Annotated in this window: 91 protein-coding genes (1 of these 91 running past the window's edge); 46 read left to right on the top strand and 45 right to left on the bottom strand. The window is 57.8% G+C overall.

Annotation, left to right across the window (positions count from 1 at the left end; all coding sequences use genetic code 11):
• A protein-coding gene (locus tag EPN93_21335) for a PAS domain S-box protein (protein TAL29635.1) crosses the window boundary here: on the bottom strand, positions 1–3,978 show its 5' portion. The gene continues 567 nt to the left of window position 1, outside the view; the window shows 3,978 of its 4,545 coding nt (coding positions 1–3,978); the start codon lies at positions 3,976–3,978; its stop codon lies beyond the left edge, outside the window.
• Between the two features lie 298 nt (positions 3,979–4,276).
• Here EPN93_21335 and EPN93_21330 point away from each other — a divergent pair, with 298 nt between their 5' ends.
• Positions 4,277–5,443, top strand: a complete 1,167-nt coding sequence (locus EPN93_21330) for an aminopeptidase P family protein (protein TAL29634.1) — start codon at positions 4,277–4,279, stop codon at positions 5,441–5,443.
• A gap of 30 nt (positions 5,444–5,473) precedes the next feature.
• A complete protein-coding gene (locus EPN93_21325; GenBank protein TAL29633.1) occupies positions 5,474–6,772 on the top strand; it encodes an MFS transporter in 1,299 nt (432 codons plus the stop codon).
• A 33-nt stretch (positions 6,773–6,805) separates the two neighbouring features.
• Here EPN93_21325 and EPN93_21320 read toward each other — a convergent pair whose 3' ends face one another.
• The 3 genes from EPN93_21320 to EPN93_21310 are packed head-to-tail and all read right to left on the bottom strand — an operon-like array spanning position 6,806 to position 8,861.
• A complete protein-coding gene (locus tag EPN93_21320) occupies positions 6,806–7,591 on the bottom strand; it encodes a 4Fe-4S ferredoxin (protein ID TAL29632.1) in 786 nt (261 codons plus the stop codon).
• A 37-nt stretch (positions 7,592–7,628) separates the two neighbouring features.
• On the bottom strand, positions 7,629–8,495 hold the full coding sequence (locus EPN93_21315) for a nitroreductase (GenBank protein ID TAL29631.1): 867 nt from the start codon (positions 8,493–8,495) through the stop codon (positions 7,629–7,631).
• Positions 8,496–8,555: 60 nt separating this feature from the next.
• Complete coding sequence (locus EPN93_21310; GenBank protein ID TAL29630.1) at positions 8,556–8,861, bottom strand: ArsR family transcriptional regulator; 306 nt, start codon at positions 8,859–8,861, stop codon at positions 8,556–8,558.
• 259 nt (positions 8,862–9,120) lie between these two features.
• On the opposite strand from EPN93_21310, the gene EPN93_21305 reads away from it, so the two are divergent.
• Positions 9,121–10,815, top strand: a complete 1,695-nt coding sequence (locus tag EPN93_21305) for a carbon starvation protein A (protein ID TAL29629.1) — start codon at positions 9,121–9,123, stop codon at positions 10,813–10,815.
• Positions 10,816–11,053: 238 nt separating this feature from the next.
• Here the strand turns inward: EPN93_21305 and EPN93_21300 are convergent, their stop codons facing one another.
• A complete protein-coding gene (locus EPN93_21300) occupies positions 11,054–11,551 on the bottom strand; it encodes a DUF4410 domain-containing protein (GenBank protein TAL29628.1) in 498 nt (165 codons plus the stop codon).
• 274 nt (positions 11,552–11,825) lie between these two features.
• Between EPN93_21300 and EPN93_21295 the strand changes: the two genes are divergently transcribed.
• The 9 genes from EPN93_21295 (at position 11,826) to EPN93_21255 (ending at position 19,761) form a co-directional block, all read left to right on the top strand.
• Positions 11,826–12,284, top strand: coding sequence for a hypothetical protein (locus tag EPN93_21295; protein ID TAL29627.1), 459 nt, complete (start codon positions 11,826–11,828; stop codon positions 12,282–12,284).
• Between the two features lie 180 nt (positions 12,285–12,464).
• A complete protein-coding gene (locus tag EPN93_21290) occupies positions 12,465–13,238 on the top strand; it encodes an HlyD family efflux transporter periplasmic adaptor subunit (GenBank protein TAL29626.1) in 774 nt (257 codons plus the stop codon).
• A 3-nt stretch (positions 13,239–13,241) separates the two neighbouring features.
• Positions 13,242–14,471 carry an ABC transporter permease gene (locus EPN93_21285; GenBank protein ID TAL29625.1) on the top strand — a complete coding sequence of 410 codons (1,230 nt, stop codon included), beginning with the start codon at positions 13,242–13,244 and terminating at the stop codon, positions 14,469–14,471.
• Positions 14,472–14,806: 335 nt separating this feature from the next.
• Entirely contained in the window at positions 14,807–15,505 is a 699-nt protein-coding gene (locus EPN93_21280; GenBank protein TAL29624.1) for an ABC transporter ATP-binding protein, read from the top strand.
• A complete protein-coding gene (locus EPN93_21275; GenBank protein ID TAL29623.1) occupies positions 15,502–16,974 on the top strand; it encodes a TolC family protein in 1,473 nt (490 codons plus the stop codon). The genes EPN93_21280 and EPN93_21275 overlap by 4 nt, the downstream gene beginning before the upstream one ends.
• Positions 16,952–17,665, top strand: coding sequence for a TetR/AcrR family transcriptional regulator (locus EPN93_21270; protein TAL29622.1), 714 nt, complete (start codon positions 16,952–16,954; stop codon positions 17,663–17,665). The genes EPN93_21275 and EPN93_21270 overlap by 23 nt, the downstream gene beginning before the upstream one ends.
• The gene (locus EPN93_21265) at positions 17,511–18,536 is read left to right on the top strand and encodes a DUF3592 domain-containing protein (protein ID TAL29621.1); all 1,026 of its coding nucleotides are present in this window, start codon (positions 17,511–17,513) and stop codon (positions 18,534–18,536) included. Before EPN93_21270 ends, EPN93_21265 begins: the two co-directional genes overlap by 155 nt.
• 21 nt (positions 18,537–18,557) lie before the next feature.
• Positions 18,558–18,800, top strand: coding sequence for a hypothetical protein (locus tag EPN93_21260; protein ID TAL29620.1), 243 nt, complete (start codon positions 18,558–18,560; stop codon positions 18,798–18,800).
• Positions 18,801–19,218: 418 nt separating this feature from the next.
• On the top strand, positions 19,219–19,761 hold the full coding sequence (locus EPN93_21255) for a DUF3592 domain-containing protein (GenBank protein ID TAL29619.1): 543 nt from the start codon (positions 19,219–19,221) through the stop codon (positions 19,759–19,761).
• A gap of 57 nt (positions 19,762–19,818) precedes the next feature.
• On the opposite strand, the gene EPN93_21250 is transcribed toward EPN93_21255, so the two are convergent.
• Positions 19,819–20,475: a hypothetical protein gene (locus tag EPN93_21250; protein ID TAL29618.1), complete on the bottom strand. Its 657-nt coding sequence runs from the start codon at positions 20,473–20,475 to the stop codon at positions 19,819–19,821.
• Between the two features lie 122 nt (positions 20,476–20,597).
• Here EPN93_21250 and EPN93_21245 point away from each other — a divergent pair, with 122 nt between their 5' ends.
• The 4 genes from EPN93_21245 (at position 20,598) to EPN93_21230 (ending at position 25,441) form a co-directional block, all read left to right on the top strand.
• A complete protein-coding gene (locus EPN93_21245; GenBank protein ID TAL29617.1) occupies positions 20,598–21,116 on the top strand; it encodes a hypothetical protein in 519 nt (172 codons plus the stop codon).
• A 78-nt stretch (positions 21,117–21,194) separates the two neighbouring features.
• Positions 21,195–22,058, top strand: a complete 864-nt coding sequence (locus EPN93_21240; protein ID TAL29616.1) for an ankyrin repeat domain-containing protein — start codon at positions 21,195–21,197, stop codon at positions 22,056–22,058.
• A gap of 179 nt (positions 22,059–22,237) precedes the next feature.
• Positions 22,238–23,815, top strand: coding sequence for a hypothetical protein (locus tag EPN93_21235; GenBank protein TAL29615.1), 1,578 nt, complete (start codon positions 22,238–22,240; stop codon positions 23,813–23,815).
• Positions 23,816–23,893: 78 nt separating this feature from the next.
• The gene (locus EPN93_21230; protein TAL29614.1) at positions 23,894–25,441 is read left to right on the top strand and encodes a hypothetical protein; all 1,548 of its coding nucleotides are present in this window, start codon (positions 23,894–23,896) and stop codon (positions 25,439–25,441) included.
• 26 nt (positions 25,442–25,467) lie between these two features.
• On the opposite strand, the gene EPN93_21225 is transcribed toward EPN93_21230, so the two are convergent.
• From EPN93_21225 to EPN93_21215, 3 genes are all read right to left on the bottom strand, one after another.
• Positions 25,468–26,049, bottom strand: a complete 582-nt coding sequence (locus tag EPN93_21225) for a hypothetical protein (protein ID TAL29613.1) — start codon at positions 26,047–26,049, stop codon at positions 25,468–25,470.
• Positions 26,050–26,196: 147 nt separating this feature from the next.
• Positions 26,197–27,537: a hypothetical protein gene (locus EPN93_21220; protein TAL29612.1), complete on the bottom strand. Its 1,341-nt coding sequence runs from the start codon at positions 27,535–27,537 to the stop codon at positions 26,197–26,199.
• Positions 27,538–27,952: 415 nt separating this feature from the next.
• Positions 27,953–28,708: a YlbF family regulator gene (locus EPN93_21215; GenBank protein TAL29611.1), complete on the bottom strand. Its 756-nt coding sequence runs from the start codon at positions 28,706–28,708 to the stop codon at positions 27,953–27,955.
• On the opposite strand from EPN93_21215, the gene EPN93_21210 reads away from it, so the two are divergent.
• Both EPN93_21210 and EPN93_21205 read left to right on the top strand, forming a co-directional pair.
• The gene (locus EPN93_21210) at positions 28,536–28,907 is read left to right on the top strand and encodes a cell division protein (protein ID TAL29610.1); all 372 of its coding nucleotides are present in this window, start codon (positions 28,536–28,538) and stop codon (positions 28,905–28,907) included. The genes EPN93_21215 and EPN93_21210 overlap by 173 nt on opposite strands.
• A 7-nt stretch (positions 28,908–28,914) precedes the next feature.
• Positions 28,915–29,592, top strand: coding sequence for a hypothetical protein (locus tag EPN93_21205; protein ID TAL29609.1), 678 nt, complete (start codon positions 28,915–28,917; stop codon positions 29,590–29,592).
• 29 nt (positions 29,593–29,621) lie between these two features.
• On the opposite strand, the gene EPN93_21200 is transcribed toward EPN93_21205, so the two are convergent.
• From EPN93_21200 to EPN93_21190, 3 genes are all read right to left on the bottom strand, one after another.
• A complete protein-coding gene (locus tag EPN93_21200; GenBank protein TAL29608.1) occupies positions 29,622–32,870 on the bottom strand; it encodes a PAS domain S-box protein in 3,249 nt (1,082 codons plus the stop codon).
• A gap of 127 nt (positions 32,871–32,997) precedes the next feature.
• Positions 32,998–33,852 carry a branched-chain-amino-acid transaminase gene (gene ilvE, locus EPN93_21195; GenBank protein TAL29607.1) on the bottom strand — a complete coding sequence of 285 codons (855 nt, stop codon included), beginning with the start codon at positions 33,850–33,852 and terminating at the stop codon, positions 32,998–33,000.
• Positions 33,849–34,661 (bottom strand): TrmB family transcriptional regulator, encoded by an 813-nt coding sequence (locus EPN93_21190; protein TAL29606.1) that lies wholly within the window; start codon positions 34,659–34,661, stop codon positions 33,849–33,851. Before EPN93_21190 ends, ilvE begins: the two co-directional genes overlap by 4 nt.
• A gap of 48 nt (positions 34,662–34,709) precedes the next feature.
• Here EPN93_21190 and EPN93_21185 point away from each other — a divergent pair, with 48 nt between their 5' ends.
• Positions 34,710–35,819, top strand: coding sequence for an ATP-binding protein (locus EPN93_21185; GenBank protein ID TAL29605.1), 1,110 nt, complete (start codon positions 34,710–34,712; stop codon positions 35,817–35,819).
• A gap of 667 nt (positions 35,820–36,486) precedes the next feature.
• Here the strand turns inward: EPN93_21185 and EPN93_21180 are convergent.
• Positions 36,487–37,065, bottom strand: coding sequence for a hypothetical protein (locus tag EPN93_21180; protein TAL29604.1), 579 nt, complete (start codon positions 37,063–37,065; stop codon positions 36,487–36,489).
• 879 nt (positions 37,066–37,944) lie between these two features.
• Between EPN93_21180 and EPN93_21175 the strand changes: the two genes are divergently transcribed.
• Positions 37,945–39,213 carry a hypothetical protein gene (locus tag EPN93_21175; protein ID TAL29603.1) on the top strand — a complete coding sequence of 423 codons (1,269 nt, stop codon included), beginning with the start codon at positions 37,945–37,947 and terminating at the stop codon, positions 39,211–39,213.
• 87 nt (positions 39,214–39,300) lie between these two features.
• On the opposite strand, the gene EPN93_21170 is transcribed toward EPN93_21175, so the two are convergent.
• From EPN93_21170 to EPN93_21150, 5 genes are all read right to left on the bottom strand, one after another.
• The gene (locus EPN93_21170) at positions 39,301–40,254 is read right to left on the bottom strand and encodes an electron transfer flavoprotein subunit alpha/FixB family protein (GenBank protein ID TAL29602.1); all 954 of its coding nucleotides are present in this window, start codon (positions 40,252–40,254) and stop codon (positions 39,301–39,303) included.
• Positions 40,255–40,266: 12 nt separating this feature from the next.
• Positions 40,267–41,055 (bottom strand): electron transfer flavoprotein subunit beta/FixA family protein, encoded by a 789-nt coding sequence (locus tag EPN93_21165; protein ID TAL29601.1) that lies wholly within the window; start codon positions 41,053–41,055, stop codon positions 40,267–40,269.
• A gap of 380 nt (positions 41,056–41,435) precedes the next feature.
• Positions 41,436–43,016: a TolC family protein gene (locus EPN93_21160; protein ID TAL29600.1), complete on the bottom strand. Its 1,581-nt coding sequence runs from the start codon at positions 43,014–43,016 to the stop codon at positions 41,436–41,438.
• Complete coding sequence (locus EPN93_21155; GenBank protein TAL29599.1) at positions 43,013–46,162, bottom strand: efflux RND transporter permease subunit; 3,150 nt, start codon at positions 46,160–46,162, stop codon at positions 43,013–43,015. Before EPN93_21155 ends, EPN93_21160 begins: the two co-directional genes overlap by 4 nt.
• Positions 46,163–46,177: 15 nt before the next feature.
• Positions 46,178–47,338 carry a hypothetical protein gene (locus tag EPN93_21150; GenBank protein ID TAL29598.1) on the bottom strand — a complete coding sequence of 387 codons (1,161 nt, stop codon included), beginning with the start codon at positions 47,336–47,338 and terminating at the stop codon, positions 46,178–46,180.
• A gap of 327 nt (positions 47,339–47,665) precedes the next feature.
• On the opposite strand from EPN93_21150, the gene EPN93_21145 reads away from it, so the two are divergent.
• The gene (locus EPN93_21145; GenBank protein ID TAL29597.1) at positions 47,666–48,166 is read left to right on the top strand and encodes a TlpA family protein disulfide reductase; all 501 of its coding nucleotides are present in this window, start codon (positions 47,666–47,668) and stop codon (positions 48,164–48,166) included.
• Between the two features lie 38 nt (positions 48,167–48,204).
• On the opposite strand, the gene EPN93_21140 is transcribed toward EPN93_21145, so the two are convergent.
• The 3 genes from EPN93_21140 to EPN93_21130 all read right to left on the bottom strand — a co-directional run bounded on the left by EPN93_21140 (position 48,205) and on the right by EPN93_21130 (position 51,944).
• A complete protein-coding gene (locus EPN93_21140; protein ID TAL29596.1) occupies positions 48,205–50,697 on the bottom strand; it encodes a DUF3160 domain-containing protein in 2,493 nt (830 codons plus the stop codon).
• A gap of 105 nt (positions 50,698–50,802) precedes the next feature.
• Positions 50,803–51,228: a DUF296 domain-containing protein gene (locus EPN93_21135; GenBank protein ID TAL29595.1), complete on the bottom strand. Its 426-nt coding sequence runs from the start codon at positions 51,226–51,228 to the stop codon at positions 50,803–50,805.
• 161 nt (positions 51,229–51,389) lie between these two features.
• Positions 51,390–51,944: a hypothetical protein gene (locus tag EPN93_21130; GenBank protein TAL29594.1), complete on the bottom strand. Its 555-nt coding sequence runs from the start codon at positions 51,942–51,944 to the stop codon at positions 51,390–51,392.
• A gap of 332 nt (positions 51,945–52,276) precedes the next feature.
• Between EPN93_21130 and EPN93_21125 the strand changes: the two genes are divergently transcribed.
• The 3 genes from EPN93_21125 to EPN93_21115 all read left to right on the top strand — a co-directional run bounded on the left by EPN93_21125 (position 52,277) and on the right by EPN93_21115 (position 55,340).
• Positions 52,277–52,738 (top strand): nuclear transport factor 2 family protein, encoded by a 462-nt coding sequence (locus tag EPN93_21125; protein ID TAL29593.1) that lies wholly within the window; start codon positions 52,277–52,279, stop codon positions 52,736–52,738.
• A gap of 360 nt (positions 52,739–53,098) precedes the next feature.
• Positions 53,099–53,680, top strand: coding sequence for a bacteriocin-protection protein, YdeI/OmpD-associated family (locus tag EPN93_21120; GenBank protein TAL29592.1), 582 nt, complete (start codon positions 53,099–53,101; stop codon positions 53,678–53,680).
• Positions 53,681–53,840: 160 nt separating this feature from the next.
• The gene (locus EPN93_21115) at positions 53,841–55,340 is read left to right on the top strand and encodes a transposase (GenBank protein ID TAL29591.1); all 1,500 of its coding nucleotides are present in this window, start codon (positions 53,841–53,843) and stop codon (positions 55,338–55,340) included.
• A gap of 199 nt (positions 55,341–55,539) precedes the next feature.
• Here EPN93_21115 and EPN93_21110 read toward each other — a convergent pair whose 3' ends face one another.
• From EPN93_21110 to modA, 3 genes are read right to left on the bottom strand one after another with little or no spacing between them, the layout of a single operon-like run.
• The gene (locus EPN93_21110) at positions 55,540–56,253 is read right to left on the bottom strand and encodes an ATP-binding cassette domain-containing protein (GenBank protein ID TAL29590.1); all 714 of its coding nucleotides are present in this window, start codon (positions 56,251–56,253) and stop codon (positions 55,540–55,542) included.
• Positions 56,253–56,909, bottom strand: coding sequence for a molybdate ABC transporter permease subunit (gene modB / locus EPN93_21105; protein ID TAL29589.1), 657 nt, complete (start codon positions 56,907–56,909; stop codon positions 56,253–56,255). The genes EPN93_21110 and modB overlap by 1 nt, the downstream gene beginning before the upstream one ends.
• Positions 56,910–57,716: a molybdate ABC transporter substrate-binding protein gene (gene modA / locus EPN93_21100; GenBank protein TAL29588.1), complete on the bottom strand. Its 807-nt coding sequence runs from the start codon at positions 57,714–57,716 to the stop codon at positions 56,910–56,912.
• A gap of 402 nt (positions 57,717–58,118) precedes the next feature.
• Here modA and EPN93_21095 point away from each other — a divergent pair, with 402 nt between their 5' ends.
• The 11 genes from EPN93_21095 (at position 58,119) to EPN93_21045 (ending at position 78,305) form a co-directional block, all read left to right on the top strand.
• Positions 58,119–61,961 (top strand): hypothetical protein, encoded by a 3,843-nt coding sequence (locus EPN93_21095; protein TAL29587.1) that lies wholly within the window; start codon positions 58,119–58,121, stop codon positions 61,959–61,961.
• Positions 61,962–62,086: 125 nt separating this feature from the next.
• On the top strand, positions 62,087–64,939 hold the full coding sequence (locus tag EPN93_21090; GenBank protein ID TAL29586.1) for a hypothetical protein: 2,853 nt from the start codon (positions 62,087–62,089) through the stop codon (positions 64,937–64,939).
• 201 nt (positions 64,940–65,140) lie between these two features.
• The gene (locus tag EPN93_21085; GenBank protein TAL29585.1) at positions 65,141–67,789 is read left to right on the top strand and encodes a hypothetical protein; all 2,649 of its coding nucleotides are present in this window, start codon (positions 65,141–65,143) and stop codon (positions 67,787–67,789) included.
• A gap of 8 nt (positions 67,790–67,797) precedes the next feature.
• Complete coding sequence (locus EPN93_21080; protein ID TAL29584.1) at positions 67,798–68,871, top strand: hypothetical protein; 1,074 nt, start codon at positions 67,798–67,800, stop codon at positions 68,869–68,871.
• Between the two features lie 137 nt (positions 68,872–69,008).
• Positions 69,009–69,944 (top strand): hypothetical protein, encoded by a 936-nt coding sequence (locus EPN93_21075; protein TAL29583.1) that lies wholly within the window; start codon positions 69,009–69,011, stop codon positions 69,942–69,944.
• Positions 69,944–72,031 carry a hypothetical protein gene (locus EPN93_21070; GenBank protein ID TAL29582.1) on the top strand — a complete coding sequence of 696 codons (2,088 nt, stop codon included), beginning with the start codon at positions 69,944–69,946 and terminating at the stop codon, positions 72,029–72,031. Before EPN93_21075 ends, EPN93_21070 begins: the two co-directional genes overlap by 1 nt.
• Before the next feature lie 450 nt (positions 72,032–72,481).
• Positions 72,482–74,365: an HD domain-containing protein gene (locus EPN93_21065; GenBank protein ID TAL29581.1), complete on the top strand. Its 1,884-nt coding sequence runs from the start codon at positions 72,482–72,484 to the stop codon at positions 74,363–74,365.
• Positions 74,362–74,784, top strand: a complete 423-nt coding sequence (locus EPN93_21060; GenBank protein TAL29580.1) for a type II toxin-antitoxin system HicB family antitoxin — start codon at positions 74,362–74,364, stop codon at positions 74,782–74,784. The genes EPN93_21065 and EPN93_21060 overlap by 4 nt, the downstream gene beginning before the upstream one ends.
• 201 nt (positions 74,785–74,985) lie before the next feature.
• Complete coding sequence (locus tag EPN93_21055; protein ID TAL29579.1) at positions 74,986–76,314, top strand: hypothetical protein; 1,329 nt, start codon at positions 74,986–74,988, stop codon at positions 76,312–76,314.
• Between the two features lie 7 nt (positions 76,315–76,321).
• Positions 76,322–77,317 carry an AraC family transcriptional regulator gene (locus tag EPN93_21050; GenBank protein TAL29578.1) on the top strand — a complete coding sequence of 332 codons (996 nt, stop codon included), beginning with the start codon at positions 76,322–76,324 and terminating at the stop codon, positions 77,315–77,317.
• Between the two features lie 130 nt (positions 77,318–77,447).
• On the top strand, positions 77,448–78,305 hold the full coding sequence (locus EPN93_21045) for a class I SAM-dependent methyltransferase (protein TAL29577.1): 858 nt from the start codon (positions 77,448–77,450) through the stop codon (positions 78,303–78,305).
• 64 nt (positions 78,306–78,369) lie between these two features.
• Here the strand turns inward: EPN93_21045 and EPN93_21040 are convergent, their stop codons facing one another.
• From EPN93_21040 to EPN93_21030, 3 genes are all read right to left on the bottom strand, one after another.
• On the bottom strand, positions 78,370–78,744 hold the full coding sequence (locus tag EPN93_21040) for a hypothetical protein (protein ID TAL29576.1): 375 nt from the start codon (positions 78,742–78,744) through the stop codon (positions 78,370–78,372).
• A gap of 150 nt (positions 78,745–78,894) precedes the next feature.
• Positions 78,895–80,301, bottom strand: coding sequence for a sigma-54-dependent Fis family transcriptional regulator (locus tag EPN93_21035; protein ID TAL29575.1), 1,407 nt, complete (start codon positions 80,299–80,301; stop codon positions 78,895–78,897).
• Positions 80,298–83,480 (bottom strand): response regulator, encoded by a 3,183-nt coding sequence (locus tag EPN93_21030; GenBank protein ID TAL29574.1) that lies wholly within the window; start codon positions 83,478–83,480, stop codon positions 80,298–80,300. Before EPN93_21030 ends, EPN93_21035 begins: the two co-directional genes overlap by 4 nt.
• 462 nt (positions 83,481–83,942) lie before the next feature.
• Between EPN93_21030 and EPN93_21025 the strand changes: the two genes are divergently transcribed.
• The 4 genes from EPN93_21025 (at position 83,943) to EPN93_21010 (ending at position 88,623) form a co-directional block, all read left to right on the top strand.
• Positions 83,943–84,989, top strand: a complete 1,047-nt coding sequence (locus EPN93_21025) for a hypothetical protein (protein ID TAL29573.1) — start codon at positions 83,943–83,945, stop codon at positions 84,987–84,989.
• A 105-nt stretch (positions 84,990–85,094) separates the two neighbouring features.
• The gene (locus EPN93_21020; protein ID TAL29572.1) at positions 85,095–85,688 is read left to right on the top strand and encodes a DUF1566 domain-containing protein; all 594 of its coding nucleotides are present in this window, start codon (positions 85,095–85,097) and stop codon (positions 85,686–85,688) included.
• A gap of 400 nt (positions 85,689–86,088) precedes the next feature.
• Complete coding sequence (locus tag EPN93_21015; GenBank protein ID TAL29571.1) at positions 86,089–87,075, top strand: hypothetical protein; 987 nt, start codon at positions 86,089–86,091, stop codon at positions 87,073–87,075.
• 156 nt (positions 87,076–87,231) lie between these two features.
• A complete protein-coding gene (locus EPN93_21010) occupies positions 87,232–88,623 on the top strand; it encodes a galactose oxidase (GenBank protein TAL29570.1) in 1,392 nt (463 codons plus the stop codon).
• Positions 88,624–88,738: 115 nt separating this feature from the next.
• Here the strand turns inward: EPN93_21010 and EPN93_21005 are convergent, their stop codons facing one another.
• The 3 genes from EPN93_21005 to EPN93_20995 all read right to left on the bottom strand — a co-directional run bounded on the left by EPN93_21005 (position 88,739) and on the right by EPN93_20995 (position 90,400).
• On the bottom strand, positions 88,739–89,266 hold the full coding sequence (locus EPN93_21005) for a polyketide cyclase (GenBank protein ID TAL29569.1): 528 nt from the start codon (positions 89,264–89,266) through the stop codon (positions 88,739–88,741).
• A gap of 61 nt (positions 89,267–89,327) precedes the next feature.
• Entirely contained in the window at positions 89,328–89,888 is a 561-nt protein-coding gene (locus tag EPN93_21000; protein ID TAL29568.1) for a dihydrofolate reductase, read from the bottom strand.
• 20 nt (positions 89,889–89,908) lie between these two features.
• Complete coding sequence (locus tag EPN93_20995) at positions 89,909–90,400, bottom strand: SRPBCC domain-containing protein (GenBank protein TAL29651.1); 492 nt, start codon at positions 90,398–90,400, stop codon at positions 89,909–89,911.
• Between the two features lie 384 nt (positions 90,401–90,784).
• Here EPN93_20995 and EPN93_20990 point away from each other — a divergent pair, with 384 nt between their 5' ends.
• The gene (locus EPN93_20990; GenBank protein TAL29567.1) at positions 90,785–91,867 is read left to right on the top strand and encodes a winged helix DNA-binding domain-containing protein; all 1,083 of its coding nucleotides are present in this window, start codon (positions 90,785–90,787) and stop codon (positions 91,865–91,867) included.
• A 58-nt stretch (positions 91,868–91,925) separates the two neighbouring features.
• Here EPN93_20990 and EPN93_20985 read toward each other — a convergent pair whose 3' ends face one another.
• Both EPN93_20985 and EPN93_20980 read right to left on the bottom strand, forming a co-directional pair.
• A complete protein-coding gene (locus tag EPN93_20985; GenBank protein ID TAL29566.1) occupies positions 91,926–92,321 on the bottom strand; it encodes a HEPN domain-containing protein in 396 nt (131 codons plus the stop codon).
• Positions 92,318–92,641, bottom strand: a complete 324-nt coding sequence (locus EPN93_20980) for a nucleotidyltransferase domain-containing protein (GenBank protein TAL29565.1) — start codon at positions 92,639–92,641, stop codon at positions 92,318–92,320. Before EPN93_20980 ends, EPN93_20985 begins: the two co-directional genes overlap by 4 nt.
• 215 nt (positions 92,642–92,856) lie before the next feature.
• On the opposite strand from EPN93_20980, the gene EPN93_20975 reads away from it, so the two are divergent.
• Positions 92,857–93,567: a hypothetical protein gene (locus tag EPN93_20975; protein TAL29564.1), complete on the top strand. Its 711-nt coding sequence runs from the start codon at positions 92,857–92,859 to the stop codon at positions 93,565–93,567.
• Positions 93,568–93,610: 43 nt separating this feature from the next.
• Complete coding sequence (locus EPN93_20970) at positions 93,611–94,096, top strand: hypothetical protein (protein TAL29563.1); 486 nt, start codon at positions 93,611–93,613, stop codon at positions 94,094–94,096.
• 39 nt (positions 94,097–94,135) lie between these two features.
• On the opposite strand, the gene EPN93_20965 is transcribed toward EPN93_20970, so the two are convergent.
• From EPN93_20965 to EPN93_20940, 6 genes are all read right to left on the bottom strand, one after another.
• Positions 94,136–95,305 carry an amidohydrolase gene (locus EPN93_20965; protein TAL29562.1) on the bottom strand — a complete coding sequence of 390 codons (1,170 nt, stop codon included), beginning with the start codon at positions 95,303–95,305 and terminating at the stop codon, positions 94,136–94,138.
• 46 nt (positions 95,306–95,351) lie between these two features.
• The gene (locus EPN93_20960; GenBank protein ID TAL29561.1) at positions 95,352–96,665 is read right to left on the bottom strand and encodes a serine dehydratase subunit alpha family protein; all 1,314 of its coding nucleotides are present in this window, start codon (positions 96,663–96,665) and stop codon (positions 95,352–95,354) included.
• Positions 96,665–97,441 carry a hypothetical protein gene (locus tag EPN93_20955; protein TAL29560.1) on the bottom strand — a complete coding sequence of 259 codons (777 nt, stop codon included), beginning with the start codon at positions 97,439–97,441 and terminating at the stop codon, positions 96,665–96,667. The genes EPN93_20960 and EPN93_20955 overlap by 1 nt, the downstream gene beginning before the upstream one ends.
• Before the next feature lie 13 nt (positions 97,442–97,454).
• The gene (locus tag EPN93_20950; GenBank protein TAL29559.1) at positions 97,455–97,778 is read right to left on the bottom strand and encodes a succinate dehydrogenase; all 324 of its coding nucleotides are present in this window, start codon (positions 97,776–97,778) and stop codon (positions 97,455–97,457) included.
• 37 nt (positions 97,779–97,815) lie between these two features.
• Entirely contained in the window at positions 97,816–99,591 is a 1,776-nt protein-coding gene (locus EPN93_20945; GenBank protein TAL29558.1) for an FAD-binding protein, read from the bottom strand.
• A 165-nt stretch (positions 99,592–99,756) separates the two neighbouring features.
• Entirely contained in the window at positions 99,757–101,034 is a 1,278-nt protein-coding gene (locus EPN93_20940) for an MFS transporter (protein ID TAL29557.1), read from the bottom strand.
• 244 nt (positions 101,035–101,278) lie between these two features.
• Here EPN93_20940 and EPN93_20935 point away from each other — a divergent pair, with 244 nt between their 5' ends.
• The 3 genes from EPN93_20935 to EPN93_20925 all read left to right on the top strand — a co-directional run bounded on the left by EPN93_20935 (position 101,279) and on the right by EPN93_20925 (position 103,878).
• Complete coding sequence (locus tag EPN93_20935) at positions 101,279–101,956, top strand: hypothetical protein (GenBank protein ID TAL29556.1); 678 nt, start codon at positions 101,279–101,281, stop codon at positions 101,954–101,956.
• Positions 101,957–102,132: 176 nt separating this feature from the next.
• Positions 102,133–102,630: a MarR family transcriptional regulator gene (locus EPN93_20930; GenBank protein TAL29555.1), complete on the top strand. Its 498-nt coding sequence runs from the start codon at positions 102,133–102,135 to the stop codon at positions 102,628–102,630.
• Between the two features lie 135 nt (positions 102,631–102,765).
• The gene (locus EPN93_20925; GenBank protein ID TAL29554.1) at positions 102,766–103,878 is read left to right on the top strand and encodes an HD-GYP domain-containing protein; all 1,113 of its coding nucleotides are present in this window, start codon (positions 102,766–102,768) and stop codon (positions 103,876–103,878) included.
• A 135-nt stretch (positions 103,879–104,013) separates the two neighbouring features.
• On the opposite strand, the gene EPN93_20920 is transcribed toward EPN93_20925, so the two are convergent.
• Complete coding sequence (locus EPN93_20920) at positions 104,014–104,376, bottom strand: hypothetical protein (GenBank protein TAL29553.1); 363 nt, start codon at positions 104,374–104,376, stop codon at positions 104,014–104,016.
• A gap of 214 nt (positions 104,377–104,590) precedes the next feature.
• On the opposite strand from EPN93_20920, the gene EPN93_20915 reads away from it, so the two are divergent.
• Complete coding sequence (locus EPN93_20915) at positions 104,591–105,823, top strand: MFS transporter (protein TAL29552.1); 1,233 nt, start codon at positions 104,591–104,593, stop codon at positions 105,821–105,823.
• 127 nt (positions 105,824–105,950) lie between these two features.
• On the opposite strand, the gene EPN93_20910 is transcribed toward EPN93_20915, so the two are convergent.
• From EPN93_20910 to EPN93_20885, 6 genes are all read right to left on the bottom strand, one after another.
• Positions 105,951–107,801, bottom strand: coding sequence for a long-chain fatty acid--CoA ligase (locus EPN93_20910; GenBank protein ID TAL29551.1), 1,851 nt, complete (start codon positions 107,799–107,801; stop codon positions 105,951–105,953).
• Between the two features lie 39 nt (positions 107,802–107,840).
• Positions 107,841–108,755: a 3-hydroxyacyl-CoA dehydrogenase gene (locus EPN93_20905; GenBank protein TAL29550.1), complete on the bottom strand. Its 915-nt coding sequence runs from the start codon at positions 108,753–108,755 to the stop codon at positions 107,841–107,843.
• A gap of 214 nt (positions 108,756–108,969) precedes the next feature.
• A complete protein-coding gene (locus EPN93_20900; GenBank protein TAL29549.1) occupies positions 108,970–109,734 on the bottom strand; it encodes an SDR family oxidoreductase in 765 nt (254 codons plus the stop codon).
• A 227-nt stretch (positions 109,735–109,961) separates the two neighbouring features.
• Complete coding sequence (locus tag EPN93_20895) at positions 109,962–111,452, bottom strand: aromatic ring hydroxylase (protein ID TAL29548.1); 1,491 nt, start codon at positions 111,450–111,452, stop codon at positions 109,962–109,964.
• 701 nt (positions 111,453–112,153) lie between these two features.
• Entirely contained in the window at positions 112,154–113,998 is a 1,845-nt protein-coding gene (locus EPN93_20890; protein ID TAL29547.1) for a response regulator, read from the bottom strand.
• A 315-nt stretch (positions 113,999–114,313) separates the two neighbouring features.
• Entirely contained in the window at positions 114,314–115,045 is a 732-nt protein-coding gene (locus EPN93_20885) for a TetR/AcrR family transcriptional regulator (GenBank protein TAL29546.1), read from the bottom strand.
• Positions 115,046–115,343 lie beyond the last annotated feature (298 nt).

Genomic DNA, 115,343 nt, shown 5'->3' with positions numbered 1-115,343 from the left:
CGGCTCGAAAATTCTCTGCTGGACATCTTCATCCATACCCACGCCCGTATCGCGCACCCTGATACGCGCGTACGATGCGTTCGGGTCGGCCTCGGGATGGAAGAGCTGCAGGTCCCGGGCGGGCAGTACCGTTTCGATATCGACGACGAGCGCACCGCCCTGCTTTTCATCCGGGGAACGCATTATCGTCATCGCGTGCGACGCGTTCACGCAGAGGTTGAGGAAAACCTGTTCGATATGGGTGGGGTCCCCCCGTACGGTCAGGGGTCCCGGCGGCACGTCGAATCGAATCGCCACCGATTTGGGAAAGCCGTTCTCGCACAGCGAACGGACGTTGGCGAGGGAATGGGTAATGTCGACCGGCACGAGCTGGATTTCCTTTTTCCGCGAGAGGGTGAGCATCTGCCGGGTAAGGTCGGCGGCGCGCCGCGACGATTCCAGCGCGGTCTCGAGGTAGTTGGTTATGGTCTCCCGCTGGGCGAGCGTTTCTTTTCCGAGCAGGAGGCCCGCGACGTCCAGGCTGCCCATGATGCCGCCGAGCATGTTGTTGAAGTCATGCGCGATTCCCCCCGCCAGCGTCCCGATTGCCTCCATCTTCTGAGCCTGGATGAGCTGTGCCCGCATGCGCTCGCGATCCTCCTCCGCCTTCTTACGGTCGGTGATATCGATCGCGACCCCCATGCAGCCGGTGATGCGGCCCGATGAATCGCGTACCGGGTTGAACCAGGCCTCAAAGAGAAGCTCGCCCACGCGGACCTCCCTGTGGTGCCGCGTTCCGCCCAGTGCCATGCGCGCCGATTCGAGTAACTCCGGCACGGTGCGGTACACGTCATAGATCGACTGCCGGACCAGCCCTCCCGGCTCGAGGCCCAGCCTCCCCAGCCCCGCTCCCTCGGAGAGGGTGAACACGCCCTGTTCGTTAAGGGCGAACAGCACGAGCGGCGCGCTCGCCACCACGGTCTGGAGGCGCTCGGTGCTCTGGCGCAGGGCGAGCTCCGTGTTTTTTCTCGTGATCGAGAGTCCGGCCAGGTACGAGAATGTTCTCATCGCGTCCGTGTGCACAATGGCGCTGCCCCGCGGGAGAAACGCCGCCGCGGTTCCCAGGAGCTCCGATTCATAGCGGAGAACGAGGGTGACGATCCGGCCGCAATCCATCATATCCATGGCCTGCCGGGAAATCTCCGCCGGGATTGCGCCAAACGAGAATTCCTCCAGCCCGTTGAAATACCTGATATCCTGGGCAAGCATTTCCGGGATGGTCTCCGCGGGCACCGGAATCCCGACGGCGAACACCGGCCGGCCGAGAAGCGCATCGATACGCCTTGCCAGTTCCCCTTCCGAGGACACCGACACGACCCGCAGCGTCGCGGTTTCAGGGTCGTACCGGGACGAGAGCGCGGCAGTCGCTCCCGTGAGGCTCCGGAACGACGCGGATATTTTTTCGAAGATACCCTCGATGGATTCAGCCTCGGTCAGTTCCACGAATATTTCGTTGAGCCGCTCGTTATACGCCGAGAGCATCCTGTAGCTGTTCTCGCTTTCCCTGAGCGCTTCCGCCGCCCGCGCGCGTTCGCGGTAGAGGAGCACCTGCACCACCTGGTCGGCGATCGTGCAGGCGAACAGGATTTCGTCGTCGAACCAGCTGCGCTGGGGGCCCACCTGTTCCAGGCAGAGCACCCCGGCGCTTTTTCCGGAGAGTTTAATTGAGGCGTCCAGCATCGATGTTATGCCGTTCGGGACCAGGAAGGTTTCACGGTAGCCGCGGGTGCGGGGGTCGTGCATTGCGTCATAGGCGTCGATGTACGGATTTTCCACCAGGTAGTCCATCTGCTCCCGGAAGCTGTCCCTGTCGAGCACCAGCCCGGATGAGTGATGGTGGGAAGTACGTTCGAACAGGTCTTCGCACCTGAGCACGGTACCCTCGTCGTTCAGCAGCCAGATACCGGTTCGCTCGACCTCGAAGCAATCGGATACGATCTCGGTGATCGTTCGCATCGAGGCGGGGAAATCGCCTCCCCAGATTTCATCCGAGGATGCAATGCGCCCTATCGCCTTCATCTGCTTTTCGACGCGGCGCGAGCGGCTCAGGAGCATCTCCTGGGTTTTCCTGCGTTCGCTGATATTCCGCGTGACGCCAAGGATTCCTACCGGGACACCGCGCTCGTCTTTCAAAAAAGTGAATTCATTTTCCGTCCAGATGGTGGTCCCGTTCTTGCAGTACTCCTCCATCTCAAGATTTACCGCGCGGTTCGTATCCTGCTGATCGAGCTGCAGCCGCGCCTCCGCCATGGCTTTGGCGGCGACCTCCAGGGAGGCCGGGGTGAGGGCCTGGTCGATCGATTGGGCCATGGCCTCTTCCACCGTGTAACCGCGTACCCTCTCCACCGAGGGGCTGATGTACGTGAACCTGAAATCCATGTCCATCGTGAAAATGATATCGACCGCATTTTCGGCGATCATGCGATACGACCGCTCGCTTTCCTTCAGGGCCTTTTCCGCCCACTTGCGCGCGGAGATATCGCGCACGCTGGCGAGAAGCACATGCCCTCCGGGCCGCGCGAGGCGCTTGATCCAGACCTCGGCGTCGAACAGTGAACCGTCATGGGGACGGCGCGCTTTCCATTCCAGCACCATACCCTGGCCCGCGAGCGCCTGGAGCATCGAGCGCTTCCCTCCCTCCATGTCGGAATCGGGGGAGGACAGGGACTGAATCGTACAGGCGAGGGCCTGTTCACGGGTCAGGCCGAACATGATCAGCATGCGATCGTTCACGTCCAGGACGCGTCCATCCGGTCCATAGATTATAAAGGCATCATGGCTTCCATTAAAAATAGCCAGCAGTTCCGCCCGGGAGGCGCGCAAATCGGCGTCGGCGCGCCGCCGCTCGGTGATATCGAGCACGGTAACGACGATCCCGGCATCGAGCCTTGCCGCATTGAGCTGCATTCCCGCCATTTGAACGTGGATTTCCCTTCCGTCGCGGTGACGCAGGCGTGTTTCGACGCTCATAATTGCGCCGTCCGCCGTGCGCGCGGAAAGCGCCTTGACCCGCTTGTAATCATCCTCCTCATAATACAGGAATCGCGCATCCCTTCCCAGGGTTTCCTCCTGGGTATAGCCGGAAATGGCGTGAACCGCCTGGTTGCACCATGCGATCTTCCATTGCTTTACGAGCACGATGGCGACGGGCGCCGTCTGCACTATGCCGCTCAACAGCGACTCGCGGGCTTCGAGCTCGCGGTAGACCCGCGTGAGCTCCTCGTTCTGCGCCTCGAACTCTTCATTTGCCGCTTCGAGCTCCTCCATGGTGGCCTGGAGCTCCTCGTTCGTCGTGGTGAGCTCCGCATTGGAAACCGCCAGGTGTTCCCCGCTTACCCTGGCCTGATTGAGCGCCTGGCTCGTAATCCTGAACAGGCTGAACGAAATGAAGGACGTGAGGAGAATGGCCGCGGTAGTATCGGCGAAATGCTCCAGGACCGCGGCGTCGCTGAGCCCGAGCTGTACGGCCTGGTAGTTCATGAAAAAGTAGAGAATGGCAATATTAAGGGCGGCATACACGGCTATGACATAGCCGCGCCGCGAAATGACGAGGGGTGCCATCGCCATGATCGCCACCGTCAGCACAACGGAATTCAGCCGTGAGAGCGCGGGCGACTGGTCAAAATACATTACCATCCAGACCGCGGACTGGGTCATGCTGAAGATAATATGGGCGGACACGGTGAAGTAACCTTTGACCAGGAGCACCATGGCCAGGATCACTACGAGGAAAAGCAGGCTTGTCGGGGCGAGCACGACATAGCTGATCGTGCCGTTCGAAAAAGGCATATCCAGGTGAAGAAATGCCGTGTATACGACAATTACGGGGATGATGATGAGACCGAATACGCACAGGTACAGCAGCAACCGCGCCTTGAGGGCGGTAATATATTCCGCTTCGTCGTATTTCTTTAGTAATCTATTTATCAGGCGATTCATACTGCATCGTACTGGACCGGTGGCGACCCCTGTCGGGGCTAAATCGCACTTTTTCACGAACGACGTTAAAATACAAGGGAAATTTGAACGGACCCGGAGTGCGGCCACGGAGGGTGATGGGCCGATATATCCGTCTTCATAGAAAAGCCTTCACCGGTTCAATCGCTCCGGGACCGCCAGGGAGTACGCGTCGAAGCAATGATGTATCAGCCCCTAATCTGTTTGACATTCGTGAAATACTCGCCTAGGGTTTCCGATATACGCCGTCAATGTCTTATTGCCCATTGGAGGCCCCGCAATGCCCGAAATCCCAAAACCGATCACCACGCCGCCTGACAAAGATGAACTTGCCGGCAGGCTTGCGAAGGTTCGCGCGCTCATGGAGGAAAAGAAGCTCGACTGCTATGTCTCGTTCGATCCGGTCAATATATACTACCTTACAAACTTCGCGAATAACGTGCACGAGCGCCCCTTCATACTGATCATCCCGCGGAAGGGCACGCCCACCATGCTCTGCCCGCTCCTCGAAGCCAGCCACGTGAAGACGCGGGCGCGCTGCGATCTCGAATACGTCACCTATTACGAGGTGCCCTCGCCCAAGGGGCAGAACTGGTTCGACATATACACAACGCTTATCGATAAGAATGCGCGGGTGGGCATAGAGTCGGCGATGCCGGTGGGCATCGCGAATGCGACGCCGGGCACCCATATCGTGGAAGATTGTATCGACGACGTCCGGCTTGTGAAGACCGCGTATGAAATCGGGCGCTCGGTACACGCGTGTTCGATAATAAACGAGGGCCACAGGAAGCTCCTCGAGGTCACGCGGCCCGGCGGGGTCGAGGTGCTCATCTACGGCGAGGTCGTACGCGCGATGATGGGAAAAACGCTCATGGAAATTCCCACCACGAATCTCCTGGTGTCCAAGTTTATCGGCGCGGTATGGCCTCCCTCGCTTTCGCACGATCCGCATATAGTCCCCACCCCCGTGACCGCCATGGAGGAGGGGGGACCGCACGTATCCATCGTCACGGCGCAGGTGGACGGATACGGGGTCGAGGTGGAGCGTACCTTCTTTCTCGGCAAGGTACCAGAAGCCGCCCGGAAGCCTTTCGACGTGATGATGGAAGCGCGCTCCCGCGCCTACGCGATGCTGAAACCCGGCACCGTTTTGGCGGAGATCGACGAACAGACGCGCCGCGTGCTTATCGGCGCGGGATACGAAAAACGCATCCTTCACCGGACGGGACATGGACTGGGCATAACCGGGCACGAGGCGCCGTACGTGGCGCTGGGCGATACGAGAACGCTCGTTCCGGGAATGCTCATCAGCATCGAACCGGGCATCTACATCCCCGGCGAGGGCGGATACCGTCACTCCGACACGGTGCTGATAACGGAAACCGGGTACGTCCGCCTCACCGATGCGCCCGATACGCTGGAGGCGCTGACCATCGCGGTTTAAGCGCGCAATAATTTCCGGAAAGAGGTTCCCATGGCACTACTGGACCCACGCGAAGCCGCGCCCCCCGTGGCGAAATCCGCAGCCGCATTCACGCTCACGGTCGTCACGCTGCTGTACGTCATTAACTATATGGACCGCATGGTGCTCTCGGCGACCCTGCCCCTCATCAAGGCCGACCTGAACCTCACCGACACCCAGTGCGGATGGCTGGGCACGATCTACTTCGTGATCGTCGCCGTGCTCACGCTGCCGGCCTCGATCCTGTGCGACCGCTGGAGCAGGAAGAAATCGCTCTCGCTCATGGCGGCGCTCTGGAGCGCCGCGACGTTTCTCACGGGCGCCGGCTCCGGTTTCTTCCATCTCTTCCTGGCGCGCGGCGGCGTGGGCGTGGGCGAGGCCGGGTTCGCGCCCGGCGGCATCGCCTATGTTGCGGGCTCGTTCCGGGAGTCGGTGCGCGCGAAGGTGCTGGGCGTGTTCAACCTGGGGCAGCCCCTGGGCTCCATACTCGGGATCGTGCTCGCCGGCGCCCTTGCCAAGGCGGATCTTTTCGGCATGGGCTGGAGGGCGCCCTTTTACCTGTTCGCGATTCCGGGGATCATCCTGGGCGTCCTGGTACTCTTCACCAGGGATTACCCGACGACCGGGATCGTGTACGGTGAGGGGAAGAGGCCCCTTACCGTGGGCGAAGGGCTGCTTGCGGTGATCAAGACGCCCACCCTGCTCCTCACCTTCGTCGGCGTGGGGGCGATGAGCTTCGTGGGCGGCGCGGTGGGCCACTGGCTCCCCACGTATTTCGCGCGCAGCCGCGGCATCGACGTGGCGCAGGCGTCGCTCCTCATGGGCGGTATCATCATCTTCGCGGTGATCGGGCCCGTCGCCGGAGGAATAATCGCGGACCGCTGGAAGAAAAAAAGGGGCAACGCCCGGCCTCTTACCGCCGCAATCATAGCGCTCCTCTGCGGCATCTTTCTCTTCGCGGGCTTCCTGGTGGATTCCACCGACATGAAAACCTTCGCGTATGTCATTTTCGTGCTGGTGGGAATACTCATGTTCGCGTATACCGCGCCCGCCTATTCCGTGAGCCAGGACCTGGTGCCGGAGGGGATGCGGAGCATCAGCATGGGCATACTGGTGCTGGTCACCTACGGCACCCTCGCGGCCTACGCCCCGGTCGCGGTGGGATGGCTTTCGGACGTGCTGGGAACGCCCGGCAATCCCGATCTCGCGGCCGCGTTCATGTTCGTGCCGCCGGTCGCGTTTCTCGGGGCGCTCCTGTTCTACCTTTCGTCCCGGTACCACGAGCGCGACATGAAAAAGCTCAAAGGCTGACGCGGCAGGGCGCGGGGGCCGATACGCCTGTCGTCATTCAGCGGCGCGAATGATATCGACAAGCCTCACCTCCGGGTGGTGATAGCGCTCGTAGGCGGAGGTTTTTTTCCCGTACTGGATCGCCGCTTTGGGGCACCACTGGATGCACGACAGGCACTGCACGCATCCCCCGCCCCAGGCGGGCCTTCCCTCCCGGATGGCGACGTTGCCGACCGGGCACACCCTGGCGCAGATTCCGCAGGAATTGCATTTATCATCCGCAAGGAAGCCCTTATCCATCGCGCTGATACGCGGGAAGGTCAGCCTGTAGAGCGCGGTGAATACGATCCGCTGCCACAGCGGGCCGCGGTCGACCGGCGCCGATTCCCTTTTTGCTATCGCGGCCGCCCTGCACCTCAGCGTTTCCCCGGCCTCGTCGATCCGCCTGCGAACGGTTTCTGCCGGACCCGGGCCGCCCCAGGGAATGTAGTTGCTCGGAAGCACGACGTCGATTCCCGCGGAAAGCGTGCTCCCGTACGACTTCATTAGATTCCTCAACTGGATGAGCGTTCGTGAAACCTGTCCCGCGTTCACGGCCGCCGCGAAATAGTAAACCCCGGGATTTGTATCCAGCTTTTTAAGGAAATCGATCACGAGTCGCGGGACGCCCCACATGTGCACGGGAAATACGAAACCCACGGACTCGTAGTTACTTTCCGTGCCTCCGCCGTTGAAACCGGCCATGGGAACCAGGTCCGCGCCGCCGATCTCCGCGGCAAGCCTGCGCGCCGTCCACAGTGAATTTCCCGTCCCGGTAAAATAATAAATTACTGTTTTCATTAATGCGTCCCCTTTTAAAATGATCTTCGAATCGAATCTATGCACCCGTCCAGCTCGTCACGTATTCACATCCCCCTCCCGCGGGAATACCGTCTTTCACGGCCTCCCATTCCCCGGTGCGGCCGGCAGCGCGCGCGGCAAGCTCGAAGTGGCTCATCGCTATGCCCATGTCGACACGCTGCAGGTCGTCCATCCCGATGAGCCTCATACTCATGCCATAGGCCTTCGACCGGCACAGGAAAAAATGATAGGTATCGGATTTCGCTTCCTTCACGATTCTCCAGGGCTGTTTGTTCGAGGCCGAGGGGGCGATCCTGAGCATCTCCAGGGCATCGCGGTAAGCCTGCGCGCCTTCGGGACCCAGGGGGGTCTGAAAATTCCCCTGGAAAAATATTTCTTCCCACGGCTTCCTCTTTCTCGACCCGGCGGTGGCTCTAAAAAATGAATCAACGACCGTTTTCCTGTCCGATACGAGCCCCACGGAGGCGACCGCGGGGACCCGTTCATCCGCGCCGCAGCCGATCCGTTCCGCGAATGAGCTCCTCGTGTAGCTTCCGCCCAGCCAGCAGCTGCCCAGGCCCAGGGATGTCGCGAAGAGGATATTCTTCTCCATCAGGTAGCCGTAGTCCTCGAGAGCAAACCGCGACTCCTTCAACGCGCCGATAATGAATGCCGCCGGGTTTTTAATAACGCCGTAGGTGCCCAGACCCTTAAGCGCCGCGGAATCGCCACCGTTGGCAGCCGCCAGGGAAAAGCGGATTTCCGAACCAAGGGGCGCCGGGCCGCTTTCGCGCACGTAGCGCTCCAGTTTTTCCGCCGACTCCTGCGGAAGGCCTTCCTCGCGGTAATTCCTGCATGAATATCGTTTCCTGATGATTTCCCCGACCTGTGCCCCTGATTCCATGATTCCCCTCTCTTTTAATTTGTTAATTATACAACTATCGAACTGTTGATGAAAAAATTTTCATTTCTTCCGCGGTTTCCCCGACAGAAGCTTCTGGACATCTTCGAGCGTGTCGCGGTTGGCGAACGCCACCAGGAATTTCCCCCTCCGCTCCGTAGTGACCAGGTCCGCGTTGATCAGCTCTTTAAGGTGATGAGACACCGTGGGCGCCCCTACGTTTAGACAGCTCATGATGTCCGAGACATAGCATTCCTGGCCTTCCGCCCGGTACCCCTTTTCGCTGGCCTTCATGATCTCCAGGTATAGCTCCAGCCGGTTTGGGTGGGACAGGGCCTTCATGATTTTCGCGAGTCGTTTCGTATCCATTGTTTCGATACATATCGAAATATGAAATCATGGCTTTTTGTCAAGGGTAAATCGTCCTGGCCCGTTTTTTTTTCGTTTCCCGTCCCCGGACAGGTCCTATAGCATCCCGCGAGCCGGCTGTCCCGGGAACGGTGCCCGTAATCCCGGCTCACCGGAAAGGGCTTCCCGAGGGCAAAAAAATCGCTTGTGTTTTGGCCCCTTTCGACGACCATCCCCCCAACGGTCATTACAACCTCATTAATCACGGGAGATGCCTGTCATGGTAGCTATTGCAGTGATTATATCAATCGCAGCCCTCGCCCTCGGTTACTTTACGTACGGTCGATTCATAACGAAATCCTTCAACCTTGACGATTCGAAACAGACGCCTTCCTGCGCGATCAACGACGGCGTGGATTACGTTCCCGCCAAGGCGAGCCTTCTGCTGGGACAGCACTTTTCCGCGATCGCCGCGGCTGGGCCCATCGTGGGCCCCATACTCGCCGGCATCTGGTTCGGATGGCTCCCCGCGTTCCTGTGGATCATAATCGGGGCAATCTTCATCGGGGGTATCCATGATTTCGGCTCGCTCATCGCCTCGGTCCGGCACAACGCGAGCTCCGTGGCCGAGCTCGTTAAGCGCTACATGACGCCGCTTTCATATGTATTATTCCTGATATTCATCTGGCTGACCCTCATTTACGTCATCATCGCGTTCACGGATATCACCGCCCAGACCTTCAAGGCCGTGGCCGCCGATACGGCTTTCGGCCCCGGTGTCGCCTTCAGTTCGTTCCTGTACCTGCTGCTCGGCGTCGCCATGGGGATTCTCTTGTATAAATTAAAGATGAACCTCACCCTGCTGACGGCCATTTTCATGCCCCTCGTCATCGCGGTCATCTGGCTCGGCACGATGCTCCCGGTGCCGGTTATCGATTTTCTCAGCGGCATATCGGTCAAGCAGTGGGAGGTCGTCCTGCTCGTCTATTGCTTTGTCGCCTCGATGATCCCAATGTGGCTCCTCCTGCAGCCGCGGGGCTACCTTGGCGGCTGGTTTCTCTACCTTACGATCGCCATCGCCCTGGTGGGCGCCCTCTTCGGGGGGTACGAGATCAAGTACCCGGCGCTGAATATCGAGGGTCTTTCGAGCCTGGCGAACGGTAAGTGGCTGTTTCCCATCCTGTTCATTACCGTGGCATGCGGCGCGTGTTCAGGGTTCCATGGGATCGTCAGTTCCGGCACGACCTCGAAGCAGATCTGCAAGGAATCGGACACGCGCGTGATCGGCTACGGCACAATGATACTGGAAGGAGTGGTCGCCATCCTGGCGCTCGCGACGGTCATGATGCTTTCGAAAAATGATGAGATACTCAAGACCGACCCGAACCTGATATACGCAAACGGCCTCGCGCAGTACATGGGCATGATCGGCATCGACTACAACATGGCGCTCGCCTTCGCCCTGCTTGCTTTTTCAACCTTTGTCTATGACACGCTCGACGTGTGCACCCGCCTGGCGCGCTACATACTTCAAGAGCTTCTCGGGTGGCAATCGCTTGCAGGAGGTGCCGCGGCGACCTTCATCACCCTTCTCATTCCCCTTGCCTTCCTGCTGCTCACCGAGGAAAAGGGATACCTGGTCGCCTGGCCCATCTTCGGAACCAGCAACCAGCTCCTGGCGAGCCTTACCCTGCTCGCGGTCGGCGTCTGGATGATCCATGAGGGCCGGAAGGCGGTCTATGTCCTCGTTCCCATGGGATTCATGCTCGCGGTGACCGTGACTTCACTGGTGACGCAGATAGTGCCCTTCCTCAACGCGATGCCCTCGCTGCTTTCCGGAACCGCGGTGAAGCGCGACATTATAATCGTCGGGATCGCATCCATCGTAATATTCGTCTTGTGCATCCTCATCATCATCGAGGCATTCAGAATCCTGGTGCTCAAGAAAGGCAGACCGGCGCCGGCGTCCGCCTGAGGTTCAGGGACACGGCACTTGTCACGATTGACGTTTCCCCGCGGCGGGCATCGCGCCAGTGTAAGCGATATCGGACCCCTTCCCCGGCCTTTGCCCTGGGGGTACGACTTGTGCCGGAACATCTCGAATCCAGGTACTATTATTCGGATTAATCGATAATCAGGGGGAGTATTTGTGCGGCACCCATAAAAGTGCCGCAGCAAGGCAGGATTTACAGCGATTACACCAGGTGCAAAACCTATTTTTTAATTTTTAATGCCTCTGCGATGGCCTGTCCGACTTTTGCGGTCATCTCATTCCTCATTTTCGCGGTTCCGCCCACAAATCCGCCGACGCAGTAATTCTTCTTAAACTCGCCTTGACGGACAATCACGGGCGGATTGCCATTGGACAGTTCCACCTCGCCATCCAGATACATTTGTCCCAAGCCGATCAGCATGAAACGGGCGCAGGCGCTGCCTTCATCATATTTTGTTACTTTCACCGTTAATGTATAGGAATTCGCGGTTTCGCCGGTGATGTTAAAAATCCCCCCCAGCTTTCCCTCGATGTCCTTTTGCATGAACTCCATTTCTTCTTTTGGTATGCTTGCATCATAGACCAATTTCACATTAACCGGCTTTGAAAAATCGACTTCGCTGGATTTATTCCACACGACGGGCTGGCCGCCGGTTGAGCATCCGATAACAGCAAAAGCCATAATCGGCACGAAAAGCACAAGTATTCCACGTTTCATTTTTTACTCCTGTCAGATATATCTTATAGTTGAGTATACGTATGGTGGTGCGTCCTGCCTCACAAATAAATACGAAATCATTCGTCCGATTATCAATCATTTTTTTATTTCAGATGATTTTCTCCCATAAAAATAACCACCGGGTGTGAATTATTTTTCGGGCACCCGAATCATAGCCGGGAAAACCGTCCATATTTTCCATGCCCCATTCGTATTCACTCTGGACGCTCGGTCTTGTCCCGGAGGATACGGAATGCTTCGCACTTCTTTAAATATGAGCCACATCGTCTTCGTGAATATCGCCCTTGCCGCGGCAAAGCTCAAAACAAGCCGCCAGGCTGTCGTCATCATGCTCCTGAAGCGCGTTCTGCGCGATATTGACCGGTTTCAGGGAGGGTTTACTTTGGTAAAGTATCAGCCCCGTGATCCCTGGAAACGATGGCATTGTTTTCCTATTTGCTTCAGGAAGAACGAGAATGAGTTTGCGTCGGATTTCCGTAAGTTGAGCAGGTTCTCGGTCTCGCATCTGGTAGCCATCGCGACGAAGCGCTACCTGCACGAGCTGCTGCACGATTCAGCCGGAAGGCATAATTATGTTCGGTTCCCCCATTATGCCATCGGCCAAAGGAGCGCAGGGGGCATTCTGTGCTGGGAATTCTACTGGGGAGACACCGAAAACCACCCTACAAGAGCCTCACCCACAAAAATACTCCGCCGCACCGCCTCGCATTAAACATCCCAGCTTCCCCGCACACCAAACCAGAGGCGAGGTATGCCCATTTACGCCCATCTTCCCGGAAAATGTCACACTCTAACCACCCAGGAGATGAATTCTATTTCCTGCTTGACAAAAATGCCCCGCCCGGGCACATATTAAACATCTATTTAATTTATTTAACCGAACGTTTAACATATGAAAAAACACAAGAAACTGATTCTGTACGCCGCGGGCGGACTCGTGGTGCTCGTCGTTGTAATCCGCCTCGTCGCCGGCAACGGCGCCACCCGGGTGAAGCCGCGCACCGGTCCCATTGTCGAGGCGATCTACGCGCTGGGCACGGTGAAATCGGACAGCGTGTATACGCTCAAGATGGGAATCCCCGCGACGATCCGCCGCCTCTCCGTGAGCGAGGGCCAGCCCGTCGCGAAGGGGATGCAGCTTGCCGTCACCGAATCCGGGGCGGCGTTCTTCGCGCCCTTCGCCGGCACCGTGACCCGCCTCCACTGCGAGGAGGGCGAGGTGGTCATCACCGGGCAACCGGTCCTCACGATGATGGACCTGGGCCGGACCTACATACAGGTCTCGCTGGACCAGAACGCGGCACTACGCGTGCGGCGGGGCCAGAAGGCCGAGCTCTCCGTTGAAACCATGCGCGGCGCGCGGCTGTCCGGCACGGTGGAGAGCATCTACCCGTCCGGGGGACAGTTCCTCGCGCGCATAGGCGTCGCGAAAATGCCCGCGGAGGTGCTTCCCGATATGACGGCCGACGTCGCGATCGAGGTCGCCCGCAGGGACGAGGCGCTCATGATCCCCGTGATTGCCGTCAAGGACGGCGTGGTGGCCCTGCGCCGCGAGGGGAAGGCCGCGTCCGCGACGCCCGCGTTAGGCGCGATTGACGGCGCCTGGGCCGAGGTCACCGACGGCTCGGTGAAGGCCTCGGACGAGATCGTCATGCCCCGGGAGTAGCCCATGTTCTTCCTCGCGATCCGGCACCTTATCAACCGCCCGCAGCAGACTATACTCACCTTCCTGGGAATCACCATAGGCTGCGCGGGCTACATAGTCTTTTCCGGCATGCAGCTCGGCTACCAGGACTACGTCATCGACCGGCTGGTGAACGTGGACGCCTACATACGCATCTCCCCGCGCGACGAGATTATAAGCCAGGAGACCTTCCGCAACGTGTTCTTCCCGGATACGTTCGTGAAGTGGATCACCCCGCCCTCCGGCCGGATAAACAACACCTACCTTTCCAATATCCAGGGATGGTACGAGCGCCTCGCCGCCGACCCCCGCGTCGTGGCACACGCCCCGCAGCTGATACGCGAGGTGATGTTCACGCACGGCAAGTTTTCCATGCCGGTGCGCCTCGTGGGCGTCAACACCGAGGCCCAGGCGCGCGTGACGAACATGGAGCGCGACATCATCACGGGAAAGCTCGGCGACGTGTCCCGCGGCGATTCCCTGGTGCTCGTGGGCGAAGAGATGATGAAGCGCCTGGGCTGTTCCGTAAACGGCTCCCTGAACGTGGTGAACGCCCACGGCGTCGTGTTCCCGGTGAAGATCGTCGCGGTCTACAGTACCGGCGTGAAGCAGATCGACAACCGCATCGCCTATTCGTCGATCTCCACCGTGCAGAAGCTCACGCAGTCGCCGGGAGAAATATCGGACCTCGTGGTGCGCCTCGTGGACGTTCATTCTTCGGCCGATACCGCGATCGAATGGCAGCGCACCACCGCCGACCGCGTGGAAAGCTGGGACCAGGCGAAGGAGGACGTGCGCGTGACCCTGAAGACGCAGGGCATCGTCCGCAACGTGACTACCTTCACCATCATGCTCATCGTCGCCTTTGGCATCTACAACATTCTCAACATGGTCGTAAATCAGAAGAAGCGCGAGATCGCGATACTCAGGAGCGTGGGCTACGACCAGATGGATACGATATTCCTCTTCCTGGTGCAGGGCGTCATCCTGGGGCTCATAGGCGCGCTCACGGGAATGGGCCTGGGCGCGTACGCCTGTTCGCGCATCGAAACGATAAAGATCAGCGTGGGACAGGGACACATGCCCATGTCATGGGACGCGGCCATTTACCTGAAGGCGTTTCTTATCGTGCTGGCGAGCTCGGTGTTCGCGAGTATCATCCCCGCGCGCAACGCGGGCAAGCTTTCGCCTATCGATATTATCAGGAACTCGTGATGGACATTGCTGTTAAAAATCCCCCAAGCCTCCGGCCCGGCTAGAGGTGCGACATCGTGTCGCAACGCCGGGATTAGCACATCCTGTGCGTCACAGCTCCCCTTTGATAAAGGGGAGCCATCAGGGGTCGCTTGTTGAATTTTGAATGGCGGGAGTCAAAATATCGTCACGAAGCATTATCAATAGAGCCCCCTTTATTAAAGGGGGCGGTGATGGACAGGATGTCCAAATGCAGGCGTTGCGACAGGATGTCGCGCCGTTAGCCTGCCCCGGAGGGCCGGGGATTTAATGCATGACACTGGATATAAACAAAATATGAACACGAAGATTAAATCATGAACAGCGGCGTGCTCTGCCAGTCGCTCGTCAAGAACTTCGGCGACCCACCCACGGAGGTTTTGCGGAACATCTCGTTCACCGTGGAGCGCGGCGAATTCGTCGCGATCACCGGCCGCTCGGGCTCCGGGAAATCCACGCTGCTCTATGTGACCAGCGGGCTGGACGATCCCACCGCCGGGGAGGTCTACATCGCGGGGAAGAACGTGCATCGCATGGACAGCGCCTCCCTTCACGATTTCCGCAACGGGCACATAGGTTTCGTCTTCCAGTTCCACTACCTGCTCCCCGAGCTCACCGCGATCGAGAACATCCTCATGCCCGCGCGCAAGTTCCGGAACGAAAAGGAAAAGAAATCGAAGGCGCTCCGCTTCCTTCACGATTTTGAGCTCGACCATTGCATCAATAAATTTCCCATGCAGATGTCGGGCGGCGAACAGCAGCGCGTGGCGATCGCCCGCGCGCTCATCATGGACCCGGATTTCCTCTTCGCCGACGAGCCCACGGGGAACCTGGATTCGATCAACGGCGAACGGGTGCTGCGGATCTTCGAGGAAATAAACCGGAACCACGGGACGACCATTCTCCTCGTCACGCACGAGATGGATTTCGCCGCGCGCGCCGGAAGGCAGATACACCTTGTCGACGGCATGATCACCTCCGATACGCGGAAGGAGAAGGGGCGGAAGAAGCGATGAAAATAAATTTCCTCACACGCATGATGCCGTTCATTATCGCCATGTGCGCGCTGTGCCTTCCGGCCATGGCGCGGGGCGCCGATACCGCCCCTTCCGTCCTCACGCTCAGGGAATTCATCGACGGGGCAATCCTGCACACGCCCGAGATATTCCGCGAGCTCGCCCGCATCCGCGAGGCCGAAAGCGCCGAGCTCCAGGCGAAGGCCGTGAACGACATCGTCTTCGACCTTCATTACAACAAGCTCCACGAGACCCCCTACACGAAGTACTCTTCGTCGCGAATCCAGGAACAGGACACGGACAACGCGGGGGCGGGCTTTTCGTGGATTTCCCCGTGGACCGGCACACGGGTGCGCGGGGGCGTGGACTACAACCGCAGTGCGCTTCGGGTCAACCGGAGCTTGACTCCCGTACCCGACATAATCGATGCGAAGCTCTACAATCCAGAGGCCTATATCGAGGTTCAACAGCCACTGCTTAAAAACTGGCTGGGGATGCTCGACCGCTTTCCCGTGCGCCAGGCGGAGCTGAACCGGCTCATCATGAGGGAGACCGTCGACGAGAGCATAGAGACGGTGATCGCGGACCTGTACAATCTCTACTTCAGCTGGTACCTCGCATGGCATCAGCAGGATATCTACGCCAAGAACGTGAAGAACGGCGAGGACCTCGTCGCGACCGTGGCCAACAAGTTCGCGAACGGCCTCTCGGACGTCGGGGACGTGGCCCGGGCGCGCATCGTCGCCGTCGAGTACGCGAAGGCGCGCGACCTCGCGGCGACCAGGCTGGGCTACCTTTCGCAAAAAGTGTACCGGTGGTGCTACAACAGGCCCGCCCAGCCCGGAGAGATTATCGAACCCGAGAAAGAGCTCGTACTGCCCGCGCGCGTCCCTGAGAATTTTTCAATTTATTCGACACGCCAGATGAAGATACTGAACCTGTCGCGCGAAGTGCTCGCGCGCACCCTGGAGCGCGACAGGAACGCGCTCCTTCCCGATCTCAATCTCTCACTCTCGTACCGCGCGCGCAACTATGCCCTGGACGGGAAGGACTCTCTCGACCGGTTTCCCTATCCCGTGTACAGCGCGGGGGCGGCCCTCTCCTACCCTCTCCAAAACAGCCTGGGGGAAGGACGCGTGGAGGAAACCCGGGCGATACTGAAGCGCTGGGAGCAGGACCTGCGCGCCTTCGAGCGCAATTACTCACAGAGCGTGGACGAGCTTCGCGATACCGTGCGCGCCTACGAAACCGTGATCAGGCAGGACGAGGAGCTCATCGCCCAGGCGGGCGTTCAACTCGCGGCCGACGAGAGAAAATATCTCCAGGGCCAGAGCGACCTCTACTTCGTTATCCAGGACCGCAACGCCCTCCTGAACTACGAGCTTATCCGCATCACCGACCGCGTGGACGCGCGGCGCATTCTCGTGCAGCTCCTGGGACTCATGGATGAAATCAAGAAAGACAGATAAAACGAAAGGCGTCTTACGGGACCGGATATACGCCGCCGCCTGCCATGAATTCGCGGAGCGGGGCCTCTCCGGCGCGCGGGTCAAATCGATCGCCCGCCTCGCGCACGTAAACCCGGCGTTGGTGATTTATCACTTCGGAAGCAAGGAGGACCTCTACCTCCTCGTGATCCGGCAGATATTCGGGGACATCGAAAAGGAACAGCTCCTGGAGACGCTCAAGGCCTTCGATCTCGCGCCGCCCGAACGGCTCTTCATCGCGATCTACCTCGTGGTGAACCTGTTCCTGAAAAAGCGCGACGAGTATGTGTACAAGATCATTTTCAGGGAGCTTTCGGACGGCGGCCGTTATCTCCGGAAGATCGAACAGGAACAGCTCTTCTCCCGCCGCCGTGAGATCGTGCTCGACATCATACTCGAGGGAATACGCGGGGGATTTTTCGAGACGCGTTACCCGCTCTTCGTGGTCTACAGTATTTTTTCTTTCGTGACGAACCTGGTGCTCTTCCGCCAGATCAACGAGGACACGGTCTGGCGCGATGACCTTGCCTCGGAGGATACGGCCGCGAAGGCACTCGACTACACCGTCGATTTCGTGTTCCGCGAGCTCATGCCCGGTAAACCCGCGCCAACGAGACCCGCGCTGCCCCCGGAATTATTCCGCCTGCTGGATGAGATCATCGCACGAAACTGAAGCGCGCACGATGGATATTTCAAGGCCTGAGAAACCGATTAATCCGGAACAATACACGCCGAAGGAGCATGACGCAATGACACGTAATTTAATTCAAGGTATGATCGATGAATTGAAGGTCCTCAATCGAATTGACAACCTCACCGAATACAAAAGGGCGAAAGATTCGTTCCTGGCAAAAGCAGTCCCGCTTTGCAAGCAATCGAAAAAAACCATGCCGCTCGCCGGGATGATGAAGGAAATGCTCGCTGTGGATTTGTATATCCCCGCAAAAAACGAGGCCGACCTTCGGGAAATTGCCAGGATAGAACGCGAAGCGCTCGCTGACATAAAAAAGCGAATTATCCGGCTGGAATCGTTATTCCGGAACGCAATAAAAGTGAATATTCCGCTCGCCGCCCTTGCATTGATGTTCCTGATCGGCGGCATTATCATGCTCGTGTATATCGGCGGCCATATCGCCTCAGCAGGTGAAAGCGCCGACTGGCCATCCATAGAGGGCCGTTTGTCGAAGATCAGCCTGAGTGAACGACGAAGCTCTTCATCCGCCGGCCACATGGGAACGCGGATAGAAACCCTGACCTATGGAATCGATGCTGAATACGATTACCGTGTCGGCGGCACATCGTACCTGGGTAAACGGTTCTCCTTCGAACCATTCACCGGGGACCGCTCGTATTGGGAAGCGAAAGCAGGGCTTTATGAAGCCGGTTCCCGGGTGAATGTCCATTACGATCCCGGGAATCCCGAAAGCGCGGTGCTCGAAACCGGCGTGTATGAAAGGAACTATATATTTATCGTCATGGGATTGGCATTCCTGGGTATCGGATTGTTTTATACGGCACGGATCGTCAAATTCCAATTTTTCTAAAGATCGATTTGGAGGGATACAGTGACAATAACCATCGAAAAGAGTACCGGCATTCCGACACCCCTCTGTCGCGATTGCGGATCATCCAGATTTGGCATCATTGAAGATCTCTGGATGGAAATGGTTTCCCAATCGGAAAACGATTCAGGCAGCACAATTAAATTCATGTACACCGCACGGGTGTGCGCGGGGTGCGGCGCCACGACTTTTTTCGCCAAGGGAGGTCTGCTGGAAAAAGTAAAGCATCGAATCGTTGGAGATTGAATTCATCATTCCGTCATGAATAGACTCAGAACATCCTCATGTGTCCTGAAACGACGCCTGGAAACGCCAGTATATTGATTCCCCCTATCAGAAGCATCATCCCAAGACTGAGAAGAATGATGACAGACATTTAAGGATTAATTTCTGTTCGACAGCAATTGGCATTCTTGATAGTATTCCCGGGAAAGTGTTGTTGTATAAAAATCCACTATCGATATTAAGCGATACTGTGTTTTTAAATGGATAAATACTGGGCATAGTGTAAACCATCTGATAAGTAACTTCTGCAATTTTGACCTGTTTACGCGGCTGAGGGAATTTCCCGGATCGATGAAGGGAGAATTCGAGCGAGGAGTGGATTTTTCTGTAGCGTGCGTTTATCAGTAATTATAAAAATTCAGGATGCGGGATATTCTTCATGGACATAAAAGCGGAAAGTGATGCTGCCAGGTCTTCTGCTAATGCAGTACCGCAGCGTTCGAAAATATTTTCTTTCTTTTCATTTGAGGTATGCATGTTCCTGGCCGCCGCGATTATTTTTTCTGTTCATGTATACCTAAAAAACGCTGATGAGAAATTACTCAATGAAGGCGTTGCCGTCCGGGGTGTTATAACGGATAAGATAACAAAAATGAAAACAGCGAACAAAGGCAAAGACGGTTATTTCTACGAACACATGTTGCACTACCGCTTCAATTATTATTTTAGAGAATACACGGGCAGTAATATCGTTAATCAGCGGCTTGCGGATAAAGTTAATAAGGGAGATACCATTCTCATTGCAGTGGATGGCGACAACCCCGAGCGATCACGAATAAAATCATCGGATGTAACTACGGGCTTTATATTTACGTTGAAACTTATAAGCATTGTTCCTTTGGTTTTGGGAATCATTTCTTTAGTCGTAACACTGATTCAAAAATTGCGTGAAAAGAAAAAATACTTAACTATTCAGCCTTGATAGATGCCGATTCTTTCCAATAGTCCTCTATTGGGAACCCAAATGTTCCATCAATCTTCACACGTTGTTTTCTAACCGTTGCCGCTCCCCGATCAGTTCGGGAAGCGAATCCCACACCTTAGCCAGGGCGATAAGACCGGGAAGGTATTCCTTCAGCTGACGGCCCGTGATGGAGTGGCATTTATGGCCCATGCCTCGCGAGGGGCTCGCCGAAATCTGCCCGTATATGAGGGACATCGGCCCCATGGTCCATCGCCATTGTCGCGCCAGCCCGCCGAGAAGCCGCAGCGAGGCGTCGGCGCGGCACAGGGCCTCCGCGACGCGTTTCGACGCGTACTGGTAATGGAATATCCCGTTTGCGTCCCCGTTGCCGAACATAAAAGGTACGCTGCCCGGAAAGGGATCCTTCATGGAGCTCCTGTTGATAATCTTTTCCATCCAGCTAGTGCGAAACAGCCACACATCGCACTTTGATTTCAGCATGATCGTGATCTTCGTACGTTCGTCGGCCGTTATTTTCACAAAATAGCCGTCGATTCTTCCCTCGTAGGTCCCCAGGTCGCCGCCGCCTTTTCTTTTAAGGCCCAGCATCTTTGCGGTGATAGCAAGGTCCTTCCGGGCGGTCCGCCTGTTTAGTAGATAACGGAAATCCATGTAGTAGAAATATGCGGCCACCAGTGAAAAAAGCGTGAGGACAAGGATTATATGCAGCATGTCGAATACTCCTTTATGTGATGCAGCCCGCCAGGTCTCCGGTCATTCCTTTATTAAATAAATAATGCATTTTCTTGTATAAATGAAGAAAAAAAATCCGGCTTCAGCTTCTCCCTTAAAACATGATTGACTCGGGTCGTTCGATCCCTCCCATTCAAGGAATGGGGGCAAAACATATACTCCATAACCCGGTAACACGCCTGAAAAGCTTTTATTTCGTTTTCATGGCTTTTTCGTGGCTGTTTCTTTTAGCCGCCATCGTCTTATGGATACTTTTGGTAAAAGATCAGATTGCCCGGGAAAACGCATTTAATAAATTGCCGTTTATTCTATATATTCTTTTAATGACGCTGGCCCTCATTTTTTCTTCTTTAACGATAATGGCGCGCACCGGGGCAAGGTGGAGCCACGTGTCATATTTTCTGGTATATCTTCCGGTGCCCGCGATGCTGCTACCGATTGCAGGGGCCATCCTGTGCGGGTATTGCCTTAAAAAAACAGCGGGAACCGACCTGCCGGAGCTTACCTTCTCATACCGCCAAAAGAGAGGCGGGACCCGCCCCCGGATAAAAATCCGAGGATTTATCAAAAAGTCCCGTTTCATAAAAGCAACATATCGGGAATGGCGGCTCTCTCCTTAATCATCGTGACCCACGCATTTTATCTCATAATGGGCATACTATATTCCGTTGCTGATTGAGTTAAACCGGAGGTTTCGTATGGACCGTGCGCTTTTTCGATCATTAACGCGTCTCATTATTATCGCCATGCTCTCGCTCTGCGTTGCCTGCGGCGGAACGGCCGAGCAGAAAAAGTATCGTGAAGAAATTCGGCTGATGGGAATCGACTTTGACGCCTACGAACTCTTCGATCGCATCGACAAGGGAGACAGGAAAACAGTAGAGCTTTTCCTGAATGCCGGGTTTGACGCGGACGACAGGTTCCCGAAACGACGGGGTGTCGGCAAAAGTGAAATGACGCCCCTTCTCTACGCGTCTTCCAGGGGAATGCTTGAAATGGTGAAACTGTTCGTGGAAAAGGGAGCGAACGTAAATGCGCGTGGTCCTATGTTCCGGGGCAAAGGACTGACCCCGCTTATGCTCGCCTCGAACCATGGATATCTCGGCATCGCGCAGTACCTTCTGGAGAATAAGGCCGATGTGAATATGCGTGTTTCGCCGAACGGGAAAACCGCTCTCATATACGCCTGTGAAAACGGGCGGGCCGATATCGCCGAGGAGCTCCTGAAACACGGGGCAGACACATCGGCAAGGATCACGGGCGACGGAACGACCGGGTCCGAGCTTTACAGCGAGGGTATGACCGCTTTAATGCTCGCCGTGAACGACGGCAAAAGCAAAATCGTCGAACTTCTCATCGGGCACAAGGCCGACCTGAATGTGCGCAGAAAATATGATGGCATGACGGCCCTTATGCTTGCGGTCGGCCAGGGGAATCCCGGCCTTGTAAAACTGCTTGTCGATAACGGCGCTGATATGAATATCAAGAACAACGATGGCGAAACGGCGCTTGGACTCGCGAAGAAACAAAAACGCAAAGAGATTGAACGAATCCTTGAATGACGCTGCCCTCCCCGGCAAAAAGCCCCCGAAGTTTTTCTGATGAGCTCTGCATCCGTGCTCCTGCCGGTGCACATTGTTTACACGCGCCGGGTATTAAAGGTTGATTTTATTTTGACAATATGATAGCGTTTGATAGTCTATTTGGCAACTCCCTTTTTTCACTTTCCTGGAGGTGACTCATGAAGTTCGGAGCTAGCGCCATACTCGAGAGATATGATCCGAAATCGTATGATCTCCGAGGGAGGGTGCGGGTGATATGGTATTTCTTCATGATTATTATCCCGATCCTGGTCGTGTTCGTCGCCGTCATGAACATTCTCGTTCCCCAGGGATTGTTTCAGTTGCTGAACCTGATTATTTTCTCGATAATCATGATACTGCTCGTCAGCCTGTTCCTCGTCGCGCGGGGTTTTTATAATGTTGCGGCGGCCATCCTGGCCTTTGGCGTGCTGGGCTGCCTGGTCGTAAATGCCAGGGTGAACGAAGCATCCGGTTCGGCGCAGCGCTTCCTGGTCAGCGAGTTTTCATTCATGATGCCCATACTGTTTTCCCTGCTGTTCTGCCGGCAGTGGGTGCTGATCGTCGTCTCCGTAATCGCGGAGGTCTTCGTCGTTTACTCGGTCACGACGTCGGCGATCGTCGACCCTGCCATGCGAAACGTCATCATCGCTTCGATGAGCATCACCCTCATCATCTCGGTGATCATCGCCCTCATGATGAATCGCATCAACCAGACATCCAAGCGGCTCAGGGCCGAGGATGCGGAGCGCGAACAGGGAGCGCAGCGCAGCATAAACGCGGGCCTCATGCAGTCAATGCGGGGCGTATCCGCACGGCTCGACGATTCATCGCGGGACCTCTCCGGGGGCGCCCTGCAGTTCGCCGACAACATCCAGGGGCAGGCCTCTTCCATAGAAGAGATCTCGGCCACGATGGAGGAGATTTCCTCCGGTGCCGAGCAGGTGAGCACCGGCGCCCAGCGCCAGTCCGAGCTCATGGACGCGCTCATGAAGCGCATGAACGACCTGGTTGGACTGGCGCGGGACATGGAATCCCGGATCGCCGCCGCCCGCACGCGAACCGACGTGATCGCCGAAAAGGCCCGTGCGGGCGAGGTCTCCATCGGAAGGATGGACGCGAGCATGGGCGAGATCGGTTCCACCTCCAAGGAGATGACAGGAATACTCGGCATCATCAACGACATATCGGACCGCATCAACCTCCTCTCCCTGAACGCCTCGATAGAAGCGGCCCGCGCGGGCGAGTACGGCCGCGGCTTCGCCGTCGTCGCCGACGAGATCGCGAAGCTCGCCGACCAGACCTCGGCGAGCGTCAAGGAAATCGCTGGCCTCCTCGCCAAGAACGAGACCGAGGTCGTCAAGAGCATGTCGGGCGTGCAGGACACCGTGAAGGTCATGCGCGAGATTCTGGCGGGGGTCGAGGAATCTAACAGCATGATCGCCGCCGTCAACGAGGCAATGGAGACCTCGATCGATTCGACGGGAAAGGCGCACGACGCGGTGAAGACCGTGAAAGAGAGGGCCGGGGAGATCGCGACCGCGTCGATCGAACAGAAGACGGCGGCCATCGAGGTCATGAACACGCTCACCGATATCAACCAGCTTTCCCAGGCCAATGCCTCCCGCGCCGAGGACATCACGGGACACGCGAAGGATATCGCCGCCATGTCCAGGGACCTCAGGGATAAAATAACCTCGTACCATGACGAGCGGGCGTCATCCGGCGCGGGCGAGTGAGGAGCGGGCGCCGCCTTTCAGGGATGGGGTCTACAGTCTACGGATGGACGGCCGGTTCCGATACGAAAGATGGTGATAATGAAAACTGCGCGCGAAAGATTTCACACGATCTACGGGTGTGCGCTGGTTGTTCTGGCACTATGGACACCGGCGCCGCTGCACGCCGGCATCGAGACAGAGTATGTCTTCAACCGCGGCTACCTGCTCTACTCCCTGTGCAAGGCGGTTGAGTTCCAGAAGGAGTACTCGGTTTCGCTGGTCACTACACGGGACGATCACGCGGGAAAAATTGTCGCGCGGCTCCGGGAGCATATAGCACGGGAATACGGCACCGACGATTACTTCACGGTATTCGCCCGGCACGAGCGATCATCCCGCTATGCCGGCAACCCGTATTCGAATTACCAGAGAAGTATGAGCCCCGGCGGAATAGACCTCTTCGGTTCCCTGATGTATCCCGACGGCGTGGCCCCCGCCGATACCTATCTGTTCATCATCAGGGAACTGCTGAACGATCCGGCCGTAACCGCCCTGCTCGGGGAGTTGGAGAAATACATCGGGACGGCCATACTGCCGGTGTATGGAGAGAGAGTGAACAGGCTCATCAGGGAACTCGGGATCGACGGACGGTCCCATGAACCTTTCAGGAAGGTCACGATACACTATAGCGCCGCTTCCTTCGGCGAAACGGGTGGATTGTACACCAGCAGGAACCGTACCATAACGATTCCCGACATCACCGACTATCCCGTATTCGTCAACGAATTCCTGCACGCCTTTTCATTCGACCTGATCCAGTATGATAAACGATATAATGCGCTGGCGGCGGACAGGTTCTGGCTCAATTTCAACCGGAAAATGGACGTGGTGCTGTTTCCCTACAGCCCCTTCGAACTGATCGATAATTACCTTGCATTAATAATGTGCCGTCGGGAGGACGTGAAAGTATCCATTAGCGCGCCGTATCTTCAGCTCTTTTATAACAGTTTTACGCCCTACCTTTCCAAGCATTTCATGGGAGACCTGTATGGCAGCTTTGACGCGGCATATTCCGCGTCCGCCAATTATTACGATTTCACTGAAAAAGCCCTGAAAATTTATTCCGGGTATATGGACTCTGACGCGGAAAAAGCCGTATACTCACCGGAAACCGGGATCGGCGATTTTCTGCGCGGGATCAGTGGGGAGGTGTTTCTGGCGGACGGGGATATACGGAGGAATCGGGAGACCATGATACGGGCGCTTTGCGGTCAGCTGTCCAGAGAGTACGGCGCCCGGTTTATTCCGGTCCGGCTCTACGACGATGTCCGGTTTGGCGCCATCTCGGAATTGCAATCCGCCATCAGTAAAACGAAAACGATCCTCCTCCTGCCCAGAAAGGCATTTCTTGATTTCATTGATTCGACGTTTATCTCCGTTCCGCCCCCGGAACGGGTGAATCCCTCCGCGAAAAATTTGCAGAACCTTTGCCGACTGTATTACCTTGTAAAGGGGAACGCGGAGGTCGACAGGGCGCTCATCACCTATTTCGGCGTATTGATAGCGATATGTGATGATTATAGGCAGCTTCCCGGCCTTCTGAGCTCCGGAATGAAGGCCGGTGCTGTCTATATTCCGCGGCGGTAAGCAGTACCGGGCCTGAAACTCCGCGCTTATTTGGTTACTACAATCCGCACATTGAAGTTGTAGTCCGTAAGCTCAGAATACGGTCCTCCCATATTGAAGAAATTAATACCGGGAACATTCGCCTCGTTATCGCGGGACACGGGCCAGTCTGCGGGCGGGTTTGGGCCCACTCCGTCGCTGCAAAACACCGAAAACCCTGCCCAGATTTCCGTCAGTGCGGTGATCGGAACGGGAGACGCCAGGGTTATGGTATTCCACCCTTTGACCAGTGTATGATCATGTTGATAAAGGATTGTCCCTGGATTGATAGTGGTTCCGGTACCATATATCCTCACATTATGCAATTTAGTATCCGGATTGCCGCTGAAATCGCAGTAACAGATTTTAATCGCCGAAAGATCACCTCCCTCGCAGGAAGCCAATTTGGCGGCGTTGAAATAAACCAGGCACTCAATGTCGTCACCCATCCCTCCCATGCCATTTGGTTGATGCGGATCTCCGTCATAATTCAATGTATAATCGACGGCGGGATCATCACTTCCGCCGCTGCAGCCCATGAAAAACAATACGATCGGCAACAGTAATAGCGCGCTAGTCCGTTTTTTCATTGTACACTCCGTGTAAATCGCCTCTGGGGCGGTTATATGGCGGGCATAATAACCAAATCGGGGGGCTTTGGGCAATACATCGAACGGTGTAGTGAGAGGAAACGAGCGAACCAGCGTAGTAGATTGATCGAAGGAGCAGGTTGTCCTTCACGTATTTTTATTCAGCAGGTTTGATATCTCGACCCGGTTGCGCAGCCCGGTCTTCCGGTAGATGTTGTGGATGTGGGTCTTCGCGGTGGGGAGAGCTATATCGCACTCCGCGGATATTTCCCGGGCCGAGAGGCCGTCGTTTAATAGAAGTGCGATCTCGAGCTCCCGGTTTGTCAGCTGGAAGCGCTCCTGGATGTCACCCAGCCCCCTGTTCTCGCGCGCGATGAACATGAAGCCTATCAACTCGCCAATTTCGTTTTTTATGCCGTGCAGGAAGACGTCCGCCGCTGTATTGCCGCGGCTTTGACCGTATGGCGCGACGGAAACCGGCTGGAGCAGGGGGCGTCCCGCGATCAGCTCCTCGGCCTGATTTTTCAACGTCTCCCCGGGGGAGAAAAAATCGTAGATCGTGGAGCCCGGTCCCGGCTTCCCGCTGCATCCCGCGTTATCGTTCGTGAAAACGATTTCCCCCGTGGCGTCCGTGACGAATATCGCGTCGTGCATGCCGGCGAAAAGCTCCACGGCGGGATTGGCGGGAACGAGCGTCATGAGCCTATACCTGATGATGGCGAAGCGGATACCAAGCACGAAGGTCAGCAGGCAAAACAGGTTATAGAAATGGATCCCGGCGTCGGAATTCAACGCTCCCGAATGGAGTGAAGAGAAAAACAGGTGCAGCATCCCCGCCGCGCCGGCAAGGCCGGAGAGGACGATCACCGTCGCTTGTTTTTTAATGTGATCCTTTTCGGCAACCAGGCGCCAGCGTATCGCGAGCGCCACGCACACGCCGTAACAGCCCAGCAGGTAGGAAAAGAAGCATTTCGCCCAAACGGAATCCTTCATAATGATTTCCCAGCCCCATGTCGTCCTGGTGAATCCCGAAACGACGGGCGCGAAGGACATCGCAGGAAGCGCGAAGACACACGGAAGCAGGTAGAGAGAAGCAATCACGGAGCGATTCCCGGTAATCGACACTGCTCCGGTAAGCTCCAGGAAGTATCGAACGCCGAGCATGGTGAATAAGCAGGCCATGAACGCGAATACCCGATACCATACCATGCAGGCGGACTCGTCGGACGATATGAGGAACTGGATCATCACCGCCGAGTATACGGTAAAGGAAGCGGCAAGCAGGGTGTATATCCGGTTTAGCCGCGACTGAGGGTTCATGCGGTAGATGCTCACGGCGCTTTCAAGGCATATGAAGGCGGTGATCAGATATGCGGTAACAATTATATTCATCGCTTTCGCCGGTATGTAGTACCACCCGTGTCCGGCGGTGTCAATTATTATGATGCAGCATACCGCGTCTTCTTTCCAGCCGGACTCCCCCGCCATAAACCAGCTACTCGGCAGTGTACTCTTCAAAGCAGCTGCCCTTCACCGTCAAAAAGCTCCAGACAAAGGGCTTAAAATTTGCGGATATCCTAATCCGCACTTTTTTCAAAAGCCCCGGCAACACGGCCTCCCTGCTGTTCAACAGATTGTGCATAACGGTGATGAAAAGTCAACGAAGAATTAAGGCGATCAGGAGGTCCGGGATTCCTGTGGCCCACGCTTCCCCCTGGAGTTTTCCGCTTGTTGGACGAAATTATCGTGAAGAATCAGGGATTCCGCCGCCTTTGTGGGGTGTCTATTCGGCATCATTCCGGTTTTCCGGGGGACTGGCCCGCAGTTTTCCGGCTATTTACACGATGTGTTCAAGAAAAGAACGTACTGAAACGTAAGTATCCCGGGGGTGGTTTGGCGGGCGTTAAAACCCGGTGATGATCTTGCCGCCGCCACTGCCGGGGGTGACGATCCCCGACTTCGTCCGGGGCTCGCCTTTCGGGTTGCTGATCGCCTGCTGGACCTGCATCATCAGGTTCATGAAGTAGGTCTGGGTGGCGATATACTCTTTTAGAAGCGGATTCGCGGTGACCTTTTCGGTGAGCTCCTGGAGTCGCTTCTTCTCGTCGGGCTCGATGGGCGCGCCCCGCGACTCCTTTTCGTACATCGTTTCGCTGAAGCCGGCGTATTCCTCGAGCAGCTCCCGCGCGGGCGCATCGGCGTCCAGCTTGAGGCTGACCTCTTCGTAGCGGCGGTAGAGCTCGGTTCCCTTTATGAGCAGGCCCAGGTCGTTTGCGGCCCTTAGTATGTCTTCCATTGAGACGCCCCCTGTGAAAATCGGTATCCGGAACGGCGACGCGGATTTGTCAATTACGCACAAGGGCGCCCGGATGGCAACGATTTTTCCCCTCCGCCCGTAAGAGTATCGGCCCCCGGCCCCCTCCGCGGCGCGGAAAAAATATTGACAGGGGGTGGCTTTTGCTGTTTCATTATCAGCGCAGACTAAAATGCGAGGACGGGGAACGATGGCCGAGATCAAGGAAGTGCTCGAGGACGAAAACAAAATTAGCACCGTCGTGGGCGACGATATAGAGCTGCGGGGCAGGCTCGTGTTCAAGAATTCCCTCAAGCTGAAGGGCTTTTTCGAGGGCAAGATCGAATCCAAGGGGCACCTGATCATAGGGCAGGAGGCCACCGTGAGCGCTGAGATACGGGCCGGGGTCGTCTCGGTCAATGGACGCGCGAACGGAAAGATCAAGGCGGCGCAGCGGATCGAGCTTTTCAGCAAGAGCGTGACGAACGCGGACTTGGTCACGCCGGAGCTCACCATAGACAAGGGGGCGGTTTTTAACGGCACCTGCGTCATGTCGGATAAGTGAGGCGTCCATGCGCCTTCGTCGATTAACGATCCCGATCCTGACCGCCGGACTGCTTATCGGGGCGGCCGCGCTGCCGGCATTTGCGGAGGTATCCGGACAGGGGAATGTCCCCCGGATCGGCTTCGGGCTCGGGGGCGGATACGGGTGGCATGACCTCCAAAATGCGAGTTCCAACGGAGCCGGCAAACCCACCGGCAGCGAACAGTTCACCGGAGGGTTCGTTTTCGAAGGCATGATTTCCGAACACATGGGGCTTCAGGGAAGCCTCTGGTACTTTCACGAGGAGATGAAGTTTCCTTCCATGGAGGGGACGAAGGTACGCGATTACTCGACGGGGTTCACCATACCGATGCTCGCGATATTTCCTTTTCACGCATGGCGCTTCACCTTCGGATTCCTCGCGGGGATCGAGTTTTTTCTCATGACCTCGAACAGGTACTCGATCTCCGGGGGAGGAAAGACCGAGAGTTTCGACGCCCTGAAATTCATAAACTACCAGCAGCTCGCGATCGCCGCGGGCATCGATATACGTATCGCCGTGTTCCGCTTCGTCGACTTCTTCGTATCCGGCACGGGCGAATATTTCATGACCACGTTTTCGAACGATCCCTCGGGCGGCGCCGATCGCCTGTACGGGTACGTCATCCGCACCGGCGTCATGTTCCGCACCTACCACATTTTCTGACCTGTATTGAATCGGAGAGTTGCGTCTTCTTAATCGGCGGCAGCGGGCGCCTCGCCCGGCGGGTCCTGGCGCTTTTTCAGCACGCATTCATTAATGGCGTCGATGAGCACCGATGCGCCGTACGGCTTCTGTAAAAAGCCGGCCGCCCCCGCCCTGCGCGCCTCCGCGATCCGCTCGTCTTCCGCGAACCCGGAACACAGGATCACGCACACGCGGGGATCGATGCGCTGCAGCTCCGCGAAAATCTCGAAGCCGGACATCCCGGGAAGGGAAACATCGAGCAACACGGCGTCGATTATGCCGCGGTTTTCCCGGTACAGGTCAATCCCCGCGTGTCCGCTCGATGCGGTATACACACTGTATCCGCACGACTTCAGGATTCCCTGGGCGACGCGCAATAGGGGCTTCTCATCATCGATAACGAGTATGCACGCCTCTGCCGGGCCGGACGCGAGCATGGGGCCCCGGCCCGTTTCGGTGCGGTCCTCCCCCGCGAGGGCGGGCAGGAAAACGGAAAAGACCGATCCCTTCCCCTTCTCGGAATACGCGCTCATGAACCCGCCCAGATGCTGGACTATCCCGTACGCGACGGAAAGCCCCAGTCCCGTTCCCTCCTCCTTTTTCTTGGTGCTGAAGAAGGGCTCGAACACCCGCGCCACCGTGTTCTCATCCATGCCCACTCCCGTGTCCCTGATGTCGATCTTATAGTAGGTCCTGTCCCTTACGGCCCCGGGATGCATCAGGACGAGGATATCCCCTGCGACGACTTCCCCCAGGCGGACTGTGAGCGTACCCCCTTCCTTCTGGTCACGGGGGCGCATGATGGTCATCGAGTGGGAGGCGTTCACGCAAAGGTTCAGGAAAACCTGCTCGACCCGGGTGGGATCGGCCATTACGCGGCGCGGATGCGCCGGTTTCTCGAATTCGAACGCCACGCTTTTGGGAAAACTGTTGCGGCACATCTTCGTGACGTGCTCGATCGAAAGCGCGATGTCCACCGGGACGAGCACCAGCTCCTGCTTGCGGGAGATGGAGAGGAGCTGGCGGACGAGATCGGCGGCGCGCGTCGAGGCCTCGGAGGCGGTCGCAAGGTACTCGCTGACCGCTTCGCGCTGTCCAAGGGTTTCCTTTGCCAGCAGAATTTCCAGGAGACTCAGGCTCCCCATGACCCCGCCCAGCATGTTGTTGAAATCATGGGCCAGCCCGCTCGTCAGGGTACCGATAGCCTCCATCTTCTGCGAGTGAACGAGCTGCGACTGGATGCGGTCCCGCTCCTCCTCGGCGCGCCTGCGCACGGAGATGTCGCGAAAAATTCCCTCCACCCCCGCGACCCGTCCCGACAAATCATGGTAAAAATGACTGCTTGTGGAAATGAGGACGGGCGATCCGTCTTTCCGGCGCAGCGTGATTTCGTAATCGGTCACCGATCCCTTTTCCCGAAGCGCGTCAAGGAACACCTGCCTTTCATGGGGATGATAATAGAAATCCTCCGCGATGCTCTTCCCCAGGCAGTCCTCGACCGAATCGTACCCCAGGACGTGGGCGAAGCTGGGACTGAGCATGGTGAGCAAGCCGTCAGGATCGCTTTGGTACACCACGTCCTGGATGTTCTCGATCACGTTGCGGTACTTTGCCTCGCTCAGCTCGAGCTCGACGTTGGAGGCGAGGAGCTCCTCGTTGGTCGCTTCGAGCTCCTCCAGGGCCTCCTGGAGCGCCTTGTTGTTCAAATGGAGCCGAATTTCCGCGAGCTTGAGCTCGTGTATGTTCGTGAGCACTCCCCTTATGCCGCGAAAAATACCTTCCTCAAGAATAGGCCTGCTGAAGCTTCGAACCCACCTGGCTTCCCCCGAGGCCGTCACTAACCGGTAGTCGTCGGGCTTCATGATTCCCCGGGAAAGTTCGGCGAAGCTCTGGGCGATGAGGGGGAGATCCTGGGGAAGGATGAAGTCCGCAAAGTTCCTGCCGGTGTAGTAATCGGCCTCGTAGCCGGTGATGCCGCGAATAGCGGGACTCACGTATGTAAGAGTGCCCGCTTCATCGGTCGAGAATATCACCTCGTCGATGCTCTCGACCAGCGTCCGGTACTTTTCCTCGCTCCGCCGCAGCGCCTCGCCGGCCAGCCTGCGCTCGGTGATATCGGTTACGAAGGCGAGTGTCACGGGACCGTCGGGAAACATCACCTGGGCGATATTGATTTCGTACGGGAAGCGGCTGCCGTCGGCGCGAAGACCCGTCATTTCATAGATCGTGGGGATGGCCTTCCCGGCCAGCCGGTCCCTGATATAACGCCTCGCTTCATCCCGGTTTTCGGGGGCTATGAATTCCAGCAGGCTCCGGTTCGCTACGCTTTCTGCCGGGGGCATCCCGGTCATTTTAATGAACGCCTTGTTAACGTACAGAACAATCCCCTCCCGCGCGAGCACTACGGGCACCGGTGAGGATTCGATGAGCGTGCGGAACTTCGCCTCGCTGTCCACGAGCAGCGCGTGGGTCGTGATGAGCTCGGCGTTGGAGGCTTCGAGCTCCTCCATTGCCGCCTGGATCTCCTCGTTCGTACCCTCGAGCTCCTCGTTGGTGCGATTCAAGATTTCCTGGGCCTTTCGACGCTCGACAATTTCCTCGCGCGCGCGCTCGTAAAGCTCCCGGTTGACGAGCACAAGATCGGCAAGTTCCTTTTCGCGCGCCCGCGTCTTCTCCAGTGCGTCGTGAAGGAGGTTGATAAAGAAGCGCAGGAGCACGGTAATCGCCGCGATCGTCGCCAGCGTTATGATGATCCGGTTGAAAAAGAACTCATCGTCAGATCGCACGGTCTTTATTATGGCAGCGCGCTGCAAAAACGCGAGAATAAGGTATGAACAAAGCGAAAGTCCGGCTACCACGAATGGTCCCGTCCCGCGCCGCATGAGCATTGCCGCCAGGAGAATTGCGAGCACGTATAATATCATCGCCGGCGCGCCCATACCGCCTACGTAATTCCCGTACACGGCGGCCGTGAGTATGAGGACGACGGGTACGAAGCGGCCGATACGCCAGCGGCCGTTTCGTACCGCGAGAATCATCCCTTCGAGACAAAGGACCGAGATCAGGGCGAACCACAGGAGCGTATCGAGCGGGATGGATGAGACAAGAAATCCTGAAAGCGAGATGAGGACGAACACCACGGATATCGCCCCCATGACCAAAAGCACTGCCCTTGTCATGTATTCACGGCGCGCGTCATCCGGATTTTCCGATGACGGCCGGGTAAGCCTGTTCCAGGTTTCCTGTATCCGTTTCATTAATATAACGCCGTATCACCCTGCGGGTGCAGCCTGTAACGTGGATAATGATAGCAGGATTTTATTCGGGCGCAAGTCATTAATACCGGACGGTGCACCGGCCGCGGCCCCTGCGCGAAGGCCTGTATCAGCCCCTTGCGATCAACTCGTGGAACGCGGACAGCATTCTCCCCGTAAAAACGCCGGGCGTGCCGGTCCCGACCGCTCGTCCGTCGATCTTCACCACCGGCATTATCTCCGCGCCGGTGCCCGTGAGGAAACACTCGTCGGCGGTATAGAGATCGTACGGGGTGAGCGCTGCCTCCCGTGCGGGAACGGCACGCCCCCGGGCAAGTTCAAGGACCGCGTTGCGCGTAATCCCCTCAAGCGCGCCGTGCGCCGGTGACGGCGTGAGGAGTTCGCCGTTGCGGACAATGAATATGTTGTCGCCGGTGCATTCGGCGACCATTCCGTCGTGATTCAGGAGCACGGCCTCCAGGCAGCCGGCGCGCAAGGCCTCGGTCTTCGCGAGTATGTTGTTGAGATAATTGAGGGATTTGATGCGCGGGTCCAGTGAATCCGCCGGCACCCGCCTGAGCGAAGCTATTATAATGGCAATCCCCCTGTGGTAATTCTCCTCCGGGTACAGCTGGATATCGTCAACGATGATGATCACGCTCGCACGCGGGCACTGGAGCGGGTTGAGGCCCAGGTTTCCCTCCCCCCGTGTGACCACGAGCCGGATATAGCCCTCCCCCCGCGCGTTCGCCGCTACGGCAGCGCGGACCGCGGATTCCATCTCCGCCGGGGTCAGGGGAATTTCGAGCGCGATTGCCGCGGCGCTCCGGTACAGGCGCTCAAGGTGCTCCGCGAGCCGGAAGACCCTGCCATGATAGATGCGGATTCCCTCGAACACACCGTCACCATAGAGAAGACCGTGATCGAAGACCGATATCTTCGCGTCTTCCCTTTCATAATACGCGCCGTCAATATAAACTTTCATAGTACCTCCCTGTCCGTATAGACGTCCCGAAGCAAAGCATAACCCTCGCCGAATCGCTTTTTAAGGACACGATCGAACCTGCGCACGATCTTCATAATATAGATATCGTGCTTGATGTAATCCTCCGCGAGCGTCACGAATCCCACGTTCCGGCTCCATGCGCCCTCGACCCTCCCGTCGTCGAAAATGGTCGCCATGAGGGCCTCCCGGGAATCGGCCACCACGACCAGCGTGCGCCCGCCTTTCTCCTGTTGAATCGTGTCCTCGATGGGATGCTCGAAGAACATTCCAGTTCCCCCGGGGGGGTGCCCGAAGTGAACTACCGCGATTTTCACCCCCTCCCGTTCCCGCTCACCTAATGCGGGGGCGATAATGGCGATCTCGCCGGGCCAGCCCGATACGAGGAGTGTGTGCCGCGCTCCGGTCGTGAGGCGAAGCGCTCGCACTGCGAGGGAGTCGACGTCCTTGAGATTCCAGATGAATGATACCTCTCCCGCCGGGTTAAGCCTTGAAAGCTCGCGCTTCAGTCCGTCCAGGGTCGCGCCCATGCGCGCCCGCGCACCCTCGACCAGATCATCCGCCCCCCTGGGCACATAGCGCCGCTTTCCGCCCTCATCGGTCACCGATACCGCGTCCCGATCCAGGAGCCTGGCCAGCACTTCGTATACCTTCGAGCTGGGGATGCCCGATACGCGCGCGACCTCGTACGCGGTCGCGGGGTTCGACTGGATGAGCGCCATGTAGGCGCGCGCCTCGTATTCTGTGAACCCGATCTCCTGGAGGCGCTCGAGTGTTTTATTAACTACCATGGTAGTTAATATTCTTCCAGGGTATATATTCTGTCAACCGGTTTTTAAATGAAATACTGTTCCCTTGAGCGCAGCCATTTCATCAGCTTCGAGGATGTCGATCTGAAGGTTCTCTTCGAGGAGGACATCAAGGTCTTCGCACGCCTCCATGTCGAACCCCACGCTTACCTTTTCATCGACGAGTTCCAGTACGCGAGGGAGGGCGGGAAACAGCTCAAATACCTGTACGACACATACCCTGGAAAAAAAATCATCATCTCCGGTTCGTCCGCGGCCGATCTCACCGTGGAAGCGGTGAAATTCCTGGCAGGCCGCATCTTCCTTTTCACGCTGCTGCCCTTCTCGTACGGCGAATTCCTGCGCGCCGTGAACCCTGACCTGCACGCGCTCTTCGAAGGGATGGCCCCATCCGCGCCCATCTCCGAGCCGGTGCATAAACAACTCATCGCGGTCATGCGCGACTACCTGCGCTACGGCGGTTATCCCCACGTCATCACCGCGTCGAGCGACGATGAAAAGCGTGAAGTGCTGAAGAACCTGGTGAACGTCCTGTTGCTCCGGGATATACGCGACGTGTCGGGCATCGCGGACGAGACCGTGCTTTACAAGCTGCTGCGGCTCCTGGCCTTCCAGACGGGAAGCATGGCCTCGTACACGGAGCTCGCGAACGCATCGGGCCTCAGGGACCGGCGCGTCCGCGAGCACCTCGCCGCGATCGAGAAGACCTTCGTGCTGCGGCAGGTGTACCCCTTCTTCTCCAATCCGCGCACCGAGATCGTAAAGAACCCCAAGATTTACTATCTTGACATCGGTTTGCGCAACGCCGTCATGAACGATTTCCGGGGAGCGGACGAACGCGCGGACCGGGGAGCGCTCGTGGAGAATTTCGTGCTCACGGAGCTCTTGAAAAACGGCCGGCAGGTTAAGTATTACCGCAGCAAGTCCCAGGCCGAGGTCGACTTCATCCTGGACGAGCGCCTGCCGGTCGAGGTGAAGGCAACCCCGGTCAAGGGTGTTTCGCGCTCGTACCGCGCCTTCGTGGACCGCTACGCACCGGAACGCGGCTACGTGCTTTCCACGGGCCCGTCGTCACGGCTCATGGTGAAGGATTGCGTAACGCACATCGTCCCGGCGTATCTGGCCGGGATGATTGAGTAGGATAGGATTAATATCTAGGAATTTGCGTTCTCGTTAAGGTGAAAACCCCCTGACATAACCATGTTTTTCGGAAGTGTGCTCCTCAAAAATGATCACCCCTCCCCGACAGAAAGCCCCCGTCGGAGGGCTTAAAATTTACGCTCGTCGCTATGCCAACCGCTGCCATCATACCAGAAGTCCGCATAACGCTTCGATACGATGTCCGTTGTTTTCAGTACAGTCGTACCATCTTTATCAAGACAGGAAACCATCAGCACACTATCGGCGCTTTCATTACTGTTGATCACACGGGTGATCTTTCCCATCACCGGCGACAATGAACAGCTTTGTGTTTTTTTATCGTTTCAATCAACGATATCAGCGACATTGTGTTCTCCTGCTATGATCTCAAACATTCATATAGGCCGTTCGCACTGAGTCAGCCTGTGCTCATTGTCCGTTCGCGTTGAGCGTGCCTGCACTGAGCCCATCGAAGTGTCGAACCATGAACGGCTCTTGCCTTCAATCTCATTCTTCGACAAGCCTGTCGAGGGGCTCAGAACGAACTGACTACTGTCACCGTTTCGCCGTGAGCGGCTTCGGCAGGTTCAGGAAGCGGATAGTCTCTTGATCCTGTCGGTGCGTGCACACTATCTTCTGCCTCACACCGACAGGTTGAAAACCTTAACTACAGCTGAATCCTGAAAATCGTCTCGCTTCCGTCAGGAAAAGTTGCGTGCAAACGTACATCCGACTCCTTGATCGCCTGGTTTAAAGCTTTTGAAGATTTGACAAAAAAAGTATAGTTGTAATGCACCTGGGTTTCATATGATCCATAGATAGTCTGTTTTATGGGAACAAAGACATTCCCATCGTAAAGATTATTCCCCTTTCCATCAACAAGCATGAACTTCATCTTGAGTTCGCTGAAAAGAAAAGGCATGTTGTACAGAATGGAGAAATAAAGGTAGCGCGATTCCTCATACTGCATCTTGTCAAGAGAATCGGCGATTTTTATCTTCTCCTCCTCTTTCAAATCGCTGTTTTCAACAAGCATACGTCGGCCATAGCGTTTGAACTCATCAAATCCGTACTGGTTCAATATTCCTGCATAGACCTCGGCCTTTCCGTACTTGTCACTTTGTCTCGACGAGTCCTTTTCTACCGGAAACCTGCTGATGTTTGGTCCGAGGAACAAAGAAACACATGATGAAAAAAATAACACCGGAACAAGACACATAATCAGAAACATCATTCTTCTTTTCATTGAATTCTCCTGTAATTTATATTTGCTCAAATTACTCAGCAGCATCTCATTAACTCTTCACTCTCATTCTTTTTCTCCGTCTCATCCTCATCCACTCATTGCACTTACTCGCCGTGGGCGCTTCGGCAGGCTCAGCACAGGCTCGTCGAACTGTCGAAATGCTCCGTTCGCTGCTGTTTGTTTGATTTAGATTGGTTGCATTTCATTTCACTACAAGCCTCATGTTTTAATAATATAAATATCTAGGAAATTGCGTCCTCGCCAAGGTGAAAGCCCCCTAACATAACCATGTTTTTCGGAAGTGTGCTCCTCAAAAAAGATCACCCCTCCCCGACAGAAAGCCCCCGGCGGAGGGCTTAAAATTTTCGCCGGCCCCCAAATCGCGCTTTTTCTTGAAATCCGGACAAAACGGCCCCCGACCATTCCCCAAATTGTGAATAACGGTGATGAAATGTCAACGTATAAACGAAGCAACAGGGAAGCCGGTATTGTCTACGGCCCCCTCTTCATGGATCGGAAATACCCCTTGTAAAGCGAGCACTCCCGCCAGATCCTGTACCATGTTTTCTCCGCGAAATTCGCGAACACCACGGAAGGAAACATCCGCGCGCCGCAATCGGGGCATTGTTTCGGATTGTTCTCGAACGAATTAACCACCAATGAACACGAATAGACACGAAAATGATTTAAAGAACAATTCTCTCCCACTCGAGTTTGGTATTTTTAAAATTTAATATTATCCCGAGTTTCAAACCAGTTACCCTGAGAATGGTCATGCATTAAATTTATACCCTTAAAAATACATTTTATTTTCTTCTTGAATTACTCATTCTATCTATGATTATTCCTAAAAATACAAATAATTTTGAGGGGAATTAAATGATTACTAGTCGCGTCCTTCTTTTTACGCTACTCGCCGTTATGATCGCAAGCAACGGCCGCCCCGTGAATGCACAGGATAAAATGTCGATTGCCATTCTTGATTTTGAAGCCAACGACGTTTCCATTTTCGCCGCAAAAGCAATATCGGAATTTATCAGCATCGAAATGGCCAAGAAGCAAGATATCACCGTTATTGAGCGGGCCCAAATGAAGGCTATTCTCGATGAGCAGGGTTTCCAGCAAACAGGATGTACCGACCAGGCATGTGCGGTAAAATTGGGAAAGCTTCTCTCTGCGCAGAAAATCCTAATCGGCTCGCTCACAAAAACGGGGAATGCGCGCGTAGTCTCCGCCAAGGTTGTGGATGTCACTACGTCAAAGATAGACTTTGCGGAATCAGAAAAGTGTCTCAAGGAGGAGGATCTTGAGCTCGCATCGCGAATTCTCGCGGTGAAACTAATAAACCAGATTTCAGGAAAAAATTATTCTATTCCATCAAGAACCTATCAACAGGATGAGGAACGAAATCGATTCTCAATAAATATGGCATTGAGATACGGCATGATGCATAATGTTAAATTACCGTCTTTGGAAATTAGCAATGATGGAATGGTAACAAAAAAAGCAACAAAAGCTTCTGATGTTTCATCGCTTTCCCTGGTAGTTTCACCTGCTTTCCAGATTTCAAATATTTTTGGTATCGCGTTAGATTTTAAATACTTATTCAGCATAGATCCCAAGATGGCTTCCTCCATTTATCAAAACAAAACTGTAGGAAGTGAACAGATTTTTGTATATTTTCAACACAGAGGAAGAATTGCATCCAAAGGGTATGGAGTTTGTATTAATCCGATTATTTTCTATAATTTAAGTGGTTTTTCTTTTCACCTGTCTACAGGCATGGGTTTGGATTATATAATAATCGATGAATATGCTCCGTATTATTCATTTGATCACCGTATTGGTTCAACTTCTATATATTCTCAAAATGGATATCAGAAATATTCAAGCTATGGCTATAAGCCTTTTTGTAAAGCCGAAACAGGTGTGGCAGTATATATGTCAAGATTTGTAGAAATTGCATTTGCAGTAGGAATAAATTATCATTTTGCATCTGAATTGGTCACCGATATTAAACTCCGCAATGATGGAACCAGTTCGACTGGCTCTCCACCTCAAAGCTGGAAATCGATAAAGAATAACTATAAGGGAAACTACCCGCCGGAATATTACATTCAAGGCGGACTCAACTTCCGGCTTTTCTAGCCGTCCAATCCATCCAACAACAATGAAAAAAGGCCGCCCCTTACGGGACAGCCCTTTTCTGATTCTTTATAATTGAATGCTTAGAGACTAGCCCAGCTCCGCCATGATGGCCGGGATGACTTCGAACAGGTCGCCCACGATACCATAGGTGGCGATGTTGAAGACCGGTGCTTCCGGGTCCTTGTTGATCGCGACGATGCACTGCGAGCCCTTCATACCGGCCACGTGCTGGATCGCGCCGGAGATGCCGGCCGCGATGTAAAGCACGGGGGCGACGGTCTTGCCGGACTGGCCCACCTGGCGGGCGGCATCGGTCCACCCTGCGTCGACGACGGGACGGGACGCTGCGTATTCGCCGCCCAGCTTCTTCGCGAGGTTCACGATGATGTCGTTATACTTGTCTTTTTCCTTGGTCCCGCGGCCCCCGGCGACGATGATCTTCGCCTGGCTGATGTCGACCGAGCCGGCCATCATAGCGACGATTTCCTTCGTCGTGCGCCTGGGTGCGGAAATGGCCGCCGCGACGGCGGTGACGCTGCCTGCGCCGCCCGCGGCTTCCTTATCAAACGCGCCTTTCTCGAAGGTGACGACAAACTTGTCGGTCTTGATCGAACGCTGTTCCTGGATCTTTCCGTTGTAGGTGTTGCGGTTAAGCACCAGTGTCCCGCCCTGCATTTCGAACTTGTTGCAGTTCGATACGATACCGGCGCCGATCGCGAGCGCGGCCTTCGCGGCATAGTCGACACCGTCGTAGCTGTGGGGAATGAGCACGCCCTTTACGTCCTGGGCGGCGACCACTGCCTTCACGGCTTCGGTGTACGTGTCCGCGTTGTAGGCTTCGAGCTTCGCGTCAACTACGGAAAACACCTCGGGAATATACTTGGCAACCTCTTTGGCGAGGCTGTCGTCCTTGTAAAATACCGCGGCTGCGGGAGCTGCGCCCATGGCGGAGGCAATAGCCTTGGCGGCCTTGCAAAGCTCCAGGGTCGCATCGCTCAGTTTGCCGCTTCTCTGTTCCGCGACTACTAAAATTCTGGCCATTTCAAAACCCCCTTATAGCACCTTGGCTTCGTTTTTCAGTTTATCGACGAGCGTCTTCGCCGCCGTCTTCGCATCCCCGGTGAGGATTTCGGCTTTGTGTTCGGAGACCGGGAAGAACATCTTCACGAACTTCGTCTTGGAACCGGCTTCGCCCAGCTCCGCCGCGCCGATTTCGCCGGCTTTCTTGATATCGAGTCTCTTCTTCTTCGCCTTCATGATGCCGGGAAGGGTGGGATACCGCGGCTGGTTGATGCCGGACTGGATGGTGAGAAGCGCGGGCATCGCGATCTCGGCAACCTCGTTGAAGCCGCCCTCGAGCTCGCGGTTCACCTTCATCGTCTTGCCGTCGCCGCCCACTTCGATCTTCACAACGTTCGTGCAATGCGGAAGACCCATGAGGTCGGCTATCATGACGCCCGTCACCGCGGACTGGTCGTCTTCGGCCTGAACGCCGGAGAGCACGAGGTCGACGCCGCCAAGGCTGTCGATAGCCTTCTTGATGGCCGCGGAGACAACGTAGTTGTCACCTTCGTCAACCTGGGAATCCATGACCTGGATGCCCCAGTCGGCGCCCATGGCGAATGCCTGGCGAATTTCCTTGGATACGCGCTCGGGGCCGGAGGAAATGATGATGACCTCGCCGCCGAACTTTTCCTTGAGCTGGAGACCTGCCTCAACCGCATACTCGTCGAAAGCATTCATCTTAAAGGCAATCTGGGATTCATCGATCTTGGCGTCGCCAACGATCTTGAATTTGGATTCCATATCTGGAACCTCTTTCACTAAGACAACTATCTTCATTGTCCCACTCCCCTTAGATAAAATTTATGAAAATGCACATGGCTAAAAGGCTGACACACCTTCCGGCAATGGTACCGGGGGGACTTTTCCTGTCAAGAGTAATTAATCCATTCATGTACGCAATCGGGGTAATTGAGCAGGTTTTATTAGGGGTCAGAGAAGGCCCCCCGGCGAGGAGGCCCCGGGGCGGACCGTCCATGCGGCGCCGTACTATCGGGGCATGGCGGGCCGGAGTTTCGCGGCGAAACCCTCCCCACCCGGCAGGATATTTATTTCTTCCATAAAAGGGCACGGATCGCACACCCCGGAACAGCCGCGGAGGCACTCGATGTATTCGAACCCGGTCATGTGGTCTTTCCGGATTCCCTGTTTCGCCGTCGCTATTCAACCTTCCTCAAGAGGGCCTCGATATCCACGCCAAGTCCCTCGATGAAGGTGTTGCGCGCGAGGTCCCTGCGGAGAAGCGCAATGTTATATCCGAGCAGCGCGCGCGCCGCGACGTGTTCCGCGCGCGTATACGTATCGAGCGCCGTCTTGAGGTTCGTCGACTGGACCCTTCCCCGCTGGAACTGCATGAGCACCTCCGCGTAATACGCCCGCGCGAATTCCCTGGCCTCCCCGGCCTCGCGGTACACGGCATGCGCCGATGCGCAGTCCTTTATGCGCGCGGCGACCTCGTCGCGAATCTCGCGCTCGATCTTCCTCAGATTCTCCCGCTCTACGGCGGCGTTCCTCCCGGCCTCCGCCTCGTCGGCCGCGGCACCGGAATCCCCTAACGGGTAGCGCATTTCCATACCCGCGTAATACTCGACGGCCTGCCGCCCCTGCCCCAGCGTTCCCGGGTACGAGTCCGGGTCGTACCCGTTCCCCCCGGCGCCCAGCTTCAGCATAAGCGAGGGGCGCGCGCCGTTAGACGCCATCTCAAGTTCCAGGCCGGCCCGTTCTACAGCGAGCTTCCGCGCGCGCCAGTCCGGGCGTTTCGCGAACGCGTCGCGGAGCGCGGAATCGAACGGAACATCGGGGGCGTTCACGGTGAAGGCCTCCTCGATCTCAATCGCGCCCCCCGGCGGAATGTCGAGCGCGCGCAGCAAGGCGCTCATGCATTCGTCAAGCCTCCTTTCCGACGCCGCCGCCGCCATGCGCGCCTGCGAGAGCCTGCAGTTCCACTCGTACGCCTCCTCGGGCGCGGCGAGTCCCTGGGTCAGCTTGAGCGCCAGCATGTCCCGTATCCCCGTCGTGCTCTGAATATCGGCGCGTGCGGTCGCCAGTTCCGCGCGGGCGTCCGCAACGTCGTAGAACGATGCCACTGCCGCGGCGATAAGGACGGCCAGGCGGGCCCGCACGACGGCCTTCTGGATATCTGCCTGGGTCCCGGCCCTTTTCTTTTCCAGCCGGTCGGCGCTCCCGAACGCGTTTTTAAATAGATCTTGCGCGATCTCGAGACGCACACGGGTGTTATACACGTCCCCGCCGAAATCGAACCTCTCCCCGCCCACGAGGAGACGGGTTTCGGGCATCATCGCCAGGGAGCTGTCCAGGGTCGCCCGCAGCGTCGTGCCGGTGCCCAGGCGCTGCTCGATTCCGCCGTATCCGCGCGCGGTCGACACGCCGTCGGTGGACCGGGTGAACATGTTGTAGCTCACGCTCCGTCCCCCCTCCGCCCCGGCGATGAGCAACGGATCGTACTTCGCCCCGTTCCTGAGCAGCGCGTCACCGGCGCCTTCGTATTCGATGAGCAGGGTCTTCACATCGCTGTTGCCGGCCAGGAGCCTTTGTATCGCCCCGCGAAGATCGATGCGCGCGGGCCTCGCCTGTGTTTCCCGGTCGCTCACGGCGTCGGCTTCGATATTTTTTACCGCGGGCGCGATCGCACGGTCCTCCGCGAAAACATGTGCCTGGAAAAGCATCACTATCGCCAGGAAGAGTATCGGCCCCCCGAATCTTTTCAATGTTCCGGTCATGACTTCCTCCCCGCACGCATTTTTTTCACGCGCGTAACCCGTGACGCCACGGCAACGGCAGCGGCATTTTCGGGCGCAGATATTTCAGGTTCGCCCGGACCGCGCTCCTTCACGAAGGAATAGAGCACCGGTATGAAGAAGAGCGTCACCGCGGTGCAGAAGAGCACGCCCCATCCCATGCACAGCACCAGCGGCCGCATGAGCGGAAGGTCGCCGCCGATGCCGTACGAGGTGGGGACGAGCCCCACGAACGAGGTGAGCGAGATGAGAAGGATAGGCCGCACGCGGTCGGTCGCCGCGGCAGCGATCGCCGCGGGCTCGCGCGAGGCGCACTCCTGGTTGAGCTGGTCGATCATCACGATCGCGTCGTTCAGCACCACGCCGAGCAGGCCTATCATCGCGACGAGCGAGACGAAAAGGAGGGGCATGCCGTGGATGAGGAGCGTAAGAAAAACCGCCGCGAGCGCGAAGGGGATCACGGTCATCGTGAGCACGGGCTGCAGGTAGGAACGGAAGAGTATCACGAGCAGCACGTACATCGCCGCGAGCGCCACGCCCATCGCCAGAAAGAAACCCCTCATACTGAGCGCCGCCTCCTCCTCCTGCCCGCCGAACTTCACCGTGAGACCCGGCACCCCCGCCGCCGACGCCGCGACATGGTCTTTCAGGAGCGCGTTCACCGCGGAGGGCGTGTTCTTCGTCTCATCGACGCTCGCCCGGATGGTGACGGCGCGCCTTCCCGCAAGGTGATAGCGCACGGGGGCGCCCTCGTGTTCCTCGAGGCGCGCGACGAGCGAGAGCGGAACGAGCCTCCCTTCCGCGTTCGAGACCGGGAGGGCGAGTATGCGGCCCGCGTCCTGCCTCCCGTCCCTCACCCGCACGCGGAAATCGATTTCCTCCCCCTGGAGGCGAATAGAAGTCGCGACGATTCCGTCGAAGGCCGCGCGCAGGGTACGCGCGACGTCGGCCGCCGTAAGGCCCGACCGCGCCATGGCGTCGTGGTCCAGGCCGACGCGCATCTCGGGCTTGCCGGGTGCGCTGTCGGTTTCGATCCCGTAGACGCCGTCCGTCCCGCGCAGGAACGCGAGCGTGTCCGCCTCCAGCTTTGCGCGCGCGGCGTCGTCGTCGGTGATGAAGGTGAGCTCGACCGCGCGCCCCACCGCGAACCCGTACTGCTCGATATCGAGCCGCGGGAAGCCGCGCTGCTTCTTGATGTCCGCGAGCAGGGGCCGCAGCGCGTCCATCATTTTCTCGGAGCGCACCGCGCGGTCGGCCGAGGGCAGCAGGTAGACGATGGTGATCGCGTAATTCTGCCGCATGCCGCCCACCGCGAGGTAGTCCGCGCTCATGGTGTGGTGGCCCGCCTGGGTGACCATGTTCTTCAGGCATTCCTTCGGCACGGCGGCGAGCACCGCGCCCTCGACGTGCGCCATGAGGTCCGAGGTCGCGGCAAGCGAGGTGCCGCCGGGCGTCTCCGCGACGATGGCGATGATGTCGGGGTCCTGGTCCTCGTCGAGCTTGAAGTCCAGGAAGAGCGCCGCTGCCGCGAAGGCGGCGGCGAGAAAGGCGAGCGAGGCGCCGATAAACTTTTTCCTGTTCCGGATCGCCCATTCGAGGCGGCGCGCGTAGGCCTTTTTCAAATCATCGAGCCAGCGGAGCCGGCGCGGCTCCACGAGGCGCGCCTGCGCACGGCACACGTGGGCCGGCAGGAAGAAGAATCCCTCGATGAGCGAGGTGACGAACATCATCGCGATCACCACGGGGATCTGGTGCATGAAGCGGCCCATGATCCCGGGGATGAAGAGGATGGGCAAGAAGGATACGATGATGGTGAGGCCCGCCGCGGCCACGGGAAGCGCCATGCGCCGCACCGCCTCGATGGTCGCCCGCACGGGGGGCATGCCGCGCTGCTTGTAGAGGTAAATCTTCTCCGAGATCACGACCGCGTCGTCCACGAGGAGCCCCAGCACGATGATCATGGACGCGAGCGAGACCATGTTCATGGTCATGCCGAAAAGCGCCATGAGGCCCATGGTCCCGAATATGGAAAACGGTATCCCGAACGCCGCCCAGAAGCCGCTCACGCGGTCGAGCATGAAGAACATGACCAGGTACACGAGCGCGAAGCCTATAAGGGCGTTAGCCGCCATGCTGTCGAGCATGCTGCGCGTGAGGACGGAGAAGTCGTACATCTCCTCGATACGGACATTGGACGGGAGCGTCTTCCTGGACGCGTCGACCGCCTCCCGGATATTTTCGCTCAGCGTGAGTATATCGGCCCCCTCTTGCCGCGTGACCATGAGCGCGATCGCGGGCTTCCCGTTGCCGCGGTACAGCACGGCGGGCTCCTCGAAGCCGTCGCGGATCACGGCGATGTCCGAAAGCCGCACGCGGTATCCCTCGAAGTTCGCGCTCACGATCACCTCGCCCACCTGCGAGGGGCGCTCGTACTCGGCCAGGGTGACCACGGTGCGGTCGTCCGTGTAGGAGTCGAGCGAGCCACCGCTCTCGCGGACGTTGCGCGCGCGGATGGCGTTCACCACGTCGGCGACGGCGATGCGGTCCCGCTTGAGATCGGCGGGGCGCACATCCACCTTCACCTCGCGCTTCCGGTAGCCGATTTTTTCGATCGTACCCACGCCCGGCACCTCGCGGAGTTTCGCCTCGAGCGCCCGCGCGTGCGCCCTGAGCTCGAGCTCCGACGCGTCCCCCTGGACGGCGAGCTCGAAAATCGGGTACTCGTTCGTGACCTCCTCGATGCGCGGGCGCGCGCTCACCTGCTCGGGAAGCCCCGTGACGCGCGCGACGGCCTCGCGCACGTCGGCCTTGACCGCCTCGGGATTTTTCGCCTCCTCGTCGATGCGCACCGCGATGACGGACATCCCTTCCATCGACACGCTCGTGAGCGCGCGGACGTTGCGGACGCCCCGAAGCTCGTCCTCTATCCTGCCCGTTACGTTGACCTCCACGTCCCCGGGCGACGCGCCGGGATAGACCGTGGTCACCCGCATCATGTACATGCTCATGTGCGGCATTTCCTCGCGGGTGAGCGTGAGCATCGAGAATACCCCGGCCATGAAGACGAGCGCCACGATCATGTTGGTGATCCGGTGGTTCTCGACAAAAAATTCCACGAGTTTCATCATGACGCCCCTCCCCGCCTAGAACGCTTCCTTGATGATCACGTAGAAGTTCACGTTGCCGTCGCCGTCCACGCCCGCATCGAACCTGAGCGCGATGTGCTCGGACTTCTCGGCTATGAAGCGCAGTCCCGCGCCGCCGGCGTATTTCACGTTGTGCGCGCTCATCTCATGCAGCGAGGGCGCGACCTGCCCGGCGCTCATGAAGGCGGTCCCCGCGAACCTCCAGAATATCGGGTAGCGGATCTCTGCCTGCGCCGCCACCAGGTCGCGATCGCGAAACCGCCCGTCGAAGTAGCCGCGCATGATCTGATCCCCGCCAAGGCGCGGCATGGACTGGAAGGGCACCGTTCCCCACGAGAGCTTCGCGACGGACTGCAGGGCGAGCACCATCTCGCCGTAGATTCGCAGGAATGCGCGGGCGTCCGCCTCGAGCTTGCGGAAGTCGTACTCGCTTCCTGCCTCGTCCAGGTGCGCGAGCGCCTTCACGTCGAGGTACACGCCGCGGTACGGATAGAACACGCTGTCGCGCGAATCCCACGTGACGACCGCGCCCATTCCCGAGGCGTGGGTTCCGTCACCCCCCGGAATTTTTCCGGAGTCGAGGAGCCCGCCCTTCTCGGTCTTCATCATGTCGTCGTAGAGGAGATTCACGGCCGGCCCCGCGTAGAGATTTTTCGCGAGCCTCACGGCGAAGCTCCCCTGGAAGTTCGTCATGATATCGGTGAAGTCCTCGTCGTCATCGCCGTGAGTATCGGGCCCCAGGCCCCAGAAGACGTTGGGGAAGCGGCTGAAATCGAGCCGCGTCGAGAGCCGGTACTTGTTCCTGTCGAAATACCGGTCCGCGGAGACGCCCACCGTCTGCTGGTTTTTTATCGTGACCGCGCCATACAGCGAGTACTCGTCGGGCTTGAGCGAGGGGTCCGATAAATCGGGATTGTGGAACACGAGGAACGCCCAGCCAATCCCTACACTCGTCTCGGGCAGGTAGAAGGGGATCGCGAACGGGAGATAGCCCCACTCTTTTTTCTCAGCGGCGTCCCCGGCGGGTTTGGCCGCTTCGGTTTTCTCAGCGGGTTCCGCGTCGGCGACGGCGGGGGTGCGGTAAAAAGGTGCGGTGAACAGATACGCGCCCAGGAAGGCTGCGTACAGGAATGTGCGGCGTTGAGCGGTCATCATCATTTCCTCCCTCCGGCGGTATCGGCGCCGGCAGTCGATCGGGCGTTTAATTCGTTAGTTTTAAACATCTGTTTTATACCAGTGTTTCAAATAAATCCCCCCGCCGGATTCGTCAAGAAAAAATGCGAAAAAAACGGAATTTTCCGCATGGACGCCAACTGGAAAGGCGCCCGCGGATGAATGCATTGTCCAGGTTTATCATGGAGCGCGTCAAGGAACGGCATAAAGTTATTGCTTTTTAAGCCGGGCGCGATATGCTCCACCCGGTTCCCGTGAGTTTCGCGCACGGGCATTGCGTGATCGACACCGCCCCGAAAAGGAGCATCACCTATGAGGAATAGACTCACGGCATTTTTCATGATCGCGGCCATCGCGCTGTGGACGGGACTCGCGGACGCACAGACGGCCCCCGGCTTCGCGCTGGAAAATGACAAGGGGACCATGGTTTTCAGGTCCTCGCTCAAGGGCAACCTCATCATCTCCTTCTTCGCGAGCTACTGCAAGCCCTGCGAAAAAGACGTACCGCTGCTGGTGGAGCTTGAAAAGAAATACGGCAAGACGAAGAACCTCACGCTCATCCTCATCACCGCGGACCTGAACGACGGCGAGGGCAAGGCGAGGGACAAGGCAGCGGGATTCATGAAGAAGATCGGTGTGAGCCACGACTTCCTGCTGGACGTGTACCACGTCGCGATCAGCAAGTATAATCCCCAGAAAAGCCTCCCCTCCACCTTCCTGGTGGACCAGAATGGGAACATGCCCTTCCAGGAGATAGGTTTCCGCGAGGATACGATGACGCGGCTTGAGCAGGCGATAGGCGCGTTGCCGTAGAAGGCGCGGATTCGAATCCGCGCCTTCCACTCAAAATTTCATTCCTGTGTCTTCATGCTCCCGAACTCGAGATACGTGCCCATGAAATTCAATTCGCTCCAGTACTCCCAGCGGCCGAAGCCCAGGTAGACGGCCTCAGGGTTTTTCGATTTCGGGGGCACGACAATGGCAAGGTGCCGGTTGCCGGGCTTCAGCTTCACGTTCTTCTGGCATATGGGTTTGCGGTGGTGATCGAGCAGCACGATCCGGAGAAGACCCGAGGATTCCGTCGTTTCGACGTCGCATTCGGTCTTTCCTTCCCCGGCCGGATTGAAGGAAACCCTCAGGGACGGGGCCTTATACGCCGGGGCGGTGTAGCTTTCCGCCCACGGGTTCTTCACGCCGGTGAGGGTCGGGGCCGCGGCGTCGGTCAGCCTTGAATCGATAGGTCCGATAAACTCGAAGGCGCGGGGGACCGGTCCCACGAACAGCCGCGGCGCCCCGCACGTGTCTACGACGAACACGCCGAAATTTACGCCCGAAACCCCGGCATACCCGATCTTGCCCGCTTCGGGCGAGGTGAAGTAATCCGCGATGAATGCCGCGCCGCTCATGCCGTCCGCCCGGGTGTAAAAGAGATCGAAGTACCATCCCGAATACACCGGGGGCCCGCCGGTCGTTCCCGGCTCGAGCTCCGCGATCATGTACAGGAAATTTTTCATTTCGTCCGACAGGGGAACATTCGCGAGTTCCCGTTCCGAGATCGCCTTGAGCACCGAGAGCGTTTTTAACGTTCTTTGGAAATACGCGAGCGATTTCGTCCGGCCTTCCGGATCAATTACCGAAAGCACCTTCGTCCCTCGCGCGGCGTAGTCCATGAGCGCGGCGTAGACGGCCGGCAGCGGTTCCACGAACCCGTCCGGGATCCGGCACCCGCCGAAAAAATAATCCTGGGCGGCCATGAGAACGTAATTGTGCTTTACCTGGCCGTAGGCCGCGACGATTCCGTTCAGGCGAAGGTCTTCGTACGCCCGGTGCTCCATTACGGAGGGAAGAACGCCGTCGGCCTTTGGTCCCATTTTCCGGATGGCCGACATCCACGCCGAGTAGAGATCGCCCGGGTCCTTCGCGGTGTTCGCCGCCTTGCGTGCATTTTCCAGCGCGGGGGAAAGCTCCGGGTAGCGCGCCAATTCCGCCTTGAGGTAATTCTTCGCGCGGTCGCTTCCCAGCGCATACCCCATATCGCAGACGCTTACCACCTTGCGCTCCTTCACCGCGGGGTCGTGGACAAACCGGAGCGCCCCCGTATCGGACGTTATGCGCGGCCCGAGCATGGTGCAGATGGCGGGAAGCTCTTTGGTTCCGTTCGGCATGGGGTGCGTGTTGACGGTTCTCGCGAATCGGCCCCCAAGCGCCTTTATAAAGCGGCCGGCCGCATCGCCGTCGAGATTCACGATGCCCGCGCTCTTTTTTATTTCCGCCACGTCCCGCAGGGAGAGATCCTCACGCATCCCGGCAAGAAGGTCCCAACTGCGCTCGACCAGCGCAATTTCGCCGGCGGCCCCGGAAGATTCCGCGAGCGCGGACAGGGCGAGCGCGGCGAGCACCTCCCGCGGCGTCTCCGACGGATCGGGAACTTCCCCCGGGCACGAGCTCATGCAGGAACGCGAGGAGAGGTTGAACTCCGTCCGGGAAAGCCACATCGCGCCGCGAAAGTACCTCTGGAAATCTTCATCCGCGTAATGCCCGCGCGGCGCGTACTGGCTCCAATCGACCTTTCTCATCCTTCCGAAAAGGGAAACGGTTTTTATGTCCTTCGCCTCCATCGCCATCGCGTACAACGCCTTCACCTGGTCGTCGGTCCGGAACTGCGACGGAAGTACCGAGCCCTTGAGGAGCGACGCGGCAAGGGTCAGATATACGTCAAGGTCGTGAAGCGTGTCCGCGGGCAGGGTCGCACCCGGGGAAGCCAGCCGTGTCCGCATAGCCTCGATTGCTTTGTTCAACGAGGGCTCAAGGATCTTTACTTCCAGGTCTTTCAGTATTTCATCGTTCGATATGTAAATCGCGTGCATGATCGAATCGATCGTCACGTACACGGGTATCTCGGACTGATATATTTCGTGATACGCGTATCCGTAGTTATCCATTTCGGTCTTGGGCAGTACGACGAACCCGTTTTTATACAGGATCGCCCTTTCCTTTTTCTTCAGCAACAGCCGGTCATTGACCTGTTTGAAATATTTCGGATCGGATGCATGATCCCAGGCAACCCGAGGATTCCTTGTGAGAGCTTTTTTTTCTCCAAGGATCGCCTGCGCGGCGCGCTCTATGTTCGACGCGGCGGTCTCGCATGAGCTTTTAGGATTGAGGGGGGATTTTTTGAAAGCGCCCGATTCATCGGACCCGTAATGGTTTTCCCATGAATCCGCTTCGTCCTGGGCGAACATCGATCCGCTCGAAGAATGGAATACCGCGGCGACATTGAACGTCACCAGCAATGGAACCGCTATGTAAAGAATCGCGCGGAGTCTGTGCATTGGATGCTCCATTAGGTTATCATTATAGTGAATATTCCATTCGCCATCAAGAAGAAACTCCCCCGCCGGAAACGGCGCATCGAAGGCATACTTCCCGTGAAGGCCGGCACTCCCGATTCATTCCTCACTCCATAGCGGGAGCCCCGTCGTCGCGTCGAATCCCCGCACGAGGGGCTCGCCCTGCAACTCCGTGACCACCAGCTCGCAGGCGAAGATGCGGCACCCGGCGACGAGGTGGCCCCCATAGGACCGGCCCGTATCGTCGGCCAGTGTCACGTGGGCGTGGCACGCGGGCGCGCCGTCCCGGATGGAGACGGTTCCCGTGAGGGAGAGGATTTCGCAATGCCCGGGGAACCGGAGCTCATGATAGATTTTTGCGTTCTGCTCATAGTAGGCCACGGCAGCTTCGGAGAGGGCGCCGATAGCGTCGATCCGGGCCATGGCGATTCCCCGTGCGCGGCAGCAGGCGGTTATGCTTTCCAGCAGATCGGCGCCGTGCGGCAGACGGCCCACGAACACGCGTCCCGTTTTGAATTCACGCATTGAATGACCTCTTTTTCCGGGATGAAATAATACCAAACAGGAATTTTATCCTTCTTCCCCGGGTAAGCAACTAAAATATTTCTATTAACTGGTCAATCTCCATCTCCCCACCCCCTGCGTTCCAGCCAAACTCGCTGTTCCGGTAAGAGGCTTTCCATTTTTCAGAAACGATGCGCAACGTGAGGGCGCCTTTCATCGAGCTCGCGGTCCATGACGATTTTAAAATACGAGGCGAGCGCGAAGCGGTGCATACGCACAAGCGATACCGATACTCCTTTTTCCGCCGTGAGGTAGAGAAAATACTCCCGCGCGTTGCCGGTACATATCCGGTCGGCCGATATTCCCTTCTCTCTGACGAACCAGGCGTTCGCGCGCCGCAGCGCTCCCAGGTAGGCTTTGACGGTTTTGCGGGAATAGCGCTTGAGGACGAGCGCCTCCCTGAAGCGCTCCATGCCGGGAGGTTCGATGCTATTCGCGTCCCGCTCTTTATCGGAACCCGGTGAATTGTCTTTGAACCATGCTGAGATCTCCGTGAACGCATACCTTGTAACTTTTAGTTCGTTTAGAAAATAATCGCGCACCCTGGAGAAATCATGGAAATCGATTTCGCTTTTTTTCGATTTGAAATACTCCATCAGATCCAGGTTTGAAATATACTTTGGGCTGCCCTTGTGGGCGTATGTATCGAGCAAATCACGAAGTAATTCGATTTTCATAAAGACACAGTACCTCCATTAAAAGGATAACACATTCTCCTAATGGTTAATACGAATTTGAGTCCAGAAATGCTAAACATTTTCAGTTAATGCGAAGATATTTTACTTTATTTTGGACAGATAATCGTATATTCTAATGGTTATTACGAATTTCGGCTATTTATAGTTGTACGCAAGCCTGGCCGATGATTTTGTATTAAAATAATTCCGGCATCCTTGCCGGAAATGAAAAGATAGGCAATAAGTTATAATGAATCCTAAAAATAAATATGGGGGCTAAAAACCAATATTTTAATAATTTTCAAATTTATTTATAAGTGAGGTAAAAGACTATGACAATTGACAAATTGGAAATCGCAGAAACCGTTAATCGATATTTTGCTGCACTCGATAAACGCACTTTTAACATAGAGATATTTAGAAATATCTTTGCAAACAACGCTACTGTTGAACGTCCACATGGTCAGGAACTTGAAGGACCTGAAGATATTTCTTCAAACCACGAAAATAGCATGAAAAGATTCAGAGCAACACAACATCTTACAAGTGGATTTATTATTGACTTAACCGATGAAATAAATGCCAACTTCCGATTAAATTTAATCGCTATGCATTTATGGAAGGAGGGTTTGGGCGACACGAGTGTAAAAAGCCAAGATAATTATTTTCTCGCCGGAGGGGTAGTTACAGGGAGTGTTACAAAAACAAGCGATGGCTGGCGTATTTTATCAGTTCGTAATGATATTGTTTGGAGGCAGGGCGTCGGATTTCAGCAGATACTTGAAACAAAATAGCGCCTGAATTTGTGCTAAAGAAATTATTAAAGAATTTTAGTCTATTGCAGTTATTATATTAATCGGTGAGAATCTAGAATTATTTGTACAACAACGCCATCCGTGGCTTTGCTTTTAGTGCCTATTTTCGGCCAGGCCAGCGTACAACAGCGGCTATACGCTCCTGTGCGTCCTCACTGCGTTCCGGGCGCTCCTCGGCCCTGCGGGCACATTTGCTTTTGGCACACGTTTTTGCTACGGCAAAAAGATGTGCCAATCGCTACGCGACCAGCAAACGTCGTATAGCCGCACCGTTAGGTGCAATATTTTGGCGCTAATGTGATTTATAAATAGAAATGAGTATGGAGGCATTATAATCCTATGAATAAAAATACTGAAACCCCCATAAAATCGTTTGCATCCTCAAAGCAATGGAAGGAATGGCTTGCAATGAATTATGCCATATCCAATAATGGTATTTGGCTTCGAATTTTCAAGAAAGATTCCGGCGAGGCAACGATCACCTATGATGAGGCATTGGATGAAGCTCTTTGCTTTGGTTGGATCGACGGTCAGAAAAAAGCGTATGATGAAAAATCGTGGCTTCAAAAATTCACGCCACGCAGATCAAAGAGCATATGGTCAAAGCGAAATAAAACACGAGTGGCCCAGCTTGTCGAAGAAAAGCGAATGCAACCATCCGGACTCAAAGAAATAGAGACCGCAAAAAAAGACGGCAGGTGGGACAAGGCTTATGATTCTCCCAGCCAAATGGAAATTCCCGCTGATTTTCTATCGATACTTAAAAAAGACCAAAAGGCCTACGAATTTTTTAAAACACTGAATAAGGCAAATACATATTCAATTGCTTGGCGATTAGAAACAGCAAAGAAGCCAGCGACCAGACAAAAACGGATGCAAATTCTTCTGAAAATGATGAAGAAACGACAAAAATTACACTAATTTTTCGTGCATTACTAGTGGAATTAAATACTGTTTGCCTAATGATCCGTGCAGAGAGCACCAAAATACTGCACCTAACGAGTCTGTAGGAAAATCCTAAAGACGTGGAAATTAATTGACTTTTCAGAGTCAATACCCCATCATTAAACAAATTCACGCAATGAGGTACGCCATGCCTCGTTATAAGAACTACGATTACGCCCAATCTCTCCTTCTTCCCGTCAATTTCAAGGAACAAATCATCCCGGGAACGCTTGAGTACACGATCCATTTCATCGTTGAAGAAAAGATCGATATCTCGCCGCTTGAAAAGCGTTTCAACAACGAGGAAACCGGTGCACCCGCATACGATCCGAAGATATTACTCAAGATCGTTCTCCTGGCCTACGCGCGAGGAGTGATCTCTTCGCGAAGAATCGAGCGTCTGTGCAGGGAGAACGTGGTGTTTAAAGCGCTTTCGGCAGCAACTGAACCGGATTTCACTACGATTGCGCACTTCATTCGCTCAATGAAAAACGAAGTACGGCAATTGTTCTCTGATGTGCTCCTTTACTGCGTCGAGCTCGATCTCCTGGGTGGCACCACCTTTGCGCTCGATGGGTGCAAATTGCCTTCAAACGCGTCCAAGGAATACAGCGGCACCTTTGCCGACTTGAAGAGGAAGCGGGACAAGCTGGAGAAAACAGTCCGCATGCTCGTGAAGCAGCACGGGAAAAATGATTCGCGAGACAGAGAAGCCAAAAAGCGGGAAAAGAGACGCGTGGCCCGGATGAAGCAGAAAATCGGGAAGATCGATTCTTTCCTGGCAGGGGAGAAACCGAAAGTGAAAACCCGCCAGGGGGAGAAACAAAGCAATATCACCGATAACGAAAGCGCAAAGATTAAAACATCGAAGGGTGTAATACAGGGCTACAACGGCATGGCGCTTGCCGACGACAAGCACCAGGTGGTCGTAGCGGCAGAGGCCTTTGGGAACGGACAAGAGTACGAGCTTTTAAAGCCGCTGGTGTCGACGGCCAAGGAGAATGCCCGGTACGCGGGTCTGGGGAAGCGTTTTTTTGAAGGGAAACGCCTGATTGCGGATACGGGTTCGTTCTGCGAGGAGAACATCAAGTATCTGTCCTCGGAAAAGATAGACGCCTACATACCTGACCAGCAGTTCCGGAAACGCGATCCTCGTTTTATAGACAGGGATCGCTATAAACCCCCCAAGCGGTCTCTTTACACGAAAGAAGATTTCACTTACTTCATAAAATCCAATACCTTTGTCTGTCCCGAGAAAAGAATCTTGAAGTTTCATACCCGGCAGACGTTCAACAACACTACCGGGAGGGTGTACCGTGCGCTACTCTCTGATTGCCGAAAATGTTCCAGGAGGGAGAAATGCCTCCGTTCCGTAAACACCCGGCAGCGGAGTCTGTATGTGATCGAGAAATATTTCAACCGCAACTTCTCGGAAGAGATGAAGGCGAAGATCGATACGCTTAAAGGCAGGAAAATATACAGCGCCCGCATGGGAATCATCGAACCGGTGTTCGCGAACATGTGCAGCGCCAAGGGATTGAACCGGTTTACGCTGCGTACGAAAAAGAAGGTCAATGTGCAATGGATGCTCTACTGCATGGTGCACACTATAGGAAAAGTATGCCGGTATGGGTAGATCGAGCATGGTTCCACGTCTAAATGTGCACCGATAACGGGATTTTAAGAGGAAGTAGAGAAAATAATATATTGCGGCAATAGGATCTTCATGGTAAAAGGAGATTGACCAGTCACAGGGGGGTTATTCTACAGGTTCAACACATGGTGTACGTGCTGCGCTCGCGAAACCCATTTCACAGGTGATGAACCGACAGCGCTCAATACACAAGCGCAAGCTTCGTTTCCCTGGCGGCCCTTGACGCTTTCCCGCCTTGACGGTTCCTGGCGGTCATTTTCTTCATCCAGCCCTCATCCGTTTTCCCCTGGACGACGGGGAGCATCTCGTCCGCCAGGTAGAGGGCCTCATTTACGTCATGCGTTACGTACACGATCGGAAATGAGAATCTCCCCTTGAGGTTTTTCAGCTCCTCGCGAAGCACCCTTCGGGTCATGGCGTCGAGGGCCGAAAAGGGTTCGTCAAGAAGGAGGACCTGCGGCCTTCTCGCCATGGCTTGGCAGATGGCGCAGCGCTGGCGCTCGCCGCCCGACACCTTGCCGGGTTTGCGCGTGCGCAGGTGGCCGATGCTGAAGAGTTCGAAAAGATCGTCCACGTCTTTTTTATTCACGGCGGCAAATGCCGCATTATCATATAAATTCAGATGCGGGAACAGGGTGTAATCCTGAAAGACATACCCCAGCCGGCGCTTGCGCGGCGGTACGTTTATCCGGCGCGATGAATCGAACCATACCTGGTCGTGGAAAGTAATTATTCCCTCATCGGGCGCGTCGAGCCCCGCGAGCATGCGGATGATCGAAGTCTTCCCCCCGCCCGAGGGCCCTATCATCACCAGCACCCTGCCGTCGGAACATTCGAAGGCCATATCCAGATCGATAAATTTAAGCCGCTTTCGTATGGTCACGCTCAGGGACATTATTTCTTTTCCTCGTTGAGTTTATTCACAAGAAGAAGGAACGCGTAGCTCATAGGAATAAACGCCAGGGACAGGAGCCCGGCCCCCCGGTAATCCATCGCCTCCACCGCTTCATAGATCGCGATCGACGCGACCCTCGTTTCGCCGGGGACGCTTCCTCCCACCATCATCAAGACACCGAACGCGCCCATGCTGTGAAGAAAAACCAGCACGGCCGCGGCCGCGATCCCCGAGATGCTGTTCGGTATGACGACACGGAAAAACGCGGCCTTTTTAGTCAACCCCAGCACGTATGCGTTTTCGAGGAGGCGGCGATCGATCTTCTGAAACGCCGCCTTCATAGGCTGCACCGCAAACGGGATGCTGTATACAATTGAAGCTATGACAATACCGGTAAAAGTAAAAAGAAGATACCCGCCTGTCAATGAAGTCCACGCCCTTCCCGCGAATCCGTGCGGTCCCATGACGACAAGGAGATAAAATCCAATCACCGTGGGGGGAAGGGCCGTGGGGATATAGATAAGCGCTTCAATGAATGTTTTGCCGCGCATCCCGGAAAATGCGATGAAATATGCCAGTGGCGCGGCAAGCGCCACCAGCACGACGGTGGTAAACATTGAAAGCTTTAATGTTAATAACAGGGACTGGAAATCCATCTATTTATAGCCGTATTTCTTTTTAATCTTTTCAGCTTCCGGCGACACCAGGAAAGTCGCAAACTTGTCCGCCGCGTCGCGCTTTTCCGTGCTTTTCACCACGCAGGCCGACTGCACTATTGCGGGAGCCTCGGCCACCGCGTAGTAGCCGCCCTTCTTTCCCTCATCGGAAAACGCTGCGGAGAAGGCGCAGAATCCCATGTCCGTGGCGCCGGTGGAAGCATACTGGAAGGCCTGCGCGATATCCTGTCCGTTCACGAGCTTCGGCTGGAGAGAATCCCACAGTTCGGCGCCCACAAGCGCGCTCTTCGCAGCCAGGCCATACGGCGCCGTCGCGGGATTTGCTATGGATATCTTATTCACACCCGGAAGCGTGAGCGCTTCTCTCCAGTTGGCGGCAGTGCATAATTCCTTCTTCCCAGACCAGAGAATCACCTCGCCCTTCGCGTACACGAAAGGAGTCAGGACTTTACCTTCCTTCAAAAGAAGGGTCGGTCTCTCTTCGTCGGCAGAAAGAAAAATGTCATAGGGGGCGCCGTTTTTTATCTGATTATAGAGCGTCCCTGACGAGGTGAATGTCGTTTCAACCTTTATTCCGGTTTTGCCCTCAAATTCGGCCGCGAGTTCGCCGAATGGCTTGATAAAATTAGCGGCGACACCCGCGCTGATCTTTTTAGAAGACGGATCCCTGGTGCATCCGGATATGGACACGGCAGCAGCGACAATGCTGATCACTGCGATTGCCGCGACCCGTTTATAACCCGGACTCTTCATTGTGCTCTCCTTGATGCAATCTCTTGCGAACATACTATTGAATCAAAAGATATATATGAGTTATTAGGTCAAATTAAACATAGTAAAAATACCAGTCAATGAATTTCTCTCCCCCCACTCCCCGCGCCGCGGCTGATACGCTTTGTTCCTGCATAAAGCTTCACGACCTTCTGAAACGATGCTCGTCGCGAGGGCGCTTTTCATGGGGAAGGATGATAATATGAACACATGGTATATTTATAAAAAAATAAACTTTTTATGGTATTTGTTGTTGACCATAACATAGACTCATGGTATATATTACCTTAACCTTGTTAAGTATTTGATCCTTCATCCGCGGATTCCGGGTGAAAGATGTCCAGAAGGCCGTGCGCACACAGCATCTCTTGAGCGATCGATTCGAATGAGGCCCGGCGAACTACAGGAGGTATGAATATGGCGACCACAATCAGGCTCTTCATCGCATATCTCTCCCTCGCAATCGTACTGGGTTCGTTTTCGTCATGCATTTTAAGCCCCAGGCACGACACTGCCTACTCCCGGAACCAGGAGGCGGACCAGGGCAAGCCCGTCGACCAGGGGGCGATCGTTTCCGGGATAGGGCAGTATCGGTACGATATCCTTGTCGAGGGCATGGGCAGGTACAGTTTCGACCGGCTGGCCTACGGCATGGGCCAGAGCAACATGATCCACCTGATAAATATCATCTCGGACGTGAACAAGCTCGTCGCGCTCCTCAGTGAGCCCCATGCGATCTCTCCCGAGGACGTGGTGGACCTCATGAATTACACCGACCAGGCTATCGGCGTGGAGAATCCGCCCTCCGACGATACGCTGGGAAAAATCGCGAACCTCATCAACAACGTCAACGACATGAATTACTTCAAGGAGATAATCCTCGGGGTGACAGACCGGAACGGGAAGACCGGCATGGAGCGGCTCACGATGGTGGTGGCCCTGGTCGACGAGTACCAGAGCACCATGCCCACCATCCTGAACCAGGTCGCCTGTACGCCGGCGGGCCTGCAAACGCTCCTGCGCATCTTCAACCAGACCGACGACATGAAGGACCTGGTGACAGTGATTAACGGGACCACCAACCTGATAAACGTGACCGGGGTGATGAACAACATCACCAATTTCGGCAATCCCGACGACGGCACGGGCGCGCTCGTCGCGACCCTCAACCATACGACCGATCCCGCGCGACTCGCCTTCGTCATTAACGGCCTGGCGGTCACGGGGGTGATCAGCAACGACGACGATTTCGAGCTTCCCCAGGCGAATAACAACTGGGCCGTGAGCGGAAACGCACACTGGCAGGTCACCTCGTCCACGGCCTTCAGCGGGAGCAGATCGCTGTGCGCGGGCGTTGCGACCCTGAATCCCATGGACGACAACGAGACGGCCTCGGCCGAGATCGTGACGCGGTTCACGACGGCGGGAACGATCAGCTTCGCGCGAAAGGTGAGCACCGAGACCAACTGGGATTATCTCAAATTTTACGTCGACGACGTCCTCGTGGACCGATATTCCGGCGAGCTTCCCTGGGCCGAGCTGACCTACGGCCCGTACGCCGCCGGGGTGCACAGGCTGCGGTGGGAGTATGTGAAGGATGCCTCCACCAGCGCGGGCGAAGATGCCGTGTACATCGACAAGGTCGTCCTTCCCGGGAACCGCGGCGCCGATCTGCTTCCTTACATGAAGGTGGCCATTCTCCTGAACCAGCTTTCGCTCTCCCACGAAACCACCATCGCGGAAACGCTCAACAGTCTTAACGCCGCGGGGCTCGATAATCTCGTGTACATGGTCAACCATACCGTATATCCGCCCAACCCCGATGTCGTGGAACCCAGGATCGTGTCGATCGTGAACAACCTGAGCGACATCGACACCCTCACCCGCGTGATAAACGGGCTCGAGGGCGACGCGCCGCGCCAGATGACCGATATCATGGATTTCATCGCGGACGTGTCGAAGGTCTACGGCATGGTCGACGGCCTTGCGGGGAACCCCGGCGAGAAGCTCTACAGGATTGTCAACGGGGTGACGCCCGCGGGGACAGTCGCGCTCATGCGCTTCCTGGACGGCATATCCCTCGCCGACATCCTCACCGTCATGAACGGCGTAGAGAGCACCGATTACGTCCCGGCGATCTTCAACAACCTCGATCTTGCCGGCACGAACGTGTCCGCACTGGGCGCGACGAGCGCCCCCACGGCGGGCTCCCGGCTCGTCAACGTCATCAACGAGATCGCCGACGGCGACGCCCCCGGGGCCGGGCTCACCGTGGGCTACCACGTGGTGCGAATGCTGAACGACATCTCCGCGTACGGGGGGGGCACGGGGGCGGCCAACGTGGGCAGGATCGTGAGCGGGCTTAAAAACACCACGAACCCGGACGGCGCCACGCGGATGGTCCTTATCATGGAAAGCCTGGGGGCGCATAACGACGCCGCGCGCTATACCGACCCGCTCTGCGATTCCGGGGACTGCACGTCCGACAAGTTCGGGCGCCTCACCGCGTTCATCAACGATATGTCGGGCAACGGGACGGGCGCCACGGTTGCGCTCATCAACGGCGTCAATTCCGGCAGCCTGCCCTATCTCACGGGGCTCATCGGCACGGCGAAGCGCATCCGGTACATCTCCGACGTCATCAACAGCCTGACCAACGTGAACCTGATGCTGTCGATACTCAACGAGCCCGGCCTGGACGTCACGCGCCTGAGGAGGGTGCTCGACTGCATGGGCGACAAGAGCTACCCGGGCAGGACGGCGCCCTCGCCCCGCTATACCGACGCCCTTTCCACCGCCGAGAACGACGCCCTTGGGCGCATGACGGTGCTCGTCAACGAGGTAGTGACGCCGGCCGGGGCATCCAACCTCATCACGATACTCAACGATATCGAGGACATGGACAAGCTCACAGGGCTCCTTGCAAAAATAAATGAGAACGGCACGGCAAAATCCGGCGGCGGCATGAACCGGGTCCGCTACCTCTCCGATACGATCAACAACGTGGCGAACATTTCGCTCATGATGAACATCCTGAACGGCCCTCCCGGGTATCCCGAGGCGGACTACGACCCCCTCGTGGGGCTCATGAACGAGGTGGGCGGTTCGGTCCAGAAGGGGAACGGGATAAAAAGCGTGGGCGACCTGTCCATAGTCTGGGGGGTCATCAATCTCCTGGGATGGAACTACGTCACAGGCCAGTCGCGCACCCCCGCGGAACAGGCGCGCGCCATTACCCTGGTCAACGAGGTGAACAGGTGCGGCATCCAGTCCGGCTACGAGCTGAGCGCGCCCTGGGACCACCTGCTGACTGAGCCCTGCTCCTCGGGGAGGAAGCGGTTGTCCGAGTTCATGCTGGGCATGGACAACCCGGATCCGGTGGCGATCATCGTGGGCAACGTCACCGACACCATGAAGACCGTGGCCATCCTGAACGGGTACCAGGACATCCAGCAGCTCATCAACCTGATCAACCTCCTGCCCGGCGAGGTCACCGCCGCGTTCCTGAACACGATGCATAACACGAACAACGTCGTGTACGGCTCCACGCTCTACCTGATGAACAAGCTTTCCTACGACGCCATGGCGGGGATGATGCACTTCGGCACGGGCATAGGCGAAGGGGGAAGCAGGACCGGCAACTGCAATTACTTTCCCGGCGTGGGCCCCGTTCGCATGGCCCGCCTCCTCAATTCCGAAACGGGTCCAAGGCTTTACAACATGCTTACAAATTTCGGCTGGCGCACGGCGATTCCCGCAATGGTGTGCGGGTTCGGCGTCGTGAACAACCAGTCGCTCGAAAACAGGAACGGCGGCGCGACGCAGTACTTTCCCGCGACCGAGACCATCCAGATCAACGGGCCGCATTACACGGGCGGCGCATGGGTGAACGGACTCTACACCCACTCCTACCAGGTCTCGCCCGGCAACACGTACAACTGCCTTAATTACTACAATGAGACTATCTCGACGTCCATCTGCGGTTCGCCACAGGTGGATTCGGTCATATGGTCGGGCGCGTCATTCTGCCTGGTGGTGAGCGTGGATCCCGGGATCACGTCGGCGTGGGACGCGATCAACGGGGACGGATTCCTGGGCTGGCTCCTGAGTTGGGCGGGCACCGTGCATTATCCGCCCTACGCGGGAACGAGCGACAAGAACTGGCCCAAGTGCCGGGTGTGCCCGCTGGACGATGAGCCGGCGGTGATCTACAAAAGCGGCCAGCGTTATCCGGAATACGCGTACCCGCCGAACCACTAGGCGTCGATCGTCGCGGACGCGAAGAGGAAATGTCGCATAACGGGGCGCTGATACGCTAATTTCCCGCTGTATCGGCCCCCCGTGTCGGGGATTCTGCCGCGGGCGCACACAGAACCGGTGAATCGATGAAAAGAACACTCGCGACAACGCTGCTCGCCCTGCTGCTTCCCCTGCTGATGTGCGGGGGCGGTTCCCGTTCCGATTCGCACTCGGGCCTTCCCGTTCCCGACCCCGCGGCATGCCCGCCGGGATCGGCGGAAAAAGACGGCTGCCCCGAGGGGGGACCCGCGACGCATGAGTTCTGGGTGAAGGACCGGCGCGCCGATGCGCCCGAAGGAGTATCGGCCCACTACCGCCTCTCCGCCGAACGAATCGCCGTGTCCGGGCATTTCGTGCTCTACCGTGAAACAGGAAAGAACGATATCATGCCGGCGGCCGATGCCGGGGCGCTCCTCACCCGGATAGAGCCCGCATTTGAAAATCTCAAAGCGGTGTACGGCGGCGGGGTATGCCCATCGACGCAGGACACGGGAAGGACGGTGCTCCTGGCGTACGACATCCGCGACGATTACGCGGCGACCGATCCCGCGTACGTGAGCGGCTTCTTCGCGCCGCGCGACCTGTTCGCCGACGATTTCACCGCGGCGCTGTACGGGCACCCGGAGCTTATCGAAACGACCGGGAACCTGGGGGACCTGGAAACCGCGGAAACCCTGAAAGGCAGATCGAACGAAATACAGATCGTCTACCTGGACCTCCATCCCTTCTATGACGGCGCGGCATTTGGGGGCGACACGGAGAAGGCGAAGACCCTGTTCGTTGAGGCCGCGCTGCATGAGCTGTCGCACCTGTTCACGTACTACCGGCGCGTCCTGGACGGGGCGGTGAAAAAACACACGATGTGGATTTCCGAGGGACTCGCGGAGCAGTCGCCCGGGATGCTTGCCGGGTCCGCCGCGGGACAGGCCGAGCGCCTTGAACAGTACTGTCTCCCCCTTGTGCAGCAGCTCGTAGCCTCGTCGCCGTCGCTGCTGGACATGAACTCGTCGGGAAATCCGCTTGCGGGTTATATACTGACGAACCTGTTTTTCAATTATATGCGGCACCGCGCGGGCACCGCGCCAGGGGACCTCGCGATCATGGAGGCCTTCGTCACGGAGCCCGATGAATCGGTCTACGGCGTCGACCGGGTGCTGGGGGAGTTTTCCTTCTGGAACGGGGGACAGGATTTTTCCGGAATGTTCGGCGACTGGGTCATCACCAACTGGCTCTATGCAGCGGGCAGGGATCTCGAATCGCTTCTGGACGAATCGGGCGCCGCGGTGGACCTGGGCGACGGAACGTATCCCTCGCGGAAATACGACCTGAGCTACACGGGCGCCGGGATCGGGAAGAAGGGCGAAGCGGGACTCGCCTTCCGCGAGAACTCGCTCCCGCTTTCCGGCGAGGGCATGGTGGAGCTCCTGCCCGCCTCGTTCGTCTACCACGAGTATGTTCCATCGACGAACGAATCCTATACGCCGCTCAACCAGGGCATGGACCGGGGCCTGAAGATCGTCCTGGTGCGCCTGGCCGGCGAGAGCGGCGCACACATGTCGATTCACGACTACGACGCGACCATGAGCCTCTTCGCGGGCGAAACGTATCACTTCATGATCTACAATCCGAACTACGGCGGGGAAAGGCTCTCCACGGGACAGCTTCCCTGGGACGCGCGCAACCTCGCCTCGTGGGTGGGAGAGGGAAAGTCGGGATGGCAGCGCGGCCCCGGTGCGAGGACCGGCAATGCGGACAGCTGGTTTTACCGCACGACCGGCACGGCACTGTCGCTCCAAAGCGTACATGGAGGCGACGGCAATTACGTCTACGTCGCGGACTCGATCAACCACGGCGTGTCTCGGTGGAACGCCGGCACGGGCGCCTTCGCCGGAAGGATGGGGAGCAAGAGCCTTAACTGTGCCGACGACGGGAGCGAGGACGACGGATGGCACATGACGGCGGGAAAGCCTGCCTGTAACTTCTGCCGGCGAAGCCTTAACGCGCCCCAGGGAATCGCCGTCGATTCGAGCGGCTTCATTTATGTGGCCGACCGGAACAATCATCGCATCGTGAAGCGCAACCGTGACGGGAATTTCGTCGCCTGGCTGGGAAGCCCGAACGACGACGCATGGCAGACCCTGTCTATGGAAGAGCCCTGGGACCTCCCCTACTCCATGGACGCGAAGTCGTTCAACAGCCCCTTTGGCGTGGCGATCGACGAATCCGCGGGATTCCTCTACGTGAGCTGCTACGGCTCGAGCGTCGTGTCGCGGCGGAACCTCGCGACGGGACGCTACGAGGGATTCATCGGGAACGGCGTCGACTCATGGGACACCGCCGCGACGACGCTCTCGGGCCAGCGGGGAAGCGCCAGGAATTATTTCAGCTATCCGCGCGGCATCGTCGCGCAGGGCGGATATCTCTACGTGGCCGACGAGGGGAACCATCGCGTCTCCCGGTGGACGCGCGCGGGTTTCAACGGTTCGACCGGAGCCGACCCGGCTGCGGCATGGATAGGCGGCGGGGACGACGGCTGGCACGACGGCGCGACACCCGCCGGCGCCGCGCAGGAGAGAAAACGATTCAACTACCCCGGCGATGTGACCGCGGACGGCATGTGGCTCTATATCGCGGACCGGCGTAACCAGCGGATCGCGCGCTGGGGCATCGCGTCGGGAAACTTCGGGGGCTGGATAGGAGGGGGCACCTCCCAGTGGGAGACGAATCTTGACGGACCCACGCAGGAGCCCGTGGGAAACGCATATACGTATCCGGCGATTTTCATGCTGGAGCCCCAGGGCGTCGCCTTCGCGAAATCGGCGGACCTGGGTACCGGACATTCATACCTGTTTACATCGACCGTATATAACGCGCGGCTGTCTCGCTGGAACATCGATTGCGTGGAGAATAACCTGGGCGGCGGGTGCACAGGAGAATGAAACAAATGCTTTATTGATTCCGGAGAAGCGACCATCCACATCCCCCTCCCTTGAGGGGAGGGGACAGGGGAGGGTGAGGCGCGTTTCTTGATGAGAATTCTTTGATGGGCAGGATGAGCGGTAATAAAACCGGGCTTCATCACCCCCACCCCGCCTCCCCCGTCAAGGGGGAGGGGTGAAAATAAAACTGGAGGGTCTCAAATGAAAAAAAACATGCACGGTAAAAAAACCAGGACGGGTATTCGGGGCCGATCGGCGATGATGTTTGTGGCGCTTCTGCTGGCGGTTACGGTCGTCCAGTCGGGATGCGCCAAGCCGACGGACGGGCCGGCGACGCGCTACGGCGAAAGCCGGGAGCATGACAGCGGGCTGACCTCGTCGGAAATGTACGACCGGCTCGTTGCGGGAATCGGCCAGGAAAAGACCGCCATTCTCTACGATGAGATGGGGACGGGCGAAATGGACCTGCTCTCCTACGGGGTGGGCGTCTCCAACCTGATCCTATTGGTGAATATCATATCCGACATGAACAAGCTCATCGCCATCGTGGGAAGCGATTATCCCGCCGGTTCCGAAACGGGCCTGGGCGCCGCGCGCGTGGTGAGCCTCATGAACACCGTCGACCACTGGATGACGATGAACCGCTACGACGGGAGCCTGCCCTCCGACCAGGACACGGTGCAGAGGATCGGCGATTTCGTGAACGCCCTCTCGCCCGACGAGGTCAATGAAAAACTGGTCGCCCTGGTGAACGCCCTTGGCGTTACGCGCGATATGCACGACGAGACCACCGGGGACGGGAATCCCACGGACCAGGAAAGGCTCGACCGGCTGGCCAAGCTCATCTCCCATGCCGGGGACCTGAACAAGGTGATCACCATCATGACGGGGCTCCCCGCGGCGACGGTGACCACGAAGCTCCGGGACATGCTCTCCGGCCTTAACGATACCGAAAACGTCGTCGAGGTGGTCGACTGCGTGACCGACATGTCCAAGATGGTGACGCTGGTACAGACGGTATCGTCGGTGCCCAATCTCTGCGCGATCATGAACGGGATGAATCCCGGGTGCACCTCCAAGATGGGCTATGTCCTCAACAATGTCGCATCGGCGGGCACCATCGTCTATATGATAGACAATATCGGCCAGCCCCTGAAGATGAGCGCGCTCATCAACCAGATGGAAGACAACAGCACATGGGCCGGCCAGGCGGGGGCCGCGCAGCACTGGAGCGGCAACCCCTCGGGCGCCGATTCCGGGATGGTGCGGCTTGCCGGCATCATCAACGGGCTGTCCGCGGCGCCCAACCCGGCCAAGCTCATAAGCATCATGAACCAGGTGAGCGACATGACCAAGATGATGCGCCTCATCCAGGACATGACCGAGTCCGACGACATGATCGCGCTCATCGCGAGCCTCGCGGACCCGGGGGTGAACGCGGTCCCGTCCCAGAACCTGGGATTCATCCTTGAAAACGTGGAACTCGCGACCATACCGCGCATGCGCCAGCTCATGGACGGGCAGCGGATATTCGGCAACATCGGAAACCAGGCCAATTACCTCGCGAAGATGAACGAGCTCATCACCTCGCTCAGCAACGCCCAGCAGGGGCCTTTAAAAGTCGCGGAGCTCGTCCAGGGAGTGAGCGACATCGACAAGATGATAGACCTCGTGTACGATGTGAGCGTGCTCGCAAATCTTTCCTTCATCATAAACGGCATCCACACGGGATCGAGCCCCTGGCCCAACGACACCGCGGTCGTGACCCTCATCTACATGGTCGAGCACGCGGCGCAGGTGCAGAAGCTCATCGGGGTGATCGACAGCGTGGCGCCGGCCAGCGTGACGAGCCTGGTGAACAACGTTGCCGCCGGATCGCAATGGTCCGATGCGCAGCCCGTCCACACCGGGGCGACCGTGGACGACACGCAGGCAGCGGGGAAGAAGCTCAACAACGTGATCGACGGGACCACCGACGTGAACGACCTGGTGTTCGTCCTGAACAATGTATCCAACTTTTCGAAGATGGCGGACCTGATCAACACGCTTCGCATCGCGAGCACCCCCCGAATGGCGACGCTTGTCAACAACATCACCGGGACCAACGGCTGGAACGCCGGCGCGCCGGCCGCGGCCACGGGGAACGGGAAGCTCGTCAACATGATCGACAACATATCGAGCCTGGCCGACGTCGCCGCGCTCATGGACGGCATCGCCGAGGCGCTCAAGCTCTCGGATTTCATCAACCAGGTGGCGAACTCGAACCTCGTGGTCGGACTCATCAACGCCGTGATCGCGGATCCCGACGCGACGACCGCCGACATGGTGGGCCTCATGAACGGCATCGACAGGGTGAACGACATCCCGAAGATGGCCCGGCTCGTGACCGACCTGAACGGCACCAACAACGCGCTCGTCGCCGGCCTCATGGCGGTCTATGCCGCCGATGCGACCAAGGGCGTGGGATACGCCACGATGGTAACCCTCATGACCAGCCTGACCGACGCATCGTCGGCCGGAAAGCTCGCGACGCTCATCACCTCGCTGAATGCGAATGTCTACTACCTTGGCTCTCCCATATCGAAGCGCGCGGGAATGGTGCGGCTCCTCAGGGCCGGCGTCCTTTACGGGGGGCAGACCTTCCCGGGCATTGGGCCCGTGCACACCGCCGTCATGATGAACGGGGTGGACGATCCCGCCGACATGGCCGCGCTCATGAACGCCATAGGCATCGACCAGATGGTGCCCATGGTGGGATGCGGCGACCGCGTGGGCGACCCGGACAACAACGGGCTGCCGCCGTTCGATCCCGATTTCCATGCGCCCTGCACCGCGCTGGGGATGTGGTAGAGAGAATCATGAAGCGCATCTTCACGGCAATCGCCCTTGCGTTCATCGCGGCGTGTATCGGATCCATGGCCGCGCTCCCTTGCGCCGCGGAAGACGCCTCCCCGCGCGGCCGGCTCGATAAGGGCGCGCAGGGCAAGCCGCTGGGACCCGACGAGCGGATCGATCCGGCACGTGAAGAGGGCGAAGGCGCGGACGAGTGGTATACGCGCCTGGGCGCCTCGGCGGGATATTACCGCATGGGACCGGAGATCGAGAACGCCCTGGGGCAGATCGAGGATTTTTTTTCCGGCAAGGACGTGCGGCTCTCGGCGGTCAATTTCGATACCACCGTGACGATGACGGCGCGCGATTCCGTCAAGCGCGCCCGGACGAGCGTCCTTCCCATGACGGAGCTCGGCCTCGGGCACGGGCGCGGCCGTCACCGGTTCGAGCTTTCCCTGGGGCTCGCCGGCATGGTGAAGCTCAACACCATAGACGCCGACACGGGCATGACCATCCACGAGGAGGTGAAGCCGGATATCGACGACTGCCCCATGGCGAAACTCGGATTCGTGGATCCCGTGTCGGGTAACGGCGATTACCGTCTCCAGATGGTACTGAACGAGGAGGTCTGGATCCTGTCCCCGACCTTCACCTACGATTACTCGTTCTTCCAGGCCCCGTGGGGGATGCTGACCGCGGGGACGAGCCTGTCGCTCATGATCCTCACGCTTAAACAGGATATCCGCTTCAGGGCAAGAAGGACCGACATCTCCGCCGATCCCTATAGCGAACGGCTGCTGGAAGGCAGTGTGCAGTCGACGGCCGTGAACGACGCCGGGGTCCGCCTTCAAGCATACTGCGGCTACCGGAAATATTTTTCCGACTCCTGCACGCTGGACCTCCGCATGGGAGTATCGGCCGGTTTTGTGGACGTGCACCGGGACGTCGACGGCGCGTCCACCATCTACATGGGAGGCGACGTCATGCCGATTTCGTTCCCCCTCTCGTCGATCACGGTGGACGGGAAACCGTTTAAGACCCGGGAGACGAACAGGGTTCAGCTCACGGGAATATTCATCCAGGCGGGGATATCGATATGACGATGTCGAATAATGGGCCACAGAGACACATAGACGCAGAGGAGGGATTCAGGCGGACAGATTATTCACCCTCCGTGTCTCTGAGCCTCCGTGGCTGCCGTTTAATCGTGACGACCGCATTGATTTTTTTAGGTGCAATGGTTACATGGCCTTCACGGATATACGCAGGAGCGCTCTACCTCTCTGAGGTTTCCGTGCGCGCCGGGTACCACGCGTTTTCCATGTCAAATTCATGGCGGGACAGCTATGCAAAGGCGATGAAGGAAGACCTCTTTTTCCGGGACGAGAGCTTCAGCCCCGACAACGATCACGTCTATTATTCCGACAACGTGAACGCATCGGCAGGGAGTGCCGGCGGCGGGTACCCCGTGATAACGCTGGAATACATGATGGGCATAAAGCCCGAAAGCGTTCCCCTGCTCGATTCGATCGAAACCCTGCAGGGCTTTCGCGGCATTCGGGCCGGCGTATCGCTCTCATGGTACCCTGTTACCGATTCCGTGAAACACGTTTATCATGGTTCCATTATCTACCACAATTCCGAAGCGATCGCCCCCGAACCCGCGGACATCGCCTACACCGGCACGATCGCCCTGCGCGAGGAGCTCTTCATCCTCGCGCCGTCCATGAGCCTGGCGTGGTTCCACGAAAACGGCGTCGCGCTGGGGAGCTGGAAAATGAAACTCGTCCCCTTCGCCGGTCTTGAAGCGGGCATGGCGATAGTGAGCGGCTCGCGTAAAATCACCATGACCTCCGACCTCCTCCACCTGGCGTCGACCGGCCAGGACCGCCGCGTGAGCGCCACAATCCAGGAAAGTTTTTTCAACGGCGTCTCCCTGCGCACGGGACTCTTCGCCGGCGGCCGCCTCGATTTGGGCGGGGGAAGATCCGTCGAGCTTCGCGCGGGCTGGATCCGCCAGGAAACACCGGTGACCATGAACCGGAGCGGAAGCTGGAGCGAGACTATCGACGGCGCGACCTACACGCGCCGGGTTCACGACGAATCCAGGAGCGCCGTCTTCTCCCAGACCGGCTTCCTGGCGACAATCGGATACTCCCAGAGGCTGCGATGATGAAACGATCCATTGCGAAACCGTGCATCCTGGCCGCATTGCTCTTCGTTTCCTGCATGGGCACCGGCGACATCGAACCGATGAAATCGACGATGGACGATTCCGCGGTGGGCCGGTTCATGCGCGAGCTTGGACCCGGGGAGATGGACGTCCTATTGAACGATCCCAATGACCCGGCCGAGCCCGGCCTCCCGATCGATCACCTGCTGTACCTGATAGACAAATGCTCGGTAGACAAGATGGTCGAGGTGGTGAAGCGATGCGGGGCCCGCAAGACGCTGCACCTGATGAGCGCGATCCGGAGGCTCGGGTGCAACCGTCCCGTTGCCGGGTATCCGCTGGGAAGGTACGACATCCCCGGAACGCACCGCTGCGCGGACTGCGGCCTGGACGATTACAATTATCTCGATGCGGTGGCGCGGCTCGTGGACGGCATGGTGAACGCCGGAAAGCTCGTGAGCGTAATCAACCGCCTGGGGCTCGAATATGCGGATCCCGCGACCGACGACGCCTACATGGAAAAGCTCGCCTTTCTCATCGTCTACCTGGATGACCCGGTGAAGATCATCGCGCTGGTCAACGGCGTTATCGACGCCAGGGATATCGTGTTTTTCATCGACCAGATGGACGCCGGCACGGCGCCGCCGGTGAGTACCCCGGACATCGTCTCCGGCGCGCAGCTCAGGGGGCTGGGCGTCGTCGTGGCGCTCTTCCGGGGCGTCGTCGATCCGGGCAAGATGCATTACCTGGTCAACGGCGCGAGGACCGTCGAGGGGCCGGGGGACGACGCTGCGCAGATAGAATATCTGCGCCACAAGCTGTTGCCGGTAATAGCAGGCGGGACCGATCCGACGACCACCTGGATCAGGAAGCTGTCTGTCATGATCAACGGCGTGACCCGCATGGAGCGCCTCCGCTCGCTCATGCGCTCCCTTGCCGTCGCCGATATACCCCTGGTCGTAGACGTGTGGACGCGGTGCGACAGCCCTGACCTGGCGCCGCCCCATGAAAACAGCATAGGCACCATGGCGCGCGTGGTCGACGGCGTGGAAGACCCGGCGAAGCTCGTGACCATCATGGGCGGCGTTACGCCTGCGCACATGGCGGGACTGGTGAACGGAGTCGCGGCCGGATCGAGACTCGACGACGACGGCAACGCCGACGCCGGGGCCGCCGGGAGAAAACTCGCGGCGGTGATAGACGGAACGGCCGACATCGACGATCTCGTGTTCGTGATGAACAACGTTTCCGCGATTACCGCCATGGCGGATCTCATGAACGCGCTCAGGGTCGCGAGCGCTCACAAAGTATCCATCCTCCTGAACGACATAGAGGGTCCCAATTCGTGGAATCCTCTCCTTGGCTCCTCCGCGACCGGCGTGGGAAAGCTCGTCAACATGATCGACAACGTCACGACCCTCGCCGATACCGCGCGGCTCCTTGACGGCGTGGGCGATCCCGCAAAATTATCCGGCCTGATAAACCTGATCGGAAATTCGAGTCTCCTGGTCGGTTTTATCAACGCCGTGATCGCGGATCCGCGCGCGGACATCGCCGACCTCACGGGCCTCATCAACGGTCTTGATTTGTCCGACGTCCCCAAGACGGCAAGGATCATCTCCGACCTGAACGGCACGCGGGACGCGCTCATGGCCTCGCTCATAGCCCCCTACGCCGCGGATGCCTCGGCGGGCCTGGGCCACGACCACATGGCGGGGCTGATACACTCAATTGGCGCTTTAGACGAGGCGGGTCGGTTGGCGGGACTTCTCGCGTCGCTCAACCCGGTCCTTGCGTACAACGGCTCGTCCGTCACCGTACGCGAGGGTCTCGTGCGCCTCATGAGGGCAGGCGTCGTCTACCAGGGACGGGCGTTCCCCGGCCTTGGGTCCGTACACGTCGCCGCCATGATCAACAGCGCCGACGGCGCAGCCGACCTCGCCGCCGTAATGAACGGAACGGGCATCGAGATGATGGTGCCCATGATCGGATGCGGCGACCGGGTGGGCGACCCGGGCGGCGACGGCCTGCCTCCCTTCGATCCGGATTTCCGCACGCCGTGTACTGCCTGCGGCATGGGATGGTGAGGAAGCACTACTGACTCTGCTTTTCCTGAGGGCGCCCTTCATGGGGGATGATTGACGGGATAAGGAAGCAACCGCGAATAGACGCGAATTATTTTTTAGATTCGCGTCTATTCGCGTGCATTGGCGGTTAATCCGCCATTTATCCCCACCATCTTTTCCATCCCCACCCCTCCCCCACCCTGCGCCCGCACCGATACGCTTTGTTCACGCAAAAGCTTTCATGAACGACGCTCATCGTGGTAGCGCCTTTCATAGGAGATGAGGAGATGAAGGATTAACGGCGATAGAAGAGATAAAGAATAGGATAAATCCATGTTGACGTAATTGGTGCTATGATTGTTGTATGCTGTAAGGTGTCCGGCAACGCGACGATGCGTCGTGATTCCGGCGGAACGCGGGAATCGAGCCGCCGGGCATACCGCATCGAATGGGCGCCATGAGCTGCACTCTATGAAAAAATTCCTTCTCTCGCTCCGGCCCTCCATCCTGGGGCTCAAGCTCACGTCCTACTTCGTGGTATTCGGGTTCATCATCGGGTACCTCTCCTTCATCTTTGTCACCACCGCGTCATCGCGCCACGGCCTCCAGGTGATCTCCTCGACCCTGATTCCGCTTATTCAGAACCTGACCGATACCCGGGAGGGCGAGCTCATAGAAACGATCCTCGACCGGGAGCACCCGGGATTTTCAAGGCTCTTCCGCTACCTTGAGAGGCCCGACGATCCGGGGCACGGGGACGTACGCGGCACCCTGTATTTCCGCGGCACCACGGACAGGACATGGCGTTCCATCCGCCTTGACGATAAAAATATTTTCAGGAGCGCCGCGGTGAGCGATATCGTCGCGCGCGGCCTCGACAAGGCGAACCGGCACAGCCTGTATTCCGATTCCGCTCCCTTCTGGGGAAAAGGCGATACCGCTGCGCTGTTCATCAAGGTTCCCGGATTCGGCAGCAGGTACACCTACATCATCCGGATGGAGACGAACCGCCGGGGCCTCAGCTCCTTTATCAAGCATGACGTCCAGGAATTCATTCTTTTCAGCATCGTCATCCTGGTGGTATCCCTCGTCCTGGGAAAATTATTTTCCTGGCGGATACTCCGGCCGATCCGCGCGCTCTCGGACACGGCCTCGCGGCGCGCCTCGGGGGAGACGGATTCGTCCTTCCACCTCGCGCGCCGCGACGAACTGGGCGAGCTCTCGATCGCCCTCAACACGATGTCCCGGAACCTGGACGCACAGATCAGCGAGATCGACCGCCGAATGAAGACCATGGACACAATGAACATGATCGACAAGGCCGTGCTCTCATCGGTATCCCGCGCCGACCTTCTCGACCGGGTGATCGGCATCGTCTCGGATCTCTTCACGAGCGCATCGGTCGCGCTCGCGCTCTACCGTGAAAATGAAAAGGGTTTCGAGGTGCTCTCGCTCTACCGGCACGCGGTGAAGGGGATACTGGGAGAGCGCCCCTTCGTTCCCCTCGCGGACCTGGACCCGGGACACGCGCGCAACATCACCGACCTCTACCAGTTTATCTGCGGCTCCGCCGCCGAATCGTCGGGCGTGCTCTACTCATTCTGTTGCGGGAGGATTATCAACGTCCCCATCTACCTGCGCGGCGGCTACCTGGGCTCGCTCGTGATCGGAAAAGACGACCCCGGAGATTTTCCCGCCGCGACCATCGAATCGATCACGATGCTCGCCGACCAGGTGGGAATCGCGCTTCACAGCGTGAAGGAATTCGAGGAGAAGGAAAAGCTCTTCATGGGCATCCTCATCGCGCTCACCCGCGCGATCGACGCCAAGTCGAAATGGACCGCCGGCCACAGCGAACGCGTCGCGAAGTACGCGGAGGAGATCGGCATGCACCTGGGCCTCCCCGAGCCCGATCTCCGGGCGCTCACCTTTTCCGCCCTCCTGCACGATATCGGAAAGATCGGCGTCTCCGAGCTCATCCTCGAGAAGCCCGCGCGGCTTACCACGGAAGAATACGCGATCATCAAGACGCATCCCCGGGAAGGCGCGCGCATTATCGGCGATATTCCCTCTTACGGGAAGATCCTTCCCGGCATCCTCTATCACCACGAACACTGGGACGGGAGCGGTTATCCCGCGGGACTGTGCGACGAGGCCATTCCCCTCACCGGCCGCATCATCACCCTCGCCGACGTCTACGACGCGATCACGGCGAACCGTCCCTACCGCAGCGGGATGAGCGGGGACGAGGCGATCGGCTTTCTCAGGGAGCAGGAGAACCGGCTGTTCGATCCCCGCCTGCTCGGGATATTCCTGGAGATACTCGCCGACAGGCCCAAAGGTGAACTAAAATGATCACATATCCTGCAAAAATAACATTTTCAAAACCGGATCAATGCTTCCTTGTAGTATTTCCCGATCTTCCGGGCTGCCTGACGTATGGGGATGATCTTGACTCGGCAATCGCGCACGCACGCGAAGCATTGACGGGATATCTCGAGTCTATCGATCTTCGAAAAATCGATGTCCCCCAATCTTCGAAGATCGCCGGAAAAAACGTATACTATATTGAACCCGAAAAAAGGGTTTCCTTCGCCCTGTGGCTTAAAATGAAGCGAGCCGAACAGGGACTCTCACAAAGGGACATGGTCCGGCTTCTTAAGATAGAAGTCCAGAGTTACCAGAAATTCGAGAACCTGAAAAAATCGAACCCCACATTGAAAACCATAGCAAGGGTTGAAACCGTTTTACACACGCGAGTTCTCGCCGTGTAGCACCGTGAAGCCGATTTCCCCGGAGGTGAAGGCGCGGATTCGAATCCGCGCCTTCATTGACAAAAATCCATGTTGACGTACCTGTTCCGCATGTGCATGATACTTGTGGGAAATCGGAGTCGGCGACAAATGCAAAAATTCACACAGGTGTTCTCAAATCCGACATCTACTTCCCGCGGCTTAGTTCGATAAAGAGGGTTTATGCAGAAGCGCCCGTTTTGCCGTCTCGTAGTCTCACTTGCCGGTCCGGATTTGCGCGCATTCCGGCGCCTCTGCATGGTCCTCGCGATCTCCCTCATCCTGTTACCGCAGAACTGCGCCACCTCGCGATTCGGCAGGACCTCCGCCGTTGACCTGCCGGAGCTCATCGACAGCCCGCTCGCTGTGCCGTTGCCCGCAATCGAAGACCCGACTGGTTCGCTCGCGCCCTTCTACCGCAAAGCGGCTGCCCTTCTGCGCGGCACGCGCAAGACGCCGCTGCGTATCGCGTTTTACGGCGATTCGAACATGACCAGCGACTACATCTCCGGAGAGATGCGCCGCACCCTGCAGGCGATGTACGGCGATCCCGGACACGGCTATGTGGCCCTGGGCCGGCCCTGGTCCTGGTATAAGCACATGGACGTGCGCCACGACGTGGACCAGAACGGCTGGATAAGCTACACCGTCACGACGGAACCGGCCCCGGACGGCTATTACGGTTTCGCCGGCATATCCGCGCAGAGTAAATTTCCCGGGGTCGTGACCTGGGTGGAAACGGCGGCGGACGACAGCCCCGTGGGCAAAAGAGCGGGACTCGTCGAGGTGCATTACCTGAATTATCCGGGCAACGGCACGTTCAAGATCCTCCTGAACGGGAAGGAATGGCAGGAGGTGGATACCAACGACGACCATGTCTCGGCCGGCGTGAAACGGTTCGCCCTTCCCGAGGACGGGCCGGCCCGGCTGGAGTTCAAGGCAGGGGAGCGCCCCGTGCGGCTTTTCGGCGCGGCGCTGGAGCGCGACGCGCCGGGATTCATCGTGGATTCGCTCGGGGTGGGCGCGCACAACTGCATGTTCATGCTGACCCAGGACAGGGCCGTGATGGAGCAGGCGCTTAAAAACAGGGGGTACGATCTCATCATTTTCCTGACGGGCACCAACATGTGGAACGCCGAAATGCATCCCGTCTGGATGCGCGAGGTGATCGCGCGCCACCGCGCCGCCCTGCCGGACGCGCCCATTCTCCTCATGAGCCCCCCGGACTGGGTGGAAACCGCGGACAACCCGGTGTCGCATGAGCGCATGATCCAGTGCGGCCTTGAGAAAAGACAGATCGCGCTGGACAACGGCACCGCGTTCTGGGACTTCTGGAATGCCATGGGCGGCAATGGCTCCGCGTACCGCTTTTACTGCAATGGATTCTGCCAATGGGACCTAGTGCACCTGACCCGGACCGGCGGGGCCTTCATGGGCAGGCGGCTCACCCGCGCGCTCTGGACGGGGCTTCGGGATTACATGGCGAAAAACCCGGACGCGGGACGGGAATAAAACCGCCATGACCCCCACAAACAACAAGTACCTTCGCGAAGAATACACCGCGCGCATCAACCGCGTGATGGACTATATCGACGCCCATATCGACGCGGACCTCACGCTGGAGGCGCTCGCGCGGGTCGCCAATTTCTCACCGTATCATTTCCACCGCATCTTCCGCGCGATGATGGACGAGCCGCTCTTCCAGTACATCCAGCGCATCCGCCTGAACAGGGCCGCGACGCAGCTCGTCGACAATCCCAAAAAGCCCGTTACGCGCATTGCGCTCGATTGCGGCTTCTCGGGATCGGCCGCCTTCGCCCGCGCGTTCAGGGAGCTTTTCGGGATGAGCGCCTCCCAGTGGCGGCTTTCGGGCGGGGAAAATGTCGCGCGGGAAAGGCCCGAACGCAAGCCGGGTAAAACGAAAAGCAAGACGGGCAACACGCTCCGCAAGCCGGGGAAAGATTCCCGGGAGGCCTCCGTGTATGGTAAGCGAAATTCAACCATACGGAGGAAAAGCATGAACGATAAGGTTAAACCGAAGGTCGAGGTGAAGGAGCTTCCCGCGGCCACCGTCGCGTACGTACGCAACGTGGGGCCCTATAAGGGCGACAGCGCCCTGTTCGGGACGCTCATCGGGAAGCTGTGCGCGTGGGCCGGTCCGCGCGGATACCTGGGGTCCGACACAAAGCTCATCGCGGTGTACCACGACAATCCCGAGATCACGCGGGAACCGAATCTCCGCCTGAGCATGTGCCTGCCCGTTCCCGGGGACACAAAGGTGGACGGCGAGGTCGGAAAAATGGAGATCGCGGGGGGCCGATACGCCATCGCCCACTTCGAGCTCGCGGGTGACGAATACGAAGCCGCCTGGAAAGCGGTTTACGGGGACTGGCTTCCCGGAAGCGGGTATCAGCCCGACGACCGGCCCCCGTTCGAGATATACTACAACGACCCCAAGACCCACCCGCAGGGAAAGTGCATCGTGGACATCTGCGTGCCGGTGATGCCGCTGTAATTCCGTGAAGCGCTGCCCTCCGGATTTTCATCCGGGAGCCCGTACTCTTTCCGGGTTCCCGGATTTATGCCGGCATCAAGCCGATTCGGTGCCTGCGACACTTTCATCCGGGGCAATTCGACATACCGGAATGTGCGCGGATGCGCCGGGCCGGCAATCTCCCGGCATCAGGAGAACAACAATGTCCCACCTCCAGAACAGCCAGTACGGGGACTCATCGAACTTCAATGCGCGCTTGTACCTTCATTACGCGTTCAGCGGCAACACGTATCCCTGGCCAAGGTGGGTGTTCGATCGATTCAGGAAGGACGAATATCTCACGGTGCTGGAGCTTGGATGTGGAAACGGCTACCTCTGGCGGCTCAACGCCGACCGGATCCCCCGGGGATGGAACATCGCCTTGTCCGACTTCTCAGAAGGCATGCTTGAGGCAGCGCGAAGCGGCATCGGAAACAGCATTGCAGGACTCAGCTACGAGGTAATCGACGCCGGGACCATACCCCGGGACGACGGGAGCCTTGATATGGTAATCGCGAATCACATGTTGTACCATGTTCCCGACAGGAAAAAGGCCTTTTCTGAAATTCGCCGGGTTCTTGGACGCGACGGCGTCTTCTACGCGACGACGATGCGGGACGGCTATATGAACGAGATGAGGCGCATCATACGGGACTTCACTGCCAAGCCTGCGGCCGGCGAAAGGCCTAATCCGATAATTAAAAATTTTTCGATCGAAAACGGCGGTGCGCAGCTGAGCGGATACTTCGGCCGGGTTACGCTCGAATTATATGAAAACACGCTCAGGGTGACCCAGGCGGGGCCATTCGTGGATTACGCGTATTCCCTTCAGGGAATGCATGGTGAAAAATCCGTGCTTGAGGAACATCGGCGGGATGAATTCCTGCATTTTATCGAACGGGAAATCGCAGAGCGCGGCACAATCCATATCCCTTCCGATTCCGGTATGTTCACCTGCCGTCAGGCGTAAGCACTGCTGGGGAGAGGGGTCCGGCGTGCGCGCGAAGACCGCGCACGCTGGTTCAAGCTTTCAGTTATGACATCATCATCTCGCCGGCGATCCTGTCCGCCGTTTCTTTCATCACGGTCATGTTCCCGAAATCGTACCTGCCGTCCCGCACCGCCCGCGCGAGCGCGTCAAGGCGCTCCCGGCGTTCCGCCGCGAAGGCCTCGTCCTTTTCGCGGACGATCGCGCCGAATTCCCGAACCTGGGCGTCCGTGAAGACGCCGGGTGTTCTCATCCAGCGGGGCAACCGCTCCAGGTCAAGCCTGCTGCGCGCCTCGTCCGATATTTCCACCTGGTCCGTTCCCCTGTCCGCGCGCGCGGGCTGCCTGAGAAAAACGGGTGATCCCTTCGTTTCTCCCCGGTAGGGGTTGCGGTCCAATATTCCTGTCCTGTTTATAATCATGATCTTTGCCTCCCTTTGAGTATCGATGTGACATAGTTATTATCGGAGGATGCACACATATGTTTAGCCATATTTATGTGTAGTTTGAATTTTTTTAGGGGGGGGGCGCCATCCGGGCGGGCCCTGAAAGTCGCTGTATCCGGGCCCGCTTTACCTGCTGCGATAGAATCGGTCCTTGGGTATGCCGGTGACCTTCACGGCCTCGATGATGTTGTCGTTGAAGTGCTCGAGGATGCTGGCGATGATCTCTTTTTCCAGGGTTTTAAGGCTCAGTTTCTCCCTGATTATCCTGTTCCTGATCTCCGCTATAGCGCTCTCACCGGCGCCGAGACGGCTGTCACTGTCGACCTTGTAAAACAGGTACTCGAAAGCTTCCGGACCGATAATTTTTTCATGGTCCGACAGGTGCAGCAGGGCCCTCTTGATGACGTTTTCGAGCTCCCTGACATTGCCGGGCCATGAATATTCCTTCAGCCGCGCGATCGCCCGGTCCTCGACCTCGACGTTCTTTTTCCCCAGCTCCCTGCCGAAACTATTAACCAGGTAGCGAACGAGGTTTTCCATATCCATGGTTCGCGCGCGCAACGGGGGCAGGTGAATCGGATAGGTTCCGATTCTATAGTAGAGATCGCTTCTGAACCTGTTCTCCCGCATGGACTTATCGAGGTCCCTGTTGGTAGCGCTTATCAGTCGAAAATCGACGCTGATGCTTCTTAGTGCGCCCAGCCGTTCCACTCGTTTTTCCTGCACGGCGCTGAGCAGCCTCGTCTGCATCTCGGGGCTCAGCTCGCCGATTTCGTCGAGGAACAGCGTTCCGCCCTGGGCGAGCTCGATTTTACCGGGCTTCTCCCTGTCCGCGCCCGAGAACGCCCCTTTCGAAAAGCCGAAGAGCTCGCTCTCGATCAGGTTTTCCGGGATCGCGCCGCAGTTTATTTTTATAAAGGGCTGTGCCCTGCGCGCGCTCATGAAATGGATGGCCCGGGCCAGGGCCTCCTTGCCGGTGCCGGTCTCGCCCGTGATGAGCACATTTTCATTCGTGGGGGCGATGTATTCCGCTTTCCTGTAAACTTCCTTTAAACCGCCGTCGATCCCGATAATCGAATCGTTCAGGAAATTCAGCCCCTTGAACGCCTCTTCGCAGATAAGCCGCATGCGCACAACCCTCTCGCGTTCATCCCTGGCCGTCGCGCACGACGTTATCGCCGCGTCGATGAGGGCCTTGAAGGGAGCGAGCTTCAGGGGCTTTTCGACCACCTTCCTGATGACGTCGCCGTTGATGCAGTCCTCGAGCAGGTCTTTTTCCGCGTACGCGGTAAGCAATATTCCGTAATGGTACCTGTCGTTCCTTTTCGCCTCCAGGAGCAGGTCCAGGCCGTTCATTCCCGGCATCTTGTAGTCGGAAACAATAATGTCGAAGTATTCATTTTGAAGGGCCTTCCACGCGTCACGCGGATCCAGGAATGTGCGGATGGAATACCCCGAAAGGTAATCCCTGATGCTTTCGAGAATGATCGCCTCGTCGTCGACTACCATGATGGAGAAATCGTTCATATTCATTCCTTCGCGACGATGGTGAAGACAGTTCCTTTGCCGGGCTCGGAGTCGACCGTCAGATCCCAGTCCATTTTTACGGCCAGGTTTTTCACGATGTTAAGCCCGAGTCCCACTCCACGGCCGACGTCCTTCGTGGTATAGAAGGCGTCGAATATCCTGTCCCTGTGTTCATGCGGAATTCCGCATCCCGTATCGGCGACCCGGATGCGCGCGGCGCCGTCCATCCTCTCCGCCGCAATCGAGATGGATCCCGTTCCCGAAATGGATTCCATGGCGTTGGCGACGAGGTTATCCAGTATCTGTCGGAAGGCGTCCCTGTTACCCATGATCGAGACGGCATTTTCGATATCCGTATCGAAGCGTATCCGACCCCCATTCCGTTCACGATGCTCCGCGACGACTATTCGCGCCGTCTCCCCCACATCGATGGGTTCCTTCTCCAGGGTTTTATTCGAGTACAGGATCCTGATATTGTTGACGATTCCCTCTATCTTCTCCGCGCTTTCATGGATATTACGGAAATACCGGAGCACCCTTTCGTTTGCTCCCAGATCGGTTTCGTCGATCAGCCTTTTCAGGTTGTCCAGGGGTCCCGTTATGCCGGATAACGGGTTGAAAATTTCATGCGATATACCGCCCAGCAGCATGCCCAGCGACATGAACTTGTCCCTATCGAAGGCAGCTTTTTTCAGGTCCTGGTATCTCAGGATGGAATCGATCTTGGAAATGAGTTCCTCCATGACGAAGGGCTTGAATATGTAATCGATCGCGCCCCTGTTCAGGCCGTCGATCCTGTCGTCGCTGCCGGATTTCGCGGTTACGAACACGAACGGGATGTCCCTGTAGCCGGGCAATTCCGTGATCTTCTCGATAAAGCCGTACCCGTCCATCTCGTCCATCATGATATCGGATATGATGACGTCAGGCGGCGGCATTCCCGCGAGCTTTTCCAGCGCCTCCCTCCCGTTGAGCGCCGCTGTCACCCGGTAGCGCTCCCCCAGCCTGGTGCGCATGAGCGCGAGAAGGTCCCGGTTGTCCTCGACGACGAGGACGCTGCTGCGCGCTCCCGTTACGGGAGGAACGTCGGGCAATTCCCGGAAATGCGGGACGGTGTCCGCAGGCCTGACCGCGAGCATTTCACTGTGTATAACGTCCCCTTCGATGGGCCGATATTTTTCCAGCACAACGGTGAAGGTCGTCCCGGTGCCCGGTTCGCTGTCGACGCGTATGGTACCACGGAGCGATTCCACGATGCTTTTCACGATTGAAAGCCCCATGCCGATTCCCTGGATATTGCGCTTATTGTGGGTCACCTGGAAATACGGTTCGAATATATTCCCGAGCTGCACCCTGTCGATGCCGATGCCCGTATCTTTCACCAAAAACGAAATCTCGTCGTCATCCGATTTGAGCGCGACATGAATTTGTCCGCCCTTCCTGTTATACCGGATGGCGTTTTCTATGAGGTTGTTGATTATGCGCTCTATCGCCAGTGGGTCGGCCTTCGCGAACAGATCGCGTTCGATGTCGGATGAAATGGTGATTTCCTTGCCGTACACCATGCTGGCGAAGAGCTCCGTTTTCTGGCGCAGTATATCGGAGAGCCGGGATACCTGCGTATGATCGTAGAGATCGGCACCGCGCTCGAATTTCAGCACATCGAAGAAATTCACCATGTCGGCGAGGAGCTTGTCTATGCCCCGCCTGACCACCTTTATCTCGTCGCTCGATCCGTGGATGCGGATATACTGGTCCATGTAATTCGAGATGAGCGTGAGCGGCGTCTTTATTTCGTGCGAGAGGTTGGTGAAGAAATTCGATTTGACCTTGTCCATTTCCTTGAGCTTCTCGTTGGACGCGCGGAGCTCGTCGGTGCGATCCCTGATCTTGTCCTCGAGATGCACGTTCAGGTCCGCAAGGTCGTTCTTCATCACGTGGATCGTGTCGGCGAGGGCGAACGAGAGGATGGCCACTTCGAACACGGTGCCGATCTGCATCGAGTACGCGGTCAAGAATACATCCGGCAGGATCGTGAACGTTTTAAGCGCGTACATCAGCGTGCCGATTATGTAGAGCCCGAACGCGGCGACAAAGAACTTGATCCGCCTGACCCAGGGTCCCGGGGTGAACAGCAGCACCAGCGCGATCGAAACGCCCACAACGGCGAAAACCACCACGAACGCAGAAATCACTAAATTGCCGATACGGTAGTTTCCCGTCACCAGTGTCAGCACCGACATGACAAGGCCGGCCAGGGCCAATATTTTGAACGACCTATCCGCGTATTTCATCAAGGGCCGGTCCTGGTCCATAGTTCGCAGGAAATACCTGACGAACTGGAAGATGGCAAAACCGGTCAGGCCCATAAATACGGGATAGGAGATGACGGCCCACCAGACCTGGTTGGGCCAGAGATACTGGAACGAGATTCCATGGAGATTCATCATGAGCAGGCTCATCACGACGATGTGCAGGCTCAGGTAGAGATAGGTGACATCGCGGATCGAAAAAAACAGGAAGAGATTGTACAACGCCATGATAAGCATGATGCCGTAGAACATCCACAGGACGATGTCCTCGTTGTAGATCTTCTCCCTGAAAGCCTCCCGCTGCCAGATAACGGGCCGGATGTTCATGGCGCCTTCGGTTAAGTAACGCAGGTAATACGTTTCCTGCGTGCCCGCCCTGATTTTCAGCGGCACTACCAGCGTCCGGTATATCACCGGCCGGTCGTAAAAGGGTTTCCTGTTCCCGATTTCGGTGATCCGGAATCCCTCCTTGTCCGGTTCAAAAAGCTTCATGTCGTTGATTAAGATATAATTCTGCTCGATGTAGACTTCCAGGTCGTGCCGCTCTTCATTCTTCAGCGCAAACCGCGCCCAGTACGCCGATTTCGTAAATCCTAATGCGGGGTTTTCGGCCTTCGATTTTACCCACCTCGCGTCGTTCCCCGGATTACACAGCGATGCAATGCTTTCTATCGCATCGGGATCTTCATGAAGCTCGAGATGCTTTCCCAGCGGGATACTCTTCGTGGCGTCGGTTATTGAAATGGGGTCGGAAAAGAGCGGGCGGGCGTACAATCCGGTGAGTATGATTACACAGGCGATCATTCTATATGAATTTTTTCCCGCGCCGCCGGGGCACACGGGCTTCCTCTTGCCTGCGATAAAATGGTTCATCTCATGGTCCCGGCCGATATCACATTGAGCGACATGCCACAAGTCCTGAAAATGCGCGCCATTCCGCGGTTCCCGCGATCACGGAACTTCCATCGGTTGCGTTTCCCCGGGTTATGTATTTTTGGTGCGGCTTGGGGTTCGATCCAATTATTCCAGGCGGAGCCGGTTTTCTTCTAAATTGGATGCATCACGCTGTCAACAGTTATTCGCAATTCGCGAAATAAGTTCGCATTACCGGAATGCGCAATTGCGGTGAGTAAATTGCTGTTCGATTAATACATACACAATTCCTGGAATGTCGAAATAACTGCCAATTACATGAACATAGTAAATCAATGTGCTCAAAAACCACCTCGAACAAATCAGGTCCGATATTTTCCCGGATGGCATGATTCATGCTTTTAGAATATCGACGCCAATTAAAAAGCCAGGCGGGCCTTTTATGATCATCATGGAGGAATCATGAAGAAGCAGAGGCGTTTCACCATACTTCTGATATTTGTGCTGGCCGTAGCCCTCAACCTTGTAGGCTGCGACAGCGGCAGCAGCGGGACGGACGCGGAGCCAACGGTATACACGGCCGGGAGTTATATTAATGGATCAATATCAGTACCCTGCTACTGGACCGGCACAACCAGGACGCCTCTTGCAGGCGACGGCACACATGATGCGGTTGCGAATTCGATTTTCGTATCAAGCGGGTCAGTCTACGCTGCCGGATATTACAATGATGGCTCGAAAAACATACCCTGCTACTGGGCCGGCAATGTGCTCACGCCGCTTGCGGGCGACGGCACGCATACATCGGAAGCATATTCGATCTTTGTATCCGGCGATACCGTATATACTGCCGGTTATTACTTTGATGCGACAAAAGTGGTTCCCTGTTACTGGACCGGCACAACCAAGACGCCCCTTGCGGGTGATGGCACGCACGATGCGGTGGGAACCTCGATTTTCGTATCGAGCGGCATTGTTTACACCGCAGGGTACTATAATGACGGATCGAAGGACATACCTTGCTACTGGATTAATTCCACCAGGATTCCACTTGCGGGAGACGGCTCGCATAGTGCACATACCCTCTCGATCTTTCTGACGGAAGGCAAAGTCTATACCGCGGGATATTTTAAAGATGCGACAAAAATGATTCCCTGCTATTGGACGGGGACCTCAAGGACGGATCTCGCGGGTGACGGCACACATAATTCGAGCGCAGCGTCAATTTTTGTCTCGGACGACACCGTGTACACTGCCGGCAGTTATAACGACGGGTTGAAAAACATACCCTGCTATTGGACCGATACGTCGATGACGCCCCTCGCGGGTGATGGTGCGCACTTCGCGACCGCAACCTCAATTTTCGTAGCGGACGGAACAGTCTACACTTCCGGGTATTACAACGACGGATCGAAATATATCCCATGTTATTGGACCGGCACCGAGAGGACCGATCTTCCAAGATTTTCTTCTTATAACGCGGTAGCAAATTCGATCTTCGTCGAGTAGCCGGACCCCACTGGAGGAAGGAGAAGGAATGCGCATTCAAGGAGAGATCCGGATTATTTATGAATCACAAAACATGTCTTTATACGGCATTGGTATGTAGAGGAGATGAAGATTATGAAGATTCAACTGAAATTTGCATTAGTTTTAATGATTGCGGTATCGTTGGCTTTTACTGCCTGCACTGGAGATGGTGATAGCGGAGATGTGACGGTACTGGAAATCGGCAACGAGTTTCAAGGTGGAAAAATGGCGTACATACTTGAGTCAGGCGACCCTGGATATGATGCTAATGTGCAGCACGGTCTGATCGCGGCTACCGAAGACCAGAGTACAATAATAATGTGGGCTATCGCGGCTTTCCAGTCAACAGCAGTCCCGGACACTGGAACCGCACTTGGAACTGGTTCTGCAAATACTGATAAGATCATTGCACAAAATGGAGCAGGTAGTACCTACGCTGCAGGTTTGGCTCGCGCATACAACGGCGGCAGTTATACCGACTGGTATTTGCCATCACTTAATGAACTTAATCAACTATACCTTAATAGAGTAGCAGTTGGCGGTTTCGCTGATAGCGCCTATTGGAGTTCGTCTGAGGACAGTGCTGCCAACTCGTGGGTCCAGGTTTTTAGCGATGGCAGCCAGCTCAACGCCGATAAGGGTGATGGAATTCGTGTTCGGGCTGTTCGGGCATTTTAACAATTTAACTATTTTCTTTCCCGAGGAGTTGGAGCGATGCCTGGGTACCACGAAGACCGATCTTGCGGGCGACGGCGCACCTGATGCATATGTAATGTCGGTATTTTTTCAATAACCTGGTCGAATGAGCAAAAAGGAGAACCGGTGCATTTAACAGTAACAGGGTCATCCGGGGCGGGTGCTGGGCATTCGGCGACAGCGACCTGCACGTGGGCACGCCATTCGCAGGCAACGCGTTCGACGAAACCAACTGGCGCGGGCTCCGCGTTGCGAGGAGCAGGTGAGCGCCAGAAACAAAATCGAACCGGTGTGTCGGCGGATATGAGATGAATCGGAATTTTCGGTTTGCGACAGGATGACCCGGAGGTTCCGTCGTAAATTTCGTGCTGAGGATTGGTGAATGATTATGAGTGAAGCGAGTGTAGCCATGATAAGAAGATCGTATCGACGCACGATACTTGCCGGGATTCTCTTTTCGCTGATCGTCTTTATCACCTGCAGTGATGAAGGCGGTGATGGAGGACCGAATGCGGGGGACAGGAAAACTTTTACCATCGCCCACACGGCGCTTGGCTGGAGCATGGTTTACGTTCCGGGCGGGACATTTCCAACGAAGGCGGACGACAGCGCCACCGGGACCGTAGCGGACGCCTGCTGGATAGGCGAGACGGAAGTGACGTGGGAATTATGGGATGCCGTCCGGTCCATGGCAAGCTCCCACGGTTACGCATTTCAAAATAGCGGGATGAAGGGAAATGATGGCGCCGCGGGAAAGACCGGCCTGCATCCGGTGAGCATGGTAAGCTGGCGCGATGCCATGGTGTTCTGTAATGCGCTTACCGAATGGTACAATTCATACAACGAAACAAGCTACGCGTGCGCCTACACCTATACGGGGCTGATAAATCGAGATTCCTCCGACGCGACCGCGTGCGACAACACCGTATTTGATTCCTCCGCCACCGGGTTTCGTCTCGTCATGAAAAACGAGTGGGAACTCGCGGCACGATGGAGAGACGACGCGACCAATTCGGTGAGTGGATACGATGATCCGTATTTCACCCGCGGTAGTTCCGCGAGCGGCGCGACCTCGATCTACAGCGATGCTGCCGCGACAGGACTGGTGGCGGTTTACGCGGCCAATTCCGGGACATCGACCGCGGAGGTGAAAAGCAAGACGGCGAATTCGCTCGGCATTTACGACATGAGCGGCAACGTGTCCGAATGGTGCTTCGATATGTTCTCCACAACCATCACCAGCAGGGTCATTCGGGGAGGCAGTTGGTCCGAAGTGGCTCAATCCGTGCAAGTCGGCATGTCAGTATCCTTGGCCACGGGTGCCGCAAACAATCATGTCAGTTTTCGTATCGCGAAAAAGGCTCCTTGAAAATCCGATTAAAGTCGCCACGCGGAAGGCGCAAAGACCGGTACAGGAATGATTTATCTGATTTGGTGCACGGCGCACGCGTGGGCTTTCATGAGAACGAAGGGAATTGAACATGATCGGAAAAAGCGAATAACCGATGTCCCTTAAGGAGGGGGTATGAAGAAACTGGAATTGAATTTTCTGGCGCGGATTTTAATCGCCTTATTAGGCGTTACGCTATTATTCATCGGATGCGACGGTGGCGGAAGCGGCAATAGCGGTCCGCACGATGTCTGGACCTGGATGACGGGAGAATCCGGTATAAATCAAACGAGCGTGTACGGCACGCGGGGAGTCCCCGATCAGGCAAATACGCCGGGGATCCGCACGGACTCCGCCTCCTGGATGGACGGAAATGGGAATCTCTGGCTATTCGGAGGTTACGGGTACGATACGAACGGAAATGCCGGATCCTTGAGCGATCTATGGAAATATGACGGCACTAACTGGACCTGGGTTTCGGGGGACAACCTGTGTAACCATTCGGGCATATACGGAACCCGGGGTACCGCGAACCCATCCAACAACCCGGGCACGCGCAGCCAGGCGGTATCTTGGATCGATGCAAATGGAAATCTATGGCTCTTCGGCGGAACCGGGTATGATGAACCAGGAAACACCGGATATCTGAACGACCTCTGGAAATTCGACGGCACCAGTTGGACCTGGGTCTCGGGGGACAAAGAGGTGTACAAGGCGGGCGTGTACGGCGATTTGGGGGTCGCAAATGAGTTCAACAAGCCGGGATCCCGAACATGCGCCACATCCTGGATCGATGCGGGCGGCACTCTCTGGCTATTCGGCGGAATAGGATACGATGACGCTTCCCACAACGGATTTCTGAACGACCTCTGGAAATTCGACGGCACCGACTGGACCTGGATCTCCGGGGATATCTATGGCGATCATGGGGGCACCTTCGGAACTAAAGGCGTCGCGGATGCGGCAAACAAACCGGGGTCCCGCTACGGCGCCGTCCCCTGGATCGATAAGAGCGGCAACCTCTGGCTCCATGGCGGATACGGTTTCGATAAATGGGCTACCGCCGGCATGCTGAATGACCTCTGGAAATTCAACGGTTCCCAATGGACCTGGGTTTCGGGGGATGATGAAGGGAACCAGGCCGGAGTTTATGGCACAAGGGGAACCGCCGGTGCCGCCAATAAGCCAGGAGGAGGTTACCGGGCTGTAAGCTGGACGGATGGAATCGGCGACTTCTGGCTCTTTGGCGGATACGGAAACGATAAGGACGGGACAGCAGGGTACCTTAACGCCCTCTGGAAATTCGACGGCACGAAATGGACCTGGATCTCAGGGGAAGACGTGAGAGACCAGTCGGGGGTCTACGGCACTAGGGGAGTCGCCGATTCCGCCAACACCCCGGGCGGACGAAGATATATGATTTCCGGTATCGACGAAAACGGAAACCTGTGGCTCTATGGCGGATACGGCTACGACAAGAATGGAACCCTGGGTTATCTGAGCGACATGTGGAAATATATTCCCTGAGGGGCGGCGGATTTGCGCACCTTACAACGCGCGCACACCCTTCCCCGCGACGCCGCGCATCGGCCCGAAATGCCGTACGACGCGCCGCCGCGGGACAGGTTTCCTGAATCCGCGTCTATTTTTCGGCGAGGGCCTTCATGTTGGACAGGCCGGTTTCGAAATCCTTGCCGACCATCCTGTCCACGTTGAAGAAGATATGCATGAGCTTGGCGAAATAGTTGTTTTTCCCGTGCATCATCCAGGTGACGTTCGTGACGCCCCCCTTCGCTTCGAGCGTGAAATTGACGGCGTTATGCGCCTCCATGGGTTTCAGGAAATCGAGCTTGATCGCGATCTTTGAAGACGGAATCGCGTCCGTGATCTCCATACGCCCCTTGCCGACATCGCTGTTGCCTTCCCACTCGTACACGGATCCCTTGCCTGTCGCCGCGCCGCTCAAAGTACGCTTCATCGCGGGATCGAGCTTTTCCCACGGCGACCATTTCCCCCAGTTCCGGAAATCGTTGACGAGGGGGAATATTTTTTCCGGAGGGGCTTTGATGGCCGCCTCACGCTGTACATGGAACGTGTCGGGCCTTGTCGCGGCGAATATGAGCAGGGCCGCGATCAGGACGACGATGACGATAACGATTTTCTTTACCATATGATCCTCCTTGTTTTGTGATGCCGTTTCGATATAATGCGCCCGGCCGGCGGGGGAATAATCATGACTTCGTTCCCGCAGGCCGGTACGTGAGCAGTACGATCCCGCACCTGAACGTCCTGGTTTTCAGCAGGTCCAGGTCGAGTCTCCCCTTGAGTCCCGCGAACATGGATTTCCCCTCCCCCACCACGACCGGGTTCACCATGAGCCTGAATTCATCGATCATGTCGATCTGCGCGAGCGAGGCGACGAGCCCGCCGCTGCCGAAAATGACGAGGTCTTTCCCCGGCATATTTTTCAGGCTGCGTATTCCCTCTTTCGTGACGTCGCGGACGATCGACGAGTTATTCCAGCCGGCGGATTTGAGCGTTGTGGAAAATACGATCTTGGGAAATTCGTTCATCGCGCTCGTGATGGCCGGGTCCTCCGTGGTCGCAGTCGGCCAGAACGAGGCCATCGTCTCGTAGGTGACCCTCCCGAACAGCATCGTGTCGATACCGCCGATCAACTCCTTCGAATACGAGGCCGTTTCGTCATCCCAGAGAAACCAGTCGATCTCCCCGCTGGGTCCCGCGAAATACCCGTCGAGCGTCATGTAGTTCGATACGATTATTTTTCTCATGATGCCGTGTCACCTCCCGCTTACTTAAGAATATCCGCGAACTTGTCCAGGGACTGGTTCCAGCCAGTGCGCATGTCGTCCAGGTTCTCCTCCGGCGGCAGCCCGGCGTGGTGCAGGGTGAACGCGGTCTTGTCGCCGCGATCCTCGAACGTCACGGTCACCTCCAGCTCCAGGGGGAAATCGGGACTCATACCGTAATGCGCGGCCGAGACCACGTTTCCCTTTTCGTCCGCGAAGCTGTCCGTCGCGACTATCCGCTCCATGGGCTCGATCTCCTTGTACACGCCCGTGCTCCAGTAGTCCTTCCCGTCGGGCGCGCGCATGCAGAGCAGATACGTTCCCCCCACGCGAAAGTCGATCCGGCTGAAGGGCGCGGTGAAATCTTTAGGCCCCCACCATCGCTTCGCGCTCTCCGCATCCGTCCATGCCTTCCACACGCGCTCGCGCGGCGCGTCGAATATGCGCTCGATGACGAGCACCTTTCCCTCGATTCCCGTCGCCTGCTTACTCATCGTGGCCATTCTGTGCCTCCGTTTTTTTCATATAAAAATAATCTTCCCCTCTCGTCTCTGCCGGATCGAATGCTCCTGAATGTGCGCCGCCGGATTTCATACGCTCCGTCAAGCTTATCGTTGCTGCAATGACGATCGGGACATAGAATCGCTTTCGTCCAAGCGCGGGAGGAAGCGATTATAATGTATCAAAATATGCACGTGCTGCCGCCGAATCAACACGGGCTGTGGAAAAAATATCTTTTCGCCGAAATCGCGGATATCGGTACTCGCCAGGGTATCTTGCTCGATTTCTGATTGCAATTTCCCCGAAGCCGCGGTTTCCTGAAACACCTGGCCGGCATAAAGACCGGGGGGTCCGATACTCACACGGGAGTTTCCAATATGCGTTTTTCAGAAATAGCGCGTCTTCGCCTCGAGGCCCAGCACATTTCCGGTTCAACATTCTCCGCTCCGGAGGACGCGGTCCTGTCGCTGGGTGCGCTCCAGGCCCAGGACTACAACGCCGCGAGGTGGGCAGCCGGTCTTCGCGCGCCCGGGACCGCGGAGGCCGCCGTGGAGCGCGCGATCGATCGGGGATCGATCGTCCGTACCTGGCCCATGCGCGGCACCCTGCATTTCGTCGCACCCGGTTTCGTCCGCACACTGCTCGCGTTATGCGCACCCCGCGTCGTCGCGGCGAGCGCCGGGCGTTACCGCGAGCTGGGCCTGGACGACAAAACGTTCGGCACGAGCCGGGAACTGATCGCCCGCGCCCTCGAGGGAGGAAAGAGCCTGTCGCGCTCGGAGGTAATGGACCTGCTGGAACGCGCGCGAATTTCCACGGAGGGCCAGCGCGGCTACCACATCATTTCCCACCTCTCCCAGACCGGGCTCCTGTGCATGGGGCCCGCGCGGGGGGCGGAACAGGGCTTCGTGCTGCTGGACGAATGGGTGCCTCGCGAGAAAACGCGCACGCGCGAAGAGTCACTCGCGGAGGTCGCGCTCGTATACTTCCGGGGCCACGGGCCCGCCACCCTCCCCGACTTCGCGCGCTGGACGGGACTCGGCCTCATGGAAGCGCGCGCGGGACTCCTGTCGGTGGGAGAGCGCCTGGAGCACGCGTCCGTCCGGGGCGAAGACTACTGGTTTGCCCCGATCCCACATGAATCCGCCGCCCGCCCCGCCCAGTCGCACCTCCTTCCCGCGTTCGACGAATTTCTGATCGGCTACGGGGACCGCGCCGCGGCCCTGGCGCAGGGGATGGAGCAGCGTGTCGTTTCGCGTAACGGCATTTTCTATCCCGTGCTCGTTGCCGGCGGCCGTGTCGCGGGGACATGGAAGCGCACGGTGAAGAAAGGACTGGTGGAAATCGAGATCGCCCCGTTCGCGACTCCCGGCGCGCGCCTGAAACGCGCGGCCGGGGAAGCCGCGGAGGCCTACGGCAGGTTCAAGGGCCTGCCCGTTTCGCTGTCATGGAAGGCATAGGGGAAAGCCGTCTTCGCGGGACGTTGGCTCGTGCCGTTTAAAAGAAGGAACGTGTGTCTCAGCGTAAAATGCCAGCTATCATGGCGATAAAATCCTTCATCTCCTCGTGGAGTCGTACAACATCCGTCTTCTGGTAATCAATGAAATCATCATAGTCTCCCCTGGTTCTCATTTCGAAGGCGGTATTGACTATCCTTCCGAAGCGCCTGTCCACGGCCCCCTCTTTTACGAAACGTTTGTTGAACCAGCCGATGAGCTGAAGGTGTTTCGAAGTTGTGAATCCTTCTTGCAGTGCCAGAGCCGAAAGGGCGTGAAAAATCCCGTAATAGATCCTATTGACTGCGGTGACATAGTGTCCGTTATTGATATGGGTTTGTACTTCTTGTACCAGGCCTTCGGCCTTTTGGAGTCGGTGATGGACAAGCGCACGGCGGTCTTCGTCATTCAAAGTCATATGTGCAGGCCGGTCTCAAGCGCATGTTGAATATAAGGCTGCTTACCTCGAAGAGTCGCGAGGTCTTCAACTGAGAGGACCTTGGCGTCGATCAAAATATCACGATCCAGGTCAATCTCGTAGCAGATGTCATAAATCTCCCTCTCAATTGCTCCGTTGGCATTCTCGCGCAGCACTATCAGAACATCATAATCTGAATGCTCTGCCGAAGTCCCTTGGACGCGTGATCCAAACAATATGATAGTATGGACAATATCGCCCATGCGGTCGGTGATCCGCGCGCGAATATCTTGCAGTAGTATTTTATTGTCAGTGCTCATATTCGATTAAAGGTAAAGGCTGAAATCTGTCTTGTCAAGATGTATCCGATATTGAAATCGGCAGAAAATAATTTTTATTATAGGTCAGGTCTTATGCGGTGCAATGATCGCCAGGCGGACCGGATAATAAGCTTGCGCCGATCTCCCCATCCGCTATAATGAGTACGGTTAAATACCGGGCACCCGCGCCTGGTTAAATCAGGAGGACCGATCCCATGAGAAAAGGCTTAATAGGACTGGCGATCATTATCGCCGCAATAATAACCATTGCATTCGGGTACTTCTTTTTCCAATACCGCTTCTATACGAAGGAAGACCCGACCAAGTGGGAAGACGACATCAAGGCCATCGAGGCGCGCACGGCGGGTTCCCCGCTCAAGGGCAGGGCCGTCGTGTTCATCGGATCTTCGAGCATTTTGAAATGGGAGAGCCTTGAGCGCGATATGGATCCCGTTCCCGTTATACGACACGGGTTTGGCGGCTCGCGCATCAAGGACTCGACCTGGTTCGTGCCGCGCCTCGTCACCGCGTACCATCCCCCCGCGGTGGTGCTGTACGCGGGCGACAATGATATCTATTTCCGCGATCTCTTTGGCGCGAAACCGGACACGGCCGGGCAGTGCCTTGAGGACTTCAAGGTCTTCGTCGCGGCCGTGCACCGGGACCTGCCCCGCATACGGATTTACTTCGTCTCGATCAAGCCCTCGGTCGACCGAATGAAATTCTGGCCGCAGATGAAGGCGGCCAATGAACTCATACGGGATTTCTGCGCAAGGGACCCGCGGCTCGCCTATATCGACATCGCGACCCCCATGATCGCCGGGGACGGAACGCCGCGCGGGGAATATTTCCTTGCGGACGGTCTCCATCTCAACGAAGCGGGATACTGGCTCTGGACGTCCATTATCAAACCGGTGCTGCAGTGAACGATTATTTTCGCTGAGAAGAACGATATTAAGGAAGATCGCCATGAAAAAAAATACGGGCAATGCGTATCTGGGCTTTTTAATTCTGGTCATGCTTGTCCTGCCGCTGGTGTCCGTGCTCACGGAGGCGGCGTTGAACGCCGATGCGCCGTTCACGATTGAGCCCGCGGGAAAATGGTTCCTTTTCTGGGGAATCGGGATGCGTCTTCTCATCGCCGGACTCAGACAGGCCCTCAATCCGGTGTTCACCGCCCGGGATATATTCAATATAACGGATGTCGCAAGTCATGCCCTCGTAAGGGAACTGGGATTTTCCAACATATGCCTGGGTCTGCCCGGGGTCGTTTCCCTCTTTTTCCCACACTGGCGCCTGGCGGCCGCGTGTGCGGGGGGACTTTACATGGGCATCGCGGGAATTCAGCACGTTTTCAAAAAACCAACCGGATCGAACGAAATCACGGCAATGATATCCGACCTCTTCATTTTTCTCCTCATGGCGGCATATGTGCTGACGGCGGTGTTGTGTTGAATTATGCGCGCGTCCGGCCCGGCGCCGGGCGCCCTGAATTTACTTCGGCAGAAGCGATTGCACAAGGGCGGACCAGTAGGACGCCCCGGCGGGCAGGATCGCGTCGTTGAAATCGTAGCCCGGCTGATGCGGCATGCCGTTTTCTCGAGGCGCCCCCGCGCCGATCGCCATATAGGCCCCCGGCTTCTCATTCAGCATGAACGCGAAGTCCTCGGAGCCCATCAGGGGCGGGATGGCGGTGATGACGGCGCCGGGCGCGGCCACCCGCGACGCCGCGAGGATCGCCTCGTCCGATTCCCTCTCGCTGTTGACCACCGCGGGGTAGCGGCGTTCGTAGCGCACCTCGATCGCTACGCCGGTGGACGCGGAAACTCCCGCGGCCGTTTCCTTCATCCGCCGCTCCACCAGATCCTGGACCGCCGGGAGAAAGTGGCGGGTTGTTCCCCGCATACGTACGGATTCGGGGATGACGTTATAGGTGGTGCCGCCGTGGATGTCGGTAACGCTGATCACGGCGGACTCCGTCGCGCTAATATTCCGGCTCACGATCGTCTGCAGCATCGTGACCAGGTGCGCGGCGGCGACGACGGGGTCCTTTCCCGATTCGGGCATCGCCGCGTGGCTGCCCGTTCCCTTGAGGCTTATGTCGAAAATATCGAACGCCGCCATGGCCGGGCCTTTCCTGATCGCGAAATAGCCCTCCGGCAGGATCGGGAAATTATGCAGCGCGAAGACCGCCCTGCACGGGAACCTCTCGAAAAGGCCGTCCTCAATCATTACTCTCGCGCCCCCCTCGTTTTCTTCCGCGGGCTGGAAGATGAAGTGGACCGTCCCCCTGAAGCAGTCGTTCGCGGAAAGAAACCGCGCCGCGCCCAGGAGCATCGCGGTATGCCCGTCATGGCCGCATGCGTGCATTTTCCCGGGATGCTCCGAACGGTATTCCAGGTCGTTCTCTTCCTCGATGTCGAGGGCGTCGATGTCGGCGCGGAGCGCGATTGCCTCCCGCGTATCGTCGCCCCTGCGCAGCGTGGCGACAACCCCGGTCCGGCCTATCCCGGCCGCGACCTCGAGCCCGAAGGATTGCAGCTTTTCCACGACAAAATCCGAGGTGATCTTTTCCTGGAAGGCGGTCTCGGGATGCCGGTGAAGGAAACGGCGCCACCCTGTCATTTCCTCTGCAAGCGCCGCGACGTTTTCAATTCTGGACATGGTTTTCTCCCGGCCCGGCCGTTTCAGATACTATCGCACACGGGGCTCAGATATCAAACTGCTTTTTTATCATGATCCGCAGAATCGTCCTGTCGGTCTCGATCATGCCTATCGTGGAAAGCTCACCCACGTTCTTCATCGTCTGCTCCGGCGTCGAGGCGACGATGCCGTCGGTGGCCTTCACGTTGACACCGTGCAGTGAAAAAAGCGCCGCCTGGACCGCGGTCCCCGCCGCGGTCGCGAGCTTCAACGAACAGCCAGCCTTGGCGCCGTCGCAGATGACGCCCGCGAGGTCCTCGATCAGGTTCGTGATCGCGCCGGCGATGTGGTGCAGTGTGCCGTTCATGAGGTAGGCGATGCCGCCGGCGGCCCCCGCGCCCGCCGCGACCGAGCATCCGCACACGGCCGAAAGCCTGCCGGTATGCGCCTTGACGTAGGCCGTGAGGATATGGCTGAAGGCGATCGCGCGGAGCACCCTGGAATCGTCGTCACCGGTGACGTACTCGCGCACCGCCCAGATGGGCAGTATCGCCGTGAGCCCGTGGTTCCCGCTGCCGGCCGAGCTCATGGCGGGAAGCTTTACCCCGGCCATCCTCGCGTCCGACGCGGCGGACGTGAGCATGCGCGCGGAGAGGACCATGTCCTTCTTCAGCCGGCCTTCACCGACCAGCCGCATGAAGGCGCAGCCGATGCCGAGTCCCGGCCCGAACTTCAGGCCGTAATCGGCCAGGACGGTATTGACCCGCACCCCTTCCGCGATGAAGCGCAGGTCCTCTTCATCCAGCTCATCCAGGAGCGCGAGCAGCTCCGCGAGGGAGAGGCCTGTAAGCCATTCCTCGAGACGCGCGCGCGTCGAATGCGCCTGCACCGAACCCGCGAGAAGCGGATTTCCCATAACGGGTGCGCCGTCAAGGATGAGCTCCGTGATATTGTCGTGCGAACCCTCGACACGCGCCTGGGCCCTGTGGCCGCTGCCGCATACCGCGGCGCGGATGAATATGCCTTTCCTGTCCTCCATGAGATGTATCGTGACGCTCTTCTTCCGAACGAGCTCCCTGGCGCGCCCCAGCGCCCGTTCGTCTATCGAGTCGAATATTTCGAGCCGCAGGGAGGGGTCCCCCGCGAGGGCGCCCATCGCCGCCGCGAGGTGGATGCCGTATTCCCCGTTCGTTCCCGGTATGGCGACGCCCATCGCGTTCTTGTAGATGTTCGGATCGAGCCAGACCTCCACCGTTTCGACGCTTCGCCCGGGAAGCAGCGACGCGGCGGCCGCGGCCGAGAGCGCGACCGCCGAGGGCTCGGTGCATCCCAGCGCGGGCGCTACCTCCATCGCGAGCACGTCTTTAACGGTAAACGGCATCACGCACCCCCCGGCAGGACGTTGAAATCGGTGTCCGCGAATCCCCGCACTACCGCGGCGGCGCCGCTTCCGTAATGCCGGGAAAACTCTTCGAGGGCGGCATCCGCCGCGTCCCGGCCCTTCCCGCCGAACTCCCGCGAGAACGCATCGCCCATCGTCTTATACACGTGCCCGGTATGATAATCCCAGGGCATGAGCACCGACTTCCCGGGTTTGACATTTTTCCGGTACAGGAAGGCAAGCATCTCCCGGGGGCCCAGCGCCGCGCCGTGAAAAATGAAATCGCACTCCAGAGCGCCGTCCGGCTTGATGTCGCGCAGCTCCAGCTTCAAATCCGGGTTGAATCCGCGCACCAGCGCGAGGTCCACGTCCAGGCAGTAGTAGCGCCCGTACGGCACCAGGTCAAATTTTTTCCAGGCCGTGTGCCAGCAGCACCGGGGAATTTTCACCCTCATCGCGGGTCTTTTCTCGACGACATTCGTCACCATCTCGCCCCTGCCGGCCTGCCACTCCACATAAACCAGGTAGTTCAGCATTGAACGCTTGTGGCCGTTCTTCTTCGCGCGCAGCGCCATGCGCCTTCCCCGCTGCATGCCGTATTCCTGCACCGCCGCGCGGATCACCGGCGCAGCGTCCCGCTCCCCCGCGCGGCCGATCATTTCCCGCGCCATCCACGCGAAGAGAAGGGCGTGGTGTTCCGCGGTGAAGCCTTTGCGTACGGTTTCGTTCGACATGACGTGACCCCCGTTGAATAGTTGTCCGGCGACACCCCTCATGGTTATCCCCGGGTCAGCCGCCGCGGCGCGTCACCAAGTCCTTGATGACCTTGTCTTTATTCACAGGCTCCAGGACGATGTCCCCTTCCACGGCGGTCTGGCAAATGAGTCCCGGCTTGCCGTTCACGCGGCCGGTGCAGCGCGCGCAGATTCCCAGGGAACACCCCGCATGATCGTAGTAGGCGATGCCGCCGTCAAGGTTTTGATAGATATAATCGAGCGCGTCCATGGCGCTCATTCCCTTTTCGAACGGGACGGAGTAATCGCTATAGTACGGTTCCCTGTCCCGTGACGGGTCGAATCGAAAGACCTTTACGCGTATCGAATCACCGTTCATTATCGTCTCCTCCTGGTGAAGTAACCATGTGCGGCGCTCAATGCTTGCCGCCGGTATCGGAATGGGATTCCATCATCCGCTTCATCATGTCCAGGTAGGGAACCTTCCCGCCCGGAGGGCTCATCGAGGTGACGGTCGCCGCGCGGCTGCCGATATCGAACCCCCCGTCCCCGATCGTCGCGGTGCTTTCCTTCAGCCACGCGTCGTTGTCGGTCACGGGACAGTCCTCGCGGAAGTGCACGCCCCTGCTCTCCGTGCGCGCGAGGGCGCAGCGCGCGGAGACCTCCAGGAGCTGCACCATGTTCCCGAGCTCCAGGGCGTCGATCCATTCCTTGTTGTATATCCTGCCCGGCGAAGCCGCCGTGAGACTGCCAAGCTCATTTGCCCTGACCCTTTCCAGGAACGCTATGAAATCGGAGAGCTCATTTCCATTGCGCACCGGTCCCAGTTGCGCGTGCGCGCGCTCCTGTATGATCCGGCGGGCCCGTGCCGGGCTGATATTTCCCTTCCCCGCGAGCGGCGCTTCCGCGGCGTGCACGAGCGCATTGACCAGGGAGGCGTCCGGAGCAACCTGCGCGCTTCCCCCGGCGAACGCGGCTGCGTTCTCGCCGGCGGTGAGGCCCTGGACCAGCATCTCGGTGATAGCCGAGAAGACCCTGTTGGATCCGAACGCCCCCAGGCAGCACTCGCCCGCAGCGTAAAGCCCGGGTACGCCCGATTCGAAGCGGTCGTTCACGATAATGCCGCCGTCGAAATACTCGACGGCCGGTCCCACCTCTATGGGCTCGCCCGCCTCGAGCATTCTTCCCCATTCGGAGAGGTCGATGGCCTTGTATTTCCAGTCGGGGAAGATGAAGGTGGCGATCATCTTCATTAAATCCCACGACACCTCACCGCGGTCGAAATGGACACCGCCGTTTTCGAATCCATTGCCGGCGCGCACCTCCTTCATGCTCGCCATGGAAATGAAGCTTTTATTCCACTCGGTCGAGGTGCCCGTCTTCACGACAGAGGGATCATACTGTTTCAGAAACTCCTCCCCCTTTCGATTGCAGAGCCTCCCCCCGGCGATGAGGCCCAGCATATAGGGCGCCAGGCTTCCCCGCCACATGGGGGGCTCGTACATGATGTTGCAGCAGAAGGTGATGAACTCCATGTTGCCCAGGGTTGCGCCGGCGCGCTGCGCCATGGCCATGCCCTCGCCGGACAGGTCGCGCATTCCCGTGTTGGGCCAGAACGCCTTGTGCCATCCGCCGCTCGCCATCACGACCGCGCGGCAGGAAACCGCGATGAATTCGCCGGTGCGGATACCCAGGCACAGCGCGCCCGTAACCCCGCCGTCCCGACGCAGGAGCTCCAGCACCATGACGTCTTCGAGCAGGTCCACGCCCACGGACCGCGCCTTCTTCAAAAGAATATCCATGAGGTGCAGGCCGCTGAAAAATATCATGCGCTGGTCCGAGAGCTTGATGTCGATGCCGTAATCCATAAGGTCTTTCAGGAGCCTGGGCGCGGTTTCCACATAGTGCCGCACCAGTTTCTGGTTGTTGAGAAACCAGCCCTGCGTAACGATGTCGTTGAAGCATTTGTCCATGCTGTCGTTCGTGTCGCCGTCGCGCCCCAGCCCGTTCATGCTCGCGCCGTCCAGGGTGAAGTCCGCCCCCGCCATGGGGCTCGCCCCGCACCGCGCCAGCGGACCCTTGCTGACGAGGAGCGCGCGCACGCCCCGTTCCCGCGCCGCGATGGCAGCCCTGAAGCCCGCCCCCCCGCCGCCGATAACGAGCACGTCGGTTTCAATTTTCTGAATTGGCATATCGTTCCTCCGTTATCCGAAACTCACATGGCGCGTCAGTGTCATCACGCCCGGACGGAATTCATCCGGTCATACGCAGGGTACGCGCATGGCAGGCGCCGTTTCCCCTATGGTTATTTGATCCAGGCGCACGCATGTCAAAAGGCCGGCGGGCGCCGATACGGCCTACTCCCGGAATTTCGCCGCGTCCCCGGGATAAAAACGCGAACCGCGAAAATAGCACCAGCTGCTCAGCAGGAGCGTCACCACCGTGATGCTGATAAACCCGGTCATGAGCCCCCCAACCCCGCTCCCGGAACCGTCCGATATCGCGCCGACCAGCAGGGGAGACCACCCTCCCCCGAAATACATCATGAACATGAGCATGCCGAAGGAGAGGCCCTTGAGGCGCGTCGGAACGACGTCCTGGGTTACCGCCTGTTGCGCGGGGATGCCCAGCGTGCAGACGAATCCCACGGCCACGAGTAGCGCCAGGGTCACCCCGGTCATGCCGAGATTGAACAGGTACAGGGCGAGCATCATGATGGCGAGCGAAAGCAGCGCCGCCGCCGCCGGCAGGAGCATGCGGGCCTGCGGATTGCGCCTCTGCCACAGGTCCGCGACCACCCCTCCGCTCATGGTGCCCAGAAGGCAGCCCCCCAGCACCATCGCCATGAGAAGGCCCGCCTTGTCCTCGCCGATCCCGCTTATGCGGATTATGAGCGAGGGGAGCCAGGCGAAAATCATGGTGACGAACGCGTTCATCATCGCGTAGCCGAAATAATTCCACCGGAGGCTTGGGATGGAAAAAAGCTCCCGCGCGGATTTGATAAAGCCGCCCGGGCGGCCGGCCCCCGTGTTTTCCGGCGCCGTCGCATAGTCCTTTAAAAAGAAGGCCGCGAGACCCAGCGCGACGCCGGGAAACGCGAACAGGTAGAAGGGAGCCCGCCAGCCCCCGTGATGCGCCGATATATACCCGCCCAGCATGACACCCAGCGCCGAGCCAAGGGGAAGGCCCATGTTGAACAGCGCCACGACGCGCGCGCGCATCCGTTCCGGATACGAGGCGGTGATAAGGGCGATGCTGCCCGAGGAGAACCCTGCTTCGCCGGTTGCCACGAATATCCGCATAGCCAGGAGCGCTGTGAAAGACCGCGCGACGCCGGTACCGTAGGTGAACAGGCTCCACGCGAGCGCCATGAGCCCGATGGATTTTTTTCTGCTCCATCGGTCCACCAGGTAGGCGACGGGCGTGGACAGGAAGGCCAGGCTTATGAAAAAAAGCGTCTGAACCAGTCCGGCCTGGGCGTCCGAAAGCCCCAGGTCCCTTTTCATGGGCTCGAGCACTGCCGACATCACGCTCCTGTCCATGAAGTTGACGGTAAAAAGCAATGTGCAGACCGCGAGCGCCGCATGGGCGGATATGCCGCCTCCCGGTTTAATGGAATTTTTATAGTATATCATGTATACATGATGTATAGCTATTATACGTTGTCAAGCCATTAATTCGCTCTTTTCACATTGCGTGTGAATTTTTATTGACTTTATGTATAGCATATATACTTTGTACGTATAGAATGTATACATCATGCCCCTGTCATGGGCGGGGGCATGATGGTTGTCGGGGCTTTTGTTCAGGGGCGAAGGTAACCGGCCGCCGCGGGCGGCACGGGTACCCGGTTCATCACTACAAGGGGGATGGCTCTCTATGAAAACACAGGTCGACCAGTACAGAAGGCTGGAAATAGCGGGCGGGCTTTCCACGATCATATTTCCGTTCCTGCTTTTAATCGGATTCCTGCTGCATCCCGACATCCTAAGCTTCGACATCGTAGAGCACGCGGAACAGCTCGTGCTTAATTTCAGGCACCAGCCGATATTTCACATCGGGCATACTATCGTGGCTTTCTCGATACCGCTCATCGTTTTGAGCGTGCTCTACGTCCTGCTTGTTTTAAAAGGCCGGGGTGCGCGCTGCGGTTTCTGGGGCGGAATGATCGCCCTGTTCGGTGCGGTCATACTCGCCCTGGACAAGGGCAGTCTCTGCCTGGTCCTCTCGGGCTTCGACACCCTGGACGACGCGCAATTCGCCGGTCTCATTCCCTACCTGCAGGTGCTGGTGGACAAAAGGGGCCTGCTGGTCATCAACTGGTTTATCGTGCTGCTTCCGCTGGGCGCGATCATACAGGCGATCGGCCTGGTAAGAGAAAATTTTATCGGCAGGGTGCAGGGAGTATCGGTAATCATGGGACTGGTGCTGTTGAACAATCCGGATATCGAACTGATAAGCACCGCGGGCGTGATCCTGATGATGGCCGGGTATCTGCCACTCGGAATCAATATCTTGAGAAAGGGATATATCGGCACCCCGTCCCTTGACGCATAAGCGCGGCATTTTCACCGGCTTCCCCGGGGGAACCGGATGTACTGATTTTGCGATCACCGATTCGCCGCGTTGCCGTTTTTTAAGATTGCTTTTTGAACGTAAATGAAAGACGATTTCACCGTCCGCACCGCTCAGGCGGGTTCCATTATTTCAATCGTCGCATTTCCAAAACCGGGATGAAAACGAAGAAAGAACTATTTAAAGACGTGTACAACCAGTTCATGCGGATCAACAATAAAATGAACATTCTGCAGAGGATTCCCATGGACTACGGTTCGGGGGAATCCCTTCACCTGTCCGAGGTCCACACCATCGAGGCGATCGCGGAAAACGACGGCACCCACATGGCGGAGCTGGCCAAGGTCCTGGGGGTGACCAGGGGGGCCATCATGCAGATGGCCGGCAAGCTTGAAAAAAAAGGCTTTATCGAGAAATTCAGGGAAGAGGACAACAACAAGCTTGTCTACTTCAAGCTCACGGCGAAAGGGCATTCGACCTACCGGGGGCACCAGAAATATCACCAGGACATGAATAACAGGATATTCTCATACCTGAAAAATATTTCCATTGGGGAGATCGAATCAAGCTCCTCCATGCTGGATAAGGTCGAGGAATACATGAATCGGTACGTCAGGGAAAAGACCTCACTCTCCCGGAAGCGCCCAAAGGGCTAACGATTTTCAGGGGAATCCGGACCGCCCCTTAAAATAGGTTAGCCGTTGCATGCGGCGATACCCTAAGAACTTTGACTTTTTTCGTTTTCGAGCGATAATTCCCGCGAATGGTTGGCCGCATACGCTATAATTCACATGATGGACCAGGAATTCCTGAACGACATACTCAACCGCTTCGCCCTGTATTATGGGTTTCTCGGGGCGGACTGGAAGCTGTATATCCCGGACGAGCCCTTCCGCGTTTTCCTTGGAATGGAGCACGATGGAGATGCCGCGGACCTGGCCGAGATTTTCCCCGAGGCTGCCGGCCTGGAGCACGAGATCGAGATGGTCATGATGGGCGAGTGCGCGGAGTTCAGCGTGGCGTGCATCAACCGCTCCCCGCACAGCGAAATATTTTTCGACCTGCATTTCATCCACCGGGCGGGCGGCGCGCACCCGGTAGTCGTCGTGATCCGCGACATCACGAAGGAGATACTTTATCGCCAGTCCCTCCAGCAGAGCCGCAACGAGATCGTCCTGTTGCAGCACCAGCTCATCGAAAAGAACAAGGACCTGGACCTCACCAACCGGAAGCTCCTCAACAGCCGCGACGAGCTCCGGCACCTGAACATCGACCTGGAACAGAAGGTTAGGGAGCGCACGAACCAGCTCCAGGAGAGCAACGATCTCTCGAAGCGCCTCTTCCACCAGACGGTGAACTCGCTCATGTACGCGCTTGAAAAACGCGATCCGTACACCGCGGGACACCAGCAGCGCGTCTCCATACTCGCGGTCGCCATCGCGCGCGAGTTGGGCGTCGACGACAAGATGCTCGAAGGGATCATGGTCGCCGGAAACCTCCACGACCTGGGCAAGATATACGTCCCCAGCGAGTTCCTTACAAAGCCGGGAAGGCTGACTGACGAAGAGTTCAGCGTGATCCGGGTGCACCCCATGATCGGGTTCGAGATTCTAAAGGACATCGAATTCCCCTGGCCCGTCGCGTCGATCGTGCTCCAGCACCATGAGAAGCTCGACGGAAGCGGCTACCCATACGGGCTCTCGGACGACGAGATACGGTTCGAGGCGAGGATACTCACGGTCGCGGACGTCGTGGAGGCGATGGCCACCCCCCGGCCGTACCGCATGTCGCCCGGGGTGGACAAGGCCTTCGCCGAGCTCACTGAATTCCGGGGCACCAGGTACGATCCGAACGTGGTCGACGTCTGCATGAAACTCTTTTCAAGTAAAATATTTTCCTGGTAGGAGGAGTTCCCCGGCGCTCCCCGGCCCGCCGGCGCCCGGTCGCGGCGCACAGCCGTATCGGCCCCCCCCCGCCTCTTTGACGTTATGCGCCGCACATGCCGCGTGGCCCCTGCCGCGCCGATCGAACCGCCACCGCTAGAAGAGGCGCGAATAAAACATGAGTCCCGCGAGCGACGCGAGCGTGAACAGGAAGAGCACGACGCTGAACTGGTCGGTCGTCCTGCGCATGCGGCGGGCCTGGAAGCCCAGGCCCATTACCCCCAGCAGGAACTGCGCGCCCATTAATAGAATTGCCGCGTCCATGAGGCCCGGCTCGGCATCCCCGGAGATCGACATGCGGAGGTCCCTGTACGTATCCGCCGCTATCGGGGCCTTTTCCAGGGCCACGATCGTGAAGATGACGACGCACAGCACCCAGGACGCCATGATGAACAGCGTGATCGTTTTCAGTACCCTGTCCGGTCCGTGCCGCTGGTAATTGAAGGCCGTCGAATCCATTGCACACCCCCGCTAAAAATACTAATCACCTTGCCGAATTTCAACGGGGCCGAGCGGATTTTCGCATGGCCTGCCTGCCTGCGAAAAAATTGGATCGTGGCAGCACGCAGGCGATAAAGGCCTGGGGGTTCCGATTCGCACGAAGGCGCAGGCCGCGGCCTTTCCCCACGCGGGGCTTCGCGGGCCGCGCGCCGGCGCAAAGTGCTTGCGCCCCATGCCGCCGCCGTGCTATGCATCCGCTCATGAAACAAATCGCACCGGGAGCACCGCGTTGAAACGATTCCCCAAGGCCTTCTATACCATGTCCCTGGCGAACCTCTGCTTCTTCCTGGGTAATTCCTTTTTCATACTTTTCCCCGTGTACCTGAAGGGCATGGGGGCGAGCGAGTCCTACATAGGCGCGGTCAACAACATCGACAAGGTGCTCGTCATCGCGGCAAGCGTGACGATCGGGGCGCTCATCCACCGGTGGGACCGCGTGCTGCTGCTGCGCATGGGCTACGGATTGCTCATCGCGGTCTACGCGTTGTACCTGGGGATCGCGTCGCTCTCGTGGTTCGTCCCCGCGGTGCGCGTGCTGCACGGTATGGGATTTTCGCTCGCGATGATACTGGGCACGACCGTCATTTTCGAAATCGTCCCCGGGGACCGCGCCGCCGAGGCCATAGGGCTCTACGGGATCACCGGCGCGCTCACGAACGCCGTGAGCCCCGCGATCGGCGAGTTCCTCCTCGGGAACGGCGTGCCGTTCAAATGGCTTTTCGTAATCGCCGCCGCGCTCGCCGCCGTGAGCCTGGCGCTCGCCTTCGCGATGCCGCGCAAGACCGTTATGCGCGATAATGGCGACGATATGGCCCGCGGGATACTTGCGCTCTACCGCGACCCGGATTACCGCGCGTATTCGCTCGTCGCGTTCGTGTTCGGCGGGGGGTTCGGCGTCCTTCTCACCTTCCTGCCCAACTTCGTGCTCACGAAGCCGGGCCTCTCCTATTCCTTTTTCTTTGTCGTCTATATCGCGGTGCTCGTCGTCGTCCGCTTCACCTTCATTCGCGTGGTCCAGGCGTGGGACCGCGCACCCATAGTCGTCTTCATGCTCGGCGCGGCCGCATGCATGAACGCGTGCTTCAACCTGCCCATGGGGATGCCCCTGCTCGCGGGCACGGGGCTCCTGTACGGGCTCGCGCACGGATTCCTCTACCCGGTCCTGAATGCCCACCTGGTGGGCATCGTCCAGCCGGGGGACCGCGGGAAATCCAACGCACTCTTCACCGCGACGTTCAACGGCGGCATGATGCTCTTCGCGTTCGCCATGGGTTTTCTCATCGACGCGACGGGAAGTTACGTCCCGGCGTTCAACGTGTGCGCGGTATCGTTCGCCGCCGCGGCGCTTGTGCTCGCGCTGCATGGACGCAGCCAAAAAAATGCGCTCCCCGCACAGGGAGCCTGAAAAGGTAAAGATTCGCGCGGGGCGCCGATTCGCCCACGGTGGATCAGCGAGCGCACCGGCCGGGAATGCGTGCCGTAGAGACGCGATGAATCGCGTCTCTACGGCACCTTGACCAGGGCCCTTGTTCTCAGTCCCCGGTGTCCCCGGCGTAGAGGGACTCGATCTCGGCGGCGTACTTTTTCTCGATCACGCGGCGCTTCACCTTCTGGGTGGGGGTGAGCTCGCCGGTCACCTGCGTCCACTCGGCCTTGATGAGCGAGAATTTTCGTATCTGTTCGACGCGCGCGAACTGCGCCGTGTGCGCGTCGATCTCCTTCCTGTAGAGCGCCTGCACCTTTTCGTCCGCGAGCAGGTCGGCCGGGTCGCCAAAGGCGATCCCCTGGGCGCGCGCCCATTCCCCCAGTTCCGCGAACGCCGGCACCACGAGGGCGGAACAATATTTCCTGCGGTCGCCTATGACGGCGACCTGTTCCACGTAGCGCGAGTTTTTCACGCTGTTCTCGATGTTCTGCGGGCTTATGTTCTTCCCGCCGGCGGTCACGATGATGTCCTTGATGCGCCCGGTGATGCGAAGGCAGCCGGTATCGTCGATCATGCCAATATCGCCGGTCCGGAAGAACCCGTCCTCCGTGAAGACCTCCAGGGTGGCTTCCCTGTTCTTATAATAGCCGGCCATCACCTGCGGGCCGCGTATGAGGAGCTCGCCGTCGTTCGCGATCTTCACCTCGGTTTCGGGGATGGGATGCCCCACCGTCCCCGGCTTTATCGACCAGGGCCGGTTGTAGTGCGTGATGGGCGTCGTTTCCGTGAGCCCGAACCCCTCGAGTATCTTCAGGCCCATCCCTATGAAAAACTCCGCGTCGGACACCGAGAGCGGCGCGCCCCCGGAGATCGCGAACCGCATCCTGTCCATTCCCAGCGCGGCTTTGAGCTTGGAGAATACGAGCTTGTCGGCGATCTTGTATTTCACGCTGCGCACGGGGAGGTCCCGGCACACGCGGTCGAGATTATTCTTCGCCTGCCGGAGCGCGAAGTTGAAGATTTTCTGGCGTGCCGGCGGGGCCGCGGCGACCTTGCCGAGCACCCCCGCGCGGATCTTTTCATAGATGCGGGGGACCGATATGATCACCGTGGGACGCACGAGCTGGAAGTCCTCGAGTATGGTGCTCATGTCGCGTGCGAAGGCCGTCTTCGCCCCCGCGTAGATTGCGCTGTGGAAGCCGGAGGTGCGCTCCAGCGAATGCGAGAGCGGGAGGAACGAGAGCAGCACGTCCTCGTGCGAGAGTAAATCCTTCCCGGTTTTCCGGTCCTTCATCTCGACCAGGGAGTTGCGCACGTTCGAGTAGAAATTCCGGTGCGTGAGCATTACCCCCTTGGGATTGCCCGTCGTGCCCGACGTGTAGATGAGCGTGGCGGTCTCGTGGGGATCGATCGACATGAGACGCTCGTCGAACACCGCGGGTGACGCCTTCGCCTTCCCGGCCTCCAGCGCCTCGGCAAGCGTCACGACGCCCGCGATCTTCTTTCCCGGGTCGTCGAACGCCAGTATGTCCGCGAGGAGCGGGAGCTTCGCCCTTACCTTGAGCACCTTGTCCAGGTGCGCGGGAGTCCCCGCCATGCAGAGCTTCGCGTCGGAATTCTCGAGGATGTACTCGACCTCTTCCGCCGAGTTGGTCGCATAAATGGGAACGTCCACCGCCCCGATCGAGTGGATGGCCAGCGCGGCCATGTGCCACTCGTAACGATTGGGCGAGAAGATACCCACCTTGTCCCCCTTCTTGATGCCGCGGGAAAGAAGATAATACCCGAGGTCGTGCACCATCTCGTTCATTTCGCGCCACGAGATGTCCTGGTAGCGCCCGTCCGTGTAATGGGCGGCATACGCCTTATCGTCAAGCAGTGCGGCCTTGTTCTGGAACAATGCGGCGATCGTGTTTTCCGGAAAACTGTTCAACGGGTGACCTCCTGAAAAATGTATATTTGTATTTCCTTGTGCGCGCTGTAATTCCGCCTCCGTCTATTCCTTCTTTCCGCCCGAGAGAAAGCCCGGCTTGCCGAACGCGGGGTCCGGGTACTCGTAGAAGCCGCCCCCGGTTTTCTGTCCCAGGCGCCCCCGGTCGACCCAATCCTTCACGAAATCGGCGTTCTTCTTCGCCTGCGGATCCTTGTGGCGCTCGGCCCAGTAGTGCGTTATGTGCCATACGGTCTCCAGCCCCACGCTGTCCATCATGCCGAACGGCCCGAACGGCATGTGTGTCACCCCCATCCACGCGCGGTCGATGTCTTCGACCGCGGCCACCCCGTTGGACGCAAGCGACTGGGCCGAGAAGAACACCGCCCCGATCATCGCGTTGAACACGTAGCCCGAGTGCTCCTTTGCGAGCACGATGGGCGCCTGGCCGGTCTTGAGCGCGAACCGGCGGACGAGCTCGACCGCCTCCGGCGACGTTCCCTTGTGAGGCATGACGTCTACAACGTTCGTCATCCGTATATCGTGAAAGTGATAGGCGAGAAATTTGTCGGGCCTTCCCGTGGCCGCCGCGATCATGGAGGGAAGGAGCGTCGACGAGTTCGTGGTGAATACGGTTTCCGGGGGGCAGAGCTCGTTGAACTGCGCGAAAATCTTCTTCTTGATGTCCGGGTTTTCGGGCACGCTTTCGCTCACGAGGTGGGCGCCTTTCGCGGCCAGCGCGGGGTCGGTCGTGGTCCATATCCGCCCGAGCGCCGCATCCGCCTCCTCCCGGGTGATCTTCTTGAAGGCGACGAACCCATCTAGGAGCTTCCCGATCCGCTTCGTCGCGGTGGCGAGCGCCTCCTCCTTGATGTCGTATATCGCCACCTCGTAACCGGCCATCGCGCACGTCACGCCGATCTGCTGCCCCATGGTACCCGCGCCGATAATGAGAACCTTTTTTACATCGTCGATATTCATGTGCCTTCCCCTAGTGTGCAAGAATATGAGATATGGAGATTGAGAGGTGATGAAATCTTAGAAAAGGCGGATTAACCGCCAATGCACGCGAATGAACGCGAATCCTGCAATCATTAGCGTTTATTCGCGTCTATTCGCGGTTGCTTCCATCGCCTTTACCCTTGCCTTTATCTCCTTATCTCCGTTTCCGTAAAGCATCGTTTACAGACCGGTATCACGCGAGCGCGCCGCCGTCCACCACGAAACTCGCGCCCGTCGTGAACGACGCCGCGTCCGATACCATGTACAGGACCGCGCCGGCGATCTCGCCGGGGACCGCGTGCCTGTTCATGGGAATGCTCTTTATCGCGAAATTGTGGATGTCCTCGTTCTGCATGATCGCCTTGGAGAAGTGCGTGTCCACGAGGCCCGGCAGTAGCGCGTTCACCCGGATGTTGCGGGCCGCGAGCTCCTTGGCGAATCCCTGGGTCATCGAGATGAGCCCGGCCTTCGTGATCGAGTATATCCCCTGGTAGGGCGCCGGCTTCACGCCGTTCACCGAAGAGACATTCACGATCGCGCCGCCGCCGGACTCGGTCATCAGTTCGACGGCGTGCTTTATAAGGAAGAAGGGTCCCTTGAGGTTCACGTCGAAGGTCTTCTCCCACACCGCCTCGTCCGCGCCGGTCATCTCTCCGAAGTACGGGTTCGTCGCGGCGTTGTTGATGAGAATGTGAAGCTTCCCGAACCGCTGCTTTATCTGCGCGTAGAGCTCGCCGATCTTCGCCAGGTCACCCACGTTGCAGGCCATCACCTCGGCGCTTCCGCCGCGCGCGGCGATCTTTTTCGCGACGCCCTCCAGCGCGTCGGCCTTCCGGCTCACCAGTATGCAGTGCGCGCCGTAATCCGCGAGCGTGAGCGCGATCGCCTCGCCTATCCCGCGGCTCGCCCCCGTCACCAGCGCGATTTTCCCGTCCAGACGAAATCCGATTTTTTCCATATCATGCTCCTTTCATTAGTAAGGCATAAAGGAAAGGGAGAGGTGGAGATTGGGAAGTAATGAAATCCTGGAAAAGGCGGATTAACCGCCAATGCACGCGAATAAACGCGAATCCTGCAATCATTAGCGTTTATTCGCGTCTATTCGCGGTTGCTTCCTTATCCCGTCAATCTCCCCCCATCTCCTCATCTCGCTTTCCGTAAAGCGTGGTGCAACATAATCGTGCCTCAGAACTTCGTTATCGTACCCGGCTTGAGCTTCTCGATGCCCGCGAGGTAGTTGACCAGGTGCTCCCTCGACTTGATGTCGTACTGCGACGTGATCGCGATCTGCTCCATGATGGGCGAGCCGCCGCCGTGATAGTTGCCATAATCCATCGCGCCCGCCAGCGACGAGCACGTGTAGTCCGCGTAGAACATCCAGAACTTGATCTGCTCATCCACCGACATGTTCGGGTTCCTTTTCAGATACTTCTCGAGCAGCGGTTTGATCTCCGGGTTCATTAAATCCTTCTCGTAGGGGAAGGTCGAGGGCAAACCGCCCGCGATGTTGCAGAGCATCTCCTTTTCCTCGAACACGGCCTCGCCGGTAAGGCATCGGCCCACGTTCGCGTAGATGGAATTGGGTATGCAGCTCCCGGGACCGTAGGGCACGGGGCCCAGGCCGGGAATGTAGACCTCGGGCTTCCCGAGCGCGGAGGCGGTGAACCCGGCGGCGTATCCCAGCTCCGTGGTCTTGATGAACTCGGCGAGCATCTCCTTGATGTGCGGCGCCTTGAAGACCCCGTTGTGCCGGGCCGCGAGCGACGCCAACCCCAGGTACACGTCGCCCACCGCGGGCTTACATCCGGAATAGCTGTGACGGTGGAAGAGCGCGAACAGGAGCGCGCACATCCCGCCGTGGTCGTTCTCCCCGCACAGGAACACGCGGTCCCAGGGAACGAAGCAGTCGTCCAGGATGATGTACGAGTCAGTATAGCCTATATCCATGCCGCGCTTGTAGTGCTCGCGCGAACGCTGCGGGTGCACATGCACGACCTGTTTTACGCCCTCGTGGTCGGCCGGGACGGCGAAGGCGACCGCGTATTCCTTTTCATCGGGGCCCAGTGCCCTGGTGGGAATCACGAGCAGCTCGTCGGCGATTGAGGCCTCGGAGATATGGAGCTTGCACCCGCGCACCACGATGCCGTCGCTCTTCTTCTCGACCACGTGCACGTACATATCGGGATCGGTCTGGTCCTTGGGGCGCTTCAGGCGCTCGCCCTTCATGTCGGTCTGCGCGCAGGATCCCACGAGGTCGTTGTCCTGGAAGTAGCGCAGCCACTTCAAAAAGTTCTGGTGATAGTTCGTCTCCCCCGGCCGGATCTTGTCGGCCTCGAAGGAGGCCGCGTTGATCGCGTTGGTGCCGTCGATGCCCATGCAGCGCTGGATGCAGTAGCCCACCTTGCGGCAGAGGGCGCGCGTCATGTTCTGCTTCCGGTGAAGGTCGTCGGTGTTCTGGTGAATGTGGTTGAACCGGTTGATCGTGTTCCCCGAAAGATGTGAGGTCGCGGTGCACAGGTCCTTGAGCTCGGGATCGGAGGCCGCGTCGAAGGTGACGCCCATGACGTTGAGTGCGTGCATCTGCGGCTCGCTCACGCGGTCTATTTTGGAGCCGTTGTAGTAGAGGTTCTTGCGCATCTTCTGCAGACCCTGCATGTATTGTTCTCTTGTTCTCATTCCTCGCTCCTTTGAGCCGGTTTTGGAGTGACGCTCCGGATTTTCCCAGTCCTCAGGGGCTCTGACCCCTCCCCTGACACGTGAAAACCCGTGAAGCACCGGATTTGGAATTCAATTCCTTTATCCGGTATAAATCATATCCCAATAAAACAAGTATGACTATTTTTTGTCAACATAGATTTGGCTAAAAGTATGATTTTATTGAAAATTTACCAGTGTGACTATGTTTTACGGGGGAAATTTATAGCGATTCGTGTAATTTGATGCCTTTATTATGGTCAAATGAAGGAGATAGGGGGGCCGATAAGCCCTCATGGTGGTGGAAGCACATCTGTCTACGGGAAAATACGTGTGAATCGGCGGCCAATCCGCGGCTAATAATCTTTTCCACGGGCGCACTCTGAAATCAGGCCACGGATTTTCGCGGATTACCGCGGATAAGCGTGTTGATTCATGTTCGCTTCCATCCTCAGATGGAAATCCGTGCGAATCCGTGAAAATCCGCGGCCAATAATTCTTTCCACGAGCCGACTATAAAATCAGCCTCAAAATCGCGGGCTGGCGCCGATACACCTTCCATAACAGCGGTTCTTCATCCCCCCGGGACCGGGACAGGCGAGGAGACGATGCACCGCGCGGCGCCAATCACCGCCGTACGCGTATCGCCCCCCCTGCTGCTACAGGCGCAGCCGAGCGGCCGGTCATATCGGACACTCGATGATAAATCTCGTCCCTTCCCCCCTTTCGATGACCAGGGTCCCGTTCAGCTGCTTAACCAAAATGCCGACAAGCTGGAGCCCGAAACCGGGCGAACCCTCCGGGAAAACGGAATCCGGAATACCGATCCCGTCATCCTCGAAGGTGACGACCATGCGGCCGTTCCGCCGTGAGGCTTTCACGAGAATGACCCCGTTGCCGCGACCCGCGAACGCGTACTTCATCGCGTTGGTCACAAGCTCATTGATGATTATCCCAAGCGGGGAGAGCGTCCTTGCGCCCAAGGTTATGTCGTCCAGCTCGGTCCTGATCTTCACCTGCGTCCTGGCGGGAAAGATGCGGACGATCTCCTCCACAAGCGTGGCGAGGTAATCCCTGACCGAAACCTCGCCCACCGCCTCGGAGCGGTAGAGCTTGTCATACAGCAGCATCATGCTTTGCACGCGTCCCTCGGCGTCCAACAGGACATTTTTCAGGTCGTGGTCGTCCATAGCATCCGCCTGAACCGAGAGCAGGCTCCCGATGACATTCATGTTGTTTATAATGCGATGGTGCACCTCTTTGAGGATAAGGTCTTTTTCCTCCAGCAAATTCTGGATCCTGGAGTCCGCGTCCTTGCGCCCGGTTATATCCCGCCCGACGCCCAGCACGCCGATAAGCCGTCCGTCGTTCCGGTAGATGGGCGTCTTGATGGTTTCGAGAATCTCCGCGTGGCCGTCTTCCGCGAAGGTGATCCGTTCTTCATTAATAGTGGGCTTTCCCGCGGCCATCGCCGCGTTGTCGTGCCGCCGGAAAAAATCGGCCAGGTCCTTTTCGACGAAATCGTAGTCGGTTTTCCCCACGATGTCCCTTTCCTTCGCGCCGAAAAAGCTTTCGAAGCGCCTGTTGCAGTGCAGGTACACACCTTCCGCGTCCTTCAGCCACACCAGGTCGGGTATGGTGTCGAGGAGCGTCCGCAGGTGCGCCTCGTTCTCCCGCAGCGCCTCCTCCGCCCGCTTGCGCCCGGTGATATCGGTCATGATCAGGTAGCCCGCGAGTATGTCGCCCCGCTCGCCGCATATGGGTGCGCCGCTGACCAGCGCCCAGCGGGTCGTTCCGTCCTTGCGGACGAGCCTGTGTTCCTCGTTGAGCGTCTTTTCACCGCGCAGCGCGCGGGCAAGCGGCAGTTCGCGTATCAAACCCGGATTTCCATCCACGTCAAAATCCCGGTAGGACGGCACGTAATCGAGTAAAGAGGTGCCGATAAAGGACGGCTCGTCGGTTATTCCGAGCAGCTTCCTGGACGCGGGATTCACGATGCGGATGAGCGCTCCCGGCATGGCCACGAGCACCATGGGAACCGGGGACTGCTCGAAGGCCTGCTCGAGTAGCGTCGTGGTCTTATTGAGCTCCGCCTCCATGCGCGCGCGATCGGTGATGTCGGCCTGTTCCGCTGTTTTCTTGTGGGCGTTATGCAGTTTGAGGGCCATCTTTATCGACGCGGCGAGCACCGTGATCCCGGAATTTTTAACCACGTATCCGTACGAGGTTATTCTTTCGGTCTTTGCGACTGTCTCCGGCTCGGTGTGCGAGGAAAGAAATACGATGGGTACGTCCGATTCCGCAAGAATTCTTTCCGCCGCCTCGGCACCGTCAATACCCGCTCCCAGGTCGATGTCCATGAGGATCAAGTCAATGGAGCCCGCATTGGCGCGGCATATTTCGATTGCGGTTTCTCCACGGGCCGTATGGATGACGTTATACCCCTGGCTTTCCAACTGCTCCTTTTCCAGCATCGCGATGATGATTTCATCTTCCACGAGGAGAATGGTGGTGGCGTCCATAATCATGCCCCTGCTCCCGGATTTTCACCCATGCCATGAACCGCATCGTCCATCAAATCCCCCCGCCGCTTCCCGTAGTTCCGGTCCGCCGGTTAACGCGAATGTGCTTATATCCATGAAACGAAGATTACACCCACACACCCGGGATTACGGTGCCCGCATTAGACAGTATACACTTTTTGTAGTATAATTCCAGAAGACTTTAAAAACGCATCAAAATATGAAGCACGTACGGTCGTGCATTGCGCCGTCGTGCGTGCTGCGCGCGCGTCTTTCTTCGTGGTTTTTCGGGGATTTTCGGGATCGTTTTCACCGGGCCGCCTATTTCTCACCAGTGCCTTTTTTCTCGCGTGACGTGCCGGCAGCGGACACATCGTTCACCTTCACGCCCTCGCCCGAAACATGCAGGTGCACCGTCACCTCCCGCACGGGCGCATCGGCCCGAATGCCGTCGAGCACCAGTTCGATGATGGGATCCACATGATCCACCAGGTTCGAGGGCGAGCCCAGCAGATGCCAGCGGACGCACAGGTGCTCGATCGTTCCGAGTATCATGGAACGGACCAGGAGGGGGTCGATATTCTTTTTGAATGTTCCGTCCGCAATTCCTTCCTTAATACATCCCAGAAGCTCACGCGCAGCGTCGCGGATCTGTTCGTAGGAACTGGTTTTCAGGAAGTTCCGGTTGCTTTTGAGTTGGAGCATCACCAGGGCCGAGTAGTGGGGGTTGCGCTCGTAGAGGGACATGTAGGTCTGCACGATCGCACGGAGCTTGTTCTCGGTGCCCCGGAGGAAGGGGAGCACCTTTTCGCGGAACTCGCGCAGCGCGTCCCCGGTGAGCTTCTCCGGGATGACGAAGAGCAGCTCCTCCTTCGTCTTGAAGTACTCGTACACGGTCGCGTCCGATACGCCCGCAGCCTTCGCGATCTCGGAGATGGTCGCCTCCTGGAACCCCTTCTCTGCGAATATCCGCAGGGCGGTCTCTATGATCTTGTTCTTCCTGGCAGTCTTGATATCCGACATGTTCCCCCGGCCCCTGATCGAAATGAGCACGCTTCCTGTACCGCGTACAGGAAGGAAGCGTACAGCGGGGTGTAAGATAGTCAAGAATATCCGGGAATTTTTTAGGTGTGAATTAATTTTTGGGGGAAATGAGTATTATGTACGTCGGTGTATCTTCCCCTTCGGCGTGTCGCCGGGGTCTCCCCAGTACAATTCCCAGCAAATGACGCCATTTTCAATCCTCCGGCCGATGGCATAGTGAGAAAACTTTGCATAGTTATGCCTGTTTTTCTTGCCTTGCAATATTTCGTCCAGATATCGGTCCGTGGCGATCGCCACCAGGTAGGAG

This window comes from Spirochaetota bacterium (genome assembly GCA_004297825.1).
Taxonomy (GTDB): domain Bacteria; phylum Spirochaetota; class UBA4802; order UBA4802; family UBA5368; genus FW300-bin19.
This window is presented reverse-complemented; position numbering and strand designations above follow the sequence as displayed.

Excerpts from the sequence above, each read along its gene's own strand:
- EPN93_21200 (TAL29608.1), bottom strand. The coding sequence starts at position 32,870 with ATGAAACGGATACAGGAAACCTGGAACAGGCTTACCCGGCCGTCATCG.
- EPN93_20920 (TAL29553.1), bottom strand. The coding sequence starts at position 104,376 with ATGGATTCGACGGCCTTCAATTACCAGCGGCACGGACCGGACAGGGTA.
- EPN93_21250 (TAL29618.1), bottom strand. The coding sequence starts at position 20,475 with ATGCTGCATATAATCCTTGTCCTCACGCTTTTTTCACTGGTGGCCGCA.
- EPN93_21130 (TAL29594.1), bottom strand. The coding sequence starts at position 51,944 with ATGAAAATCGAATTACTTCGTGATTTGCTCGATACATACGCCCACAAG.
- EPN93_20975 (TAL29564.1), top strand. The coding sequence starts at position 92,857 with ATGAGAAAAGGCTTAATAGGACTGGCGATCATTATCGCCGCAATAATA.
- EPN93_21305 (TAL29629.1), top strand. The coding sequence starts at position 9,121 with ATGGTAGCTATTGCAGTGATTATATCAATCGCAGCCCTCGCCCTCGGT.
- EPN93_21295 (TAL29627.1), top strand. The coding sequence starts at position 11,826 with ATGAGCCACATCGTCTTCGTGAATATCGCCCTTGCCGCGGCAAAGCTC.
- EPN93_21045 (TAL29577.1), top strand. The coding sequence starts at position 77,448 with ATGTGCGCGGATGCGCCGGGCCGGCAATCTCCCGGCATCAGGAGAACA.
- EPN93_21145 (TAL29597.1), top strand. The coding sequence starts at position 47,666 with ATGAGGAATAGACTCACGGCATTTTTCATGATCGCGGCCATCGCGCTG.
- EPN93_21075 (TAL29583.1), top strand. The coding sequence starts at position 69,009 with ATGGTTACATGGCCTTCACGGATATACGCAGGAGCGCTCTACCTCTCT.
- EPN93_21185 (TAL29605.1), top strand. The coding sequence starts at position 34,710 with ATGAAATACTGTTCCCTTGAGCGCAGCCATTTCATCAGCTTCGAGGAT.
- EPN93_20935 (TAL29556.1), top strand. The coding sequence starts at position 101,279 with ATGAAAACACAGGTCGACCAGTACAGAAGGCTGGAAATAGCGGGCGGG.
- EPN93_21085 (TAL29585.1), top strand. The coding sequence starts at position 65,141 with ATGAAAAAAAACATGCACGGTAAAAAAACCAGGACGGGTATTCGGGGC.
- EPN93_21315 (TAL29631.1), bottom strand. The coding sequence starts at position 8,495 with ATGGAATCAGGGGCACAGGTCGGGGAAATCATCAGGAAACGATATTCA.
- EPN93_21255 (TAL29619.1), top strand. The coding sequence starts at position 19,219 with ATGGACATAAAAGCGGAAAGTGATGCTGCCAGGTCTTCTGCTAATGCA.
- EPN93_21005 (TAL29569.1), bottom strand. The coding sequence starts at position 89,266 with ATGGTAAAGAAAATCGTTATCGTCATCGTCGTCCTGATCGCGGCCCTG.
- EPN93_21240 (TAL29616.1), top strand. The coding sequence starts at position 21,195 with ATGGACCGTGCGCTTTTTCGATCATTAACGCGTCTCATTATTATCGCC.
- EPN93_21275 (TAL29623.1), top strand. The coding sequence starts at position 15,502 with ATGAAAATAAATTTCCTCACACGCATGATGCCGTTCATTATCGCCATG.
- EPN93_21215 (TAL29611.1), bottom strand. The coding sequence starts at position 28,708 with ATGATCAGGTGCCCCTTGGATTCGATCTTGCCCTCGAAAAAGCCCTTC.
- EPN93_21115 (TAL29591.1), top strand. The coding sequence starts at position 53,841 with ATGAGGTACGCCATGCCTCGTTATAAGAACTACGATTACGCCCAATCT.
- EPN93_20995 (TAL29651.1), bottom strand. The coding sequence starts at position 90,400 with ATGAGTAAGCAGGCGACGGGAATCGAGGGAAAGGTGCTCGTCATCGAG.
- EPN93_21160 (TAL29600.1), bottom strand. The coding sequence starts at position 43,016 with ATGACCGGAACATTGAAAAGATTCGGGGGGCCGATACTCTTCCTGGCG.
- EPN93_21245 (TAL29617.1), top strand. The coding sequence starts at position 20,598 with ATGATTGACTCGGGTCGTTCGATCCCTCCCATTCAAGGAATGGGGGCA.
- EPN93_21110 (TAL29590.1), bottom strand. The coding sequence starts at position 56,253 with ATGTCCCTGAGCGTGACCATACGAAAGCGGCTTAAATTTATCGATCTG.
- EPN93_21025 (TAL29573.1), top strand. The coding sequence starts at position 83,943 with ATGAAGAAGCAGAGGCGTTTCACCATACTTCTGATATTTGTGCTGGCC.
- EPN93_20915 (TAL29552.1), top strand. The coding sequence starts at position 104,591 with ATGCCGCCGCCGTGCTATGCATCCGCTCATGAAACAAATCGCACCGGG.
- EPN93_20990 (TAL29567.1), top strand. The coding sequence starts at position 90,785 with ATGCGTTTTTCAGAAATAGCGCGTCTTCGCCTCGAGGCCCAGCACATT.
- EPN93_20965 (TAL29562.1), bottom strand. The coding sequence starts at position 95,305 with ATGTCCAGAATTGAAAACGTCGCGGCGCTTGCAGAGGAAATGACAGGG.
- EPN93_21090 (TAL29586.1), top strand. The coding sequence starts at position 62,087 with ATGAAAAGAACACTCGCGACAACGCTGCTCGCCCTGCTGCTTCCCCTG.
- modB (TAL29589.1), bottom strand. The coding sequence starts at position 56,909 with ATGGATTTCCAGTCCCTGTTATTAACATTAAAGCTTTCAATGTTTACC.
- EPN93_21190 (TAL29606.1), bottom strand. The coding sequence starts at position 34,661 with ATGGTAGTTAATAAAACACTCGAGCGCCTCCAGGAGATCGGGTTCACA.
- EPN93_20940 (TAL29557.1), bottom strand. The coding sequence starts at position 101,034 with ATGATATACTATAAAAATTCCATTAAACCGGGAGGCGGCATATCCGCC.
- EPN93_21140 (TAL29596.1), bottom strand. The coding sequence starts at position 50,697 with ATGGAGCATCCAATGCACAGACTCCGCGCGATTCTTTACATAGCGGTT.
- EPN93_20895 (TAL29548.1), bottom strand. The coding sequence starts at position 111,452 with ATGAGAACAAGAGAACAATACATGCAGGGTCTGCAGAAGATGCGCAAG.
- EPN93_21300 (TAL29628.1), bottom strand. The coding sequence starts at position 11,551 with ATGAAACGTGGAATACTTGTGCTTTTCGTGCCGATTATGGCTTTTGCT.
- EPN93_20925 (TAL29554.1), top strand. The coding sequence starts at position 102,766 with ATGATGGACCAGGAATTCCTGAACGACATACTCAACCGCTTCGCCCTG.
- EPN93_20960 (TAL29561.1), bottom strand. The coding sequence starts at position 96,665 with ATGCCGTTTACCGTTAAAGACGTGCTCGCGATGGAGGTAGCGCCCGCG.
- EPN93_21095 (TAL29587.1), top strand. The coding sequence starts at position 58,119 with ATGGCGACCACAATCAGGCTCTTCATCGCATATCTCTCCCTCGCAATC.
- EPN93_20970 (TAL29563.1), top strand. The coding sequence starts at position 93,611 with ATGAAAAAAAATACGGGCAATGCGTATCTGGGCTTTTTAATTCTGGTC.
- EPN93_20890 (TAL29547.1), bottom strand. The coding sequence starts at position 113,998 with ATGATTATGGACGCCACCACCATTCTCCTCGTGGAAGATGAAATCATC.
- EPN93_20930 (TAL29555.1), top strand. The coding sequence starts at position 102,133 with ATGAAAACGAAGAAAGAACTATTTAAAGACGTGTACAACCAGTTCATG.
- EPN93_21010 (TAL29570.1), top strand. The coding sequence starts at position 87,232 with ATGAAGAAACTGGAATTGAATTTTCTGGCGCGGATTTTAATCGCCTTA.
- EPN93_20900 (TAL29549.1), bottom strand. The coding sequence starts at position 109,734 with ATGGAAAAAATCGGATTTCGTCTGGACGGGAAAATCGCGCTGGTGACG.
- EPN93_21155 (TAL29599.1), bottom strand. The coding sequence starts at position 46,162 with ATGATGAAACTCGTGGAATTTTTTGTCGAGAACCACCGGATCACCAAC.
- EPN93_21210 (TAL29610.1), top strand. The coding sequence starts at position 28,536 with ATGCGAGGACGGGGAACGATGGCCGAGATCAAGGAAGTGCTCGAGGAC.
- EPN93_21135 (TAL29595.1), bottom strand. The coding sequence starts at position 51,228 with ATGCGTGAATTCAAAACGGGACGCGTGTTCGTGGGCCGTCTGCCGCAC.
- EPN93_21065 (TAL29581.1), top strand. The coding sequence starts at position 72,482 with ATGAAAAAATTCCTTCTCTCGCTCCGGCCCTCCATCCTGGGGCTCAAG.
- EPN93_21330 (TAL29634.1), top strand. The coding sequence starts at position 4,277 with ATGCCCGAAATCCCAAAACCGATCACCACGCCGCCTGACAAAGATGAA.
- EPN93_21120 (TAL29592.1), top strand. The coding sequence starts at position 53,099 with ATGAATAAAAATACTGAAACCCCCATAAAATCGTTTGCATCCTCAAAG.
- EPN93_21125 (TAL29593.1), top strand. The coding sequence starts at position 52,277 with ATGACAATTGACAAATTGGAAATCGCAGAAACCGTTAATCGATATTTT.
- EPN93_21170 (TAL29602.1), bottom strand. The coding sequence starts at position 40,254 with ATGGCCAGAATTTTAGTAGTCGCGGAACAGAGAAGCGGCAAACTGAGC.
- EPN93_21040 (TAL29576.1), bottom strand. The coding sequence starts at position 78,744 with ATGATTATAAACAGGACAGGAATATTGGACCGCAACCCCTACCGGGGA.
- EPN93_21035 (TAL29575.1), bottom strand. The coding sequence starts at position 80,301 with ATGAATATGAACGATTTCTCCATCATGGTAGTCGACGACGAGGCGATC.
- EPN93_21205 (TAL29609.1), top strand. The coding sequence starts at position 28,915 with ATGCGCCTTCGTCGATTAACGATCCCGATCCTGACCGCCGGACTGCTT.
- EPN93_21325 (TAL29633.1), top strand. The coding sequence starts at position 5,474 with ATGGCACTACTGGACCCACGCGAAGCCGCGCCCCCCGTGGCGAAATCC.
- EPN93_21150 (TAL29598.1), bottom strand. The coding sequence starts at position 47,338 with ATGATGATGACCGCTCAACGCCGCACATTCCTGTACGCAGCCTTCCTG.
- EPN93_20980 (TAL29565.1), bottom strand. The coding sequence starts at position 92,641 with ATGAGCACTGACAATAAAATACTACTGCAAGATATTCGCGCGCGGATC.
- EPN93_21225 (TAL29613.1), bottom strand. The coding sequence starts at position 26,049 with ATGAAAAAACGGACTAGCGCGCTATTACTGTTGCCGATCGTATTGTTT.
- EPN93_21320 (TAL29632.1), bottom strand. The coding sequence starts at position 7,591 with ATGAAAACAGTAATTTATTATTTTACCGGGACGGGAAATTCACTGTGG.
- EPN93_21290 (TAL29626.1), top strand. The coding sequence starts at position 12,465 with ATGAAAAAACACAAGAAACTGATTCTGTACGCCGCGGGCGGACTCGTG.
- EPN93_21055 (TAL29579.1), top strand. The coding sequence starts at position 74,986 with ATGCAGAAGCGCCCGTTTTGCCGTCTCGTAGTCTCACTTGCCGGTCCG.
- EPN93_21015 (TAL29571.1), top strand. The coding sequence starts at position 86,089 with ATGATTATGAGTGAAGCGAGTGTAGCCATGATAAGAAGATCGTATCGA.
- EPN93_21220 (TAL29612.1), bottom strand. The coding sequence starts at position 27,537 with ATGGCGGGGGAGTCCGGCTGGAAAGAAGACGCGGTATGCTGCATCATA.
- EPN93_21070 (TAL29582.1), top strand. The coding sequence starts at position 69,944 with ATGAAACGATCCATTGCGAAACCGTGCATCCTGGCCGCATTGCTCTTC.
- EPN93_21235 (TAL29615.1), top strand. The coding sequence starts at position 22,238 with ATGAAGTTCGGAGCTAGCGCCATACTCGAGAGATATGATCCGAAATCG.
- EPN93_21270 (TAL29622.1), top strand. The coding sequence starts at position 16,952 with ATGAAATCAAGAAAGACAGATAAAACGAAAGGCGTCTTACGGGACCGG.
- EPN93_21285 (TAL29625.1), top strand. The coding sequence starts at position 13,242 with ATGTTCTTCCTCGCGATCCGGCACCTTATCAACCGCCCGCAGCAGACT.
- ilvE (TAL29607.1), bottom strand. The coding sequence starts at position 33,852 with ATGAAAGTTTATATTGACGGCGCGTATTATGAAAGGGAAGACGCGAAG.
- EPN93_20955 (TAL29560.1), bottom strand. The coding sequence starts at position 97,441 with ATGAGGGGTGTCGCCGGACAACTATTCAACGGGGGTCACGTCATGTCG.
- EPN93_21020 (TAL29572.1), top strand. The coding sequence starts at position 85,095 with ATGAAGATTATGAAGATTCAACTGAAATTTGCATTAGTTTTAATGATT.
- EPN93_20945 (TAL29558.1), bottom strand. The coding sequence starts at position 99,591 with ATGCCAATTCAGAAAATTGAAACCGACGTGCTCGTTATCGGCGGCGGG.
- EPN93_20905 (TAL29550.1), bottom strand. The coding sequence starts at position 108,755 with ATGAATATCGACGATGTAAAAAAGGTTCTCATTATCGGCGCGGGTACC.
- EPN93_20985 (TAL29566.1), bottom strand. The coding sequence starts at position 92,321 with ATGACTTTGAATGACGAAGACCGCCGTGCGCTTGTCCATCACCGACTC.
- EPN93_21030 (TAL29574.1), bottom strand. The coding sequence starts at position 83,480 with ATGAACCATTTTATCGCAGGCAAGAGGAAGCCCGTGTGCCCCGGCGGC.
- EPN93_21050 (TAL29578.1), top strand. The coding sequence starts at position 76,322 with ATGACCCCCACAAACAACAAGTACCTTCGCGAAGAATACACCGCGCGC.
- EPN93_21280 (TAL29624.1), top strand. The coding sequence starts at position 14,807 with ATGAACAGCGGCGTGCTCTGCCAGTCGCTCGTCAAGAACTTCGGCGAC.
- EPN93_21180 (TAL29604.1), bottom strand. The coding sequence starts at position 37,065 with ATGAAAAGAAGAATGATGTTTCTGATTATGTGTCTTGTTCCGGTGTTA.
- EPN93_20950 (TAL29559.1), bottom strand. The coding sequence starts at position 97,778 with ATGAACGGTGATTCGATACGCGTAAAGGTCTTTCGATTCGACCCGTCA.
- EPN93_21000 (TAL29568.1), bottom strand. The coding sequence starts at position 89,888 with ATGAGAAAAATAATCGTATCGAACTACATGACGCTCGACGGGTATTTC.
- EPN93_21175 (TAL29603.1), top strand. The coding sequence starts at position 37,945 with ATGATTACTAGTCGCGTCCTTCTTTTTACGCTACTCGCCGTTATGATC.
- EPN93_21060 (TAL29580.1), top strand. The coding sequence starts at position 74,362 with ATGATCACATATCCTGCAAAAATAACATTTTCAAAACCGGATCAATGC.
- EPN93_21165 (TAL29601.1), bottom strand. The coding sequence starts at position 41,055 with ATGAAGATAGTTGTCTTAGTGAAAGAGGTTCCAGATATGGAATCCAAA.
- EPN93_21265 (TAL29621.1), top strand. The coding sequence starts at position 17,511 with ATGACCTTGCCTCGGAGGATACGGCCGCGAAGGCACTCGACTACACCG.
- modA (TAL29588.1), bottom strand. The coding sequence starts at position 57,716 with ATGTTCGCAAGAGATTGCATCAAGGAGAGCACAATGAAGAGTCCGGGT.
- EPN93_21310 (TAL29630.1), bottom strand. The coding sequence starts at position 8,861 with ATGGATACGAAACGACTCGCGAAAATCATGAAGGCCCTGTCCCACCCA.
- EPN93_21230 (TAL29614.1), top strand. The coding sequence starts at position 23,894 with ATGAAAACTGCGCGCGAAAGATTTCACACGATCTACGGGTGTGCGCTG.
- EPN93_21080 (TAL29584.1), top strand. The coding sequence starts at position 67,798 with ATGAAGCGCATCTTCACGGCAATCGCCCTTGCGTTCATCGCGGCGTGT.